This window comes from Streptomyces sp. NPDC017095 (assembly GCF_044332325.1).
In the GTDB taxonomy this organism is placed as follows: Bacteria; Actinomycetota; Actinomycetes; order Streptomycetales; family Streptomycetaceae; genus Streptomyces.
The window spans coordinates 396,727-487,026 of sequence record NZ_JBIROU010000004.1; the positions used below are offsets into that span (position 1 = coordinate 396,727).

At 71.8% G+C, this 90,300-nt stretch carries 92 protein-coding genes, 1 rRNA gene and 2 pseudogenes (1 of these 95 only partly in view); 55 read left to right on the plus strand and 40 right to left on the minus strand.

Translation table 11 applies throughout. The features are described 5' to 3' along the window. Window positions 1-106, minus strand: partial view of a CarD family transcriptional regulator gene (locus ACH4OA_RS10960; RefSeq protein WP_003953493.1) — the beginning only. Its footprint begins 377 nt before the window's first position; the window shows 106 of its 483 coding nt (coding positions 1-106); it begins with the start codon at window positions 104-106; its stop codon lies off the left edge, out of view. Window positions 107-721: 615 nt separating this feature from the next. Here ACH4OA_RS10960 and ACH4OA_RS10965 point away from each other — a divergent pair. Beyond that, complete coding sequence (locus ACH4OA_RS10965; protein WP_397968669.1) at window positions 722-1,414, plus strand: DUF461 domain-containing protein; 693 nt, start codon at window positions 722-724, stop codon at window positions 1,412-1,414. Between the two features lie 441 nt (window positions 1,415-1,855). Here the strand turns inward: ACH4OA_RS10965 and ACH4OA_RS10970 are convergent, their stop codons facing one another. Together ACH4OA_RS10970 and ACH4OA_RS10975 are read right to left on the minus strand one after the other, a co-directional pair. Continuing rightward, the gene (locus ACH4OA_RS10970; RefSeq protein WP_030612283.1) at window positions 1,856-2,536 is read right to left on the minus strand and encodes a response regulator transcription factor; all 681 of its coding nucleotides are present in this window, start codon (window positions 2,534-2,536) and stop codon (window positions 1,856-1,858) included. After that, window positions 2,533-3,831 (minus strand): ATP-binding protein, encoded by a 1,299-nt coding sequence (locus ACH4OA_RS10975; RefSeq protein WP_365872393.1) that lies wholly within the window; start codon window positions 3,829-3,831, stop codon window positions 2,533-2,535. The genes ACH4OA_RS10970 and ACH4OA_RS10975 overlap by 4 nt, the downstream gene beginning before the upstream one ends. 380 nt (window positions 3,832-4,211) lie before the next feature. Between ACH4OA_RS10975 and phoU the strand changes: the two genes are divergently transcribed. From phoU to ACH4OA_RS11000, 5 genes are all read left to right on the plus strand, one after another. Next, entirely contained in the window at window positions 4,212-4,901 is a 690-nt protein-coding gene (gene phoU / locus ACH4OA_RS10980) for a phosphate signaling complex protein PhoU (protein ID WP_365941519.1), read from the plus strand. A gap of 262 nt (window positions 4,902-5,163) precedes the next feature. Then, complete coding sequence (locus tag ACH4OA_RS10985; RefSeq protein WP_397942522.1) at window positions 5,164-5,319, plus strand: hypothetical protein; 156 nt, start codon at window positions 5,164-5,166, stop codon at window positions 5,317-5,319. 128 nt (window positions 5,320-5,447) lie between these two features. Beyond that, window positions 5,448-5,696, plus strand: a complete 249-nt coding sequence (locus ACH4OA_RS10990) for an SCO4226 family nickel-binding protein (RefSeq protein ID WP_365881115.1) — start codon at window positions 5,448-5,450, stop codon at window positions 5,694-5,696. 54 nt (window positions 5,697-5,750) lie between these two features. Beyond that, entirely contained in the window at window positions 5,751-6,029 is a 279-nt protein-coding gene (locus ACH4OA_RS10995) for a CopG family transcriptional regulator (protein WP_397968671.1), read from the plus strand. After that, the gene (locus ACH4OA_RS11000) at window positions 6,026-6,310 is read left to right on the plus strand and encodes a hypothetical protein (protein WP_397968673.1); all 285 of its coding nucleotides are present in this window, start codon (window positions 6,026-6,028) and stop codon (window positions 6,308-6,310) included. The genes ACH4OA_RS10995 and ACH4OA_RS11000 overlap by 4 nt, the downstream gene beginning before the upstream one ends. A gap of 425 nt (window positions 6,311-6,735) precedes the next feature. Here ACH4OA_RS11000 and ACH4OA_RS11005 read toward each other — a convergent pair whose 3' ends face one another. Then, complete coding sequence (locus ACH4OA_RS11005; protein WP_397968675.1) at window positions 6,736-7,920, minus strand: helix-turn-helix domain-containing protein; 1,185 nt, start codon at window positions 7,918-7,920, stop codon at window positions 6,736-6,738. Between the two features lie 117 nt (window positions 7,921-8,037). On the opposite strand from ACH4OA_RS11005, the gene ACH4OA_RS11010 reads away from it, so the two are divergent. Together ACH4OA_RS11010 and ACH4OA_RS11015 are read left to right on the plus strand one after the other, a co-directional pair. Beyond that, window positions 8,038-8,589: a flavoprotein gene (locus ACH4OA_RS11010; protein ID WP_397968676.1), complete on the plus strand. Its 552-nt coding sequence runs from the start codon at window positions 8,038-8,040 to the stop codon at window positions 8,587-8,589. Window positions 8,590-8,661: 72 nt separating this feature from the next. Beyond that, window positions 8,662-9,153, plus strand: a complete 492-nt coding sequence (locus ACH4OA_RS11015; protein ID WP_397968678.1) for a hypothetical protein — start codon at window positions 8,662-8,664, stop codon at window positions 9,151-9,153. A 415-nt stretch (window positions 9,154-9,568) separates the two neighbouring features. On the opposite strand, the gene ACH4OA_RS11020 is transcribed toward ACH4OA_RS11015, so the two are convergent. The 6 genes and pseudogenes from ACH4OA_RS11020 to ACH4OA_RS11045 form a co-directional block, all read right to left on the minus strand. Further along, a complete protein-coding gene (locus ACH4OA_RS11020; protein ID WP_397968680.1) occupies window positions 9,569-10,000 on the minus strand; it encodes a transposase family protein in 432 nt (143 codons plus the stop codon). Window positions 10,001-10,230: 230 nt separating this feature from the next. Next, a pseudogene (locus ACH4OA_RS11025) lies at window positions 10,231-10,500 on the minus strand (transposase family protein); the annotation flags it as partial. A 143-nt stretch (window positions 10,501-10,643) separates the two neighbouring features. Next, window positions 10,644-11,575 (minus strand): IS5 family transposase gene (locus ACH4OA_RS11030; protein ID WP_397968682.1). Its coding sequence is split into 2 segments (ribosomal slippage): window positions 10,644-11,207 and window positions 11,210-11,575, totalling 930 coding nucleotides; the frame shifts between segments, so codons are not numbered across the junction. A 289-nt stretch (window positions 11,576-11,864) separates the two neighbouring features. Further along, the gene (locus tag ACH4OA_RS11035) at window positions 11,865-13,685 is read right to left on the minus strand and encodes a DUF262 domain-containing protein (RefSeq protein WP_397968684.1); all 1,821 of its coding nucleotides are present in this window, start codon (window positions 13,683-13,685) and stop codon (window positions 11,865-11,867) included. A 419-nt stretch (window positions 13,686-14,104) separates the two neighbouring features. Further along, window positions 14,105-14,632, minus strand: a complete 528-nt coding sequence (locus ACH4OA_RS11040) for a transposase (RefSeq protein ID WP_397968755.1) — start codon at window positions 14,630-14,632, stop codon at window positions 14,105-14,107. A 41-nt stretch (window positions 14,633-14,673) separates the two neighbouring features. After that, window positions 14,674-15,105 (minus strand): winged helix-turn-helix domain-containing protein, encoded by a 432-nt coding sequence (locus ACH4OA_RS11045; RefSeq protein ID WP_397968757.1) that lies wholly within the window; start codon window positions 15,103-15,105, stop codon window positions 14,674-14,676. A gap of 452 nt (window positions 15,106-15,557) precedes the next feature. On the opposite strand from ACH4OA_RS11045, the pseudogene ACH4OA_RS11050 reads away from it, so the two are divergent. After that, window positions 15,558-15,677: pseudogene (locus tag ACH4OA_RS11050) on the plus strand (transposase); the annotation flags it as partial. A 248-nt stretch (window positions 15,678-15,925) separates the two neighbouring features. After that, entirely contained in the window at window positions 15,926-16,312 is a 387-nt protein-coding gene (locus ACH4OA_RS11055) for a transposase (RefSeq protein ID WP_397968686.1), read from the plus strand. Here ACH4OA_RS11055 and ACH4OA_RS11060 read toward each other — a convergent pair. Beyond that, complete coding sequence (locus ACH4OA_RS11060) at window positions 16,251-16,673, minus strand: hypothetical protein (RefSeq protein ID WP_397968759.1); 423 nt, start codon at window positions 16,671-16,673, stop codon at window positions 16,251-16,253. The genes ACH4OA_RS11055 and ACH4OA_RS11060 overlap by 62 nt on opposite strands. A gap of 305 nt (window positions 16,674-16,978) precedes the next feature. Between ACH4OA_RS11060 and ACH4OA_RS11065 the strand changes: the two genes are divergently transcribed. Then, complete coding sequence (locus ACH4OA_RS11065; RefSeq protein ID WP_397968687.1) at window positions 16,979-17,254, plus strand: ribosomal protein L7/L12; 276 nt, start codon at window positions 16,979-16,981, stop codon at window positions 17,252-17,254. 106 nt (window positions 17,255-17,360) lie between these two features. On the opposite strand, the gene ACH4OA_RS11070 is transcribed toward ACH4OA_RS11065, so the two are convergent. After that, entirely contained in the window at window positions 17,361-18,122 is a 762-nt protein-coding gene (locus tag ACH4OA_RS11070; RefSeq protein WP_365881123.1) for a phosphoglyceromutase, read from the minus strand. A gap of 192 nt (window positions 18,123-18,314) precedes the next feature. Here ACH4OA_RS11070 and ACH4OA_RS11075 point away from each other — a divergent pair, with 192 nt between their 5' ends. The 4 genes from ACH4OA_RS11075 (at window position 18,315) to ACH4OA_RS11090 (ending at window position 23,933) form a co-directional block, all read left to right on the plus strand. After that, window positions 18,315-20,036: a stealth family protein gene (locus ACH4OA_RS11075; protein ID WP_397968689.1), complete on the plus strand. Its 1,722-nt coding sequence runs from the start codon at window positions 18,315-18,317 to the stop codon at window positions 20,034-20,036. A 12-nt stretch (window positions 20,037-20,048) separates the two neighbouring features. Then, the gene (locus tag ACH4OA_RS11080) at window positions 20,049-22,025 is read left to right on the plus strand and encodes a stealth family protein (protein WP_397968691.1); all 1,977 of its coding nucleotides are present in this window, start codon (window positions 20,049-20,051) and stop codon (window positions 22,023-22,025) included. 77 nt (window positions 22,026-22,102) lie between these two features. Beyond that, a complete protein-coding gene (locus ACH4OA_RS11085) occupies window positions 22,103-23,377 on the plus strand; it encodes an MDR family MFS transporter (protein ID WP_397948988.1) in 1,275 nt (424 codons plus the stop codon). Between the two features lie 82 nt (window positions 23,378-23,459). Then, complete coding sequence (locus tag ACH4OA_RS11090; RefSeq protein WP_397968693.1) at window positions 23,460-23,933, plus strand: carboxymuconolactone decarboxylase family protein; 474 nt, start codon at window positions 23,460-23,462, stop codon at window positions 23,931-23,933. A 13-nt stretch (window positions 23,934-23,946) separates the two neighbouring features. On the opposite strand, the gene ACH4OA_RS11095 is transcribed toward ACH4OA_RS11090, so the two are convergent. Continuing rightward, entirely contained in the window at window positions 23,947-24,372 is a 426-nt protein-coding gene (locus ACH4OA_RS11095) for a DUF2000 family protein (protein WP_397968695.1), read from the minus strand. 49 nt (window positions 24,373-24,421) lie between these two features. Between ACH4OA_RS11095 and ACH4OA_RS11100 the strand changes: the two genes are divergently transcribed. Together ACH4OA_RS11100 and ACH4OA_RS11105 are read left to right on the plus strand one after the other, a co-directional pair. Further along, a complete protein-coding gene (locus tag ACH4OA_RS11100) occupies window positions 24,422-25,222 on the plus strand; it encodes an AraC family ligand binding domain-containing protein (protein WP_397942501.1) in 801 nt (266 codons plus the stop codon). A 61-nt stretch (window positions 25,223-25,283) separates the two neighbouring features. Further along, window positions 25,284-25,901 carry a hypothetical protein gene (locus tag ACH4OA_RS11105; RefSeq protein ID WP_397968696.1) on the plus strand — a complete coding sequence of 206 codons (618 nt, stop codon included), beginning with the start codon at window positions 25,284-25,286 and terminating at the stop codon, window positions 25,899-25,901. 60 nt (window positions 25,902-25,961) lie between these two features. Here the strand turns inward: ACH4OA_RS11105 and ACH4OA_RS11110 are convergent, their stop codons facing one another. Together ACH4OA_RS11110 and mshA are read right to left on the minus strand one after the other, a co-directional pair. Next, window positions 25,962-26,462 carry a YbjN domain-containing protein gene (locus ACH4OA_RS11110; protein ID WP_397942497.1) on the minus strand — a complete coding sequence of 167 codons (501 nt, stop codon included), beginning with the start codon at window positions 26,460-26,462 and terminating at the stop codon, window positions 25,962-25,964. Beyond that, window positions 26,455-27,792, minus strand: a complete 1,338-nt coding sequence (gene mshA / locus ACH4OA_RS11115; RefSeq protein ID WP_397968698.1) for a D-inositol-3-phosphate glycosyltransferase — start codon at window positions 27,790-27,792, stop codon at window positions 26,455-26,457. The genes ACH4OA_RS11110 and mshA overlap by 8 nt, the downstream gene beginning before the upstream one ends. A 177-nt stretch (window positions 27,793-27,969) precedes the next feature. Here mshA and ACH4OA_RS11120 point away from each other — a divergent pair, with 177 nt between their 5' ends. The 3 genes from ACH4OA_RS11120 (at window position 27,970) to ACH4OA_RS11130 (ending at window position 31,625) form a co-directional block, all read left to right on the plus strand. Next, the gene (locus ACH4OA_RS11120) at window positions 27,970-28,764 is read left to right on the plus strand and encodes a class I SAM-dependent methyltransferase (RefSeq protein WP_397948981.1); all 795 of its coding nucleotides are present in this window, start codon (window positions 27,970-27,972) and stop codon (window positions 28,762-28,764) included. 186 nt (window positions 28,765-28,950) lie between these two features. Continuing rightward, a complete protein-coding gene (locus ACH4OA_RS11125) occupies window positions 28,951-30,036 on the plus strand; it encodes an NlpC/P60 family protein (protein WP_397968699.1) in 1,086 nt (361 codons plus the stop codon). Between the two features lie 290 nt (window positions 30,037-30,326). Beyond that, on the plus strand, window positions 30,327-31,625 hold the full coding sequence (locus ACH4OA_RS11130; RefSeq protein ID WP_397968701.1) for a PP2C family protein-serine/threonine phosphatase: 1,299 nt from the start codon (window positions 30,327-30,329) through the stop codon (window positions 31,623-31,625). Window positions 31,626-31,677: 52 nt separating this feature from the next. On the opposite strand, the gene ACH4OA_RS11135 is transcribed toward ACH4OA_RS11130, so the two are convergent. The 3 genes from ACH4OA_RS11135 to ACH4OA_RS11145 all read right to left on the minus strand — a co-directional run bounded on the left by ACH4OA_RS11135 (window position 31,678) and on the right by ACH4OA_RS11145 (window position 33,407). Then, entirely contained in the window at window positions 31,678-32,031 is a 354-nt protein-coding gene (locus tag ACH4OA_RS11135; RefSeq protein ID WP_365877337.1) for a DUF2516 family protein, read from the minus strand. Between the two features lie 102 nt (window positions 32,032-32,133). Beyond that, window positions 32,134-32,844, minus strand: a complete 711-nt coding sequence (locus ACH4OA_RS11140) for a hypothetical protein (RefSeq protein WP_397968703.1) — start codon at window positions 32,842-32,844, stop codon at window positions 32,134-32,136. Between the two features lie 80 nt (window positions 32,845-32,924). Continuing rightward, window positions 32,925-33,407 carry a helix-turn-helix transcriptional regulator gene (locus ACH4OA_RS11145; protein WP_365877333.1) on the minus strand — a complete coding sequence of 161 codons (483 nt, stop codon included), beginning with the start codon at window positions 33,405-33,407 and terminating at the stop codon, window positions 32,925-32,927. An 88-nt stretch (window positions 33,408-33,495) separates the two neighbouring features. Between ACH4OA_RS11145 and ACH4OA_RS11150 the strand changes: the two genes are divergently transcribed. Next, window positions 33,496-34,362: a GNAT family N-acetyltransferase gene (locus ACH4OA_RS11150; RefSeq protein ID WP_397968761.1), complete on the plus strand. Its 867-nt coding sequence runs from the start codon at window positions 33,496-33,498 to the stop codon at window positions 34,360-34,362. Between the two features lie 90 nt (window positions 34,363-34,452). After that, entirely contained in the window at window positions 34,453-36,822 is a 2,370-nt protein-coding gene (locus tag ACH4OA_RS11155; RefSeq protein ID WP_397968705.1) for an ATP-binding cassette domain-containing protein, read from the plus strand. 27 nt (window positions 36,823-36,849) lie between these two features. Here the strand turns inward: ACH4OA_RS11155 and ACH4OA_RS11160 are convergent, their stop codons facing one another. From ACH4OA_RS11160 to ACH4OA_RS11170, 3 genes are all read right to left on the minus strand, one after another. Continuing rightward, window positions 36,850-38,880, minus strand: coding sequence for a HelD family protein (locus ACH4OA_RS11160; protein WP_397968707.1), 2,031 nt, complete (start codon window positions 38,878-38,880; stop codon window positions 36,850-36,852). Between the two features lie 39 nt (window positions 38,881-38,919). Beyond that, a complete protein-coding gene (locus ACH4OA_RS11165) occupies window positions 38,920-39,540 on the minus strand; it encodes a TetR family transcriptional regulator (RefSeq protein ID WP_397968709.1) in 621 nt (206 codons plus the stop codon). Between the two features lie 69 nt (window positions 39,541-39,609). Continuing rightward, on the minus strand, window positions 39,610-40,212 hold the full coding sequence (locus tag ACH4OA_RS11170) for an aerial mycelium formation protein (protein ID WP_365877323.1): 603 nt from the start codon (window positions 40,210-40,212) through the stop codon (window positions 39,610-39,612). A 160-nt stretch (window positions 40,213-40,372) separates the two neighbouring features. Here ACH4OA_RS11170 and dtd point away from each other — a divergent pair, with 160 nt between their 5' ends. Further along, complete coding sequence (dtd, locus tag ACH4OA_RS11175; RefSeq protein ID WP_365877321.1) at window positions 40,373-40,798, plus strand: D-aminoacyl-tRNA deacylase; 426 nt, start codon at window positions 40,373-40,375, stop codon at window positions 40,796-40,798. Between the two features lie 11 nt (window positions 40,799-40,809). On the opposite strand, the gene ACH4OA_RS11180 is transcribed toward dtd, so the two are convergent. The 3 genes from ACH4OA_RS11180 to ACH4OA_RS11190 are packed head-to-tail and all read right to left on the minus strand — an operon-like array spanning window position 40,810 to window position 42,814. Continuing rightward, window positions 40,810-41,775 (minus strand): YgfZ/GcvT domain-containing protein, encoded by a 966-nt coding sequence (locus tag ACH4OA_RS11180; protein ID WP_397968710.1) that lies wholly within the window; start codon window positions 41,773-41,775, stop codon window positions 40,810-40,812. A 9-nt stretch (window positions 41,776-41,784) separates the two neighbouring features. Next, entirely contained in the window at window positions 41,785-42,222 is a 438-nt protein-coding gene (locus ACH4OA_RS11185; RefSeq protein WP_365877317.1) for a transcriptional repressor, read from the minus strand. 16 nt (window positions 42,223-42,238) lie between these two features. Then, window positions 42,239-42,814, minus strand: a complete 576-nt coding sequence (locus ACH4OA_RS11190) for an FABP family protein (protein ID WP_365877315.1) — start codon at window positions 42,812-42,814, stop codon at window positions 42,239-42,241. A 254-nt stretch (window positions 42,815-43,068) separates the two neighbouring features. On the opposite strand from ACH4OA_RS11190, the gene ACH4OA_RS11195 reads away from it, so the two are divergent. Next, complete coding sequence (locus ACH4OA_RS11195; RefSeq protein WP_365877313.1) at window positions 43,069-43,431, plus strand: DsrE family protein; 363 nt, start codon at window positions 43,069-43,071, stop codon at window positions 43,429-43,431. Between the two features lie 6 nt (window positions 43,432-43,437). Here ACH4OA_RS11195 and ACH4OA_RS11200 read toward each other — a convergent pair whose 3' ends face one another. Continuing rightward, window positions 43,438-43,701, minus strand: a complete 264-nt coding sequence (locus tag ACH4OA_RS11200) for a DUF3099 domain-containing protein (RefSeq protein ID WP_365877311.1) — start codon at window positions 43,699-43,701, stop codon at window positions 43,438-43,440. A gap of 134 nt (window positions 43,702-43,835) precedes the next feature. Between ACH4OA_RS11200 and ACH4OA_RS11205 the strand changes: the two genes are divergently transcribed. The 5 genes from ACH4OA_RS11205 (at window position 43,836) to besA (ending at window position 47,785) form a co-directional block, all read left to right on the plus strand. Continuing rightward, window positions 43,836-44,573, plus strand: coding sequence for a DUF2993 domain-containing protein (locus ACH4OA_RS11205; RefSeq protein ID WP_397968712.1), 738 nt, complete (start codon window positions 43,836-43,838; stop codon window positions 44,571-44,573). Window positions 44,574-44,779: 206 nt separating this feature from the next. Continuing rightward, window positions 44,780-44,887, plus strand: a complete 108-nt coding sequence (locus ACH4OA_RS11210) for an Ms5788A family Cys-rich leader peptide (protein WP_348273507.1) — start codon at window positions 44,780-44,782, stop codon at window positions 44,885-44,887. A 127-nt stretch (window positions 44,888-45,014) separates the two neighbouring features. After that, window positions 45,015-45,860 (plus strand): sulfurtransferase, encoded by an 846-nt coding sequence (locus tag ACH4OA_RS11215; RefSeq protein WP_397942478.1) that lies wholly within the window; start codon window positions 45,015-45,017, stop codon window positions 45,858-45,860. Window positions 45,861-45,905: 45 nt separating this feature from the next. Continuing rightward, a complete protein-coding gene (locus tag ACH4OA_RS11220; RefSeq protein ID WP_365873007.1) occupies window positions 45,906-46,193 on the plus strand; it encodes a DUF1416 domain-containing protein in 288 nt (95 codons plus the stop codon). A gap of 191 nt (window positions 46,194-46,384) precedes the next feature. Continuing rightward, a complete protein-coding gene (besA, locus tag ACH4OA_RS11225) occupies window positions 46,385-47,785 on the plus strand; it encodes an L-propargylglycine--L-glutamate ligase BesA (RefSeq protein ID WP_397968714.1) in 1,401 nt (466 codons plus the stop codon). Between the two features lie 224 nt (window positions 47,786-48,009). Here the strand turns inward: besA and ACH4OA_RS11230 are convergent, their stop codons facing one another. From ACH4OA_RS11230 to ACH4OA_RS11240, 3 genes are read right to left on the minus strand one after another with little or no spacing between them, the layout of a single operon-like run. Further along, a complete protein-coding gene (locus ACH4OA_RS11230; RefSeq protein WP_397968716.1) occupies window positions 48,010-49,365 on the minus strand; it encodes a hypothetical protein in 1,356 nt (451 codons plus the stop codon). A 3-nt stretch (window positions 49,366-49,368) separates the two neighbouring features. After that, window positions 49,369-49,623 carry a MoaD/ThiS family protein gene (locus ACH4OA_RS11235; protein ID WP_365873013.1) on the minus strand — a complete coding sequence of 85 codons (255 nt, stop codon included), beginning with the start codon at window positions 49,621-49,623 and terminating at the stop codon, window positions 49,369-49,371. 58 nt (window positions 49,624-49,681) lie between these two features. Beyond that, window positions 49,682-50,542 (minus strand): alpha/beta hydrolase, encoded by an 861-nt coding sequence (locus ACH4OA_RS11240; RefSeq protein WP_397942472.1) that lies wholly within the window; start codon window positions 50,540-50,542, stop codon window positions 49,682-49,684. A 180-nt stretch (window positions 50,543-50,722) separates the two neighbouring features. Between ACH4OA_RS11240 and ACH4OA_RS11245 the strand changes: the two genes are divergently transcribed. From ACH4OA_RS11245 to ACH4OA_RS11275, 7 genes are all read left to right on the plus strand, one after another. Continuing rightward, the gene (locus ACH4OA_RS11245) at window positions 50,723-51,502 is read left to right on the plus strand and encodes a response regulator transcription factor (protein WP_365873017.1); all 780 of its coding nucleotides are present in this window, start codon (window positions 50,723-50,725) and stop codon (window positions 51,500-51,502) included. 94 nt (window positions 51,503-51,596) lie between these two features. Then, window positions 51,597-52,619: a LacI family DNA-binding transcriptional regulator gene (locus tag ACH4OA_RS11250; protein ID WP_365873019.1), complete on the plus strand. Its 1,023-nt coding sequence runs from the start codon at window positions 51,597-51,599 to the stop codon at window positions 52,617-52,619. Between the two features lie 194 nt (window positions 52,620-52,813). Continuing rightward, window positions 52,814-53,800, plus strand: a complete 987-nt coding sequence (locus tag ACH4OA_RS11255) for a S1C family serine protease (RefSeq protein ID WP_397968718.1) — start codon at window positions 52,814-52,816, stop codon at window positions 53,798-53,800. Between the two features lie 43 nt (window positions 53,801-53,843). Continuing rightward, on the plus strand, window positions 53,844-54,065 hold the full coding sequence (locus tag ACH4OA_RS11260) for a hypothetical protein (protein WP_365873023.1): 222 nt from the start codon (window positions 53,844-53,846) through the stop codon (window positions 54,063-54,065). 91 nt (window positions 54,066-54,156) lie between these two features. After that, window positions 54,157-54,891, plus strand: a complete 735-nt coding sequence (locus tag ACH4OA_RS11265; RefSeq protein ID WP_365873025.1) for a response regulator transcription factor — start codon at window positions 54,157-54,159, stop codon at window positions 54,889-54,891. After that, entirely contained in the window at window positions 54,888-56,339 is a 1,452-nt protein-coding gene (locus ACH4OA_RS11270) for an ATP-binding protein (RefSeq protein WP_397968720.1), read from the plus strand. The genes ACH4OA_RS11265 and ACH4OA_RS11270 overlap by 4 nt, the downstream gene beginning before the upstream one ends. Window positions 56,340-56,444: 105 nt before the next feature. Continuing rightward, on the plus strand, window positions 56,445-58,499 hold the full coding sequence (locus tag ACH4OA_RS11275) for a pectinesterase family protein (RefSeq protein WP_397968721.1): 2,055 nt from the start codon (window positions 56,445-56,447) through the stop codon (window positions 58,497-58,499). A gap of 77 nt (window positions 58,500-58,576) precedes the next feature. On the opposite strand, the gene ACH4OA_RS11280 is transcribed toward ACH4OA_RS11275, so the two are convergent. Further along, on the minus strand, window positions 58,577-60,364 hold the full coding sequence (locus ACH4OA_RS11280; RefSeq protein ID WP_397968723.1) for a bifunctional metallophosphatase/5'-nucleotidase: 1,788 nt from the start codon (window positions 60,362-60,364) through the stop codon (window positions 58,577-58,579). Between the two features lie 184 nt (window positions 60,365-60,548). On the opposite strand from ACH4OA_RS11280, the gene mshD reads away from it, so the two are divergent. The 8 genes from mshD (at window position 60,549) to ACH4OA_RS11320 (ending at window position 68,906) form a co-directional block, all read left to right on the plus strand. After that, the gene (gene mshD, locus ACH4OA_RS11285; RefSeq protein ID WP_365873033.1) at window positions 60,549-61,475 is read left to right on the plus strand and encodes a mycothiol synthase; all 927 of its coding nucleotides are present in this window, start codon (window positions 60,549-60,551) and stop codon (window positions 61,473-61,475) included. Window positions 61,476-61,620: 145 nt separating this feature from the next. Next, window positions 61,621-62,007, plus strand: a complete 387-nt coding sequence (locus ACH4OA_RS11290) for a GntR family transcriptional regulator (RefSeq protein ID WP_397968724.1) — start codon at window positions 61,621-61,623, stop codon at window positions 62,005-62,007. After that, complete coding sequence (locus ACH4OA_RS11295) at window positions 62,004-62,903, plus strand: ABC transporter ATP-binding protein (RefSeq protein ID WP_397942465.1); 900 nt, start codon at window positions 62,004-62,006, stop codon at window positions 62,901-62,903. The genes ACH4OA_RS11290 and ACH4OA_RS11295 overlap by 4 nt, the downstream gene beginning before the upstream one ends. Then, a complete protein-coding gene (locus tag ACH4OA_RS11300; protein ID WP_397968726.1) occupies window positions 62,900-63,952 on the plus strand; it encodes an ABC transporter permease in 1,053 nt (350 codons plus the stop codon). Before ACH4OA_RS11295 ends, ACH4OA_RS11300 begins: the two co-directional genes overlap by 4 nt. Then, window positions 63,949-64,701, plus strand: coding sequence for a hypothetical protein (locus ACH4OA_RS11305; protein ID WP_397968728.1), 753 nt, complete (start codon window positions 63,949-63,951; stop codon window positions 64,699-64,701). Before ACH4OA_RS11300 ends, ACH4OA_RS11305 begins: the two co-directional genes overlap by 4 nt. Window positions 64,702-65,027: 326 nt before the next feature. Next, window positions 65,028-67,301: an RNA degradosome polyphosphate kinase gene (locus ACH4OA_RS11310; RefSeq protein WP_397968730.1), complete on the plus strand. Its 2,274-nt coding sequence runs from the start codon at window positions 65,028-65,030 to the stop codon at window positions 67,299-67,301. Beyond that, the gene (locus ACH4OA_RS11315; protein WP_397968731.1) at window positions 67,282-68,484 is read left to right on the plus strand and encodes a CHAD domain-containing protein; all 1,203 of its coding nucleotides are present in this window, start codon (window positions 67,282-67,284) and stop codon (window positions 68,482-68,484) included. Before ACH4OA_RS11310 ends, ACH4OA_RS11315 begins: the two co-directional genes overlap by 20 nt. Further along, window positions 68,481-68,906, plus strand: coding sequence for an NUDIX hydrolase (locus ACH4OA_RS11320; RefSeq protein WP_397942457.1), 426 nt, complete (start codon window positions 68,481-68,483; stop codon window positions 68,904-68,906). Before ACH4OA_RS11315 ends, ACH4OA_RS11320 begins: the two co-directional genes overlap by 4 nt. 54 nt (window positions 68,907-68,960) lie before the next feature. Here the strand turns inward: ACH4OA_RS11320 and ACH4OA_RS11325 are convergent, their stop codons facing one another. Continuing rightward, window positions 68,961-69,146, minus strand: a complete 186-nt coding sequence (locus ACH4OA_RS11325; RefSeq protein ID WP_365873049.1) for a hypothetical protein — start codon at window positions 69,144-69,146, stop codon at window positions 68,961-68,963. 145 nt (window positions 69,147-69,291) lie between these two features. Between ACH4OA_RS11325 and ACH4OA_RS11330 the strand changes: the two genes are divergently transcribed. After that, window positions 69,292-70,152, plus strand: a complete 861-nt coding sequence (locus ACH4OA_RS11330; RefSeq protein ID WP_365873051.1) for a hypothetical protein — start codon at window positions 69,292-69,294, stop codon at window positions 70,150-70,152. A gap of 118 nt (window positions 70,153-70,270) precedes the next feature. Continuing rightward, on the plus strand, window positions 70,271-70,432 hold the full coding sequence (locus tag ACH4OA_RS11335) for a hypothetical protein (RefSeq protein ID WP_397968763.1): 162 nt from the start codon (window positions 70,271-70,273) through the stop codon (window positions 70,430-70,432). Between the two features lie 41 nt (window positions 70,433-70,473). Here the strand turns inward: ACH4OA_RS11335 and ACH4OA_RS11340 are convergent, their stop codons facing one another. Next, window positions 70,474-70,782 (minus strand): metal-sensitive transcriptional regulator, encoded by a 309-nt coding sequence (locus ACH4OA_RS11340; RefSeq protein ID WP_225824687.1) that lies wholly within the window; start codon window positions 70,780-70,782, stop codon window positions 70,474-70,476. A 237-nt stretch (window positions 70,783-71,019) separates the two neighbouring features. On the opposite strand from ACH4OA_RS11340, the gene ACH4OA_RS11345 reads away from it, so the two are divergent. Further along, entirely contained in the window at window positions 71,020-71,640 is a 621-nt protein-coding gene (locus ACH4OA_RS11345) for a DUF47 domain-containing protein (protein ID WP_397942455.1), read from the plus strand. 7 nt (window positions 71,641-71,647) lie between these two features. Next, window positions 71,648-72,646 (plus strand): anion permease, encoded by a 999-nt coding sequence (locus ACH4OA_RS11350; protein WP_397968732.1) that lies wholly within the window; start codon window positions 71,648-71,650, stop codon window positions 72,644-72,646. 141 nt (window positions 72,647-72,787) lie between these two features. Here ACH4OA_RS11350 and pstB read toward each other — a convergent pair whose 3' ends face one another. From pstB to pstS, 4 genes are all read right to left on the minus strand, one after another. Then, window positions 72,788-73,564 (minus strand): phosphate ABC transporter ATP-binding protein PstB, encoded by a 777-nt coding sequence (pstB, locus tag ACH4OA_RS11355; RefSeq protein ID WP_365873058.1) that lies wholly within the window; start codon window positions 73,562-73,564, stop codon window positions 72,788-72,790. A 66-nt stretch (window positions 73,565-73,630) separates the two neighbouring features. Next, the gene (gene pstA, locus ACH4OA_RS11360; RefSeq protein ID WP_397968734.1) at window positions 73,631-74,683 is read right to left on the minus strand and encodes a phosphate ABC transporter permease PstA; all 1,053 of its coding nucleotides are present in this window, start codon (window positions 74,681-74,683) and stop codon (window positions 73,631-73,633) included. Next, window positions 74,680-75,672 carry a phosphate ABC transporter permease subunit PstC gene (pstC, locus tag ACH4OA_RS11365; RefSeq protein ID WP_397948962.1) on the minus strand — a complete coding sequence of 331 codons (993 nt, stop codon included), beginning with the start codon at window positions 75,670-75,672 and terminating at the stop codon, window positions 74,680-74,682. The genes pstA and pstC overlap by 4 nt, the downstream gene beginning before the upstream one ends. A 108-nt stretch (window positions 75,673-75,780) precedes the next feature. Beyond that, window positions 75,781-76,908 (minus strand): phosphate ABC transporter substrate-binding protein PstS, encoded by a 1,128-nt coding sequence (pstS, locus tag ACH4OA_RS11370; protein WP_397942446.1) that lies wholly within the window; start codon window positions 76,906-76,908, stop codon window positions 75,781-75,783. A 332-nt stretch (window positions 76,909-77,240) separates the two neighbouring features. Here pstS and ACH4OA_RS11375 point away from each other — a divergent pair, with 332 nt between their 5' ends. Then, window positions 77,241-78,827 carry an FAD-binding oxidoreductase gene (locus tag ACH4OA_RS11375; RefSeq protein ID WP_397968736.1) on the plus strand — a complete coding sequence of 529 codons (1,587 nt, stop codon included), beginning with the start codon at window positions 77,241-77,243 and terminating at the stop codon, window positions 78,825-78,827. A gap of 57 nt (window positions 78,828-78,884) precedes the next feature. Here ACH4OA_RS11375 and ACH4OA_RS11380 read toward each other — a convergent pair whose 3' ends face one another. From ACH4OA_RS11380 to ACH4OA_RS11390, 3 genes are all read right to left on the minus strand, one after another. Then, entirely contained in the window at window positions 78,885-79,589 is a 705-nt protein-coding gene (locus ACH4OA_RS11380; protein ID WP_397968738.1) for a phosphatase PAP2 family protein, read from the minus strand. 230 nt (window positions 79,590-79,819) lie between these two features. Further along, on the minus strand, window positions 79,820-80,827 hold the full coding sequence (locus ACH4OA_RS11385) for a bifunctional lytic transglycosylase/C40 family peptidase (RefSeq protein WP_365873068.1): 1,008 nt from the start codon (window positions 80,825-80,827) through the stop codon (window positions 79,820-79,822). A 117-nt stretch (window positions 80,828-80,944) separates the two neighbouring features. After that, entirely contained in the window at window positions 80,945-81,721 is a 777-nt protein-coding gene (locus ACH4OA_RS11390; RefSeq protein ID WP_397968739.1) for a trypsin-like serine peptidase, read from the minus strand. A 406-nt stretch (window positions 81,722-82,127) separates the two neighbouring features. Here ACH4OA_RS11390 and ACH4OA_RS11395 point away from each other — a divergent pair, with 406 nt between their 5' ends. The 6 genes from ACH4OA_RS11395 to ACH4OA_RS11420 all read left to right on the plus strand — a co-directional run bounded on the left by ACH4OA_RS11395 (window position 82,128) and on the right by ACH4OA_RS11420 (window position 89,347). Beyond that, window positions 82,128-82,436, plus strand: coding sequence for a hypothetical protein (locus ACH4OA_RS11395; RefSeq protein WP_016436843.1), 309 nt, complete (start codon window positions 82,128-82,130; stop codon window positions 82,434-82,436). Between the two features lie 171 nt (window positions 82,437-82,607). Further along, window positions 82,608-83,432, plus strand: coding sequence for a hypothetical protein (locus ACH4OA_RS11400; RefSeq protein ID WP_397968741.1), 825 nt, complete (start codon window positions 82,608-82,610; stop codon window positions 83,430-83,432). Next, window positions 83,422-84,765 carry a hypothetical protein gene (locus ACH4OA_RS11405; protein ID WP_397948954.1) on the plus strand — a complete coding sequence of 448 codons (1,344 nt, stop codon included), beginning with the start codon at window positions 83,422-83,424 and terminating at the stop codon, window positions 84,763-84,765. Before ACH4OA_RS11400 ends, ACH4OA_RS11405 begins: the two co-directional genes overlap by 11 nt. Then, window positions 84,762-86,318, plus strand: a complete 1,557-nt coding sequence (locus ACH4OA_RS11410; protein WP_365883248.1) for an SCO6880 family protein — start codon at window positions 84,762-84,764, stop codon at window positions 86,316-86,318. The genes ACH4OA_RS11405 and ACH4OA_RS11410 overlap by 4 nt, the downstream gene beginning before the upstream one ends. 14 nt (window positions 86,319-86,332) lie before the next feature. Beyond that, window positions 86,333-87,745 carry an ATP-binding protein gene (locus ACH4OA_RS11415; protein WP_365883247.1) on the plus strand — a complete coding sequence of 471 codons (1,413 nt, stop codon included), beginning with the start codon at window positions 86,333-86,335 and terminating at the stop codon, window positions 87,743-87,745. 12 nt (window positions 87,746-87,757) lie between these two features. Next, window positions 87,758-89,347: a type IV secretory system conjugative DNA transfer family protein gene (locus ACH4OA_RS11420; RefSeq protein ID WP_397968743.1), complete on the plus strand. Its 1,590-nt coding sequence runs from the start codon at window positions 87,758-87,760 to the stop codon at window positions 89,345-89,347. A 46-nt stretch (window positions 89,348-89,393) separates the two neighbouring features. Here ACH4OA_RS11420 and ACH4OA_RS11425 read toward each other — a convergent pair whose 3' ends face one another. Both ACH4OA_RS11425 and rrf read right to left on the minus strand, forming a co-directional pair. After that, the gene (locus ACH4OA_RS11425; protein ID WP_397942432.1) at window positions 89,394-89,960 is read right to left on the minus strand and encodes a GNAT family N-acetyltransferase; all 567 of its coding nucleotides are present in this window, start codon (window positions 89,958-89,960) and stop codon (window positions 89,394-89,396) included. A gap of 79 nt (window positions 89,961-90,039) precedes the next feature. Next, window positions 90,040-90,156: ribosomal RNA gene (gene rrf, locus ACH4OA_RS11430) — 5S ribosomal RNA — on the minus strand. Window positions 90,157-90,300: the final 144 nt, after the last annotated feature.

Consider the following 90,300-nt stretch of genomic DNA (forward strand, 5'->3'; position numbering starts at 1 on the left):
CCAAGTAGGTCTTGTCCACGCCTTTGATCTGGCGAGTTTCGATAGCCTCGATCAGCGCGGCCCCGTGATGGGGATAGACCACGGTGTCGCCAACCTTGAACGTCATGTGACAGGTACCCCTTCCGTGGCTATCCAGGGTAACACGGATACGGCGTCTTCTGAATGGCGTTTTCGCAGGTCAGGGCATATCTCGGGGCTTGACAACAGTCACCGGGACGTGCTGCGGGGCCCCTGCGGAAGCGGGTAATCGCAGGTCGGAGGGGCTCTGCGGGCAAGGGGAAACGCGTACGTTACACGCTCCAGGAGGTCGCTCCAAGTGGCGGAACGTCCCGGTTCGTCCCGCCTCAAGCGTGCGACTTCCACTACTCCGTTCGGTGGCGGCAGGCGGATGTGAGCCGTTTCTGAAATTGATCAGCGACCACGGGTCGGGTGTCCCGTGATCAATTTCGGGAGGGTCGCGCATTCCTTCACGGAAAATCCGCGCGGGCCGTCGAGAGGCGCCCGCCGTCGCGTTATGTGAATGACAGACGAGCGGCCCCGCAATGTGGCCGCGGCGTCACTCGGCCCCCTCCGGGTACCCCCACCTGGAGGGAAGGCCGGGCCTTGGGGGAGGGTCGGGTGCGGCCGCCCGGGAACGGCTCGGTAACCTAAGCCCGCTGACAGACACTTAGGGCGGCTTTATCAGGGGAGCCGTCCGCGCGTTCAAGGAGTTGCCGCCGCCGTGAGCAGCAGCCTTCGACGCGGCGCCCTCGCCGCCTCCGCCATCGCCTTCTCGATCGCCTCGCTCGCCGCCTGCGGCGCCGGTAACAACGCCCAGACCCTGGAAGTCAAGCCGGACAACGCGGCGATCCAGGTGGGCACCATCAAGATCCAGAACGCCGTGGTCATCACCCAGCCCGACCTGAAGTCGACGGGTCCGGCGGTGGTCTCCGCGGCCGTGTTCAACAACGGCCGCAGCGCCGAGACCCTCCAGTCCGTCACCGTGGGGGGCAACGGCACGTCCGCCGAGCTGAAGCCCGCCAAGGGCCAGAGCCTGACCATCCCGGCGGGCGGCTCGCTGCTGCTCGGCGGCAAGGACAACGCCTCCGCGTCCCTGCCCAGCGGCCGGGAGGCCGTCCAGGACGGCAACGCCGAGAAGGTCACCTTCACCTTCAGCAAGGCCGGCAAGGTGACCCTGCGCGCGTTCGTGGTCCCGGCCACCAGCTACTTCGGCAAGTGGGGCCCGTCCGACATCCCGTCCGCCTCGGCGTCGGCTCCGGCGTCCGCCTCGGCGTCCGGCAGCGGCGCGCCCGGCTCCAAGCCCTCCGGCAGCGCCAAGCCGGGCAAGACCGGCGAGGCGTCCCCGTCCGGCAGCGCCTCCGGTACGCCCGCGACCCCGCTCGACTCGGCGTCGCAGTCGGCCGCGGGGCACTGAGCAGCGGCTTCTGCGGGCCGGGGCGGGCCGGCCGGGGCCGACCGGTCCTGGAGCGGCTCAGCCGGCCTCCGGCTGGTCGTAGACCCCGGTTGGTCGTAGATCTCGGCATGCGGCCCCGGCCGGTCGCGGGACGGCTCGTCGCCCGGCCCCGGCCGGTCGCGGGCCGGCGATACCGTCCCGGCCGTACGTATTGCAGGCGTCCGGCGTCGGCCGTACGTATTGCAGGCGTCCGGCGCCGTGACCCGGCCGCAGGACAGGCACGCAGCCGCCGACCGGCCGTAGACCAGACACCCAGCCGCCGACCGGCCGTAGACCAGACACCCAGCCGCCGACCGGTCGCAGGCCAGGCGGCTTCCGGTCCGGCCGGCCGGTCGTACACGCGAGGGCGGCGCCCCCCAGGGGGCGCCGCCCTTCGTCGTACCCGTACGGCTGGCCGCCGGCCTACGGCTCGAACTTGTAGCCCAGGCCCCGGACCGTCACCAGGTACCGCGGCGCGCCCGGGTCCGGCTCGATCTTGGCGCGCAGGCGCTTGACGTGGACGTCCAGGGTCTTGGTGTCGCCCACGTAGTCGGCGCCCCAGACGCGGTCGATGAGCTGCATGCGGGTGAGCACGCGGCCCGCGTTGCGCAGCAGCATCTCCAGCAGGTCGAACTCCTTCAGCGGAAGGTCGACCTTGGAGCCGGCGACGGTGACCACGTGGCGGTCGACGTCCATGCGGACCGGACCCGCCTCCAGCGCGGCCGGGGCGACCTCCTCCGGCTCGCCGCGCCGGCGCAGCACCGCGCGGATACGGGCGACCAGTTCCCGCGAGGAGAACGGCTTGGTGACGTAGTCGTCGGCTCCTATTTCGAGACCGACGACCTTGTCGATCTCACTGTCCTTGGCGGTCACCATGATCACCGGGACGTTGGAACGGCCGCGCAACTGGCGACAGACCTCGGTGCCGGGCAGGCCCGGCAGCATCAGGTCGAGGAGGACCAGATCGGCGCCGTTGCGCTCGAACTCGTCCAGACCGTCGGGACCGGTCGCCGCGACGGCGACCTCGAAGCCCTCCTTGCGGAGCATGTACGACAGGGCGTCGGAGAAGGACTCCTCGTCCTCGACGACGAGCACACGGGTCACGGAAGGACCTCCGGGGCGGGAAGCGAAGCGTACGGGGATGAGTCGGTGAGGCCGGCCTCGTCGTCGAGGCCGGGGTGCTGCTGTGCGCGGTCGCGGGCCGCGCCCGCCTCCGGCAGCCTGAGGGTGAAGGTGGAGCCCTGGCCCTCGGCGCTCCAGACCGTGACCTCCCCGCCGTGCGAGGCGACCACGTGCTTGACGATCGCGAGACCGAGACCGGTGCCGCCGGTGGCCCGGGAGCGGGCGGGGTCGACGCGGTAGAAGCGCTCGAAGATGCGCTCCTTGTCCCTGTCGGAGATGCCGATGCCCTGGTCGGTGACGGCCAGCTCGATCATGTCACCGCCCGGGGCGGCGATCCGCCGGGCGACGATCCCGACGCGGGTGCGGGCCGGGGAGTAGTTCACGGCGTTCTCGACCAGATTGCCGAGGGCGGCGGCCAGCTGCCCCCGGTTGCCCCAGACGCGCAGGTCCTCCACGTCGGCCTCGCCGCGCCCGCCGCCCTGGTCGGGCCCTTCGGCGGTCCACACGTTCGAGGCCATGGTGATCTGCTTGGTGCCGGCCTGGTGGCGGCAGCGGTCGATGGCCTCGGCGACCAGCTCGTCCACCCGGACGGGCTCGGCATCCTCCAGCGGGTCGTCGTTCTGCACCCGGGAGAGGTCGATCAGCTCCTGGACCAGGTTGGTCAGGCGGGTCGCCTCGATCTGCATGCGGCCCGCGAAGCGCTGTACGGCCTCGGGATCGTCGGAGGCGTCCATGACGGCCTCCGAGAGCAGGGAGAGCGCGCCGACGGGCGTCTTCAGCTCATGGCTGACGTTCGCCACGAAGTCGCGTCGTACCGCCTCGATCCTGCGGGCCTCGGTCAGGTCCTCGACCAGCAGCAGCACCAGGCGGGAACCGAGCGGGGCCACGCGCGCCGAGACGGCCAGGGCCTCGCCGCGGCCGGTGCCGCGCCGGGGCAGGTCCAGCTCGACCTGGCGTATCTCGCCGTCGCGTCTGGTGTCCCGGGCCATCTGGAGCATGGGGTCCACGGACAGCTTGCCGCCGCGCACCAGCCCGAGGGCGTAGGCGGCGGAGCTGGCCTTGACCACGGCGTCGGCCTCGTCGAGGACGACGGCGGAGGAGCGGAGCACCGACAGCACGGTGTCCACGCCGGGCGGGAGTACGGGATCGGTGTGCAAGGAAGTCCTGGTGGGTCGCTTCTGGTCGCGTTCGCTCCAGCGGAACGCCAGCATGGCGATGACGCCGGTGAGCACCCCGGCGATCGCTGCCGCTGCGGCGACCGCCGCGTTCACGTCCATGCCTCAAGGTTAGGCATGGGGTACGACATGCCCACAGCCGCCGAGGGGCGACCTCGAACACTCGTCGCCCAGAGTTCACCTGGGAGCCAGCACTGGTTCATTCGGGGTGGCGGAAACAGACGCGTACGGGGCACAGCGTGGAACGTGGGGGTCGTACCGCCGGTTTCACCAGGGGCGCACACATGACGTGACCGCGCCCGAACCCACAGGACACCCGAGATCTCCGAGCACCCGAGATTTCCGAGCTTTCCGAGCATCCGGGATCTCCGAGCACCCGGGATCTCATCGCCTCCGGGATCTCATCGGATCCGAGATCTCCAGGCAGCCGAGACCCGGGACCCCGAGACCCCCGAACGACGACGCACGAGAGGGAACCGACAATGCGGGACGCGTACCACGAGGAACTGGACTCGATCGGCGACGGACTGGTGGAGATGGCCCGGCTGGTCGGGTCGGCCATCGGGCGCGCCACGACCGCCATCCTCGACGCCGATCTGAAGCTGGCCGAGAGCGTGATCGAGGCCGACCAGAAGGTCGACGAACTCCAGCACGACCTGGAGGCCCGGGCGATAGCCCTGCTGGCCCGGCAGCAGCCGGTCGCGACGGACCTGCGCATAGTCGTCACGTCGCTGCGCATGTCCGCCGACCTGGAGCGCTCCGGGGACCTCGCCCAGCACGTGGCGAAGCTGGCGCGGCTGCGGTTCCCGGCCCGTGCCGTTCCGCAGGACCTGCACGCCACCATCCTGGAGATGGGCCAGCTCGCGCAGCGGCTGATGGCGAAGGCGGCCGAGGTGATCGTGACCAAGGACGTCGACCTCGCGCTCCAGCTGGAGCAGGACGACGACGAGATGGACCTGCTGCACCGCACGCTCTTCCAGCACCTGATCGACGAGCGCTGGAAGCACGGCATCGAGACGGCCGTGGACGTCACGCTGCTGGGCCGCTACTACGAGCGGTACGCCGACCACGCCGTGGCCGTCGCCAAGCGCGTCGTCTACCTGGTCACCGGCGAACACGCGGACGAACTCCAGCCGGACATCCAGCCGGCCACGGGGGTGGAGGGCGCGTAGCCCTCCGAGGGGCGGGCGGCTGGAGGGTCTCACGGCGCCGGTGTGGGGGTGCGCGGGTGTGCCGGTGCCGGTGCCGGTGCCAGTGTGCGGGTGGCCGGCGGTCGGCGCGCAAGACGGTCGACGGCCGCCGGCCACGCTGCTGCCGGACGCTCCGCTGCCCGGTGGTCCTGCCGCCGGGCGCCTCCGTGCGCCGTTGATGCGCCCGGCCGGTCGGGCATGGAATGGGCGAGGGCACCCCTGCCCCGAGGTATAGGAGGGACCCATGGCCGAATCCCCCGGCACCACGTCCGACCCGACGCAGGAGCGCGACACCGAGCAGTCCGCCGAGATCAGGAGCCTGCCGCTGTTCGGTGCGTGCGGCTGCGGCTCGGGCTGCGGCTGCGGGTGCCAGTCGGGCAACCCCTGCCAGTGCGGCTGAGCGACGACCCAGGGGCTGGTGTGAACGAGGTTCACACCAGCCCTCCGCCGTACCGGGCGCACCGGATGCCGTGCCCGCCGGCCGGGCGCAGCATGGACACGGGGGAAGCAACCGGAAGGCGTACGGTCATGGCCAGGTTCATCGACATCCACCGCGGCATGCGGGGCATCACGGCCGACCAGCTCATGGAGGCGCACCAGGCCGACCTGGCCGTCGAGAAGGACGAGTCCGTGCACTTCGAACACGCCTGGGCGGACCCGGAGTCCGGCACGGTCTACTGCCTCTCCGAGGCCCCCTCGGCCGAAGCGGTCCAACGCGTCCACGAACGCGCGGGCCACCGGGCGGACGAGGTGCATCCGGTGCCGCTGGAGGCGTGAGCGACCGGGGGCGCACGCTCCTACACAAAGTGGTACACGCACTACTCTCGGCGAATGTCCCTGAAGCGCACGAACGTCTATGCCGACCCCGAGGACCTGGCCATCATCAAGGAGGCGGCCAAGCGCCGGGGCATAAGCGAGGCGGAGATCATCCGGCAGGGGATCCACCTCACGGCGATGGCGCATCGCGTCTGGGACGAGCCGCTGTTCTCCCGCACCTTCGAGGGACCGGGACGTACGGCGTCCAAGGCCGAGGTCCGTGACGTCCGTGCGGCACGGCCCCTGGGCCGGCCCAAGGCATCCCGCGTCCTGCCCGACGACCTGCCTCTATGACGGACTTCATGCGCTACGTCCGCCGGCTCTCGGCCAAGGGATTCGGGCGGCGCCTCCGCCCCCTGACCGCCGGCACCGTGCGAGCCATCCGCGAACGGGCCCGCAAGTGGGGTGTCCCGGCGTACCCGTCGAATGCGGCACAACGCCGGATCGAGCGGGCCGACCTCGCCGAACTGATCGCGGACTTCGACAAGGTGCACGGTCCCGTCGCCTCCGAGGCGGTAACGGCCAAGCGCTCCCGGCTGACCGACACCACCTCCGACGCCGGGACGACCCCGTGAGCGGTGCCCTGGGTCTCCACGAGAAGCACCGCAACCCGCTTCCCCAGGTATTGAGTCACCGGCCAGCCACCTTGCCGCTTCGGCAGCCCAGGCACTCGCAGGAAGGGAAGGCGGAGCTGAACGGCGGTGGCTCTTCGGCGGGCGAGACGGTGACCGTGCCGCACTCCCGTGTGACCGTGCCGTGGCGGTCCACCTGGTACACCCTGATCGTCATCTTGGCGGCAGGCCGATCGTCCTCGGGCGGGCATGTAGCGTTCGCCATGTCGACGCTCCTTCGCAGCGTTGGCCGGCCCCGGGGCCGTTCGCGCGGCCGCCGGGGCGCATCTCACTTCGTCGCCCTCACATTTCGGTGACGACGCGTGAGTAAAGGGTGACAAGCTGCGAGTGGAGCAACGCTCACAGTTTTGCGAGCGTTGTGAGCGCCCCTACAGGCCGACCCAGGCCGCCATGTGATGGAGCGTTTCCGGGGTGCGGCGGGACTGGTGCACCAGACCGGTGATCGTCTCCCGGGCGGCGGGGTGGTAGCGCGTCTGCTCGGGAGCCAGACGGCGGGCTTCCACGAGTGACTTCAATGCGGCGTCGGTGTGCCCGGTCTCCATCTCTGCGCGGGCCCGGTCGATGAGGAAGTGGGCGCGGCGGGAAGCGGGCAGACGAGATGACAGTTCGACGTTCCGGGCTTGCGTGAGAGCGTCGTCGTACTGACACATCTCCACAGCGGCGGACATCTTGTGCAGGGCAACGTTGGCTGGACCGAAGCTGAGCCAGTGCACGTCGGAGGAGTCACCGATGCACTGTGCGATCCGGTGTGCTTCGGTGATGTGCTGTTCGACGGCCGACCGCTGTTCGGCTCGGGCGGCGATGACGGAGCCGCCGAGGTGCAGTTGTCCGGTGACGGCGAGTGCCTCCCGGGATCTTTCCTCTTGTGTGATCACGTCGTGCCCGGCAGCAACGAGGCGTTGTCCGATCCGGTACTCGCCTTCGCGGAAGTAGACCAGGGCCCGCATGTACTGCCGTACGGCCGCCAGGCAGGCGTCGGAAGCGCGTCGTGCCGCCCAGCCCATGCGGTCCAATGCGACTGCGGACAGGTCGTAGTAGCCGAGTTTGACGCTGATGTCGTGTGCTGTGCGGTATGCGGATGCCAGCGCCTGCCACAGTTCGGTGGAGGGTGCCGACCATGCCGTGTGGGTCAGCTCGGTGATGAGTTCCGGCAAGTCGCGGGCCGCGTTGCGCAAGTGGGCTGCCCGCACTTCGGCGCAGAGGTGGTCGGCCGCCGCGATGAGTTGTTGCGCCGGCCGGGTGCTCAGGTCCGGGTTCGGACCGAGGTCGTACAGGTCGAGGGATTCACGGATCGGTCGGACCAGTTCCGCGAGACGGTCACGCTGCAGTTCGGTCACGTACGGCTGCCCGGTCAGGACCGTGACGTCGATGGTGAGGGCTCTGGCACAGGCGGCGACGAACGCGGCGGTCGCCGGACGCGCCCCGCATTCGACCTGGTTGAGATAGCTGTAGGAGTAGGGAAGTCGCTCGGCCAACTGCCGCTGGGTCAGTCTGGCCAGTCTGCGTTGTTCCTTGATCCGCGCGCCCGTGTGGTCTTCGTCCCGTGTGGGCATACGGCCTCCGTTCTGAGCACCCGCCGGGAACCGTACCCACGCGGTCGTACGGCTACCTGCCCTCCGTGGCTTACTCACCCGTGGGAGCGAGTAGTTGGCATGTGATCCGATGGATGCATGACGACGACGCGCCCTGTCCTCTATCTATTCGGTTCCGCAGCTCCGCCGGTGCTCGACGTGGCGAAGGTCGTCGCGGACGCGCGGGATCGGGGGTTCGACGTGTGTCTGGGCCTGACCCCGACTGCGGCCCGCTGGCTGGAGCCGCAGCGCGGCGAGTTGGAACGGCTGACCGGGCACCCGGTGCGCAGCGCGTACAAGCTGCCCGGAGAGCCGGACGTGTGGCCGAAGGCGGATGTGATCGCGGTCGCGCCCGCTACGTTCAACACCCTCAACGCGTGGGCCCTCGGCATCACTCGGGACTTCGTGGTCGGTGTCGTCGCCGAAGCCATCGGCAAGGGCATCCCCATGGTGGCGATGCCCTGCGTAAACGCCGCCTACGCGCAGCACCGGCAGTTCGAACGGAGTGTCGCCGAACTACGGGCGATGGGGGTGCGGGTCCTGTACGGCGACGGCGGATTCACCCCGAACCAGCCCGGCCAGGGCAAGCCGCACGAGTATCCATGGCACCTGCTGCTGGACGCGACGGAGGAGCTCGCCGCGGCGCGGTAACCGAGGAGCCTGCCGCTATCCGGTCCGTCCAAGGGCGGCCGGTTACCGATCCGGAAAAGGAGAACGCCGACCGTGACGGCCCTCGCGGTGACCGGACACATGGACCTCACTGAGGACACCGTCCCCCTGGTCCGTGCCGCCCTGGAGCACCTGCTTGAGCAGTACGCCGATGACGGCCGCCTCGTCGGCATCTCCTGTATCGCCAAGGGCGCCGACTCCCTGTTCGCCGAAGCCGTTCTCGCCCTCGGCGGGCGCCTCAGTGTCGTCATCCCCTCGCGGGACTACCGCCGCAACAAGGTCAAGCCCGACCACGCGCCCCTCTTCGACCGCCTGGTCGAGTCCGCCGGCGAAGTCCTGGTCCTCCCGTACGACACCGCCGACCGGCAGGCGTACGAGGCCGCCAACACCGTCCTCATCGAACGCGCCGACCGGCTCGTGGCCGTCTGGGACGGAAAGCCGCCGAACGGCAAGGGCGGCGGCACCGCCGACACCGTCCTCCAAACACGAACCGCAGACCTCCCCGTGGACGTCATCTGGCCGAACGGGGCGACCCGCAGGGGATGAGCTTTGCCACTGCCGGGCGCCTGATCAGGGAGGCGGCAGAGGGAAGCCCCCTTCCCGCAGGACAATCCGCGGGAAGGGGGCTCACCAGCCAGCCGGGGCTACTTCTTCTTCCCATGGGTCTTGCCGGGGATCTTGGTGAGCTGGGTTTTCCCTGATCAGGTGCGGTGGGCTCGTGCGGCTGGTGGTCGTCATTGGTCATCCTTGGCCACTGTCGAGCGGCCTCCGCCGGCCCAGAGAAGGCCCAGACTTGAGCGGCATCTCCTCTCGTAAGGAGCGGTCGGGAACCTATGCCACAAGGCTGTCGAGGGAGCCGTACGCAACATCAACGAAGGCATCCCGGACTGCCTGAAACCGCTCTAGCGAGTTCGTGCACGGTAGGGGGCGAGACGTCGAGGGCTTCGGCGGGGGTTGGCGTTCACATCTGCCGTGCCGAGGTCAGGTCCGCGGTCTGCTGGTGGGACAGCAGGCCGGCGACGGCCTGGACGATATCGCTGATGTGTTCGCGGCGGCCGAGGTGGCGGGCGAGTGCCCGCCAGTTCTTCAGGTGGGCGATGCCGTGCTCGACCCGGATACGTCGCGAGGAGTGCGCTTTGCGCTGCCGCTCGTGCATTTCCTCGTACCAGTCCGGGGCGTTCTTCTTGAACTTGCGGTGCGGGGGCGTGATCACGCGCCCGCCGGTCTGGGCGCCCAGGCCCTGGTAGCCGGCGTCGGCAAGGATGTCGACCGCCGGCCCGTCGGCCAGGAGCTGGACCAGCCCTGACTGGCGGGCCTGGGTGATGTCCGCGCAGCTGCCGGGCCTGGTCGGGCTGCAGAACAGCACGCGGCCGTTCCCGTCCGTGACGACCATGGTCTTGACGGCGTTCTGCCTGCTCTTGCCGGAGATGAACCTGTCCCGGTCCTTGCGGCCGGCCGGCGGACACGGATCTCGGTTCCGTCGATGATCCCCATCTTCCCGTCGGCACCGAGGTGGTGGACGACCTCGGCCAGGGTCCGCAACCGCACACCCGAGCTGACGGTGCACCCTCGCCCGGCGAGCAGGGGACGCACCTCGCCGATGGCACGGGTGATGGTGGAGCGGTCCACACCGAACCAGCAGGCCAGCACGTCATGAGTGACCCCGTGGCGCAGATGCACGAGCGTCGCCAGGAGCCGGTCGACGAACACCAGCCGGTGCTTCGCACCCCCGCCCACAGCACGCTTCCGCGGCCGCGACGCGAGCTTGGCCTGGTGTCGCTCGTGCCACAACGGCCCTAGCTCGGCTACCAGTTCGCCAATCACGTCGGCCGACAGGCCCGTGATCCTCCGGTCGCTGATGATCGCTGCACGAGACGCGTTCCCCACCACCACACGACCATGATCGACGATCGAAAGCTCGACGTCTCACCGCCTACCGTGCACGAGCTCGCTAGGAGTTCGATCTGGAACGGTCTCTTACTGGGCGGTCTGGCACCGCTGAGGTCGGAGGAGAGCACTAGGCACTGTTTCTCGGATCATGTTCTGAGCCAGATGACGAGTGCTGCGAGCGTGACGGTACCGAGGTAGATGTAGGCGCGTTTCTCGTAGCGGGTGGCGACGGCCCGGAAGCCCTTGAGGCGGTTGATGGTGCGTTCGACCGTGTTGCGTTTCTTGTAGCGCTCGCTGTCGAAGCCGGTGGGGCGACCGCCTCGGGAGCCTCGGTTCTTGCGGTGTCTTTGCTGGTCGAGGCGTTCGGGAATCGTGTGCGGGATACCGCGTCGTCGCAGGTAGCGGCGGTTTCTGCGGGATGTGTAGGCCTTGTCGGCCAGGACCCGGTCGGGCCGGGTGCGAGGCCGGCCGACTCCGGTCCGGGGCACCGATACCTGCTCCAGGACCCGCTCGAGCTGGGGTCCGTCACCGTAGTGTCCGGGTGTCAGGACGAGGCCGAGGGGTCGGCATCGCCCCTCGGCGGCAAGGTGGATCTTGGTAGTGAATCCGCCGCGGGAACGTCCCAGACACTCGCCGATCTGACCACCTCCTCCAGACGGGCGACCAGTTTCCGCAGTACCGGATCGACCTGGTTCGTCCCCCGCACGGCCCCCTTTTGAGAAATGGCGGCCGGAGGAGCCTTCCTCGCACCGGCGGCGTGCTGGTGGACTCGTACTGCTGTCGAGTCCACCGACACGTCCCAGTCGATCCCACCCGCGGCGTCCTCGGCTGCCTGAATGCGGGACAGCAGCATCTGCCAGGTCCCATCAGCCGACCAGCGGCGATGTCGTTTGTAGACCGTCTCCCACGGCCCGAACCGCTCGGGCAGATCCCGCCACTGCACGCCGGTCCGCACACGGTAGAGAACCCCGTTGATCACCCGCCGGTGGTCACTCCACCGACCACCACGCGCACCACCACGAGGCAAGAACGACTCCAGCCGATCCCACTCCGCATTCGTCAAATCCCCACGGCCCATGCAGCCAGCATGGCCTCAACACCTCACCCAGGTAAGGAGATCCGAGAAACAGTTCCTAGTGTCCCCTTCGTCCCGCATCGTTGCTGTCGGACGTGGATGTCAGGGGCCGGCGATACGAACAATGGACGGACCGGTTGTGGAGGCTGGCAGGGCCAGCCTAGGGAGTTATGACGTGTTCAACGGCCAGCGTGCTTGGGCGGGTGCTGAACTCGACTGCTGCACTGAAGAACTCTAATTGATCGGGTTGAAGCTATGCATCGATAATGCCGACTCGGAGGCCGCCCTGCGCCTATAGGTTCCAGACACGGTCCAACGCGTCGTCCGCCAACAAACGCGCTCTTGCCTCAATCTGGGCGTCAGACGGAAAAATCGTGGCACTTTCTTTCCACTTGGCAAGTTCCGAATCGAAATACGCTCTCCCCTTCTTAAGTGCCGCAGCCTTGGATGACAACGGAGCGTCTCCAAGGGAACTGTTAAGTCGAGTGGTGAGCAGCGTGAGATTGCCAATCGAGTAGACCGGATCGCGATAGTTCGCCGACGCTGTTGCCTGCGGCTTGATGTGCTCTATCGACCAGGTCGTAAGGTTCTGTCCCGCCGGCAGCAAGCCTTCCAGCTTCGCGAACGACATGAGTACGTAAGCGATAAAGATCTTGCGAGATCGAGACTTCTGTGCCTGAGTCAGTTGAAGTGAGGGCGCATAGAACAAGGAACAAAATGCTTGGCGAGCTCTCGTGCGATCAGGCAGGCTGGCACGAAGTTTTTCTTTCAAGTCTTGGATAGCCAACGCCACGTCACTGGCAGATGTGGCCTCCTCCAAGCGAACGGCGAAACGGTTATACCGACCTCGCGTACCACCAGTCGAACCACTGTTCGTCAAAGCAGTGTACTGGAAGTGGAAAGATTCAACAAGCCTCAAGACTTCAATGACCTGTGCTTGCTTTATCAATCTCGTTTCTCGAAACTTGCGCGCTACGGCAAGGATAGTGGAGTTGGCTACAGAAACATTGAAGATTGCAAGTGCGCGGACGCTATCAACAAACTCTGGGACCGCGAAAGCGTTACGTATGCCAGAGACTTTTGGCTGGACTTGGATATGTTCAGCCTCTAGCCACTCGTAGGTTTCCGTATCCCGTTCAAGTTCCTGCAGATATGAGAGGTGTGCGGCTGGACTGTCATCCACAAAGCGTCTAATTACCTTGAACAATTCTGGCTCTTTTACCGCCTCGCGTCGCGAGTTCCAGGACTGCCAAATGAATCTGTCCACAACGTCCGTGTTCGCGCGATCCAGTTGAACACGGTCGACGAGTCGATCCCAACGATCCGCGATAGCTTGCCGATCGTCCGAGTCTGTAGTGGCTCCGCGGATCAAGAGGTTCTTAACGAGGTCCGAAAGTCGCAGATCTGCTCCGCGCGTGTTCAATGTCTCGAATACCAAAAACCCATCTTCCTCGGACGCCAATTCTACCTGGATTACTCGCGCCTTCAAGGCGTTTGACCGAATCCACTTAAGGTGCTCGACCTGCTCATTTGGCGTAAGCTCCTTGATGGCCGCGAGAATCTTCGACTCAAAGAAAGCTCGCGCCTCTCCGATTCGCACAGCACTCCCATTCCACTTTGCTCCGGATGGAATGGCATTCGGGTTCTGGATCACTTCGTAGAACATTTTTTCAGGTCGGCGCAGAACGGGATGACTTTTGCCGTCGTCATCTTCAACCATCAAGTATTTCTGGGTAGTAGCTGCCTGGCTATCAGCAACCTTCTTGCTGAAGTCTTCGGTGCCAGCATACTTGATGGTCAAATCGTTGAATGCGTCACGCACAACCGACAGGAGAATCGCGCTCGTGGTCAACCTTTGTTGGCCGTCGATGATTGAATACGTGTCGTTAAATAGATCCCTTTTCTCGCTTACCCACGTGACGGTGGACCCGAAGAAAAAGTCACCTTTTGCCAAAATGACGTCGTCCCAAAAATCGGTAAGTTGCTCCTGTGACCAGCTGTAGGGGCGCTGAAAATTAGGAACCTCGTACAGGCACTGTTGAAAGCATGTCTGTATAGTCTTTGTCTGGCTCTCAATGGGAATCAGCTCATTGTTCGAAGCTGCCTCGGACATCCCCAACCCCCAAGTTTCATCACGATTTACGACGGCTGCACTGTACCGCAAGTCCAAGGACACGCATAGGTACCCGAGTGACGACGGCTCGACACGTTGTAGCGCGGGGCCAGCAGTGCTACTCAGTGCTGTCAGGCTGGGCACAGTCCTCCTGTGGCTCGCCAAAGCGTTTCGCCCCGCGCATTTGTCAAGGGGTCAGACAGTAGTGTCAGGAACGCCAGCGGATGGCACCTATAGAGGTCGGTGGAGCGGCTTTGGGCTGGAGCTGTTTTGGCGCGAGTGATCATGGCCCCGTAATCTTCCGGCGCGTCGGGCAGTCTGTGGACCTGCCCGCTAAAGCACGACGTTGGGGCCGTGATCTGCAAGGCTCGCGCCAAAGTGGCTGCCTACTGAGGTTGAACTCGTGGTGTCGCCTGAGGTCAGGGGTTGATGGTCAGGCCGGTCTCGGCAAGGCATCCGTCGATAAGGTCGCTGCGGTACTGAATGTGTCTCAGACCGCGTCGGATGCACTGGACGAGGTGTTCGGGGGTACTGAAGGCGAAGTTGGAGAGCCAGCCGCGCCGCAGCAGGGACCAGATCCCTTCCACGGGGTTGAGGTCGGGTGTGTAGGGCGGCAGGTAGTAGATGGTGAGCCAGTCCCGGGCTTCGGCGAACTCTCGGAGGCCGGCGGCCTTGTGCACGTTCAGGTTGTCCCAGACGAGCACGATCGGTCCGCCGAGCTGCTGGTGGGCGGCGATCAGCAGATCGCGGTAGTCGCGCCAGGAGAAGCTCTTGCGTCCGTCGCGGCGGCCGTCGTCCCGGCGAGGCCGGTAGATCAGACGCGACCGGCGGCCGGGTTTGTAGCAGGTCAGCGCGGCAATGGATATCCGTCTGCGGGAACGGCCACGGACCCGCACCACCGGGGTCCGACCGCGTTGCGACCAGGTCTTCGCCTGCGGCGGCGTCATGGAGAATTCAGCTTCGTCCTCGAAGACCAGCCAGGCTCCACTCACCGCCGCGAGTCTTCCGCGCAGGGCCACACCTCCTTGACCCACCGGGCCACCGCCTCGTCGTCCCGCTCCATCGCCCGTCGGGCCGGGACCTGGCAGGACCAGCCGTTACGCACCAGCAGCTTGCGCACCCCCTGGATGGTGTAGGCCAGGTGGAAGCGCCGGCCGATCACCGTCTTCACACAGCTCAGGGTCCAGCGCTGGTCTTCCCAGCCGTGCGCGGCCGCCCCCTTGGCCAGCTCCGCCTCCAGCTGGGCGAACTGCTTCTCGCTCAGCTTCGGCAGCGACGCCGGCCCCTGCGACCGCAGAGCCCGCGGACCGCCCTCGTCCCACAATCGCCGCCACCGCTGCACCGACCGGACGCTGACCCGCAGGTCTCTGGCGATCGCCGAGCTCGCCTCACGCCGGGCGAACCTCTCAGCCGCCTTCAGCCGTAACCCATCGCGAAACTGCTGCCGTTCGGCGGTCAGTCCGCCCCCTGTGGATACCGCGTGCACCGGTGATACTCCAGCGGACGGCCAACCGTCAGCCCCTACGACACCATGAGTTCAACCTCAGTAACTGGCTGTGCTCTATCCGCTCGTGTGGTCGATGGCGCTCGAACAGCGTCCTGGTTCGGGTGAGTTGGCCGGTCCGCGTGCAGGGAAGAAGGGCCTCTTGGTAGCTCGCGGTTGTCGAGCCCAGCGAGAAGCAAGAGGCCCTGTTGTCGAAGTGTCGCGTGGTCGCGGTTGCCGGGTCCAGTTCGTCCACTCGTGGGTGTGACTGTCTCGCTCATCGGTTCGGTAACGCGGCCGACCGAGCAGATCACCGACCCCGGTATGGCTCGGACATGAACGATGCCGAGTGGGCACTGGTGCGGGACCTGCTGCCGGTTCCGGGCTGGATGGCGGGCCGCGGCGGCAGGCTGGAGGGCTACTGCCACCGGCAGATGATCGACGCGGTGCGCTACCTCGTCGACAACGGCATCAAGTGGCGGGCGATGCCGTCCGACTTTCCGCCCTGGCCGCGGGTGTATGCCTTCTTCGCCTGCTGGCGGGATACGGGGCTGGTGGCTGAGCTGCACAACCGGTTGCGCGAGGCCGTCCGCGGTGCTGAGGGCCGGTCCTTGGAGCCGAGTGCGGCGGTCGTGGACTCGCAGTCGGTGAAGGCGGACGCCACCGGCGCCCATGTCTCGCGGGGTTTCGACGCCGGGAAGAAGATCAACGGCGCAAGCGCCACCTGCTCACCGACACCCTCGGACTCCTGCTGGACGTGCTGGTCACGCCGGCATCCACGACCGACCGGGACGCCGCCCGGCTCCTGCTGCCCGCAGCGAAAAAGCGCTTCCGGTGGCTGGCGCGGGTCTGGGCCGACGGCGGTTACACCGGCTACCTCACTGACTGGACCACCCAGCGCCTCGGACTCGTCCTCGACATCGTCCGCCGCAGCGACGACGTCCAAGGTTTTCAGGTCCTGCCCCGCCGCTGGGCCGTCGAAAGATCCTTCGCCTGGCTCCTGCGCAGCCGGCACCTGGTCCGTGATTACGAGCGGCGCACCGACACCAGCGAGACCGTCATCCTGTGGTCGATGACCATGCTCATGAGCCGTCGCCTGGCCGCCCGACACCAGCAGCGTCCTGCCCCGGCGCAGGCAGCGTGAACTTGCCCGGCTTCTCCTCAACCAGCCAGCCGCATTCCACCAGCCGCTTCAGCCGGGCCCGCGCTCCCTCGACACGGGAATCGGAGGCGCTGTCCCAGCCCAGCACCACCGCCGCACGCCGGGCACCGAGCCCACCGGCTCCCGCCTCAGCACCAGCGGCCATCAACGCCTGGTAGTCCATCGACAACACCTCGATCCCGACCGCGTCCTTGCAGTGGGGCACCGCCCGGCGCGGACCCACCGGCTTCCTCTGCGATACGACGGCCACGGAGGGCGCCTCCTCCTCGGCCAGCGCTTCCAGATACTGCTCGTCGCTGAACGAGGTGGTGTGGAAGCACGTCCTCGTCTCGGCCCGTGTGATCCCGAGCGGAAGCCGACGGATGTTACGCCGAGTCGCGTCAGAACGGCATGCATGCCCTCTGCGGCTTCTACGGCCCGCCTCGATGCTCCCGGAGTGGGAGAGAACACCAGCCCTCGCCGCGTACCTCGGCCACGCGGACCCTGGTGTCACCTCCGGGTATACGCGCACCTCATTCCGTCCAACCGTCCGACCCAGAGCGAACCCGCAAGGCCGTAGCCGCTCGCTTCGCCGCTGCCGAAAACGAAGCGACATGACGGTTGAGGGCTCGTACGCTCCGAGCCGGGGCGGGGCCCGGGGGGGGAGCAATGGCAGACGAGTACTTCTTGCTGGTGTGCGACGACGTGCCCCATTACGTGGTGCTCACCGATCCTGGTGTCCGCGTGATGGACGTTGTCCAGGTCGTGCGTCGGCTGACAGGGCTGAGCCTCTGGCGTAGCAAGGATCTGGCGACGCAGGTTCCCGCCGTCATTCTCGTCGGCGTGCCCCAGGAAGACGCAGCGGCAGCCGTCTCGGCCCTCCGCGATGTGGGAGCCCGGGCAGAGGCGCGAGAACAACCGGAGCCTGACTTCCTGAAGCACTGAGCACGGCCCGATCAACCTGCTGACGGCCCATAGACGACCCAGGGCAAGAGAAGGCCCCCTCCCCGCGGAGCGATCCGCAAGGAGAGGGCTCACAAGCCGGCCGGGCTTACTTCTTCTTCCCCTGGTTCTTGACCGCCTCGATCGCCGCTGCCGCCGCGTCCGGGTCGAGGTAGGTGCCGCCCGGGGTGAGCGGGCGGAAGTCGGCGTCCAGGTCGTAGGCGAGCGGGATGCCCGTCGGGATGTTCAGGCCCGCGATGTCGGCGTCGGAGATGCCGTCCAGGTGCTTGACCAGGGCGCGCAGGCTGTTGCCGTGGGCGGCGACCAGGACCGTGCGGCCGGTCAGCAGGTCGGGGACGATCGCGTCGTACCAGTAGGGGAGCATGCGGAAGACGACGTCCTTGAGGCACTCCGTCCGCGGGCGGATCTCCGGCGGGATCGTCGCGTAGCGGGCGTCGTGGGCCTGGGAGAACTCGGAGTCGTCCGACAGCGGCGGCGGCGGGGTGTCGTACGAGCGGCGCCAGAGCATGAACTGCTCCTCGCCGAACTCGGCGAGGGTCGCCGCCTTGTCCTTGCCCTGGAGGGCGCCGTAGTGCCGCTCGTTCAGGCGCCAGGAGCGGTGGACCGGGATCCAGTGGCGGTCCGCGGCCTCCAGCGCCAGCTGGGCCGTGCGGATCGCGCGCTTCTGGAGGGACGTGTGGACCACGTCGGGCAGGAGACCGGCGTCCTTCAACAGCTCGCCGCCGCGGACTGCCTCCTTCTCGCCCTTCTCGTTCAGGTTCACGTCCACCCAGCCGGTGAACAGGTTCTTCGCGTTCCACTCGCTCTCGCCGTGGCGGAGGAGGATCAGCTTGTACGGTGCGTCGGCCATGGCGTCGAGCCTACCTAAGGGGCGCCCGGGGCGGGACGCGGACGGGTGCCGGGGCACGCCGGGCCGGGGGGTGCTTCGGGTAGGCTGCGCCCTCCCCCAAGTTCCGGTTAATTCCTCTACAACCTTTCGCCACATTCGTGCGTCTGGATATCGTCCGGGAAGGTAGAGGGGTCAGGAAGAGGAGTACAGAACGTGACCGTGCGTTCCTTTGCGCGGCGGATACGACCGCGAGTCGAGCGGAAGGCCGCCGAGCGCGTGTGGCAGCTGCGTACCCTGCGGCGACGCCGCAAGGCCGCGGTGACGGATCCCGAACTCCGGCCGGTGGCGGTCCGGGGCCAGCAGTTCTACGGCCGGATCGTGGACGGGTTCACCGCGGCCGGGGCGGCCGCGGCCAACCTGGACATCGTGGTGCAGGCGCTGGAGCAGGAAGGCATCCCGTACTTCCTGGTCTCCTCCCGCACCCGCTACACGGTCGGGGTGAACGCCGTCGACCGGGAGCGGTTCCTGACCGCGCTGGAGGCCCGGAACGCCGGTACGGCCGTCTTCATCGGCCGGCCCGTGGCCGGCGGCCAGCTCAAGCACGCGGCCCTGTTCCTGGACGGCGTGCTGCCCGCCGCACTGCACACGGCACCCGTGCTGCGGATCGGCGAGAACCACCTGGGCCCGGCCGGGCAGCTGCTCGCCGGCCCGGAGCTGGCCTGTGACGTGGAGTTCTGGGAGGACGGCGGCGCGCTGCTGGCCTCCGACGACGGCCCCCGGCGGCTGGCCAAGGTGCAGCCGCAGGCGTCTGCCGACGTCTTCGCCGAGTCGCTCGTCGCGCCCCGTAACAACGGGATCACCGACGTGCTGCCGGTGAGCGAGCAGACCCCGGTCACCGTGCGGGTCGGCGAGCGGGAGCTGCCCAGCTTCGGCCCGCTGACGCTGCCCACCGTGAACCGCGTCACGTTCCCGGTGGACGTCGTCTACACGTGGGTGGACGGCGAGGAGCCGGCGATGCGGGCCAAGCGGGCCCGCTACCAGGAGCACGGCATGGCCGAGATCCTGGACAAGGAGACCAACGCCTCCCGCTACACCAGCCACGACGAGCTGAAGTACTCGCTGCGCTCGCTGGCGATGTACGCCGACTTCATCCGGCACATCTACATCGTCACCGACGGCCAGAAGCCGCACTGGCTCGACGACAGCGCCCCCGGGATCACGGTCGTGGACCACCGCGACATCTTCCCGGAGGAGGCGCTGCCGGTCTTCAACTCGCACGCGATCGAGACCCGGCTGCACCACATACCGGGCCTGTCGGAGCACTACCTGTACTTCAACGACGACGTCTTCGTCGGCCGCCGGGTCACCCCGGAGCACTTCTTCTTCGGCAGCGGTCTGATGAAGATCCCGGTCTCCCCGCTGAAGATCGGTGTCGGCAAGCCGCACGCCGAGGAGACCGCGACCAACTCCGCCAGCAAGAACGTGCGGCGGCTGCTGCTGGAGAAGTTCGGGCGGATGACCACGAACAACTTCATGCACACCCCGCTGCCGCAGCAGCGCGGCACGCTCCAGGCGCTGGAGGAGCTGTTCGCGGCGGACATCCGGCGCACCACGGAGTCCCGGTTCCGCTCGCCGCAGGACATCGCCATGACGGCCCCGCTGCTGTACCAGTACGCGCTGATGACCGGCCAGGGCGTGCCCGGCAAGTTCAGCTTCCGGTACGTGAACATCAGCCGGCCGGACGCCGAGCGGCGCCTGGCCGACCTGCGCCGCAACCGCCGGTTCGACTTCTTCTGCCTCAACGACGTCGACGTGCCGCCGGAGGAGCGCGAGCAGGTCAGCGTCCGGATGCACGAGTTCCTGGAGAACTACTTCCCCTTCCCGAGCCCGTTCGAGAAGCAGGGGCCGTCCGCCGCCTCCTTCGAGCAGAGCTGACGGGCCGCGCCCATGGCCATGGACATCCGTCAGCGTTTCGCGACGCCGCCGCCCGGCCTGCGGGCCGTCCGGGACCTCCTGCCGCGGCTGCGGCTGTGGCTGGCGGCCCGGCTGTGGGCGCTGCGCGTGGCCCCGGCCCGGCGCCGGCTGCGCGCCGCGGTCCCGGGGCTGCGCCGGACCGGGCACGGGCCGGTGCGGCTGTACGGGCGTACGGTCAGCCGGTACACCGCCGCGGAGGCCGCCGCCGCCGACCTGGAGCAGGTGTGCGCCCTGCTGGAGGCGGCCGGCGCGCCCTACTTCCTGGTCCCCGCCGAGCAGGGGCCCGGGCTGCCGCGGCCGGTGGTCGGCGTGGCGGAGTCCCACCGGGGCGCCGTCCTCGCCCGCGCCCGGCAGCACTTCGCCCGCGGTGCCGAGTACGTCGGCGCGGTCGGCCCGGACGGGGCCGTGACGCGGGCGGTGCTGTGGGCCGACGGGCGGCTGCCGCGGGCGCTGCGCGCGGCGCCGGTGCTGCGCACCGGGGTGGTGCGGCTGGGGCCCGGCGGGCAGGTGCTCGGCGGGCTGGAGGCCGGGTGCGACATCGAGTTCTGGCGCTACGGCCGGGACCTGGGCGCCGACCCCGGGCATCTGACGGTGCCGGGCACCCGGTTGCAGGACGACTTCGGCCCGGCGCTGGTCGCGCCGCGCCGCAACGCCGTCTCCGAGGTGCTGCCGGCGGCGACCTGGCAGCAGGGCGCCACGGCGGCCGGGCAGGCCGCGGCGACGGTGACGGGGCCGGCGGAGCAGGGTCCCGCGGCCGTGGCCGGGCGGTATCTCGACGCGTTGCCGGGGCAGTTCGCGGGTCTGGCGGGGATGCCGGACGTACCGGGTGCGGGGCAGCCGGGCGTGCCGCGGGCGGCCGGGGCGGGTGCGCCGCGGCGTGCCGTGCCGACGTTCCCGGCGTTCGCCGAGCCCGGGATCGACCAGGTGTGCTTCCCGGTGGACGCGGTGTACACCTGGGTCGACGGCGAGGACCCGGCGATGGCCGTGAAGCGCCGGTCCCACCAGGCGCTGTCCGACAACGTCATCGCGGCGCGCGAGATCGGCGCCTCCCGCTACACCAGCCATGACGAACTGCGGTACGCGCTGCGGTCGCTGGAGATGTACGCCGGTTTCATCCGGCACGTCTATCTGGTGACCGACTCCCAGACGCCGTCCTGGCTGGACCCGGAGGCGGCGGGCCTGACCGTGATCGACCACCGGGACATCCTCCCGGCCGACGCGCTGCCCGTGTTCAACTCGCACGCGATCGAGAGCCGGCTGCACCACATACCGGGCCTGTCGGAGCACTACCTCTACTTCAACGACGACGTCTTCATCAACCGCCCGGTGGGCCCCGAACGCTTCTTCCACGGCAACGGCATCGCCCGCATCCCGCTGTCCCCGCTCAAGCTGGGTGTCGGCGACCCGCATCCGCTGGAGCCGGCGCCGAACTCGGCCGGGAAGAACGCCCGCGAGGTGATCCGGCGCTTCCACGGCCGGTACCCCACGCACAAGTCGCTGCACACCCCGCACCCGCAACTGATGTCCGTGATGCGGGAGATGGAGAGCCTCGGCATCGAGGAGCTGGAACGCACGGCGTACTCGCGCTTCCGCTCCACCTCCGATGTCGCCCCGGCGTCCACGCTCCACCACCACTGGGCGATCGCGACCGGCCGCGGTGTGCCGGCGGACTACCTCTTCCGGTACGTCCAGCTCGGCACCCCGGACATGCGGCGCCGGCTGGCCCGCCTCGCGGCCGGCGAGGACGTGGACTTCTTCTGCCTCAACGACGTGGACACCGACCCGGCGGACCGGGCGGCGGCCCAGAAGGCGATCCGTGCCTTCCTGGACCGGAAGTTCCCGTTCCCGAGCCGGTTCGAGCGGGCGGCGCGCGGTGCCTCGTACCCGGCCGTGCCGCACGCGGTGTCCCGGCGCCGCACGCGCCGCGGGCGGATTGACGCGGCCTGTTAATCGAGTGGCGGAGCCGATCCCCCCATTTGTAAGTTGTGGTCACCGCCAGTGCCGCTTACAGACGTGGGGGATCCTCGATGTCGCCAGCCCGTGTCAGACGTGCCGTCCGGGAGTCCGTCTCCGGGCTGCCCCGGGCGTTCTGGTGGCTGTGGCTCAGCACCCTGATCAACCGGCTGGGCGCCTTCGTCGCCACGTTCATGGCGCTCTATCTGACGCTGGACCGCGGCTACTCCGCCTCGTACGCCGGTCTCGTCGCCTCCCTGCACGGGCTCGGCGGGGTCGTCTCCTCGCTGGGCGGCGGGGTGATGGCCGACCGGCTCGGCAGGCGGCCCACGCTGCTCGTCGCGCAGACCGCCACCGCGGCCTCCGTGGCGCTGCTCGGCTTCGTGACGGATCCGGTCTCCATCGCCGCCGTGGCCTTCGTCGTCGGCATGGCGTCCAACGCCTCCCGGCCGGCCGTGCAGGCGATGATGGCCGACATCGTCCGTCCCGAGGACCGGGTTCGCGCCTTCTCCCTCAACTACTGGGCGATCAACCTCGGTTTCGCCGTCTCCTCCACGGCGGCCGGGTTCATCGCCGAGGTCAGCTATCGCGCCGGGTTCCTGATCGAGGCCGGGATGACCCTGGCCTGCGCGGTCGTCGTCTTCGCCCGGCTGCCCGAGTCGCGGCCCGCGCCCGCGGCCCGGCAGGAGCAGGCCCGGGTGGGTCTCGGCACGGTGCTGCGGGACGGGCGGTACATGGCCGTCGTCGGGCTGTCCTTCCTGGTCGCGCTGGTCTTCCAGCAGGGCTCGGTCGGGCTTCCGGTGGCCATGGGCCGGGCCGGGTTCTCCCCCGCCGACTACGGCCTGGCCATCGCCGTCAACGGCGTCCTGATCGTCGCCCTCCAGATCCCGGTCACCCGGCTCGTCGAGCACCGCGATCCGCGTACCCTGCTGGTCGTCTCCTCGCTGCTGGCCGGGTACGGCTTCGGGCTCACCGTCTTCGCCGGGTCGGTCGGTGTCTTCATGCTGACCGTGTGCGTGTGGACGCTCGCCGAGATCGTCAACGCCCCGACCCAGACCGGCCTGGTCGTCCGCCTCTCGCCGGTCCACGGCCGGGGCCGCTACCAGGGCGTCTACACCCTCTCCTGGTCCCTCGCCGCGCTGATCGCCCCGCTGATGTCGGGCGCGGTCATCGACCGGCTCGGCGCGGGCTGGCTGTGGGGCATGTGCGCGGCGGTGGGCACGGCGGCTGGCCTCGGCTACGGCGTCCTCATGCGCCGCCTGCCGCCGGAAGGGCCGGCCGGGGCCACGGCGGAGAGGGAGCCGGGGGTTACGGCGAAGGCCGTGCAGGCCGCCGGGGCCGCCGAGTGACACGGGTCACGTCCGTCCGTGTCACGGTTCCCGGGGCCCGTCCGTCAGTGAGGTGTCGGCACTCGCACCCCAGGAGGACCCCATGGACGCCCGGCTCAACCTCTTCGCCAGCCCCCTGGCCAGCAAGGTGTTCACGCACCTGACCGCGGCCGGCAAGGCCGTCGCCGGCTCCGCGCTGCCGGCCGCCACGCAGGAGCTGGTGAAGATCCGCGCCAGCCAGATCAACGGCTGCGGCTTCTGCACCGACATGCACACCAAGGACGCCACGGCGGCCGGCGAGAGCGCCACCCGGCTGCACCTGGTGGCGGCCTGGCGCGAGGCCACCGTGTTCACCGCGGCCGAGCGGGCCGCCCTGGAGCTGACGGAACAGGCCACCCGCATCGCCGACGCGGCCGGCGGCGTCAGCGACGAGGTGTGGGCGAAGGCCGCCGAGCACTACGACGAGGAGCAGCTCACCGCCCTGATCGGCCTGATCGCCGTCATCAACGCCTACAACCGCGTCAACGTGATCGTCCGGCAGCCCGCCGGCGACTACGTGCCCGGCATGTTCGGCTGAACCGGGCACGGCCTCACGGGTGCATCCGCGCGCCCTTCACCGTCTTGTCCACGGCGTTGCGCGGGCCGTACACCGCCAGTCCCACCAGGTCCAGGCCGGCCGTCGGGACGGCGCGGACCGCCGCGCGGTTGTCGCGGTCGTTGCCCGTGGCGAACAGGCCGGACGTGAACACCGCACACGGCAGGGCGCGGTCCAGCGCCCTGCCGTGGGCCGTCCTCAAGGTCTTCTCGCCGCCCTCGAAGACCAGCACCGGCTGGCGGAACATCGGCAGGTATCCCACCCCGTCCGCGTCTTCGTAGGGCTCGCCGACAAGCTCCGGCACCCGGCTGCCCAGGCCGCTGACCAGGAAGGCGGTGACGTTCAGGCGCTGCCATGACTCCAGGTCCGCCCGCAGCAGTACGGCGATCTTCGTGTCGAAGCGGAGGGGTTGCGTGTTCATGGAGCGAGACTCCCCCGCGGGACGCGGCCGGGTCTTGTACGTTTTTTGCATGGCCGCCGTGCAGGACCACGTCACCGCGTGGCGTCCCGGGGTGCCGGGCGTCACCGAGGTCTTCCACGCCCGCTTCACCGAGTACGCCTATCCGATGCACGTCCACGACGCGTGGACGCTGCTGATCGTGGACGACGGGGCCGTGCGGTACGACCTGGACCGGCACGAGCACGGCACCCCGCACGACACCGTGTCGCTGCTGCCGCCGCACGTCCCGCACAACGGCTCACCGGCCACGCCGGGCGGTTTCCGCAAGCGGGTGGTGTACCTCGACGGCAGCCGGCTCGGCCAGGAGCTGATCGGTCCGGCCGTGGACCGCCCCGATCTGCGGGACCCGGTACTGCGGACCCGCGTCGCCCGGCTGCACTCCGCCCTCGCCCGGCCCGGTGACGAACTGGAGGCGGAGAGCAGGCTGACGCTGGTCGCCGAGCGGCTGCGCCGCCACCTGCGGCCGCGCGCCGGCGCACCGCGCCGGTTCCGGGACCCGGTACTCGCCCGCGCGCTGCGGGAGTTGCTGGACGCCCGGGTCGTCGCCGGCCTCTCGCTGGAGGAGGCCGCGCGGGTGCTGCACGCCCATCCGGCGCACCTGGTCCGGGCGTTCAGCGGCGCGTACGGCATCGCGCCGCACCAGTACTTGATGTCCCGGCGGGTCGGACGGGCCCGGCGGCTGCTGCTCGACGGGGTGCCGCCGGGCGAGGTCGCGCAGGTCACCGGGTTCTACGACCAGGCCCATCTCACCCGGCACTTCCGGAAACTGGTCGGCGTCACCCCGGGCCGCTACCGCGGCGGCTCCCGCTGAACCGCGTACCGGTCCGGCGGAAGCCGCCCGTCCGCCGGTGACCGCTGGTTAGCCTCCGCCCATGGACGACACACGGAGAACACCGGACCCGCAGGCTCCCCGCGATGCCTCCCGCCCCTCCCGCGCGCTGCCGTTCCGACGCCTCGGGGCCGCCGTGGCGGGCGCCGCGGCCCTGGTCGCCGTCGGCGTCGGCGTGGCGCTCGCGGCACCCTCGGACGGCGCTCCCCGCCACGAGCGCGGCGTCGCGGCCACCGTCCCGCCGGACACGGACGCCGGGGGCACGTCCGTCGGCACCACGGACGGCGGCGGCACCTCGGACGGCGGCACGGCGGACGACGGCGGCCTGTTCTACGGCGGCACGTCCGACGGCGGCACGGCCGCGGGCGACACGGGCGGCGCGGACGGCGGTTCCGTCGCCGGTTCCGGCAGCAGCGGCGGCCTCACCGACGGCGGCGGCAGCGTGGGTGCCGACGGCGGCACCGACCCGGACGACCCCGGGCCCTCGGCCGAGCCCACCGGGACGGCCGGCCTGGAGGAACTGAACCGGCGCATCACGGAGCTGGACAAGAAGGTCGACCAGTTGCCGACCAAGAAGGAACTGGCCGATGCCCTGCGGGCGTTCGCCGACGAACTGGATCACGGCGCCGGGACCGCAACGCCCCGTCCGGACCCGTCCTGAGGCCCGCCGGACCTGCCCCGGGTCCGGCCGGGCCCGCCCCGAGTCCCCGGCGGACCCGCCTCAGTCCGCCGGGCGCTCGATCAGGTGACGGAACGCTTCCAGGTTCCGCGTGGACTCGCCCCGGGACACCCGCCAGGCGTGCTCCTTGCGGATCGAGGAGGCGAAGCCCAGCTCCAGCAGGGTGTTGAAGGCGCCGTCCGACGCCTCCAGGACCTGGCCGAGGAGGTGGTCGACGCCGTCCGGGGTGACCGCGGCCAGCGGCAGGCGGGCGGTGACGTAGACGTCGCCGAGCCGGTCCACGGCGTAACTCACGCCGTACAGCTTGAGGTTGCGCTCCAGCAGCCAGCGGTGGACGCCCGCCTCGTTCTCGTCGGGGTGGCGGACGACGAAGGCGTTCAGCGACAGCGAGTGGCGGCCGACGAGGAAGGAGACCGTGGTGGACAGCTTGTGCGTGCCGGGAAGTCTGACGACGTAGTTCCCGGGCTCGGGACTCTCCCACTCCAGCTCCGTGTCCTTGAAGACGCCCTCCAGGACCTGTCCCGCCTTCTCGACCTCACCCATGGTGGGAGCGTACGCGACGGCGGTGGGACTGGGTCGCGGCCAGGTACACGTCGGCGGTGGCGGCGGCGGCCGTGTCCCAGCCGAAGGACTGGGCGTGCCGGGCGGCGGCCCGGCCCATGCGCGCCGGCAGGTCCGGCGCGTCGGCGAAGCGGCGCAGCACGTTCGCGTAGTCGGCCGGGTCGTGGCCCTGGACGAGGAAGCCGGTCTCGCCGTCCCGCACGGCCACCGGCAGGCCGCCGACCGAGGCCGCGAGCACGGGCGTGCCGGCCGCCTGCGCCTCGATGGCGACCAGACCGAAGGACTCGCTGTACGACGGCATGACGAGGACGGACGCGGCCCGGAACCAGTCCGCAAGCTGCTCCTGCCCGACCGGCGGCCGGAACCGCACCACGTCCGCGATGCCCAGCCGGGCCGCCAGCTTCTGCAGGCCCTCGGGCTTGGCGAGCCCGCTGCCGCTGGGGCCGCCGACGACCGGGACGAGGAGGCGGGAGCGCAGCTCGGGGCGCCGCTCCAGCAGGACGGCGACGGCGCGCAGCAGGATGTCCGGCGCCTTCAGCGGCTGTATGCGGCCCGCGAAGAGCGGGATCAGCGCGTCCTGCGGGAGGCCGAGGCGGGCGCGGGCGGCGGCCCGGCCGTCGGCGGGGCGGAAGCGGCGCAGGTTGACGCCGGGGTGGACCACGGCGACCTTCCCGGGGTCGGCCGCGTAGTGCCGGACGAGGTCGGCGGCCTCCTCGGCGGTGTTGGCGATGAGCCGGTCGGCGGCGGCGACGATCTGGGTCTCGCCGATGACCCGGGCGGCGGGCTCGGGCGAGTCGCCCTCGGCCAGGCTGGCGTTCTTGACCTTGGCCATGGTGTGCATGGCGTGCACCAGGGGCACGCCCCAGCGCTGGGCGGCGAGCCAGCCGACGTGCCCGGAGAGCCAGTAGTGGGAGTGGACGAGGTCGTAGTGGCCGGGGCGGTGGCCGGCCCACGCCTGCATCACGCCGTGGGTGAAGGCGCAGAGCTGGGCGGGCAGCTCCTCCTTGGCCAGGCCCTCGTAGGGGCCCGCGTCGACGTGCCGGACGAGGACGCCGGGGGCCAGCTCGACGACCGCGGGCAGACCGCCGGCCGTGGCCCGGGTGAAGATCTCGACCTCGATGTCGATCTCGGCCAGCCGCTGGGCCAGCTCCACGATGTAGACGTTCATGCCGCCCGCGTCGCCGGTGCCGGGCTGGTGGAGCGGGGAGGTGTGCACGGAGAGCATGGCGATCCGCCGGGGCCTGCGGGACAGCCTGAGCCGGGAGGCGGCCGCCGGGGAGCGTCGCCCGAGCCTGCTGACGTACTGGCTCACGTGGCGCTCCTCCTTGCCGCCGGACTGCCTGCGGAGGGACCGCCCGCCCTCCGAAGGAGGACAACAGCGAGCGAGTGCCCGCCCATTTCCCGATCAAGCGACTTTGTCGAATCGTTACCCATTATCGGTCAACCGTTCGACACGGAGTGGCGTACGAGGCGCTTTACCCTCGTAGGCATGACAGCCCGCGCAGCGACCCGCCCCGTGGGAACGGTGACGCGCGGGACGACCAACCCGAACCGGCTGCGCCGCATGGACCGCTGGATCGCGGCCACGCACGGCGCCGCGCTGCGGCGCGCGGACGAGCCCGTCGCCGTCGACCTGGGGTACGGCGCCGCGCCCTGGACCGCCGTGGAGCTGCTGGCCCGGCTGCGCGCGGCGGCGCCCGGCACCCGCGTGGTCGGCGTCGAGATCGAGCCGGCCCGGGTCGCGGCGGCCCGGCCGTACGAGCGCGACGGCCTGGTCTTCCGGCACGGCGGCTTCGAGGTGCCGGTGCCCGGGCGCCCGCTGCTGATCCGCGCGGCGAACGTGCTGCGCCAGTACGACGAGGCCGAGGTCGCCCCGGTGTGGCGGCAGCTGTGCGCGCGGCTCGCGCCGGACGGGCTGCTGGTGGAGGGCACCTGTGACGAGATCGGCCGCCGGCACGTGTGGGTGGCGCTCGGCCCCGAGGGCCCCCGCACGGTCACCTTCGCCACCCGGCTGGGCTCGCTGGAGCGCCCCTCCGATCTCGCCGAGCGCCTGCCGAAGGCGCTGATCCACCGCAATGTGCCGGGCGAGCCGGTGCACGCCTTCCTCCGTGACTTCGACCGGGCCTGGGCCGCCGCCGCGCCCTACGCCTCCTACGGCGCCCGCCAGCGCTGGCTGCGCGCGGTGCGGGACCTGACGGCCGACTGGCCGGTGACGGACGGCCCGGTCCGCTGGCGGCAGGGCGAAGTGACCGTGGCCTGGACGGCGTTGGCGCCGGTGCGCTGACCGTCCGCCGCCCGGCCGGGCGCGCGGCGCGGGAACGCCGCGGGCCCGCCGCACGTCACACCGGTGGGGGGAGCGCCGTACACGGCATCCGGTCCCAGGCGGCCTCTGTCGTTTTGCGCGCGGGCGTGGCACGATCCCTCAGGCGACCGTAAGTTACTGACGGTCAATCAGTTGGGGGGAACAGGTATGGGTTCGGGCAAGCGCGGCCTGCTCACGGCCGCCCTGACCGTGGTGTGCGCGGTGACCGTGCTGGCGGCCCCGGGCACGGCGTTCGCGGCTCCCGCTCCCCCGCCCGCGCCGGAGGCGACCGCCGGGCCGGCCCGGACTCCCCTGCCGGACAGCGAACTCGAGAAGGTCCGGGCCAAGCTGGACAAGCTCTACCACGACGCGGCCGTGGCCACCGACGCCTACAACGCGGCCGAGGAGAAGGCCAAGAGGCAGTCCGCCGAGATCGCGGAGCTGACCAGGAGGATCGACCAGGGTCAGCGGCGGCTGGACCGGCTCACCGACCAGGCGGGCGCGACGGCCCGGGACCAGTACCGCACCGGCGGCCTGTCCTCCTCCGCCCAGTTCCTGCTCAGCGACGACCCGGGCCGGTTCCTGGACGGCGCCGGCCGGATGCTCCAGGGCCAGCGGGCGGCCACCGGGCTGATGAGCGACATGGCCCGCACCCAGCGGGAGTTGCGGCAGTACGCCGACGACGCCGCGGCGCAGGGCAAGAGGCTGGAGAGCCGGCGCAGGGCCGAGGCCGCCGCCAAGAAGAAGATCGAGCAGCAGATCGACGCGGCCGAGAAACTCCGCTCCCGGCTGGAGAAGAAGGAGAAGGAGCGGCTGGAGCAGCTGGAGCGGGAGGCCGCGCGGAAGGCGCAGACCGCCTGGCTGGACACCGGCGTCCTCAAGGACAGCCCCGGGCAGGCCTCCACGCGCGGCGAGAAGGCCGTGCGGTTCGCCACCGCGCAGCTCGGCAAGCCGTACGTGTGGGGCGCCGAGGGCCCGGACTCCTTCGACTGCTCGGGCCTGACCTCGCAGGCCTGGGAGGCGGCCGGACACGCCGTCCCGCGCACCTCGCAGGAGCAGTGGAAGCAGCTCCGGCACGTCGACGTCGCGGACATGCGCCCCGGCGACCTCGTCGTCTACTTCGCCGACGCCAGCCATGTGGCGCTGTACATAGGCGACGGCAGGATCATCCACGCCCCGCGCCCCGGCCGCACGGTGACGGTCGCGGGCGCCGGCTCGATGCCGATCCTGGGCGTCGTACGCCCGGACGCGTGAGGCCCGGCACGGCGCCCCGGACGGCCGGGTGTCCGGTGACGTACGTCATGTGACCCACCGCACGACCCGCCCCGGCCCCCGCCGCCCGGGGCGTGAGCTTCGTCATCCCCGCCGGGCCGGTCCGCCGCGCAACTGCGGCGCCGAACAGGGCATATGACAGCGGCGGGCGCCGGAGCGACGCGGCTCACACCATTCCACCGGGGCGGCCACAGCCGCTATGGTCACCCGTCGGTGGGTCGAGACCCCTCGACGCCGCCGTGCCCTCGGGGGGAGGGAAGGAACCCAAGACGATGCCCGTACCCGTACCGCGGCAGAGAGCGATCCCGGCCGTGGAGAGTGGTCAGGCGCAGGCCGCCCCCGCCGGCGGCCTCCTCAAGGTCGAGGCCCACCGCGACGCCGCGCCCGCACAGGGCACCGGCGCCACTCTCACCCTGCTGCTGATCGAGGACGACCCGGCCGGCTCGCCGATCGTGCCCGATCTGCTGGACTCGGCCGGCAAGCCGATCCGCGTCCGCACCGCCCGCAACCTCACCGAGGCCGAGCGGCTGCTCACCGACGACGTCCACTGCATCCTGCTGGACCTGGCCCTGCCGGCCCCGGGCGGCGGCGACACCGGCGACGAGCTGGCCGTGCTGCGGCACGTCCTGCGGCTCGCGCCCCGGCACGCCGTGCTCGCGCTGACCGCCTCCACCGACGCCGAGCGCGGCGCCGAGGCCGTGCGGGTGGGCGCGCAGGACTATCTGTTCCGGGACGAGCTGGACGGCCGGCTGCTCAGCCGCGCCATCCGCTACGCGGTGGAGCGCAAGCGCTCCGACACCGCCGAGCGACGGCTCGCCGAGGGCAGGCTGCGCGCGCAGGAGAACCGCCGGCTGGAGCGCGGTCTGCTGCCCACGCCGCTGCTGGACGGCTCCGCGCTGCGGTTCGCCGCCCGCTACCGGCCGGGCCGCTCCCGGGCCCTGCTCGGCGGCGACTTCTACGACGCCGTCCGCACCCCGGACGGCACCGTGCACGCCATGATCGGCGACGTCTGCGGGCACGGCCCGGACGAGGCCGCGCTCGGCGTCGAGCTGCGCATCGCCTGGCGGGCGCTGACCCTGGCCGGGCTGTGCGGGGACGAGCTGCTGAACACCCTCCAGCAGGTGCTGGAACACGAGCGCGCCGACGAGGAGATCTTCGCGACGCTGTGCACGGTGGACATCGCGCCCGACGGCCGCCGGGCCGGGCTGTGCCTGGCCGGCCATCCGGCCCCGCTGATCGCCCGCCCCGGCCGGCCGCCGCGGCTGCTGCCCTACGACAACAACGGCCCGGCCCTGGGCCTGCTGCCCGGCGCCCGCTGGCCCCGGACCCAGGTCGAGCTGGGCGCCGAGTGGAGCCTGATGCTCTACACCGACGGCCTGATCGAGGGCCGGATCGGTGCGGACGGGGAGCGGCTCGGACAGGACGGCATGGTCGAGATGATCAGCCGGCAGCTCGCCGAGGGGCTGCGCGGCGAGGAACTGCTGCGGGCCGCGGTGCACGAGGTGCGCCAGCTCAACGGCGGCGAGCTGACGGACGACGTGGCCGTGGTGCTGCTGGACCGGACGGCGTAGGGCACCCGCCCGCGCCCGCCCGCGCCTTCTTCCGGCTTCCGGGCCGTCCGCGCTAGCGGCCGCCGTTGTACGGCCCGTACGGACCGTCGCTGCTGCTGCCGCGGCGGCGGCCCCAGCCCCGGCCGCCGCCGACCTGCCGGAGCGCGGGACGCACGTCCACGAGGTAGACGATGCTGGCGACCGCGCCGGCGATCGGCAGGATGGACAGCAGCGAGAACAGATAGCTGACGACGAGCGCGATGCCGAGGATGATCAGCCAGAAGACCTTGTTCTGCTTGTCGGCCGCGCGGAAGGCGTCCTCGCGCCGGAACACGGCGTCGAACAGCCCGAACGCGGCCAGGGCCATCAGGACGATCTTCAAGATGCCCAAGAAGCCCGCGAAGCCCAACATCAGCATGCTGCCCACCGCCCGTTGATCTGCCGGTCCCTGCTACGCCGCCACCGTACCCGCACAACGGGCCGGGCACTGCGAAGGTGCCCGGCCCGCGCTCGTGCCGTCGCCCGGCGGTCAGTCGGCCGACGGAGTGGCCTTCTTCGGGGTGGTGGGCTTGCGGGCGGCCGGCGTCTTCTTCGCCGCGGGCTTGTCCGCCGCGGCGGGCTCGCCGGCCGCCGCGGGCCCGGTCGCGTCGTCCTTGACGCCGGCCGGCTCGGGCTTGACCTCGGCCGGCTCCGGCTTGGCCTCGGCCGGCGTGACCGCGACCGGCTCCGGCTTGGTCTCGGCCGGTCCGGTCCCGGTCTCCGCCGGTCCGGACGCGGTGCCGGCCGGCTCGGGCTGGCCCTCGACGACGATCGCCAGCTCCTCGATCTCCTCGGCCGCCTCGCCGCGCCAGGTCTTCACGGCCTGCTCGCCGTGCTCGGCGACCTTCTCGTAGGTCTCACGGGCCTTGACGGCGTACTCGGCGGCCACGCCGACCCCGCGCAGGGCGAAGTCCTGGGCGGTCTCGCCCAGCTTCTTGACGTCCAGGGCGCCGATGAACTCGCTGACCTTGGTCTGCAGGGTCTCCTGCGCCTCCTTGGCGCGGGCGGCGGCCTTCTCCTGCACGGCCTTCGGGTCGGTGTTGCGCACGGCCTCGATGCGCGCCGGGGCCTCGGTGCGCAGCTGCTCGACCAGGGCCGGCACCTTCCTGGCCTGCTGGAGCGCCAGATCGGCGGTGCCGGCGGCGAAGTAGAGCGGGGTCGGGTCGCTGAAGGTCTTGCGCAGGTCGTCGGTGATGGCCATGGTGGGGATCCTCCCGGATCGGATTCGCGTTCGGCTGGGTCTGTGGTCCGCGGCGGGCGTCCTTCAGCCCTGGTCCGGCGTTATCCGGCCGTCCGCCGTGGACCGGCATCCGTGTCACTTCCGGCGGCATCGCCTGCGCCGGCCCCGCGGCCCCCGGTCCCCTCGGCCGTGGCGCCCGCCCCGTCCTCCCCGCCCGCGGCGGGCTCGCCGGTCCCGAATCCGTTCTCCTTGCGGAAGGATTCGTAGATCTGGAGCAGCACCTGCTTCTGCCGTTCGCTGAGCGAGGGATCGGCGAGGATGACGGCACGCGTGCCGACCTCGTCCCGGCCCCGCTCGGCGTCGAGGATGCCCGCGCGGACGTACAGCGTCTCGGCGGAGATGCGCAGCGCCTTGGCGACCTGCTGGAGCACCTCCGCGCTGGGCTTGCGCAGCCCGCGCTCGATCTGGCTCAGGTAGGGGTTCGACACCCCGGCGGCGTCGGCGAGCTGCCGCAACGACAGCTGCGCGGTGCGCCGCTGCTCGCGCAGGTACTCACCGAGATTGCCGACGTTCAGCGATGCCATGACTCCACCTTGCTCCCGTTCGCTAACAATTGCAAGCACCTGCTTGCAAGAGTGTGTCATGGCGTGGCGCGGGGGGCAGTCATGGGGCATGCGCCCGGACGACTGGCACCTCACCGACGACGTCGACGCCTTCCTCGCGCGCGCCGGGGACTTCCTGCGCTCACGGCCCGGCCGGCACGTCATGACGCTGACCTGGGCCGCGCGGCTGCGGGCCCGCGGGGCGGAGGCGTTCGGCACCGGGACGCCCGTCTTCGGCGTGCTGGAGTACGGCGGTGAGGTCCGCGCCGCCTTCCACCGCCTCCCGCCCCGCGCCCTGGTCCCCACCCCGCTCACGCCCGGACAGGCCGACGCCCTGGCCGCGCGCCTGGCCGCCCTCGGGCACCGTCTGCCGTCCGTCAGCGCGGACCATGCCACCGCCACCGCCTTCGCGGAGGCCTGGCGGCGGCGGACCGGGGCGACGCCGGTGATCCGCGGCACGCGGCTGTGCCTGTACCGCCTCGGCACGCTCACCCCGCCGGACCCGCCGCCGGCGGGCCGGAGCCGCGTCCTGGGCGAGCGGGACCTGGCGGAGACCATGCGCTGGTGCGGCGAGTTCGCCGCGGCCGTCGGGGAAGCCGTCCGCATCGACGCCCGCTCCTGGTCCGGCACGCGCTTCGCCGACAAGCGCTACACGCTCTGGGAGACCCCGGACGGCACGCCCGTCTCCGTGGCGGGCATGAACCCGCTGACCGGCGGCCAGATCCAGGTGGACGTCGTCTACACCCCGGCCCCGCTGCGCGGCCGGGGGTACGCGGCCGCCGTGACCGCGGAGGTGAGCCGGGCCGCGCTGGCCGCGGGCGCGCGGGACGTCGTGCTGTTCGCGGACCGGTCCAACCCCACCAGCAACGCCCTCTACCAACGCCTCGGCTACCGCCCGCTCACGGACTGGTCGGCCTACGACTTCACCGCCGGGTAGCCCCGGGTCCGCACGCCGGCCGAACGGCCGGTTCCGGACGGTCAGGATGGGAGAAGCGGCCGGGGCGCGGGCGCCGTTACGGTGGCGCGCATGGACGACGCCAGCGCACAGCACGCCGCCGACCGGCACGACGTGATCCGGGTGCACGGGGCCCGCGAGAACAACCTGAAGGACGTCAGCATCGAGATACCCAAGCGCCGGCTGACGGTGTTCACCGGGGTCTCCGGCTCCGGCAAGAGCTCCCTGGTCTTCGACACCATCGCCGCGGAGTCGCAGCGGCTGATCAACGAGACGTACAGCGCGTTCGTCCAGGGCTTCATGCCCACGCTGGCGCGGCCCGACGTCGACGTGCTGGACGGGCTGACCACCGCGATCATCGTCGACCAGCAGCGGATGGGCGCCGACCCGCGCTCCACGGTCGGCACCGTCACCGACGCCCACGCGATGCTCCGCATCCTCTTCAGCCGGCTCGGCACCCCGCACATCGGCTCGCCCAAGGCGTTCTCCTTCAACGTGGCCTCGATCAGCGGAGCCGGCGCCGTCACCGTGGAGCGCGGCGGGAAGACGGTGAAGGAGCGCCGCGAGTTCAGCGTCACCGGCGGCATGTGCCCGCGCTGCGAGGGCCGCGGCACGGTCACCGACATCGACCTGGCCCAGCTCTACGACGCGGACCGGTCGCTCGGCGAGGGCGCGCTGGCCATCCCCGGCTACAAGCCGGGCGGCTGGAACCACCGTCTGTACGCCGAGTCGGGCCTGTACCCCGCGGACCAGCCGATCCGCACCTTCACGAAGCGGCAGCTGGACGACTTCCTGTACCGCGAGCCGGCCCGGATGAAGATCGCGGGCATCAACATGACGTACGAGGGTCTGGTGCCGCGCATCCGGAAGTCGATGCTCGCCAAGGACCGGGAGGCGATGCAGCCGCACATCCGGGAGTTCGTGGACCGGGCGGTCACCTTCGCCACCTGCCCGGACTGCGACGGCACCCGGCTCGGCGCGGCGGCCCGCTCCTCGAAGATCAAGGGGCTGAGCATCGCCGACGCCTGCGCGCTCCAGATCAGCGACCTGGCCGCCTGGGTCCGCGAGCTGGACGAGCCGTCCGTGGCGCCGCTGCTCGCCTCGCTGCGCGGCACCCTGGACTCCTTCGTGGAGATCGGCCTCGGCTACCTCTCGCTGGACCGGCCCTCGGGCACCCTCTCGGGCGGCGAGGCGCAGCGCACGAAGATGATCCGCCACCTCGGCTCCTCGCTGACCGATGTGACGTACGTGTTCGACGAGCCGACCGCCGGTCTGCACCCGCACGACATCCGGCGCATGAACGACCTGCTGCTGCGGCTGCGCGACAAGGGCAACACGGTGCTCGTCGTGGAGCACAAGCCGGAGGTCGTCGCGATCGCCGACCACGTGGTGGACCTCGGTCCGGGCGCCGGCACGGCGGGCGGCACGGTCTGCTTCGAGGGCACCGTCGCCGGGCTGCGCGCCGCCGGCACGCCGACCGGCCGCCATCTGGACGACCGGGCCACCCTGAAGGAGACGGTGCGCAAGCCGGCCGGCGCCCTGGAGATCCGCGGCGCCGCCACCCACAACCTCCGGGGCGTGGACGTGGACATCCCGCTCGGGGTGCTGGTCGTCGTCACCGGGGTGGCCGGTTCCGGCAAGAGTTCGCTGGTGCACGGGTCGGTCCCGGCCGGCGAGGGCGTCGTCTCGGTCGACCAGACGCCGATCCGCGGTTCGCGGCGCAGCAACCCGGCGACGTACACCGGGCTGCTGGAGCCGGTCCGCAAGGCGTTCGCCAAGGCCAACGGCGTGAAGCCGGCGCTGTTCAGCGCGAACTCCGAGGGCGCCTGCCCGGCCTGCAACGGCGCCGGTGTCATCTACACCGACCTGGCGGTGATGGCCGGGGTCGCCACCACCTGCGAGGAGTGCGAGGGCCGGCGGTTCGACGCCTCGGTGCTGGAGTACCGGCTCGGCGGCCGGGACATCAGCGAGGTGCTGGCGATGCCGGTGTCGCAGGCCGAGGAGTTCTTCGGCGACGGCCCGGCCCGCACCCCGGCCGCCCACCGCATCCTGCGGAACCTGGCCGACGTCGGGCTCGGCTACCTCACGCTCGGCCAGCCGCTCACCACGCTGTCCGGCGGCGAGCGGCAGCGGCTGAAGCTGGCCACGCACATGGCCGGCCAGGGCGGGGTCTACGTCCTGGACGAGCCGACCACCGGTCTGCACCCGGCCGATGTGGAGCAACTGCTGGGCTTGCTCGACCGGTTGGTGGACGCGGGCAAGTCGGTGATCGTCATCGAGCACCACCAGGCGGTCATGGCGCACGCGGACTGGATCGTCGACCTCGGGCCCGGCGCCGGGCACGACGGCGGCCGGATCGTCTTCGAGGGCACCCCGGCGGATCTGGTCGCGGCCCGCTCGACCGTCACCGGCGAGCACCTGGCGGAGTACGTCGGCGGCTGACCGCCCGGCCCCGGCGGGAGGAGCGGGTCAGAACGGCAGCGGGCGGGCGTGCACCACGTCCAGCCGGGACACCGCCCGGGTCAGCACCACGTACAGCCGGTGGGCGCCGCGTTCCTCCGCCCGCACCACCGCGGCCGGTTCGACGGCGACGACGTGGTCGTACTCCAGCCCCTTGACCATGCTCGCGGGCACGACGGCGAGCCGGGCGCCGGGCGCCTCGGGGCCGGCCGGGCCGAGGCCCGCGCCGGTGAGCGCCGCCCGCACCCGGTCCGCGTCCGCGTCGGCCGTGATCACGCCGACCGAGCCCTCCCGGGCGAGGGCCTCGCGCACGGCGGTCACGGTGGCGGCGAGCACGTCCCGGGCCGGCCGCAGGGTCAGCTCCCCGTCCGTGCGCAGCGAGGTGGCGGCGGGCACGGCCACCCCGAGCCGGGCGAGCAGCCGGTTGGCCAGCTCCACGACGGCGGCCGGCACCCGGTACCCGGTGGTCAGCGCCACCACGGCGGCGTCCGGCCGGCCGAGGTGGCGCAGCTGGACGGACCAGTCGCGGGCGGCCCACGGGGTGGTGCCCTGGGCGAGGTCGCCGAGGACGGTCAGCGAGCCGAAGGCGGCCCGGCGGGCGATGGCCCGGCACTCCATCGGTGACAGGTCCTGCGCCTCGTCGACGACGATGTGGCCGTAGCTCCCGGGGTGTTCGATCAGTCCGGCGAGTTCGTCCAGCAGCACGAGGTCGGCCGGCGACCAGCGGGCGGACCGGGGGGAACGGGGCGGGCGGGGCCACAGCAGCGCCGTCTGCTCCCCGGGGTCCAGCAGGCCGTCCGCGGCCCGTGCCAGCGCCCCGGCGTCGCCGAGGAGCCCGGCGAGGACCTCCTCGGGCCGGACCTTCGGCCACACCGCGTCGAGCCGCTCGGTCAGCGGCCGGCAGCGCTCGATCCGGCGCGTCCAGGAGGCGGGCAGCACCCCGGAGCGCCGTTCGGCCCGCTCGCGCAGCCGGCGCACCAGCCGGGTGCGCACCCGCTCCCGGCCCACCGCGTACGGCGGTTCCTCGGCGCGGACCTCCTTGACCACGGCCGCGAGTTCGCCGGCGGACACCCGCCACCGGTAGGAGCCGTCCGCTACGGCGAGGTCGGTCACGCCCTCGGTGCGCACGCGGGCGTACAGCGCCCGGCGCAGCACCTCGGCCATGCGCGGGTCGTGCTTGACGGCGGCCGTGGGCGCGGGGTCGGTGCCGGTGGCCGGGTGGCGGGCGATCTCCTCCAGCAGGGTGGACTGGCGTACGCCGGCCTCGCCGAGGGAGGGCAGCACCTCGGCGATGTAGCGCAGGAAGGTGCGGTTGGGGCCGAGGATGAGCAGGCCGGAGCGCTGGAGCCGCCTGGGGTGGGTGTAGAGCAGATAGGCGGCGCGGTGCAGGCCGACGGCGGTCTTGCCGGTGCCGGGCGCGCCCTGGACGCACACCGAGTCGGTGAGGGCGGCGCGGACGAGGTCGTCCTGTTCGGGCTGGATGGTGGCGACGATGTCCCGCATGGGTCCGACGCGGGGCCGCTCGATCTCGCGGGCCACGAGGGCGCTGCCGGGTGACTCGCCCCGGCCCAGGTGCTCGTCCTCCAGCCCGGTGAGGCCGGCGGAGTCGCCCCGGCCGCCCGGCGCCCAGCCGAACCGGCGCCGTACCGCGACGCCGCGCGGGTCGGCGGCGCTCGCCTGGTAGAAGGCGCGGGAGACGGGGGCCCGCCAGTCGACGACCAGCGGCGGGGCGGCCGGGTCCTCGGTGATCCGCAGCCGGCCCAGGTGGTAGCTCTGCCCGCCGTGCGCCGGGTCGCCGTCGGCGAAGTCCAGCCGGCCGAAGAACAGCGGACCGGGCGGCAGTTCGCGCAGCGCCTTGGCCTGGCTGCGCAGACGGCGGCCGAGTACCTCGGCGTCGGCCCCGGAGGCGGAGACGTCCTCGCCGACGACGACCTGTTCGGCGGCGCCGTCGGCCATCGCGGCGAGGGCCGCGCGGCAGGTGTCGTGGTAGGCGCGCTCGGCGTGCAGGGATTCCGTGAGGGCGGGGTCGGATGACGTCATGGCGTCAGCGTACCGCCATAACGTTACCGAGTTACATTTTTAACCCTGTCTCACAATGGGCAGTTCCGGCAGCCCCGCCGCCAGCCGCCCGAACGCCCGCTCGGCCGCGCGCACCGCGTCCGGCGCCACCCGCTCCAGCGGCTCGCCCGCCGCGATCCGCCGCCAGTTCTCCACGGCCAGCACCCGCTGCACCGCGGTGATCTGACCGGCCGCCAGCCGCGCGTCCAGTCCGCCGCCCAGCGCCTCGGCGAGCGCCGCCTCCGACCGCTCCTGGTGGGCGTAGGCCCGCGCCACCAGCGACGGGGTGCCGTAGAGCAGACGGTGGAAGGCCAGCACGTCGGGATGGTCGTTCAGCCCGGTCACCGGGTCGCGCCGGTCCAGCCCGGCCAGGAAGTGCCGGCGCAGCGCGTCCACCGGGTCGGCCGCCCCGGCGGCCACCCGCGCGGCCTCCGACTCGTGGTCCGCGATCCGGTGCAGGACCAGGTCCTCCTTGGCCGGGAAGTACCGGAAGAGGGTCGGCTTGGAGATCCCGGCCGCGGCGGCCACCTCCGCCACGGACACCGCGTCGAAGCCGCGCTCCAGGAACAGCCGCACGGCGATGTCGGACACGTCCTGGTACATCCGCTGCTTCTTGCGCTCGCGCAGACCCATCTCACCCATGGGGGGAGCCTACGCAGCCGGCCGGGGAGAGCGGCCCGCCGGACCGGGGGGCCGTGCGTCCTGCGCCGCTCACAGCAGCAGGTCGTCCACCTGGGCCTCGCCGTCCCGGTAGCGGCGCGCGATCTCGCCGCTGCAGTCGTCGGCCGTGTGCTGGAGGCGCTGGCGGCAGCGCGAGACCTCCTGCTCGTAGCGGACCAGCCGGCCCATGGCGGTGGTCAGCTCCAGGTCGGTGCGCGCCGTCAGGTCGGACAGCTCCACCTCGGCGAGCATGTCGGCGGCCAGCCGCCGGTACTTCTCGTTGTGCGGGGTGCCGAGCGTGACGTGGCGGGCCGAGGAGCGCTGCGGGGCCGGGGCGTCCTTCAGGATCTCCGCGAGCCGGTCGAGGACGGAACCGTCCGCCGGCGCCGGCACGGACGCCCGGCCGCGCCGGCCCAGCTCCGCCCGCAGGATGTCGATGCGGCCCTGGAGCAGCCGCCGTACATAGCTGAGGTCCGCCTCGTCGCGCTGGGCGTCGCGGCGCAGGACGCGCAGCTCGGGCAGGCTCAGCCGGGTCAGGCCGGGCGGGGGCGGCTCCACGGGCCGGGCCGGGACCGCCACCTCGTCGGCGCGCTGCACGGGCGGCCGGTACGACCCCTGGGTGCCCAGGCGCCCGCTGGTACTCGGTGTGCTCATCTGCGTGTGACCGTCCCCTCGACCGGCGTGTGGGAAGCATCGTGCCACCCCAACCGGCCGCTATGTGACCGAGTGCCCCCGAACGGCCCCAGATGGGGGGTAAGGGAGCCATACGGGGTCCGCCGCGGACGGGCGCCGGGCAGCGGGCATGATGGTCGGCATGCGTGCGGTGGTGCAGAGGGTGGACGGCGCGAGCGTCGTCGTGGACGGCGAGACGGTGGGCGCGATCGAGGGCGAGGGCCTGTGCGTCCTGGTCGGCGTGACCCATGAGGACACCAAGGAGACGGCGGCCCGGCTGGCGCGCAAACTGTGGACGCTGCGGATGCTCCAGGACGAGCGGTCGTGCAGCGACACGGCCGCTCCGCTGCTGGTGATCAGCCAGTTCACGCTCTACGGCGACGCGCGCAAGGGCCGCCGCCCGACCTGGAACGCGGCGGCCCCCGGCGAGATCGCCGAACCGCTGGTCGACGAGGTCGTGGCCCGGCTGCGGGAGCTCGGCGCGACCGTGGCGACGGGCCGGTTCGGCGCGCGGATGCGGGTGTCCCTCACCAACGACGGCCCGTTCACGGTCCTGCTGGAGCTCTGACCCGGCCGGGCCTACGGCTCGACCACGACCTCCTGGGCCGCGGCCGTCTGCCCGGCCAGGAGCCGCGCGTCGACCGGTACGGTGCGCTTGACCAGGGCCAGGGCCACCGGGCCCAGCTCGTGGTGGCGTACGGACGTGGTCACGAAGCCGACCTTGCGGCCGTCCGGGCCCTCGTCCGCGAGGCGCAGCTCCGTGCCCGGCACCGGCAGGTGCACCTCGCTGCCGTCCAGGTGCAGGAAGACCAGGCGGCGCGGCGGCTTGCCCAGGTTCTGCACGCGGGCGACCGTCTCCTGGCCGCGGTAGCAGCCCTTCTGCAAGTGCACGGCCGTACCGATCCAGCCCAGCTCGTGCGGGATGGTCCGGTGGTCGGTCTCGAAGCCGAGCCGGGGCCGGTGCTGCTCCACGCGCAGCGCCTCGTGGGCGAGCAGCCCGGCGGCCGGGCCGTGCGCGGCCGCGAAGGACTCCAGGTCCGCGCGCGGCAGGAACAGGTCGCGGCCGTACGCCGTCTCGCGGACGACTACGCCGTCCGGCACCTCGGCGATGGACCCGGCGGGCAGCTCGACCACCGAGAAGTCGCCGGTGCGGTCGGCGACCTCCACCCGGTAGAAGAACTTCATCGACTCCAGGTACGCGATCAGCGCGTCCTGGGTGCCGGGCTCCACATGGGCCCAGACGGTCGTCCCGTCGTCCACCAGATACAGCGCGTGCTCGATGTGCCCGTGCGCGGAGAGGATCAGGGCCTCGGTGGCCTCGCCCGCCGGCAACTCGCTGACGTGCTGGCTGAGCAGCAGGTGCAGCCAGCTCAGCCGGTCCTCACCGCTGACGGTGACGACACCGCGATGGGACAGGTCGACGAAACCGGCACCGTCGGCGAGGGCGCGCTGCTCACGGAACAGGTCGCCGTAGTGGGCCGCGACACCTTCGTCCACGCCCTCGGCGGGGACGGCGCCGGGCAGGGACAGCAGGGGGCTCTTCATACCGCAAGCCTACGACGTGGTACTTGAACTCTTCAGCGAACAGTCCGCGCACCGGCCGAAGAGGGCGAAGTGCTTCATGTCGGTGTCGAACCCGAACTGCCGGCGCAGCTTCGCCGTGAACTCCGCGGCCACCTCCACGTCCGCCTCGATCACGTCCTCGCAGTCCCGGCACACCAGGTGCAGATGGTGGTGCCGGTCGGCGAGGTGGTACGTGGGCGCGCCGTGCCCGAGGTGGGCGTGGCTGACCAGGCCCAGCTCCTCCAGCAGCTCCAGCGTCCGGTAGACGGTGGAAATGTTGACCCCCGACGCCGTCTTCCTCACTTCCACGAGGATGTCGTCGGGGGTCGCGTGCTCCAGGGTGTCGACGGCTTCGAGGACAAGCTGCCGCTGCGGCGTCAGCCGGTAGCCGCGCTGCCTGAGGTCGCTCTTCCAGTCGGTGCTCACCACACCGACGAGTCTAGGACTACTTGAAGAAGGCGATGCCGTCGTCGGGCATGTCGTCGGGCAGGGCCTTGGCCCAGCGCTCCACGTCCTCGGGCGTGACGACCTTCTTGAGCTGGGCCGACATGTACGGGCGCAGCGCGACGTCCGGGGTCTGCTTCTCGCCCACCCACATCAGGTCGCTCTTGACGTAGCCGTAGAGCCGCTTGCCGCCGCTGTAGGGACGGGCGCCCGGGATGCGGGCGACGGCGTCCGTCACCAGGTCGATCTGCGGCTTCTTGTCGGCCATCTCGCCGTACCAGATCTCGATGACACCGTCGTCGCGGGTCAGCGTGACCTCGACCTTGCGGTCGGCGTCGATCCGCCAGAAGCCGGACTCGGTCTCCAGCGGGCGGACCTTGTTGCCGTCCTTGTCCAGCACCCAGGTGCGGGAGTGGTACTCCAGGAAGTCCCGGCCGTCGTGGGTGAAGCTGACCTCCTGGCCGAAGTTGCACTTCTGCGAGCCGGGGAAGTCGTGCACGCCCGCGCCGGCCCAGCTGCCGAGCAGGAAGGCGAGCGGGACGAGGTCCTTGTGCAGGTCGGACGGGATCTCGATCATGAGCGGAGGCTTCCTAGAGGTGGGTCAGCGCTGGCCCTGGTACAGCTTCTTCACGGTCAGACCGGCGAAGGCGAGCACGCCGACGCAGACCAGGACCAGCAGGGTTTCGAAGAAGATCTCCACGGGTGCTCCTTGAGCGGGGGTGGGCATACGACAGAGCCGCAGCCCAGCTTACGCGGCCCGCCGCCGGCCCTCCCGGCGAGGTGGGCCACGGCGGGAGGGCCCTTGGGCCCGCGCGCGGCTACCCTTCCCGCATGACCAAGAAGCTGGTGATCAAGGTGACGGCCGGGGCGGACGCCCCGGAGCGGTGCTCGCAGGCGTTCACGGTCGCCGCGGTGGCCGTGGCCAGCGGGGTCGAGGTCTCGCTGTGGCTGACCGGGGAGTCGTCGTGGTTCGCGCTGCCGGGCCGGGCCGCCGAGTTCGAGCTGCCGCACGCCGCGCCGCTGCCCGATCTGATCGAGTCGGTCCTCGCCGCCGGGCGGATCACGCTGTGCACGCAGTGCGCCGCCCGCCGGGAGATCACGGAGCGGGACGTCCTGGAGGGCGTGCGGATCGCCGGCGCGCAGGTCTTCGTGCAGGAGGCGCTGGCCGACGGCGCCCAGGCGCTCGTGTACTGAGCGCGGTCAGGGGCGCGGGCGCTTCTTGCCGTCCAGCTCGTCCCACCACTCGTCCGACTGCGGGTCGCCGGAGGGCTCGTCCCACCAGCGGTCCTGCGGGCCCCGCCGGTTGGCGACCACCGCGGCGACCGGCGGGATGACCATGGCCACGACGCACAGGCCCACGGCCGCGGGCACGGACCAGATGCGGACGAGCCCCCAGGCCAGGACGAAGAGACCCACGCAGGTCCCCATCATGGCGAAGTAGACGTGCCGACGCCGGGCGTACATAGCTCCAGGGTAGGCCGGGCGGGCCCGGTCACAACTGATTCACAATCCCGGTGCGCGGGCGCCCGGCGGGGTTACGGTGGCCTGATCCGTGGCGGACCTCCGCCACCGTCACCGACCCCCGGGGGAAACCACCCATGCGAGCCCTGCGCGTACTGCTGATCGTCGTCGTGATCCTGGGCGCGTTGTTCGTGGTCGCGGACCGGGTCGCGGTGCACTTCGCGGAGGGCGAGGCCGCGGACCGGCTGAAGGCGTCCGAGAACCTGGCCTCGACCCCGGACGTGGACATCAAGGGCTTCCCGTTCCTGACCCAGGTCGCGGGCGGCTCCCTGGACGACGTCGAGGTGGGCATCGCGTCCTACCAGGCGGACACCGGCAAGCCCGGCCGGACGATCCGGATCGACGACCTGAAGGCCGACATGAAGGGCGTGGAGTTCTCCGGCGACTACAGCTCCGCCACCGCGGCCACCGCGACCGGCACCGCGACGATCGCCTACGACGAACTGCTGAAGACCGCCGAGTCCGAGCCGACCGAGGTGGCCCCCGGCGTCACCGCCCGGATCACCGGCCTCTCCGACGGCGGCAACGGGAAGATCAAGGTGGCGGTCCAGGGCACGGTGTCGTCCCTCGGGATCAAGCAGACGGTGTCCGTGCTCAGTTCGGTGAGCGTGGTCGACAACAAGGTCGAGGTGCACGCCGACTCGCTGCCCAGCCTGGCCGGCGCCGCGATCGCCGAGGACCGCATCCGCACCATCACCGACTTCCAGCAGGCCGTCGACCGGCTGCCGGGCGGCATCGTGCTGGACAAGGTGGAGGCCGCGCGGAACGGCGTCCGGATCACCGTGAAGGGTTCGCACGTCAAGCTGGCGGGGTAGGGGCGGGGTGAACGCCGGGACCGGACACGGCTGTCCGAGGAGCGAGACGGTCCCGTCCACACGGCAGATCCGATGGCACGCGGAAGCGTCCGGAGGCCCGGCGGCGGGCGTCCGGGCGCTTCTTTCGTACCGCCATTCGGACGATCGTGTCTCGCCATGTGACACAGCGGTGACACGTCCGCCTGTCCGTCCCTACGATCGGGCCCATGCGGTATTCGACGAGCGTCCTCCAGCCGCGGGGACAGGCGGATCTCACCAAGCGGCGGGCAGTGGACCTGTGCCGCGTTGCCGCCATGCTCTGTCGCCCCTTCTGAGCGGAAGCCCGGCTTCCGCGTCCCTCGCGCCCTGCCGCAAGGCACGGGCATCCGCGCGCCGCTCGGGCACCCGAGCGCGCCTCTCGCCCTACGCACGCACCGCCGCGACTGCCCCGGAGGAGAAAGAATGAGCCGCAGCGACGTCCTGGTCGACGCCGACTGGCTCCAGGAGCACCTGGACGACCCGACCATCGCCATCGTCGAGGTGGACGAGGACACGTCCGCCTACGAGAAGAACCACATCAAGAACGCGATCCGCATCGACTGGACCAAGGACCTCCAGGACCCGGTGCGCCGTGACTTCGTCGACCAGGAGGGCTTCGAGAAGCTCCTGTCGGAGAAGGGCATCGCGAACGACCACACGGTGATCCTCTACGGCGGCAACAACAACTGGTTCGCGTCGTACGCCTACTGGTACTTCAAGCTCTACGGCCACGAGAACGTCAAGCTCCTCGACGGCGGCCGCAAGAAGTGGGAGCTGGACGCCCGCGAGCTGGTCGCCGGCGACGAGGTCCCGCAGCGCCCCCGGACCTCGTACACGGCCAAGCCGCAGGACACCTCGATCCGCGCCTTCCGCGACGACGTCGTGGCCGCCATCGGCGCGCAGAACCTGGTCGACGTCCGTTCGCCCGACGAGTTCTCCGGCAAGCTGCTCGCCCCGGCCCACCTGCCGCAGGAGCAGTCGCAGCGGCCGGGCCACGTGCCGAGCGCGAAGAACATCCCGTGGTCGAAGAACGCCAACGACGACGGCACCTTCAAGTCGGACGAGGAGCTGAAGGCCCTCTACACCGACGAGAGCGTCGACCTCGCCAAGGACACGATCGCCTACTGCCGCATCGGTGAGCGCTCGGCCCTGACCTGGTTCGTCCTGCACGAGCTGCTCGGCGTGGAGAACGTCAAGAACTACGACGGCTCCTGGACCGAGTACGGCTCCCTCGTCGGCGTGCCGATCGAGCTCGGCGCCGGCAAGTAACCCATCCCGACCGACCTCCTGGTCAGACCCTTCTGGAGAAACAGCATGTGCGGAGCGAAGGCCGGCGGCCCGGACGCCTCGGCGATCAAGCCCGGTGAGACCACGATCCAGGGCCAGGTGACCCGCGACGGCGAGCCGGTGACCGGATACGTCCGGCTGCTCGACGCGACCGGCGAGTTCACCGCGGAGGTGCCCACCTCCGCGACCGGGCAGTTCCGCTTCTACGCGGCCGAGGGCACGTGGACCGTGCGCGCCCTGGTGCCGGGCGCGACCGCGGACCGTACGGTCGTCGCCCAGCAGGGCGGGCTCGCGGAGGTCGCCATCGCGGTCTGAGAGACCGTACGGGCTCGCTGTGACGGCGGAGGGCCGCATCCCCTGGGTTGGACACCGGCGGGGATGCGGCCCTCCGGCTTGTTTCCGGAAATAGCGATACGGCTGAATACGAGCTGACAGGTGAATTCCGGCCACCACCGGAACGGCCTATGCCACTACCGTTTCCGGAACACCACCCCTAATCTCCCCTCATGGCAGATTCCGGTTACACACAGATCCTCATCTACGCGCTCAACTATGCCGATCGCATGCTGGAAGAGGTGCCGTATCTGCGTTACTCCACCGAGCGGAGCCTGGGTTATCTGTGGCGCCTTCGGAACCCGGCGGAAAGAGCCGTCGTCGTGACCTCGGAACCCGTCGACCCGTACACCCTGGAATATCATTTCCGGGATGTTTTCGGTTTCGACGACCGGACGGCCGCCAGTGCCCGCGACCGGCTGACCCTGCTCACGCCCGCCTCGCACCGGGTACGCCCGCTGGACGACCTGGTCCTCGCCGACGACGGCCTGGTCCGCGCCCTGCGGGACGCCGCCGGCACGACCGCGCGGGCCGAGATCGTGCACTTCATGGCGTCCGACTCGCTGGACGAACTGGCCCGCCAGACCGGCGCGGAGCTGGACGAGGGCCCCGTCCGCCTGGCCGCCCGCTGGGGCAGCAAGGCCGGGAGCAAGGAGATCCTGCTGCGCGCCGGCGTCCCCGTGCCCCGCGGCGGGGCCGGACTGCTGCGCGGCGAACAGGAGGTGGCCGCCGCCGTCGCGGACCTCACGGCCGCACTGGACCGGCCGCGGCACGTGCTGGTGAAGCTCAGCGCCAGCACCTGGGCGGCCTCGGTCGGCAATGTGCTGGTCGACTGCGAGAAGTACGCCGCCACCGGCGACCTGCTCGGCTCCGCCGAGGTCGTCCGGATGCCCGCCCGGGAGTTCCGCCGGGAGCTGGCCGCCGGGGGCGCGATCGTCGAGGAGTTCCTGGAGGACGTCACCTCCTCGCCCAGCGGCCAGGGGCACATCGCCGCGGACGGCACGGTCCGGGTGGTCTCCAGCCACGACCAGGTGCTCTCCGGCGGCCAGTACTGGGGCTGCCGGTACCCGGCCGGGGAGCGGTGGCGCCCGGTCCTCACGGACGCGGTGGCCCGTACCGGCGCGGTGCTCGCCGAGGTCGGCCACCGGGGCAGCTTCGGCGTGGACTTCGTGATCGCCGGGGAGCGCGGCCCGCTCGCCGTGGAGATCAACCTGCGCAAGGTCGGCCCCAGCCATGTGCTGCGGTACGCCGAGGCCCTGGTCGGCCGGGAGGCGGACACGGACGGGACGCTGCGCCGGCCGGACGGACAGCCCGTGGCGTACGTGCACGGCCGGATCCTCGACCCCGAGGCGCTCGGCCGCCTCGATCCCGAGACCGCCGTCGAGCGGCTGCGCGACCTGGACCTGCTCTACCGCCGCGACCGGGGCGAGGGCGTGGCGCTCCATGTGCTGGGTGCACTCAAGACCTGCGGGTTCGTGGAAATCACCGCGCTGGCCGCGACACCCGAGGCGGCGGAACGCTACAGCGAGGCCGCCCGGACGGCCCTGCTGCGGCCCGCCTGGCCGGACCGGTGAAGACGCGCCGGAAAGGCCGGATACGGACCTGACCGGCTCGGCGGGGCGCTTTCCGGAAAGCGCGGTTTATGGCCGACAACGGGTAGGCGCGCCGGCCGGAACGGGGAAAACCCACTCCGCCGGCCCGCCACGGCGCCACGGACCATCCGGGAATTCCCCGGACCGGTCCGGCTTGTTCTCTTCTGGGTCCGGGCCGGCCTGCCGGCCCGCTGCGCACGTCGGGCTCAGCCGAGCGCGCGGCCCAGCAGCCACACCACCGGGGCCGCCGCCGACAGCGGCAGCGCCACGCCCGCCGTGAAGTGCACGAACCGCGACGGGTAGTCGTAGCTCGCCACCCGGTGACCGATCAGCGCGCAGACCGCGGCCCCCGCGCCGAGGACGGCGCCCTTCGCGCCGAGGCCGGTCATGCCGCCCACCGCGATCCCCGCGCCGGCCGCCGCCAGCAGCGCGACCACGATCCGCGCCGGACCGGGCAGGGGCAGGGCGCGGGCCAGGACCGCCGCGGCCACGGCCGCCGCGCCCACCGACACCGCGTGCGGGCCGGCGGCCAGATAGCCGGTCGCCAGCACCGCGAGCGCCGCCGAGACGACCGTCGCCATCAGGCCGTACAGCCGCTCGTCCGGGGACGCGTGGGAACGGAGCTGGAGGACGAGGGAGAGCAGGACCCACACGCCGAGCGAGCCGAGGATGGCCACCAGGGCGTGGTCGCGGCCGGCCGCCAGGACCGCCACGTCGGCCGTCAGCGCGCCCGCGAAGGCCAGCGCGATGCCCTGCCGGGCGGGCCACATGCCGTTCAGCCGGAACCAGCCGGCGGCCGTGACCGCCTGGAGCAGCACCAGCGGCACGACGAGGGCGTACGGCGCGACGGGCGCCGCCGCGGCCAGCAGCAGGCCCAGCAGCGCGGTGAGCGCCGCCGGCTGCATACCGGGCTCGATGACCGGCGAACGGCCCTCCAGCCGGGCCCGCTGGGCGTCGGTGATCCGCGCGTTGCCGGCCAGGGTGGCGGGGCCGTAGGCGGGCCCGGCGGCCGGATCACCGGACGCCTCGGGTTCGGAGGCGGGCACCGCGGGCGCCGGTTCCGGTGCGGGGGCGGGTGTGGGTACGGGGGCAGGCGCCGGTGCCGGTGCCGGCCGGGGTTCCGGGGCCGGGCCGTATCCGCCGGTGTACGGGCCGGAGTGCGCCCCTTCATACGCTCCGGCGTACGGCCCCGAGTACGGCTGGGGCTGCTGCGGCTGCGGGTACTGGGGCTCCTGGTGCTGCGGGTACTGGGGCTCCTGGTACCCCGGCTGCGGCTGGGGCTGCTGGTACTGCGGCTGCGGCTGCGGCTGCGGCTGCGGCTCCTGAGCGTACGGCTGCCCGTACTGCGGCCGCTGCTCCTGCCGGGGCAGGTACGCCGTCTCCTCCGCCCGCACCGGCGGGTGCGTCTGCGTCTCCCAGGTCTGGCCCTGCCACTGCTGGGTCAGCTCCGGGTCGTGGCCGGGCTGCTGCGCGTACTGCTGCTGCTCGTCTGCGGGCCAGTGCTGCTGCTGATAGGGGTCGTAGCCCTGGTACGGGCCGCCCTGGTACGGCTGGTCGGTCATCGCTCACCCTCCTGCGAACGGCGGGAGCACCTCGACCGTGCCGCCCTCGGCCAGCCGTACCGTCTCATGCGCGCGGGTCCCGACGGGGTCGCCGTCGACGAGGAAGGAGCATCGCTGGAGCACGCGGGTCAGCTCGCCGGGGTGGCGCGCACGCACGGCGGCCAGCGCGGCGGCCAGCGTGTCCGCCTCGTACGGCTCCTCGGCGACCTGGGCCGCGGCCTTGGCGGCGGCCCAGTAGCGCACCGTGACCTGGGGCATCTGAATCCTCAATCGACGGCAGGGAACAAGTGATGGACAAGCACAAGTGTGAGTCAGGCTAGCCCGCCGCCGACACCGCCCAGTCCCCGATCCGGGCCACCAGGGCGTCGTCCGCCGCGTGCTCCGCGTGGCCCATGCCCTCCTCGATCCAGAGTTCGCCGTGGTCACCGGCGGCCTCGGCGAGCATGCGCGGGTGATCGAGCGGGAAGTAGCCGTCGCGGTCGCCGTGCACGAGGAGCAGCGGGGCCGGGGCGATCCGGGGGACCGCCCGGACCGGGGAGAGCGGGACCGGGTCCCAGTCGCGGTGGTGGATGCGGGTGCGCAGGCCGTAGCGGCCGATCAGCCGGCCCTCGGGGCGGGTGACCAGCCAGTGCAGCCGGCGCATCGGAGCGGTGCCCCGGTAGTACCAGCGGGCCGGCGCGCTCACCGAGACGACCGCGTCGACCGTGCCGGGGCGCAGCGCCGCGTGGCGCAGGACCACCGAGCCGCCCATGGAGAAGCCGACGGTCACCACCCGGGCGTGCCCGAGGCCGCGGGCCCACGCCACGGCGGCGTCGAGGTCCAGCACCTCCTTGTCGCCGACCGTGGACCGGCCGCCGGAGCGTCCGTGGCCGCGGAAGGAGAAGGTGACGACCGCGCCGTGGTCGCGGAGCACACCGGCGATCCGTCGCACATGGGGCCGGTCCACATCGCCGGTGAAGCCGTGGGCGACCACGAACACCAGCTCACGGGAGGGTGAAGCGGAGGCGTCCGGAGTATCGGCCGGGGCTTCGTATACGGACGCGCCCGGATCGTATACGGATTCGACCGAAACACCGTCGACCGTGCGCAGAAACGTCCGTATAGCGCCGCGTCTGGGCGTCTCGGAATGCGGACGAACGGTGGAACGTGCCCCATGACCTGCCGGACGGTTGCTCATGTGGGCTATTCTGCTGGGCAGAGGACTCGGGCAGCGTAGCCCCCGGGTCCTTTTGTGCTTTCGGAAGCGTTGTATACGGCGCGGGAAACCTCAGGTGACCGCCGGTGTACGGGGCCTTCGGGATCGCAGAGCAGTGCCCGTCCGCACAGTCCTCGCAGGGACCGAGGAGGAACCAGACGTATGAGTTCTCTGCTGCTCCTGACCAACGCCCTTCAGCCGTCCACGGAAGTGCTGCCCGCTCTCGGCCTGCTCCTGCACAACGTGCGGGTGGCCCCGGCGGAAGGCCCCGCCCTCGTCGACACCCCGGGCGCCGACGTGATCCTCGTCGACGGCCGCCGCGACCTCCCCCAGGTGCGCAGCCTGTGCCAGCTGCTGCGCTCCACCGGCCCCGGCTGTCCGCTGGTCCTCGTCGTCACCGAGGGCGGCCTCGCCGCCGTCACGGCGGACTGGGGCATCGACGACGTCCTCCTCGACACCGCCGGTCCCGCGGAGGTCGAGGCCCGGCTCCGGCTCGCCATGGGACGCCAGCAGATCGTCAACGACGACTCGCCCATGGAGATCCGCAACGGCGACCTCTCCGTGGACGAGGCCACCTACTCCGCGAAGCTGAAGGGCCGGGTCCTGGACCTGACCTTCAAGGAGTTCGAGCTGCTCAAATACCTCGCGCAGCACCCGGGCCGGGTCTTCACCCGCGCCCAGCTGCTCCAGGAGGTGTGGGGCTACGACTACTTCGGCGGCACCCGGACGGTCGACGTGCACGTACGGCGGCTGCGGGCCAAGCTGGGCCCGGAGCACGAGTCGCTGATCGGGACCGTCCGGAACGTCGGTTATCGATTCGTTACGCCCGAGAAGAGCGACCGGTCCGCCGAGGAGGCCAAGGCCAAGGCCGGCCGGGCGAAGGCGGAGGAAACGGACACGCCCGCCGTCCTGGAGGGCACGGAGGTCCACGTCGAGGCGTGAGGCGCGGCGGGCCGCCCGGACCCGGCCCGGCGGCGGCCCCGCCGCCATGTGATACGCCCTGCCCGCAGGCGATCAATCCGCGTAGACTCCGCGCGTGGCCAAGGTGACTCGGGATGACGTGGCACGGCTGGCGGGGACCTCCACCGCCGTCGTCAGCTATGTCATCAACAACGGACCCCGGCCGGTCGCCCCGGCCACCCGCGAGCGTGTCCTCGCCGCGATCAAGGAACTGGGGTACCGGCCCGACCGGGTGGCCCAGGCCATGGCCTCCCGGCGCACCGACCTCATAGGGCTGATCATCCCGGACGCCCGCCAGCCGTTCTTCGGCGAGATGGCGCACGCGGTCGAACAGGCCGCCTCCGAGCGCGGAAAAATGGTGCTGGTCGGCAACACGGACTACATCGGCGAGCGCGAGGTGCACTATCTGCGCGCCTTCCTCGGCATGCGCGTCTCGGGCCTGATCCTCGTCTCGCACGCGCTGAACGACTCCGCCGCCGCCGAGATCGACGCCTGGGACGCCCGGGTGGTGCTGCTGCACGAGCGGCCCGAGGCCATCGACGACGTGGCCGTGGTGACGGACGACCTCGGCGGCGCCCAGCTCGCCGTGCGCCACCTGCTGGAGCACGGCTACGCGTACGTCGCCTGCATGGGCGGCACGGCCGAGACGCCGGCCGTCGGCGACCCGGTCTCCGACCACGTCGAGGGCTGGAAGCGCGCCATGGCCGAGGCGGGCCTGTCCACCGAGGGCCGGCTGTTCCAGGCGCCGTACAACCGCTACGACGCCTACCGCGTCGCCCTGGACCTGCTGGCCGGCCCGCACCGGCCGCCGGCGGTCTTCTGCTCCACCGACGACCAGGCGATCGGTCTGCTGCGGGCCGCGCGCGAGCTGCGCATCGACGTGCCCGGGCAGCTCGCGGTGGCCGGCTTCGACGACATCAAGGAGGCCGCGCTCGCCGATCCGCCGCTGACCACGGTCGCCTCGGACCGCTCGGCGATGGCCCGGGCCGCGGTCGACCTGGTGCTGGACGACGGGCTGCGGGTGGCCGGCTCGCGCCGGGAGCGGCTGAAGACGTTCCCGTCCCGGCTGGTGGTGCGCACGAGCTGCGGCTGCGGCTGATCCCGGGGCGCCTGGCGGACGGGTCCGGACACCTCCGGGGCGCGTCCGCGGCGCATCCGGGGCGCGTCCGCGGCGCATCCGGGGCGCGTCCGCGGCGCATCCGGGGCGCGTCTTTATACCGGGCAAACGAGGTTCTGCCGGGCTTCTCAGCGTGCACTCAGGAAGCTCTCATGGTCACGGGGGACTCTTGTGTCATGACCGAGAGCCAGGGCATCCACGAGCAGCCGCACTCCTCCTCCGTCCCGACCTCCGCGTGGCCGCCCCCGCCGCCGTACCAGCCGTTCACCGAGCCCGCCGCGCACCGCGGGAAGCGGGCCCGTGGTCCGGTGGCCCTGCTCGCCGCGGTCGCGATCGTGGCGGCGGTGGTCGGCGGCGGTACGGCCTACACCGTCCAGGAACTGGCCGGCCCGGACACGGCCGCCACCGCCGGCGGCACCACCACCGTGGTGCCGACCGCCAAGAAGGGCGACGTGGCCGCGATCGCCGCCGCGGTCAGCCCCAGCGTGGTCGAGATCAACGCGACCCTCGCGGGCGGCTCGTCCACCGGCTCCGGCGTGATCATCACGTCCGACGGCGAGATCGTCACCAACAACCACGTCGTCTCCGGCGCCACCTCGATCAAGGTGCGCACCAGCGACGGCCGCAGCCGCACCGCCGAGGTGGTCGGCACCGACAGCTCCAAGGACCTGGCGCTGATCAAGCTGAAGGACGCCAAGGGGCTGAAGCCCGCGGCGCTCGGCGACTCCGCCGGCGTCCAGGTCGGCGACGGCGTCGTCGCGATCGGCTCCCCCGAGGGGCTGACCGGCACGGTGACCAGCGGCATCGTCTCGGCCCTGAACCGGGACGTGACCGTCTCCACCGACGAGAACCAGGGCCAGGAGCAGGGCGGCGACGGACAGTGGCCGTTCCAGTTCGGCGGCCGTGAGTTCAACGGCGACACCGGCTCCTCCACCACGACCTACAAGGCCATACAGACCGACGCGTCCCTGAACCCCGGCAACTCCGGCGGTGCGCTGATCGACGCGGGCGGTCATGTCATCGGCATCAACTCCGCCATGTACGCCTCCAGCGCGCAGGCGTCCTCGTCCTCCGACGCGGGCAGCGTCGGGCTCGGTTTCGCCATCCCGGCCGACACCGTCAAGTCCGACCTCGCCGCACTGCGGGCGGGCTCCACCCGGTAGACCCTCACGCGCCCGACGGCGCAGAGTCAGCAAGGAGCAGGTCATGATCCAGCACGTTCCCCACCGCATGGCCGAACGCGGCCCCGCCGGCCTCGCCCTGGCCCTCTCCATCGTGTCCGAGCTGTACGTGCCCGTCCCGGCGCCGCGTGCCCCGGAGGTCGCGGCCGTGACCCCCGTGCCGCAGTTGATGGGCCTGCGCACCTCCGCCGTCCGCCGGCACCGCCGCAAGGTGCCGCTGCACCGCCTGAACACGGTGCGGGCCTGACCCGCCCGCGTGTCCCTCGCCGGCCCCCCGGACGTGGCACGCTGAGAGGCACCCGCACCCGACCCACCGCACCCCGAGGACACCGCGAGCGATGAGCCCCGCCGAAGGCGACCGTGACCCCCAGCGCATCCTGATCGTCGACGACGAGCCGGCCGTACGGGAGGCGCTGCAGCGCAGCCTCGCCTTCGAGGGGTACGACACCGAGGTCGCCGTCGACGGCGCGGACGCCCTGGAGAAGGCCGACGGCTACCGGCCGGACCTGCTGGTGCTCGACATCCAGATGCCGCGCATGGACGGTCTGACGGCGGCCCGCCGCATCCGGGGCACGGGGGACACCACACCGATCCTGATGCTCACCGCCCGCGACACGGTCGGCGACCGGGTCACCGGCCTGGACGCGGGCGCCGACGACTACCTGGTCAAGCCCTTCGAGCTGGACGAGCTGTTCGCCCGCATCCGCGCGCTGCTGCGCCGCAGCTCCTACGCGGCGGCCGTGTCCGCCGAGGCCCAGCGGGACGACGCACTCACCTTCGCCGACCTGCGGATGGACCTCGCGACCCGGGAGGTCACCCGCGGCGGCCGGCCCGTCGAGCTGACCCGCACGGAGTTCACCCTGCTGGAGATGTTCATGGCGCACCCGCGCCAGGTGCTCACCCGGGAGCAGATCCTGAAGGCGGTGTGGGGCTTCGACTTCGAGCCGTCCTCCAACTCGCTCGACGTGTACGTGATGTACCTGCGCCGCAAGACCGAGGCGGGCGGTGAACCGCGCCTCGTGCACACCGTGCGCGGCGTGGGCTACGTCCTCAGGCAGGGCGGCGCCGAGTGAGCCGTCTGGTGCGCCGCTACCGGGCGCTGCCGCTGCGGGCCCGGCTGGCGATGCTGGTGGCTGCGGCGGTGGCGTTCGCGGTGGCGGCGGTCTCGGTGACGTGCTGGTTCATCGTGCAGCGCAAGCTGTACGACCAGGTCGACGAGAACCTGCGCAAGTCCCTGCGGAACACCACCGAGACCGACCAGGTGCTCTTCGCCCTCGCCAACTGCACGGACCGGCCGCCCGCCGACAGCATCTTCGGGGACAGGTACTCCCAGGTGGTCACGGAGGACGGCAAGGTCTGTCTGTTCGCCGGCGCCTCGGCGAAGATCAACGTCACCGAGGCCGACCGGTCGGAGATCAGGCACCTGGACGTCGGCACGATCTACTTCCGCAACGGCACCGACTCCGACGGCAACGACGTACGGGTGCTCACCAAGCCCCTCCTCGCCACCGCCACGGGGGCCGGCGAGCGCGGGCCCAACGTCGGCGTGCTGATCGCCATACCGCTCAAGAGCACCCAGAAGAACCTCAACGACCTCGCGCTGATCCTGCTGCTGGTGTCCGCCATCGGGGTCGTCGGCGCCGGCGCCGCGGGGCTCGCGGTCGCCCGGGTCGGGCTGCGTCCCGTCGACAAGCTCACCGAGGCCGTCGAGCACGTGGCCCGGACCGACGACCTGAGCGTGCGCATCCCCGTGGAGCGGGGCAGCGAGGACGAGATCGCCCGGCTGTCCCGGTCCTTCAACTCGATGGCCGCCTCGCTGGCCAGTTCCCGCGACCTCCAGCAGCAGCTGATCGCCGACGCCGGCCACGAACTGCGCACGCCCCTGACCTCGCTGCGCACCAACGTCGAACTGCTCACCCGCAGCGAGGAGACGGGCCGCCCGCTGCCGCCCGAGGACCGCAAGGCGCTGCTCGCCTCGGTCAAGGCGCAGATGACCGAGCTGGGCGCGCTGATCGGCGACCTCCAGGAGCTGTCCCGCTCCGAGGGGCAGCGGGGCGAGCGGGTGCAGGTGGTCGACTTCCGGGACACCGTCGAGGCGGCCCTGCGCCGGGCCCGGCTGCGCGGTCCGGAGCTGTCCCTCACCGCCGACCTGGAGCCCTGGTTCGTCCGGGCGGAGCCGTCCGCGCTGGAGCGCGCGGTCGTCAACGTGCTGGACAACGCGGTGAAGTTCAGCCCCGAGGGCGGCACGATCGAGGTGCGGCTGCACGACGGCGTGCTGACCGTCCGCGACCACGGCCCCGGCATCCCCGAGGACGAACTCCCCCACGTCTTCGACCGGTTCTGGCGCTCCCCCGGCGCCCGCGCCCTGCCCGGGTCCGGTCTGGGCCTGTCCATCGTGGCCCGTACGGTCCAGCAGGCCGGCGGCGAGGTCGTCCTGTCCCGCGCCGAGGGCGGCGGCACGGTGGCCACGGTCCGGCTGCCGGGCGCCCCGACACCTCCGCCGCCGGCCCCGGCCGGCTGACCGGCGCGGCGGCCGGCGCCCCGGGTGCGGGCGCGCGGCAACCTCCGCCCGTCCCGCGGCGACTCCGGCTCAGCACCCCGCCCGGCCAACCGACTGGAGTCGCCCATGAGTTCCCGTACGCCCCGCGTCCGTCACCGCCGCCGCCGTGCCGCGTTCGCGCTCGGGCTGCCGCTCGCGCTCACCGCCACGGCCGGCCTCGGCTACGGCCTGCTCGGCCCCGGCGCCCAGCCGCGCGCCTCCGCCGCCACCACCGCCGTACCGGCCTGGGCCACGGCCGCCGCCGACGGGTTCGCCTCGGTGGACGCGCTCGGGCAGAACGGCACCTACGGCGGGCGCGGCGGCGAGATCGTCACCGTGAGGACGCTCGCCGACCTGGAGAAGTACGCCACCGCCGAGCAGCCATACGTCATCGTCGTGGCCGCCGCGATCACCATGGACCCGGTCGGCAAGGAGATCAAGGTCCGCTCCGACAAGACCATCATCGGCTCCGGCACCTCGGGCCAGATCGTCGGCGGCGGCTTCTTCCTCGGCCAGGGCGTCCACAACGTGATCATCCGGAACCTCACCATCCGGGACGCGTACCAGGGCGTCTGGAACGACAAGGAGCACGACTACGACGGCATCCAGATGGACGGCGCCCACCACGTGTGGATCGACCACAACGACATCCGGCACATGGCCGACGGGCTCATCGACAGCCGCAAGGACACCACGTACCTGACCGTCTCCTGGAACCGGCTCGGCCAGGAGAACAAGGCGTTCGGCATCGGCTGGACCGAGAACACCACCGCCGACCTGACGATCCACCACAACTGGATCCGCGAGACCGAGCAGCGCAACCCCTCCACGGACAACGTCGCCCACGCGCACCTGTACAACAACTACCTCCAGGACGAGCCGGGCACCGCGATCACGGCCTCCTACGGCACCTACGCCCGCGGCCACACCAACATGCTGCTGGAGAACTCCTACTTCCAGGGCCTGGACAACCCGGTGATCAGGGACGCCACCGCCACGCTCGTGCAGCGCGGCAACGTCTTCTCCGGCACCGGCGGCCGCAACGAGAGCGGCGGCACGGGCGCCGCCTGGGACCCGGAGAGCTTCTACGGCTACACCCCCGACCGGGCCGCCGACGTGCCGGCGCTGGTCAAGGCCGGTGCCGGACCGCGCGGTTCGCTCGGCACGAGGGCCGTCAAGGCCGCCGCGACCACGCTCACCGTCGCCAAGGACGGCTCGGGGCAGTACACGACCGTGCAGGCCGCCGTGAACGCCGTCCCCGCGGGCAACGCCTCCCGGGTCGTCATCGCCGTCAAACCGGGCACCTACCGGGAGACGGTGAGGATCCCGGCGGACAAGCCGCACGTCACCCTCCAGGGCACCGGCGCCGGCCGCAAGGACACCGTCATCGTCTACGGCAACGCCTCCGGCACGAAGAAGCCGGACGGCTCGGGCACCTACGGCACCGGCGGCAGCGCGACCGTCGCCGTGGAGGCCGACGACTTCCAGGCCCGCAACCTCAGCATCACCAACGACTTCGACGAGGGCGCGCACCAGGACATCGCCCAGCAGGCCGTCGCGCTGCGCACCGCCGCCGACAAGGTGTTCCTGGACGGGATCATCGTCAGCGGCGACCAGGACACGCTGCTGCTGGACACCGCCGCCAAGGAGAAGCCGGGCCGGGTCTACCTGACGAACTCCTACGTCGTCGGCAACGTCGACTTCATCTTCGGCCGGGCCACCGCCGTCCTCGACAAGTCGGTCATCACGCTGAAGAAGCGCTGGAACGGCACGTCGGCCGGCTATGTCACCGCGCCCAGCACGGCGGCCGGCCGCAAGGGCATCCTGATCGCGAACTGCGCCGTGAGCGGTGACGTCGCCGACCGCAGCTTCTACCTGGGCCGCCCCTGGCACGCCGGCGGCGACGCCACCCTCGATCCCCAGACCACCGTCCGCGACACCACCCTGAGCGCCGCGGTGAAGACGGCGCCCTGGACCGACATGAGCGGCTTCTCCTGGAAGGACGACCGCTTCGCCGAGTACCGCGACACCGGCGCCGGCGCCGCCCCGGCCGGCCCGGACCGCCCCCAGCTCACCGACGCCCAGGCCACCGCCCAGGAGATCGGCGACTGGCTGGGCGACTGGACGCCCACGGCGTCCTGAGGACGGCCGGGGTTCCGGTGGCGTCCTGAGGGCGGCCCGGATCCCTGCGGCTCCTTGCGGGCGGCCCGGGTCCCGGGTTACTGCACGATCGTGATCCGGTCCGGCTTCGGCGGGGTGATCGGCGCGGTGGCGGACGAGTTGGCGGTCAGGTACTTCGCCAGGGCCGTCAGGTCGTCCGCGCCGACCAGGTCGTTCGTGCCCTGGCCCAGGGTCGCGAAGCCGTCGCCGCCGCCCGCGAGGAAGCTGTTGGTAGCGACGCGGTAGGTGGCGGCCGGGTCGACCGGGGCGCCGTTCAGCCGGATGGAGGCGGTGACCACGCGGTCCGCGCCGGTCTTGGTGAGGTCCAGGGTGTAGGTGAGGCCGGCGGACGGCTGGAGGATCTTCGGGGCCGCCGCGTTGGCGCCGCTCACCTGCTCCTTGAGCACCTGGACGAGCTGGGCGCCGGTGAGGTCCTGGAGGTTCACGGTGTTGGCGAACGGCTGGACCGTGAAGCCCTCGGCGTAGGTGACCACGCCGTCGCCCTCGGTGCCCTTGGCGGCGTAGGTCAGGCCGGCCCGCACGCCGCCCGGGTTCATCAGGGCCAGGCTGGTGCGCGGGTCCAGCTCACGGCCGTGGGCGAGCTGGGCGTCGGCGATCAGGTCGCCCATCGGGGACTCGGTGCCGGTGTTGCCGATGTCGGCGGAGACGTAGCCGATGGGCCGGTTGCCGATCGGGGCGGCCAGGGCGTTCCAGCGGTCGATCAGACCGGTCAGGTCCGCCGCCTTGGGCACGTCCCGGGTGACCACGTGGTTGGCGGACTTCACCGCCGTACGCACGATGTCGCCCGTGCGGCGGTCGTAGGTCAGCGTGGTGTCGGTGTAGAGGCGGCCGAAGGAGGACGCCGAGGTGACCATGCGGGGCCGGCCCGAGGGGTCCGGGACCGTGCACACGTAGGCGTTGTGGGTGTGGCCGGTGACCAGGGCGTCCACCGCGGGCGTGACGTTCTTGGCGATGTCCACGATCGGACCGGACAGGCCGCTGCCGGCGCCCGGGGAGTCGCAGTCGTAGTTGTAGGAGCCGGAGGCCGGGTAGCCGCCCTCGTGGATCAGCGCCACGATCGACTGCACGCCCTGGCGCTGGAGCTGCCGGGCGTACTTGTTGATGGTCTCGGCCTCGTCCTTGAAGGTCAGGCCCTTGACACCGGCGGCGGACACGATGCCCGGGGTGCCTTCGAGGGTGACCCCGATGAAGCCGATCCGGACACCGTTCTTCCGCCAGACCCAGTACGGCTTCAGGATCGGCTCGCCGGTCGTGTCGTCCAGGACGTTCGCGGCCAGGTAGGGGAAGTCGGCGCCCTGGAACCCGCGGCCGGCGTAACAGCCGTCCGTGGGGTGGCAGCCGCCGTTCTGCAGCCGGGCCAGTTCCCGGGCGCCCTCGTCGAACTCGTGGTTGCCGACCGAGGTGACGTCCAGGTCCAGCTTGTTCAGGGCCTCGATGGTGGGCTCGTCGTGGAACAGCCCGGACAGCAGCGGGGAGGCGCCGACCAGGTCGCCGCCGGCCGCGGTGACCGAGTAGGGGTGGCCTTCGCGGGCCTGGCGCAGATGGGTCGCGAGGTACTCGACCCCGCCCGCGTCCACCGTCTTGGTGCTGCCGTCCGGCTGCGCCTCGGTGATCCGCCCGGACGAGCCGGACGGGGGCTCCAGGTTGCCGTGCAGGTCGTTGAAGGACAGCAGCTGGACGTCCTGGTAGCGGCCCGGACGGTGGTGGTGGTCCTCGTGGGCCTGTGCCGGGAGCGCGGCGGTGAGCGCCGCCGCCGTGGCGAGTCCGGCCGCGGCGGCGAGGAAGGCGGAGGCACGGCGTCTGGTGCGCCGGGGCGCGGCTGGCATGGGAACCCCCCTGTGGGTCGGCTGTGATGGCTCGCGCAGCCTAGGGTCAACGCGCGTAGCGCGACAGAGGGTTCGGGGTTACATCATGGTTTCCCTTTGCCGCCGCGCGGGCCGGGCGGGCCGGTCGTCGCGTTGCCGCCGGTGTGCCGGGACTTCGCCCCGGCGGGCCCGTACCCTCATACGCATGAGCAGCGACGACACCGTACGGGGCTTCCCCGCCCGCTCCATCGAGACCCACTCCGCGCTCACCCCGGACCAGGCCGAGGCCGTGCTGGACCTGCTGGGCGAGGCCGCCCGGACCGACGGGCAGCAGCCGGTGTCCGAACAGGGCCGGCTGCAACTGCGCGGCGGAGCCCGGACGGGCGTCTCGCACCTGCTGCTGACGTCCGACGGCGAACTGGCCGGCTACGCCCAGCTGGAGGACACCGACCCGGTGGAGGCGCCGGCCGCCGAGCTGGTCGTGCACCCCGGGCACCGCGGGCACGGGCACGGGCGGGCGCTCGGCTCCGCCCTGCTCGCCGCCTCCGGCAAGCGGCTGCGGGTGTGGGCGCACGGCGGCCACCCCGCCGCCCGGCACCTGGCCCAGGTGCTTGGCTTGACCCTGTTCCGCGAACTGCGCCAGATGCGGCGGCCGTTGACCGGCCTGGACCTGCCCGACCCGGTGCTGCCCGAGGGCGTGTCGGTGCGCGCCTTCGTGCCCGGCAAGGACGACGCCGCCTGGCTCGCGGTGAACGCCGCCGCCTTCTCCCACCACCCGGAGCAGGGCGCGCTCACCCAGCGGGACCTGGACGACCGCAAGGCCCAGCCGTGGTTCGACCCGGCCGGGTTCTTCCTCGCCGAGCGGCGCGGCGAGCTGATCGGCTTCCACTGGACGAAGGTGCACGCCGAGGAGGGCCTGGGCGAGGTGTACGTCCTCGGGGTGCGGCCCGGCGAACAGGGCGGCGGCCTCGGCAAGTCCCTCACCACGATCGGCCTGCGCCACCTGGCCGCCCAGCAGTTGCCGACCGCGATGCTCTACGTCGACGCCGACAACAAGGCCGCGGTGACGGTGTACGAACGGCTGGGCTTCACCGTCCACGAGACGGACCTGATGTACCGCGCGGAGACGTGAGCGGAAGCCAGACCGCCCACCGGACGCACTCGGGCCCGGCCGCCTGACCCGATCCCCTGACCGGGGCAGGCGGCCGGGCCCGGTTGACTTTCCGGGCCTCCTTGCACCACCCTTTCACTACTTAATTAGTGAAAGGGTGGTCCCGATGGTCGAGTACCGCATCGACCGGCACAGCGGCGTGGCCACCTATGTGCAGATCGTCCAGCAGACCAAACAGGCCCTCCGCCTCGGCCTGCTGGTCCCGGGCGACCGGCTGCCCACGGCGCGCGAGGTGGTCGAGGCCACCGCCATCAACCCCAACACCGTCCTGAAGGCGTACCGGGAGCTGGAGCGGGAGGGCCTGGTGGAGGCGCGGCGCGGGCTCGGCACCTTCGTCCGGCGCGCCCTCGGCAGCGCCCCCGCCGACTCCCCGCTGCGCGCGGAGCTGGCGCAGTGGGCCGGCCGGGCCCGCGCCGCGGGGCTGGACCGGGACGACGTGGCCGCACTCTTCACTGCCGTACTCGACGAGCACTTCCAGGGAGACCCGACATGAGCAGCGACACGGCGTTGAGGGCCGAGGCTCTCGGGAAACGGTTCGGCCGCCGGCGGGGCCGGGAGCCCGGGAAGCGCTGGGCCCTGCGGGACTGCTCGTTCCGGCTGCCCGCCGGGCGCGTGTGCGCCGTCGTCGGTCCCAACGGCGCCGGCAAGTCCACCCTGCTCGCCCTGGCCGCCGGGCTCACCGCCCCGACCGAGGGCGCGGTGAGCGTCCTCGGCACCACACCGGCCGCCGCCCGGCCCCGGGTCGGCTTCGTCGCCCAGGACAAGCCGCTGTACCCGCAGCTCACCGTCGCCGAGACGCTGCGCATGGGCGCCGACCTCAACCCGGGCCGCTGGGACCCGGCCGTCGCCGGGCACGTCGTGGCCGCCGGCGAGCTGGACCCGAAGGCCCGCGTCCGCTCCCTCTCGGGCGGCCAGCGCACCCGGGTCGCGCTCGCCCTGGCCCTCGGCAAGCGGCCCGCGCTGCTCCTGCTGGACGAGCCGATGGCCGACCTCGACCCGCTCGCCCGCCACGAGCTGATGGGCACGCTGATGGCCGAGGCCGCCCAGTACGGCACCACGATCGTGATGTCCTCGCACGTCGTCGCCGAGCTGGAGGAGTCCTGCGACCACCTGCTGCTGGTCGGCGCCGGCCGGATCCGGCTGGCCGGCGACATCGACGAGCTGCGCGCCGCCCACCTGCGGGTGAGCGGCCCGGCGGAGGCCGCCCTGCCAGACCCGCACACCGTGGTGGAGTCCCGGGTCACCGGACGCCAGCTCACCGCCCTGATCCGGCCGGCCGGACCGCTGACCGGCGACTGGCGCACCTCGGCGCCCTCGCTGGAGGAACTGGTCCTGGCCCACTTGCGCAACCCGGGCGCGCCGGGCCTGACCGAGGAGTGTGCCGCATGACCGTCACCGCCCTGCCCTCCCCGGCCGCCGGCCGGCCGCGCACGGTCCGCTGGCTGCTGCGCCTGCACCGCCCCGCCCTGTACGCCTGGGCCGGTCTGGTCGCCGTCCTGGCCGGCGCGCTGCTGTGGCTGGGGGGCCCGCTGACCGACGCCGCCGCGGCGGCCTGGCGGGAGTACGACGCCGGCTGCGCGCGCGGCGGCCCCTGCTCCTACGACCAGGACGCGATCCTGCGCTACAAGGACGTCTACCAGTACACGACCTTCGCCGTCCTGGCCGTCCCGTTCCTGGTCGCCGGCTGGGCGGGCGCGGCCCTGACCGGCCGGGAGCTGGAGAGCGGCACCGCGCGGCTCGCCTGGACCCAGGCCGTCACCCCGGCCCGCTGGCTGGCCGCCCGGCTCGCGGTCCCCGCCGCGCTGGTCACCGCCGGCACCGGGCTGCTGGTGCTGCTGCACCACCGGGCGTGGACGGCGGGCGACGGCCGCATCGAGACCGCCAAGACCTGGTACGACATGCCCACGTTCGTCTCGGGCGGCCCGCTCGTCCTCGGGCTGGCGCTGGCCGGCCTGGTCATCGGCGCCCTCCTCGGGCTGCTCCTCGGCCGTTCGCTGGTCGCGCTCTGCGCCGCGCCGCTCGCCGTGGCCGCCCTGTGGACCGCCGTCCAGACCGGCCTGCCGCACCTGTGGCCGGCCGCCACCCGCGTCGCCGGCCGCCGGACGTTCCCGGAGTACTCCGGCATCAAGGTCGAGGAGGGCGTCGTCACCTCCACCGGCGCCCACGAGACGACCCTGAACTGTCTCACCGACGCCACCACGGCCTGCCGGCGGCTCAACGACCGGCGCGGTGTCACCGGCTTCTACGTCGACTACCACCCCTTCTCCCACTACTGGCCCCTGCACCTGGCGGCGACCGGCCTGCTGCTCGCCCTCACCGCCCTGCTGACCGTGCCGGCCTTCCTGCTGCTGCGGCGCCGCACCACCGGGACGCCGGGCCGTACTCCGCGCCGTACTCCCGGCCTGGAGAAGACCGGCGGCGCGGGAGCCGCCGGATGACCGCGCTCGCCCCCGCCCGTCCGGCCACCCGGCGCGCCGTGCTGCGGCTGCACCGGCCGGCCCTGCTGCTGTGGACCGCGTTCGTCCTGCTCGCGGCCGGCGCGCTGCTCTGGGTCCACCGCTTTGGCGCGCCCCGGGACCGGGCCTGTCTGCGGCCCGGCCACTGGTGCTCCTCCACCGCGCTCACCGACACCACCAACGTCGTCAACGCCCTCGGCGAGGTCCTCTCCTACGCCCCCTGCGCGGTGGCCGCCTGGGCCGGTGCCGCGCTGATCGGCCGCGAGCTGGAGTCCGGCACCGCCCGGCTGGCCTGGACCCAGTCCGTCGGCCCGGCGCGCTGGCTGACCGCGAAGCTGACCACGGCCGCGCTGCCGCTGCTGGCCGGCGCCGCCGTGCTCGCGCTGGTCTTCGGCTCGGTCTGGACCGCCGACCAGGACGTGCTGGTCACCCACTGGAGCTGGGACCGCGTGTTCATCCCGCGCGGCCCGCTGCTGCCCGCGCTCACCCTGTTCGCGCTGGCCGCCGGCACGCTGGCCGGGCTGGCCCTGCGCCGCACGCTCCCGGCGCTGGCCGCCGCCGGCGCCGCCACCCTGGCCCTGCGGCTGGGCCTGCGCCACCTGTGGCGGCCGCTGCGCGGTCCGGGCACCGGCTTCTGGCCGCCGCACCTGGCCGCCACCGGCATGGTGCTGGCCCTCGCCGCGGCCGCCACCGCCGCCGCGTACGCCGTCCTGCGCCACCGCACGGCCTGAGTCCGGGAACACGCCGGTCCGGTACGCCCCGCCCACCCCGGGCGGGACGCGCCGGACCGGCGTTTTCGCACCCGGGAACCCCTTCGGGCCGCCCCCCGCTATCCCGCACGTCATGTCGCCGTAACCATTGATTCAGTCAGGCTTGCGACGCTCGGCCAATGACGCCCGCCGTGCCAGAGCCTTCGCCGCCTCCCGAGGGACCCGTCGCGGGGAACGGGACAGCGCAGCCCCCGCCCGCGCAGCTCCCGCCCGCGCCCCAGGCACCGCGGCTCCCGCCCGCGCGTTCCGACGCGCCCGTGTCACCCCTCGCGCGGAAGAATGGGTTCATGAGCCAGCCAGACACCCAGGCAGCAGAGTCCGAACCGGCACCCGCCGCCGGCCGCGGCGACCAGCCGGCCCCGCAGCCCTCCGTGGGCTCCATCGCCGCGCACCGGCAGCGTGCCGTGGCCGCGGCGGTCTCCGGCCTGGCCCCGGATCTCGACGCCGGCCTCGACGCCTACGAGGAGGACCGGGCCGGCGGCACCGCCCTGCCCCAGGGCCGCTTCCTGGACCGGGAGCGCAGCTGGCTCGCCTTCAACGAGCGGGTCCTGGAGCTGGCCGAGGACCCGGCCACGCCCCTGCTGGAGCGCGCGAACTTCCTCGCCATCTTCGCCAGCAACCTGGACGAGTTCTTCATGGTCCGGGTGGCCGGCCTGAAGCGCCGCATCGCCACCGGCGTCGCCACCCGCTCCGCCTCCGGGCTCCAGCCGCGCGAGGTGCTGGAGATGATCTGGGCCCGCTCCCGCGAGCTGATGGCCCGGCACGCCGCCTGCTACCACGAGGACGTCGCCCCCGCGCTGGCCGAGGAGGGCATCCACCTGGTCCGCTGGTCGGAGCTGACGGAGAAGGAGCAGGCCCGCCTCTTCACGCTGTTCCGGCAGCAGATCTTCCCGGTGCTCACCCCGCTCGCCGTCGACCCCGCGCACCCCTTCCCGTACATCTCCGGGCTCTCGCTGAACCTGGCCGTCGTCGTCCGCAACCCGGTCAGCGGCCACAGGCACTTCGCGCGCGTGAAGGTGCCGCCGCTGCTCTCCCGCTTCCTGGAGGCCTCCCCGGGCCGCTACGTCCCCATCGAGGACGTCATCGCCGCCCCCAACCACCTGGAAGAGCTGTTCCCGGGCATGGAGATCCTGGAGCACCACGCCTTCCGGATCACCCGCAACGAGGACCTGGAGGTCGAGGAGGACGACACCGAGAACCTCCTCCAGGCCCTGGAGAAGGAGCTGCTGCGGCGCCGCTTCGGCCCGCCGGTGCGCCTGGAGGTCGAGGAGTCCATCGACCGCGAGGTGCTGGACCTGCTGGTGCGCGAGCTGAAGATCTCCGAGGCCGAGGTCTATCCGCTGCCCGGCCCGCTGGACCTCACCGGCCTGTTCCGCATCCACGGCCTGGACCGGCCGGAGCTGAAGTACCCGAAGTTCATCGCCGGCACCCACCGCGACCTCGCCGAGGTGGAGTCGGCGTCCGCGCCGGACGTCTTCGCGGCCCTGCGCGCCCGGGACGTGCTCCTGCACCACCCGTACGACAGCTTCTCCACCTCCGTGCAGGCGTTCCTTGAGCAGGCGGCGGCCGACCCGGACGTCCTCGCGATCAAGCAGACCCTGTACCGCACCTCCGGCGACTCCCCCATCGTCGACGCGCTCATCGACGCCGCCGAGTCCGGCAAGCAGGTCCTCGTGCTGGTCGAGATCAAGGCCCGCTTCGACGAGCACGCCAACATCAAGTGGGCGCGCAAGCTGGAGGAGTCCGGCTGTCACGTCGTCTACGGCCTGGTCGGCCTGAAGACGCACTGCAAGCTGTCCCTGGTGGTCCGCCAGGAGGGCGAGACGCTGCGCCGCTACAGCCACGTCGGCACCGGCAACTACCACCCGAAGACGGCCCGGCTGTACGAGGACCTCGGCCTGCTCACCGCGGACCCGCAGGTCGGCGCGGACCTCTCCGACCTCTTCAACCGGCTGTCCGGCTACTCGCGCCGGGAGACCTACCGCCGCCTGCTGGTGGCGCCCAAGTCGCTGCGCGACGGCCTGGTCTCCCGCATCCACAAGGAGATACAGCACCACCGCGCGGGCCGTCCGGCCTTCGTCCGCATCAAGGTCAACTCGATGGTGGACGAGGCGGTGATCGACGCCCTGTACCGCGCGTCCCAGGCGGGCGTGCCGGTGGACGTGTGGGTGCGCGGCATCTGCGCGATACGCCCCGGCGTCACGGGCCTGTCGGAGAACATCCGGGTCCGCTCGATCCTCGGCCGCTTCCTGGAGCACTCCCGGGTGTTCGCCTTCGGCAACGGCGGCGAGCCCGAGGTGTGGTTCGGCAGCGCCGACATGATGCACCGCAACCTCGACCGCCGGATCGAGGCCCTGGTCCGGGTGGTCGACCCCGGCCACCGCGCAGCCCTGAACCGGCTGCTGGACACCGGCATGTCCGACCGCACCGCTTCCTGGCACCTCGGCCCGGACGGCGAGTGGACGCGGCACGCGACCGACGCGGACGGCCAACCCCTGCGCAATGTCCAGGAGATGCTCATAGACGCCCGGAGGCGCCGGCGTGGCACAGCAACACCTTGACCCGACGGACCCCACGGCCGAGGCGTCCCCCGGGCTCCCGGTCCCACCCGAACAGGGAGGTGCCCCTCTCGGCGACGCCCTCGCGGGCTATCTGCGCGGCCAGGCCACCGAGTTCCTGCGCGCCCTGCGCCTGCACCGGGAGACCGGCGGCAACGGCGGCGGCGCGCGTGGCTTCCCGGGCGCGGCCGGCGACGGCGCGCGGGAGTCCGTGGACGCGGCGCGCGCCCTGCGCCGCTCGGCCCGCCGCATCAGCGGCAGCCTGCACACCTTCCGGCCGCTGCTGGATGCCGGCTGGTCCGAGGAGATGCGCCCGGAACTGGCCTGGCTGTCCGGCACGCTGGGCCTGGAGCACGCCTACGAGGCCCGCCTCGAACGGCTGCTGCTGGCGCTGCACCGGCTGTCCGGGGCGACGGCCCTGCCGGTCCGCGCGCCCGACGCCGTGGCCGCGGGCGGCCGGGCCGTGCGGACCGCGCGCGGGGGCGGTGCGGTGCCCGACGGGGCGGGCGGCCCGGCCGGCGCCACGGCGACCACGGAACGCGGCACCCTGACGGTCGGCGCGGCCAAGGCCGGCGCCCTGCTCGAACGCCAGCTCACCCTCGCCCGGACCCGGGCCCACTCCACCGCGCTCCAGGCCCTCGGCTCGGCCCGCTTCCACGCCGTCGCCGACAAGGTGGCCTTACTGGCCAGCGAGGTCCCGCTGACCGCCGCCGCGCCCGGCACCGGCCTGGGCCCGCTGGCCGCCGCGGCCGAGGAGCGCCTCACCGACGCGGTCGCCGCGCTCCCTCTGGTCACCGCCGGGCACCCCTACAACGCCGAGGCGCTGGTGCACGGCCTGTCCCCGGAGCCGTCCCCGCACCCGCAGGACGGCCCCTGGCACCAGGTCCGGCTGCTGCTGCGGCTGTACCGGTACGCCCGCGAGGTGCTGCACGGCGGCGACGCGCCCCTGGACGTACGGCTGCTGACGGCCGGCCAGGCGCTGAACCGGCACCGGGACGCCTCGGAGGCGGCAGCGGCGGCGGCCCAGGCGGCCCGCACGCCCCGGATCACCCCCGCCACCGCCTACGCGCTCGGCGTGCTCCACGCCGACCAGCGGCACGAGGTGGAGGCGGCCCGGTTCGCCTTCCAGCAGTGCTGGCAGAAGCATCCCGTCGGCACGTCCTGGACCCGTGAGGAGGCGGTGTGAACGATCCGGAGGTCCGGGCGGCCGGCTGCGTCCTGTGGCGCCGCACGGACCCGGACGGCATCGAACTGGCCCTCGTCTTCCGGCCCCGGTGGTCCGACTGGTCGTGGCCGAAGGGAAAGCTGGAGGAGGGCGAGACGGCCCGCGCGGCCGCCCTGCGCGAGGTCCGCGAGGAGACCGGGCACGGCTGCCGGCTCGGCCCGGAGCTGCCGGTCTCCCGCTACGTCGACCACGAGGGCCGGGACAAGGAGGTCCGGTACTGGGCGGCCGAGTCGACCGGCGGCGCTTTCCGGCCGAACGCGGAGGTGAGCGAGCTGCTCTGGCTGCCGCCGGACGCGGCGCGCGCACGGCTGACCTACGCCGTGGACAGGGCGCTGATCCCGCCCGCGCTCGCGGCGGCCGGCGCCGCTTCCCGCCCGGCCTGAGACGGGCCTGAGCCCCCCGCGGGCCGGCGGTGCGCCCGTCGGCCCGGCCGGGCCTCACGGGCCGGTCGTATGGCCCTCCGCGTCCGTGCGGGCCTGGCTGCGGGCCCGGCGGGCGGGACCGCGCCAGCCGCAGCTGCACCGGGCCACGCAGAAGCGGCCCTGGTCGGTCGTCGTCGTGCGGTGTTCCTGCCCGGACCGGGCGTGTTCCGGCCCGTCCTGCTGCGCCGAGGTGACTGCCACACCGGGAACGGTACCCAGCCCGCGCGGCGGGTGTGCGCACGGTCTTCGACGCGCTTCCGGCGGCGCGTGACGGCGCCCTCCACCCGTCGTTATCCGGACAGACAGGGGGCCCGTGACGGACACACCGGCTGGGGGTAGGCAGGCGATGGATCGGCGGCAGCACAGACGCGCGGGCGGGACGGCCGCCGCGGTGGGCATCCTGCTCGGCCTCGGGGCGGGCGCCACGGGCTGTTCCGGCAGCGGGGCCGCCGCCGAGGGCGTCCCGGGCGCGGGCGATCCCGTCGCCGTGCTGCACCGGGCCGCCGACGCGCTGCGCAGCGCGGGCAGTTCCAAGGCCACCACCTCCATGGAGATGGCCACCGGCGGTACCCGCGTCACCATCCGCGGCCGGGGCGTCTACGACTACCGGCGCCGCCTCGGCCGGCTCACCGTGCTGCTGCCCGAGGACCCCACGGGCGCCTCGGAACACCGGCCCATCACCGAACTCCTCGCCTCGGGCGCCCTGTTCATGAAGAACCGGGGCGCGGGCGTGCCCGCCGACAAGTGGGTGCGGGTGGACACCGCCACGCTGTCCGACGGCAATCTGGTCACCGGCGGCGCGACCGATCCGTACGCGGCGGCCGAGGTGCTGCGCGGGACCCGCGAGGCGTCCTTCGTCGGCCGCACCGAGGTGGCCGGGACGGCGGTGCGGCACTACCGGGGCACCGCCGACCTGAGCCGTGCGGCGCGGTCCGCCTCGGCCGGGAACAGGGCGGCGCTGGCCGCGGCGGCGAAAGGGTTCGCCGCCGCCGAGGTGCCGTTCGACGTCTATCTGGACGACGCGGGCCGCATCCGCAAGCTGCGGCAGCGCTTCAGCTTCGTCAACGGCCACGCGCAGGCCACCGTGGGGGTCGCCTCCACCCTGCTGCTGTACGACTTCGGGGCCCCGGCCGACATCCGGCTGCCGGCCCCGGCGGACATCTACGCGGGCCGGATCGCCGGGGACGAGCCCGGCTCGGACGGCTGAATCCGGCCAGTGCACTAGTCCGGGACGCCCTCCCGTAAGTAGCCCGTCCGTGCCATGCGCGGTGCGTGGACCGCTGCCTACCCTAGGGAGCGGTGACGGCGGAGAAGAGGTGAGGCGGGTGGCCCGGATCGGCGGCACGACGGTTCAGGACCACGTGGCTCTCGCCGAGATCGAGCTGTGCGGGGAGCTGATCATCGCGGCGTCGGCCGCGGAGGACCGGCTGAGCCTGGAGAGCATCGACGAGGTGCTCCGGGTCGCCGAGGAGCAGGATCCGGCCTGAGGACCGGGCCCGCCCGGCCCCCTTCCGGCCCGTCCGGCGGCTCAGGTGCGCAGCAGCCGGCCGATCGCCTTCGTGGCCTCGTCCACCTTCGCGTCGATCTCGTCGCCGCCCTTGAGGGCCGCGTCCGCGACACAGTGCCGCAGGTGCTCCTCCAGCAGCTGGAGCGCGAAGGACTGCAGGGCCTTGGTGGAGGCGGAGACCTGCGTGAGTATGTCGATGCAGTAGGTGTCCTCGTCCACCATCCGCTGGAGTCCGCGGATCTGCCCCTCGATCCGGCGCAGCCGCTTGAGGTGCTCGTCCTTCTGGTGGTGGTAGCCGTGCGTGGCGCCGGCCTCGGTCGTCGTCGTCATGGCTGGCCTCCGACTCGGGACGAACTACGGACAAACTACGGTCACACTATGGACAAAAGGGACACATACCCCTACTGGGTATATGGTAACGAACTTTGCGGGGTACAGGGCCCTTCGGACGCCCCCGTACTCATCACCGCGCCCGATGGGCGACACTGGGATGCGGCCCGATAGCCGTGGCCGGATGATGCGCCTAGCATCAGCCTGACCGAAACCGAAGCACCCCGAGGACCCCACGTGCGCTTTCGTCTGACCCCCAGGGAGACGAGCTTCTACGACATGTTCGCCGCGTCCGCGGACAACATCGTCACCGGCTCGAAACTCCTGATGGAACTGCTCGGGGCGGACTCCTCCGCCCGGGCCGAGATCGCAGAGCGTATGCGGGCAGCGGAACACGCAGGTGACGACGCCACGCACGCGATCTTCCACCAGTTGAACTCCTCGTTCATCACGCCGTTCGACCGGGAGGACATCTACACCCTCGCCGGCTCCCTGGACGACATCATGGACTTCATGGAGGAGGCCGTCGACCTGGTCGTCCTCTACAACGTCGAGGAACTGCCCAAGGGCGTCGAGCAGCAGATCGAGGTCCTGGCGCGGGCGGCCGAGCTGACCGCGGAGGCCATGCCGAACCTGCGCACCATGGCCAACCTCACCGAGTACTGGATCGAGGTCAACCGGCTGGAGAACCAGGCCGACCAGATCCACCGCAAGCTGCTCGCCCACCTCTTCAACGGCAAGTACGACGCGATCGAGGTGCTGAAGCTGAAGCAGATCGTGGACGTCCTGGAAGAGGCGGCGGACGCGTTCGAGCACGTGGCGAACACGGTGGAGACCATCGCCGTCAAGGAGTCCTGAGGCGTCGATGGACACCTTCGCCCTGATCGTGACCGTCGCGGTCGCGCTCTTCTTCACGTACACGAACGGCTTCCACGACTCCGCGAACGCCATCGCGACGTCGGTGTCGACCCGCGCCCTCACCCCGCGCGCGGCGCTCGCCATGGCGGCCGTGATGAACCTGGCCGGCGCCTTCCTGGGCTCCGGTGTCGCCAAGACGGTCAGCGAGGGGCTGATCGAGACGCCACACGGCTCGACGGGGATGGGCATCCTCTTCGCGGCCCTGGTCGGCGCGATCGTCTGGAACCTCGTCACCTGGTACTTCGGCCTGCCGTCCTCCTCCTCGCACGCCCTGTTCGGCGGCATGGTGGGAGCGGCGCTGGCGGGCGGCACGGACGTGCTCTGGGGCGGTGTCCTGGAGAAGGTCGTCATCCCGATGTTCCTCTCCCCGGTCGTCGGCCTGGTCGTCGGCTATCTGGTCATGACGGCGATCATGTGGCTGTTCCGGCGGTCCAACCCGCACAAGGCCAAGCGCGGCTTCCGCATAGCCCAGACCGTCTCGGCCGCCGGCATGGCCCTGGGCCACGGCCTCCAGGACGCCCAGAAGACGATGGGTGTCGTCGTGCTGGCCCTGGTCATCTCCGGCCACGAGACGTTCGGCGACCCGATCCCGGTCTGGGTGAAGATCGTCTGCGCCATCATGCTGTCCCTGGGCACGTACGCCGGCGGGTGGCGGATCATGCGCACGCTCGGCCGCAAGATCATCGAGCTGGACCCGCCGCAGGGCTTCGCGGCGGAGGCCACGGGCGCGTCGATCATGTTCACGACCGCGTTCATCTTCAAGGCGCCGATCTCCACGACCCATGTCATCACCTCGGCGATCATGGGTGTGGGCGCGACGAAGCGGGTCAACGCCGTCCGCTGGGGCGTGGCCAAGAACATCGTCCTGGGCTGGTTCATCACCATGCCGGCCGCGGGTCTGGTCGCCGCGCTGGCCTTCGGCCTGGTCAAGCTGGTGGCGCTGTAGCACCGGCGCCCCGCCTGGCGCATGCGACGGGCCCGCCCCCGGGAGCCGGGGGCGGGCCCTTCTGCGTCCTCGCGGTGGCACCGCCATGCAGCACCGCGAGGGGTCCGGCACCGCCCCGGCACAGCGGGGCGGCGGCGTCGGTCAGCCGAAGCGGCCGGAGATGTAGTCCTCCGTGGCCTGGACCGACGGGTTGGAGAAGATCCGCTCGGTGTCGTCGATCTCGACGAGCCGGCCCGGCTGTCCCACCGCGGCCAGGTTGAAGAACGCCGTACGGTCCGAGACCCGCGCCGCCTGCTGCATGTTGTGCGTGACGATCACGATCGTGAACCGCTCCTTCAGCTCGCCGATCAGGTCCTCGATGGCGAGCGTGGAGATCGGGTCCAGGGCCGAGCAGGGCTCGTCCATGAGCAGGACCTTCGGCTCGACCGCGATGGCGCGGGCGATGCACAGGCGCTGCTGCTGGCCGCCGGAGAGCCCGGAGCCCGGCTTGTTCAGGCGGTCCTTGACCTCGTTCCAGAGGTTCGCGCCCTTGAGCGACTTCTCGACGATGTCGTTCAGCTCGCTCTTCTTGTGGCTGCCGTTCAGCCGCAGCCCCGCCGCCACGTTGTCGAAGATCGACATCGTCGGGAACGGGTTCGGCCGCTGGAAGACCATGCCCACCTCGCGGCGGACGGACACCGGGTCGACCCCGGCGCCGTACAGGTCGTCGCTGTCGAGCATCACCTTGCCCTCGACGCGCCCGCCGGGGGTGACCTCGTGCATGCGGTTCAGGGTGCGCAGGAACGTCGACTTGCCGCAGCCGGAGGGGCCGATGAACGCCGTCACCGAGCGCGGCTCGACCGTCATCGATATGTCCTCGATCGCCCGGTGGGAGCCGTAGTAGGCGGTCAGGCCGCTCACGTCGATTCGCTTGGCCATGTCTGTTTCACTTCCAAAAGTCCGGTGGGTCTTCACGACCGGCCGTGCGGCGGGAGCCGCACCGGGTCAACGCGGGGCCTTCCAGCGGGCGATCCCGCGGGCCACCAGGTTGAGGATCATCACGAAGGCGATGAGGGTGAGGGACGCGGCCCAGGCGCGGTCGAACGCCGCGTTCTCGCCCGCGCTCTGCGTGAACTGCTGGTAGATGTACAGCGGCAGCGACGCCTGCGCGCCCTCGAACGGGTTGTTGTTGATGAACCGGCTGCCGAACACCAGCAGCAGCACCGGCGCGGTCTCGCCCGCGATCCGGGCGATGGCCAGCATGACGCCGGTGGTGATGCCGCCGAGGGAGGTCGGCAGGACCACCTTCAGGATGGTCCGCCACTTCGGCACGCCCAGCGCCAGCGCGGCCTCGCGCAGCTCGTTCGGGACCAGCTTGAGCATCTCCTCGGTGGAGCGGACCACGACCGGCATCATGAGGATGGCCAGGGCCAGCGAACCGGCGAAGCCGAACGGCTCCAGTTCGAGCATGAGCATCAGGCTGAGGATGAACAGACCGGCGACGATCGACGGGATGCCCGTCATGACGTCGACGAAGAAGGTCACCGCCTGGGCGAGCCGGCCGCGGCCGTACTCCACCAGGTAGATCGCGGTGAGCACGCCGATCGGGGCGCCGATGAGGGTGGCGAGGCCGACCTGCTCCAGGCTGCCGATGATGGCGTGGTAGATGCCGCCGCCGGGCTCGGAGTCGGCGACGACGCCCATGGAGTGGGTGAGGAAGTAGACGTCCAGCACCTTCACGCCGCGCGAGACGGTCGTCCAGACCAGGGAGACCAGCGGGACGACGGCGAGCAGGAAGGCGACCCAGACGAGCGAGGTGGCGACCCGGTCCTTGGCCTGCCGGCGGCCCTCCACCCGGGCGGCGATGCCGTAGGTGCCGAGGATGAACAGGAGCGCGGCGATCAGGCCCCACTGGATCCTGCTGTGCAGGCCGGCGGCGAGGCCGACGCCCACCGCCACGACGACGGACCCGGCGGCGACCGCCCACGGGAACCACTTGGCGAGGGACGCGCCGCGCAGCGATCCGGAGCGCTTGCCGTTGACGGCTGCGGTGCTCATGCGTTGGCCCCCGAGTACTCCTTGCGGCGCGCGATGATCATGCGGGCCGCGCCGTTGACCAGCAGGGTGATGACGAAGAGGACCAGGCCGGAGGCGATCAGCGCGTCCCGGCCCTGCTCGCTGGCCTCGCCGAACTTGCTGGCGATGTTCTGGGCGAAGGTGCCGCCGCCCGGGTCGAGCAGGCTGGCGTGGATGTCGTAGTCCGGGGAGAGCACGGTGGCCACGGCCATCGTCTCGCCGAGCGCGCGGCCGAGACCGAGCATGGAGGCGGAGATCACACCGGAGCGGCCGAAGGGCAGGACGGCCATGCGGACGACCTCCCAGCGGGTGGCGCCGAGGGCCAGGGCGGCCTCCTCGTGCATCCGCGGAACCTGCCGGAACACCTCGCGGCTGACGTTGGTGATGACCGGCAGGATCATGATGGCCAGCAGGATGCCGACGGTGAGCATGGCGCGGGGCGCGCCGCCCTCCCAGCTGAAGATCCCGGTCCAGCCGAGGTAGTCGTTCAGCCAGCCGTACAGGCCCTGGAGGTGCGGGACGAGGATGAGGGCGCCCCACAGGCCGTAGACGATGGACGGTACGGCGGCGAGCAGGTCGATCACGTAGGCGACCGGGCCGCTCAGCCGGCGCGGGGCGTAGTGGGTGAGGAACAGCGCGATCGCGACGGCGACCGGGACCGCGATGACCATGGCGACGACCGAGGAGACGATCGTGCCGAAGACCAGGACCGCGATGCCGAAGTGGGGCGGTATGAGGTTGGGGTTCCACTCGAAGGTGGTCAGGAAGTTGCCGTCGTCCTTGCTGATGGCGAGGCAGGCGCGGTAGGTGAGGAAGACCGCGATCGCGGCCATGATCACCAGCAGCAGGATGCCGGAACCGCGGGTCAGGCCCAGGAAGACGCGGTCACCGGGGCGGGTGGCACCGCGGGCGGCGCGCTTGCGCTCGGCGGTCGCGGGTGGCGGAACGTCGGTTGTCGTCGATATGTCCATCGGGTTCTCCGGTCTGCGGAGCCACCGGCCCGCTGGGGCGGCGGCTCGTGGCGGCGGTGCACCGGACGGTGCGGCCCGGCCGGTGCCGGGCCGCACTCACGGATCAGGTCAGCTCAGGCCCTCGACGGTGGTGCGGACCTTGGCGATGATCTCGGCGGGGATCGGGGCGTAGTCGTTCTGCGCCAGCACCTTCTGGCCGTCCTCGCTGGCGATGTAGCGCAGGAACGCCTTGGTGGCGGGCAGGGTGTCGGACTTGTTGCCCTTGTCGCAGACGATCTCGTAGGTGACCAGGGTGATCGGGTAGGCGCCCTCGGCCTTGGTCTTGTAGTCGAGCTGGAGCGCCAGGTCCTTGCCGGTGCCGATGACCTTGGCCGCGGCGATGTCCGCGGTGGCGCTGTCGGTGGTCGGCTTCACCGGGGCCTTGGCGCCGGTGTCGATGGCGACCGTGTCGATGTCCTTGGCGTAGGACAGCTCGAAGTAGCCGATCGCGCCGGAGTTCTGCTTGACGCCCTGGGCCACGCCGGCGGAGCCGGAGGCCGCCTGGCCGCCCTTGGCCTGCCAGGCCTTGCCGCCGGAGTACTTCCAGTTGTCCGGGGTGGTGGCCAGCAGGTACTTGGTGAAGTTGTCCGTCGTGCCGGAGTCCTCGGAGCGGTGGAACGCCTGGATCTTCAGGTCGGGCAGCTTCGCGCCGGGGTTCAGCTTCTTGATCGCCGGGTCGTTCCAGTTCTTGATCTTGCTGTCGAAGATCTGGGCGATCGTCGGGGCGTCCAGGACCAGGTCGTCCACGCCCGGGACGTTGTAGCCGAGGGCGATCGGGCCGCCGACCATCGGCAGGTCGATGCCCTGGCCGCCGGAGCAGATCTTCTTGGAGGCGGCGACCTCCTCGGGCTTCAGCGCGGAGTCGGAGCCGGCGAACGCGATCTGGCCCTGCGTGAAGGAGGTGACGCCGGCGCCGGACCCGGAGCCCTTGTAGTTGATCTCCACCTTGCAGGCCGGGGAGAACGACTTGACCCAGGCGTCGATCGCGTTCTTCTGCGCGGAGGAGCCGTCCGCGAGCAGCTGGCCCTTGGCGTCGTCGCACTTGATCGAGGCGCCGGCCGCCGCGGACGAGCCGCCCGAGGGCTTGCCGCCGTCTCCGTTGTCGTCGGACCCGCACGCCGTCAGGGCCAGGGCCCCGGTGACGGCGACAGCACCGAGAGAGAGGGCACGCAGCCGGTTCTTGCGCTGAAGCATCACGTTCGGGAGTTCCTTCCAGAAGCCGCCGCTGTCGGCGGCGCGCAGAGGTGAAGTGAGGGCGGAAGTGCGCGAGCGCGTCCAACTCCGCACTCCGCACCGGGTACGGCCGAAATTAGGCAGAACAGGTGAAGCCGCCGATGGCCAGAAATGAACGCAGAGTGAACCCCTGCCATCGGCCCGGTGAGGTCACGGAATGCTCACGGGGAGGGCACACGGAGATACCGGTGCCCGGCGTGTCACGAACACCTGTGCGCCGTTCTTCACCCGCCCGGGGGAACCCCACGGCGCGCGGTGTCGTCTCGTCCCAGGAGAGCCGAGGAAAGGCGACGGACATGCAACGGCGTACGTTCATCTCGGGCGGCGCGGCCGCCCTGGCGACGACCGCACTGACCGCGTGCGGCGCGGGCCCGGACCCCGCGGCCCCGGCGGCACGCCCCGGCACCCCGTCGCGCTCCTCCCTCACGTCCCTGAGCAGCACCGGGACGTCCCTGACGACCACGAGCGCGGTCGCCGCCGCCAACTGGGCGGCCCTCGCCCGCGACCTCGACGGCTCCCTGCTGCGGCCCGGCGACGCCTCCTGGAAGACCGCCCACCAGCTCTACAACACCCGCTTCGACGGCCTGAAGCCGGCCGCGGTCGCCTATGTCGCGCACGCCGCCGACATCCGCACCACCCTGGCGTACGCCCGCGCGCACCGCGTCAAGGTCGCCATCCGCAACGGCGGCCACTCCTACGCGGGCTACTCCTCCGGGAACGACCGGCTGGTCCTGGACGTGTCCCGGCTGAACCGGATACGGGCCGGCGGCGGGCAGGCCGTCGTCGGCGCCGGCGCCAAGCTGATCGACGTCTACCGCGCGCTCGCCGCGAAGGGCGTGACCATACCCGCGGGCTCCTGCCCCACCGTCGGCATCTCCGGCCTGGTCCTCGGCGGCGGCCACGGCGTCGCCTCCCGCGCCTACGGTCTGACCTGCGACAGCCTCACCCAGGCCACCCTGATCACCGCCGACGGCACCCAGGTCACCGCCGACGCCACCCACCACGCCGACCTGTTCTGGGCGCTGCGCGGCGCCGGCAACGGCAACTTCGGCGTCGTCACCGAGCTGCACTTCGCCACCCATGCCGCGCCGCAGGCCGTCACCGCCTATCTCACCTGGCCCTGGTCCAAGGCCGCCAAGGTGCTCAAGGCGTGGCAGGAGTGGGGCCCGTCCCAGCCCGACGAGATCTGGTCCTCCCTGCACCTGTCCTGCTCGCCCGGCCGCACCCCGGCCGTCTCCGTCTCCTGCTTCTCGCTCGGCACCTACCGCGAACTCCAGAACGCCGTGGACCGCCTCGCCCACCTGGCCGGCGCCGACGCCGCCTCGGTCTCGCTGCGCCGCCGCGGCTACGAGGAGGCCATGGAGGTCTACGCCGGCTGCTCCTCCCTCGCCACCGACGCCCAGTGCCATCTGCCCGGCTCCACCCCGGGCCGCTCCCCGCAGGGCAGGCTCGGCCGCGAGACGTACGCGGCCCGCTCCGACTTCTTCGACCGCTCGCTGTCCGCGGCCGGCATCCAGACCGTGCTGCGGCAGGTCGCCGCGGTGCGCGGCGGCGCCGGCAGCGTCGCGTTCACGGCCCTCGGCGGCGCGGTCAACCGGGTCGCGCCGACCGCCACGGCGTTCGTCCACCGCCGGTCCCGGATGCTGGCCCAGTACCTCGTCTCCTGGGGCGCCGGCGCCTCCGGCTCCACCGCCCGGACCTGGCTGGACTCGGCCCACACCGCGATGCGGCCCCACGCCTCGGGCGCCGCCTACCAGAACTACACCGACCCGTCCCTGAAGGACTGGAAGAAGGCGTACTACGGGGACGCGGCGGCCCGGCTGGCCAAGGTGAAGCAGACGTACGACCCGCAGCGCTTCTTCTCCTACGCGCAGGGCCTGTAGCCCGCGGCGCACGGAAAACCGGCCGGGGCGGCGTGCGCCCCGGCCGGTGTCAGGCCGTCACGCGGCCAGGTCCCGCTCCTCGTTCTCCACGGGCGTGCGGGTGCCGGGCAGCAGGGCGTCCGGGCCGGTGCCGGCCGCCGGCCGGCGCCGCACCAGCCGGCCGAGGCGCGGGGAGCGCTCCACGGCCCGCACCAGCGGGGTGAGCAGGGCCATGGCCGGCGGGGACAGCAGCAGCACGACCGCCGTGCCCAGCGCGAAACCGCCGACGACGTCCGTCGGATAGTGCACGCCCATGTAGACCCGGCAGAACCCCTCCAGCAGGGCCAGGCCGATGCCGGCGAGGCCGAAGCGGCGGTGGGCGACGAAGAGGCCCACGCCGAGCGCCATGGTGAGCGTCGCGTGGTCGCTGACGAAGGAGAAGTCGTTCTTCCCGGAGACCAGGACGTCCAGGCCCTCGTGGTCCACGAACGGGCGGGGACGCTCCACGAAACCGCGTATCGGGACGTTCACGAGGACGGCGAGACCGGCCGCGAGCGGCGCCCACACCAGCGCGGCCACCGAGGACACCGCGTCCTCGCCGCCCCGGCGCCGCACGGTCCACCAGCACCACAGGATCAGCAGCACCAGGGCGAGCAGCAGTCCGTACTCGCCGACGAACTCCATGACCCGGTCGAACCCGTGCGGGGCGTCCTTGGCCAGGCCGTTGATGTCGTAGAGCAGGTCGACGTCGGGGTTGGATCCGGATTCGGCGAGTACAGCCATGGTGCTGCGGCCCCTTCGTCGTTCGTCCGGACGCACCGGGTGTGCGTCGCTCCAGCTCCCCGTGGTTCGTAGATCCGCTTCCGCTGCACTGCCGCACTGACGTCCGCTCGGCTACGTCAACAGGAACGCACAGCCCCCGCGAATACGTTCCACTCTCCACTGAATGATCACGCAGACGTTATCGAAGAGAGACTCGTCCTCGCAGCTCAGGGGGCGGCTTCACGTTCGGTTCACACCGTCGTGGGGAGCGCGTTCGCCCCGTCCTCTGTTACCCGCGTGGCGCCGAAGTAGTCGGGGGTGTCGATCGGGTCGAAGCGGATCACGGCGCCGGTGCGCGGGGCGTCGATCATGTATCCGCCGCCGACGTAGATCCCCACGTGCCGGATGGCCCGCGAGTCGGTGAGGTCGTCGGAGAAGAAGACCAGGTCACCGGGGAGCAGTTGGTCCCGCGACGGGTGCGGTCCGGCGTTGTACTGGTCGTTGGCCACGCGCGGCAGGGTGATGCCGACCTTCTGGTACGACGCCTTGGTCAGGCCCGAGCAGTCGAACCGTCCGCCCTGGGCCGCGGTGCCCTCGCCGCCCCACAGGTACGGCGTGCCGAGCCGGCTCTGCGCGAAGGCGATGGCGCCGGCGGCCTGCCGGCTGGGGTCGAGCCGGCTGACCGGCGCGGCGAAGCTCTCCTCCAGGCTGCGGATGCGCTTGACGTAGTTGCGCGTCTCGCTGATGGCCGGCACCCCGCCCGACCGGATGACGCGGTAGGCGCCCGCGTTGTAGGCGGCGAGCATGTTGTCGGAGACGTCCCCCGGCACGTCCTTCACGTACTTGGCCAGTTCGCAGTCGTAGGAGGCCGCCGACGGGATGGCGTCGCCGGGGTCCCAGATGTCCCGCTTGCCGTCCCCGTTGCCGTCGATGCCGTGCGTCGCCCAGGTGCTCGGGATGAACTGGGCGATCCCGCGGGCGTCGGCCGGGCTGACGACGGTCGGGTTCCACCCGCTCTCCTGGTAGAGCTGGGCGGCGAGCAGCGCGGGGCTGAGCGCCGGGCACAGGTTGCCCCACTGCTGCACCAGCGACTTGTAGGCGGCCGGCACGGCGCCCTTCGCCAGCCCCCGGCCTCCCGAGGTCACCCCGTTGACCAGGTTCCCGGCCACGACGTACACCCCGACGACGAGCAGCATGACGAAGCTCAGCCCGGCGCCCGCCACGGCACCGCCGACCACCCACGTCTTCCGCACCGTCAACCGCCCCTCGCCACCGGCCCGTCCGTCCGTCCGTCCGTCCGTCCGTCCGCAGCAGTGTAGAAGCGGACGGCCCGCGGCACGAGGACATCGCCGGAGGAGACCGCAGGCGACGGTCCGTCAAGAACCGTTCCCGGCCACCGCCTCCTGGTACAGCCGCGCCGCCTCCCCGCCCAGCACCACGCTGTAGGAGACGTCGGCGGTGGCGCCGCCCCGCTCGTGGCCGCCGAGCACGCCGACGACCTGGCCGTCGCCGTTCACCCAGGGGCTGCCGCTGGTACCGCCGGTGAAGCCGGGACAGTCGACGCGCTGCTGCGTACGGCTGTACGGCGACGGCTTGTCGGTGCAGGTGACGGGCGTCTCGCGGACGCGCGGATAGCCGGTGACGGTCACCGCCGTGGCCCCGGTGGCCACGCCGGGCGTGAACCGGCCGGCCCCGACCACGTCCTCCAGCCGCCTGCCGTCCCGCCCGGCGACGGCGGCGAAGGCGACATCGCTGTCCTCGTCCTGCTCCCGGGTCCACCCGGCGGGCAGGAACCGCCGCGTCACCCGCCAGAGCCCGTACGGCGCCCGCCCGTCCCGGTATCCCGGCACGAAGACCAGGCCGGCGCCGCCGTCGTCCACGCAGTGCGCGGCGGTGACGATCAGGTCGCCGCGCGGGCTGTGCACCACCGACGCGGTGCAGAAGTGCCCGCCGTCCGGCCGGCCCGCCCGGTCGGCGGCGAACAGCGCGCCCACCCGGGCGGCCGGCCGGTCCGCGGCGGCGTCGGCGGTGGCCCCGAGCGGTCCCGTCCCGCCGTCGGCGGCGGCCACGGAGGACGAGGTGAGCGCGAGCAGCACCACGGCACCGAGCAGGGCGGGCCGCGAGGTGGGCGAGAGGCGTGAGAGGCGCTTCATGGCTCCCACTCATGCCCGCGAAGCCGCGGAACCCGCTCGGGACTCCCCTGAATTTTTCCTGTGAATCCGTGCGACCGCGCCGGAGCGGTCCGTCCCCGCGGCCCGTTCCCCCCGCCTGACCACCCGTGAGAACATCGGACCGGGGCCTCACCCGACCGGCCGTCACACAGTGCGCGGGCCGTAAAGGGGGTCAACGACCGGACCACACCACAGGTTCCGGTCTGACCTCATTGCCCGGCGTGACCTGCCGTGATACACAGAGTGACCATAGGTGCCATGCGGAGGAAACCCGCCAGTCAATGACGTCAAGTCGACATACGTTGGCGGCGTTGTCGGCGACAATGAGGCCTGACCTCTGCACACCGCAGGGGACTCGCGGAACTACCCACCAGGGGCGGTGACTTACATGCTCTTTGCGGCCGACAAGGGAGACATCAACACCATCATCGGCGGGATCGCTCCGGACTGGGGCCCCTTCGGCAGCCTGGGCAACGAAGCCAAGGTGATGATCGAGGTGGTCATGGCCGTGGCCATCCTGCTCTGCCTCGGACTCGCGGTGTGGGGCGCGGCCAAGCAGCGCATCGGTGCCACCGCCCTGCGGGACACGTTCAGCGCGGAGCAGGGCAAGGGCCTGATCATCGCCGGCCTCACCGGGGTCTTCATCATCGGCTCCCTCGGCACCCTGTTCACCATCGTGTACGGCATGGCGGTGTAGCCCCGCCCCTCCCGGGCACGCCCGGCCACGGCTGTCCCCTCCACCCCACCCATCCGTCGTGCCCACCGGCTGAGGTTGCGTCTCCCTGATGTCGAGTCACCACACCGCGCCCGCGCGGGAACCAGCACGGCTACCGTCGTATGTCTACGAGGTGGAGGGGGCGTACGCGGCATGAGTCCCGGCGACGAACAGGGTTACGACTACGCGGAGACGGGCCAGACCCGGACCCGCCTCCCGGACACCGACCCCTACGGCGGCGCCCCCCGCCGCCCCCACCGCTCCTCCTCCAGAAGCCTGATCACGGTGGTCGGCGTGGTGATCCTCCTCATCGCCGCCATCGCATTCGCCAACCGGGGGGACGGGGGGGCGAAGGAGGAGGCGGTGGGAAAGACGGACAAGCCGGTGACCTCCGCGACCTCGGCGAGCGGCACCCGGCCGGTGGAGGCCAAGTCCGCCGGTGTGCCGACGGGATACGCCCACACCGAGCAGGGAGCCCAGTCGGCGGCCTCGAACTACGCCGTGGCCCTGGGGTCGACAGGCATGTTCAACAAGGACAGCCGCCGCACGCTCCTGCACCTGCTCTACACGGCCGAGGCTGCGGCCCGGTTGCAAGACCCCATGGACCGGGCCTACTCGGCCGAGTTCCTCGCCAAGATGGGCCTTGACGCGGACGGCAACCCGCCGAAAGGCAATACGTTCGTCTCCCGAGTGATCCCGATCGGTACGACCGTGCAGCAGTACACGGCCGACACCGCCAAGGTCTCCGTCTGGTACGTGGGACTCATCGGCATGGCCGGCAGCGCCTCGACCGACCCTGTCACCTCGTCGTGGAAGACGTGGACCTTCAGCCTGCGGTGGTCCGGTGGCGACTGGAAGGTCGACTCCCAGACGCAGCAGGACGGCCCCGCCCCGGTGCCCGGCGACGACAGGGCCGCCACTTCCGACGAGATCAGCAAGGCCATCCAAGAGTACGGAGGGTTCACGTATGCCCGGTAGCCCGCAGCGTGCGCTCAAGCTGGCCGGAGTCGTGGCAGCCGTACAGACCACGGTCGTCCTGCTGTCCGCACGCGCCTTCGCCGAGCCCTCGCCCACTCCCTCCGGCAGCCCGTCCCCCTCGCCCTCGGGCACGCTGGACTGCGGCGCGATCCCGGGCGAGGCCAAGAAGTACTGCGAACGCGGCAACACGTCGAGCAAGACCGGCGGGGCCACGACACCCGACGCCTCCTCTCTCGACCCGTTGTCGTCGTTGGCCAAGGGCTGCGCGGAGGCTGCCTCCTGGACCATCGGGAAGCTCAGTGATGCCGTTAAAGGGACCGCTTCCGTCGACTTCACCAATCAGGCGTTCCTGAAGCAGTACGCCGTCGTCTTCGCCGCCTCCACGATCCTGACGCTGCTGCTGTGGCTGCTGGCCGTGGCCAAGCGAGCCGTACGCGGCGTACCGCTCACCACCGCCGTCTCCGAAGCCGTCGGCTTCCTCTGGCTCACCGTGCTGGCCTCCGCCTTCACCCCGCTGATCCTCTACACGGTCGTCTCCGCCACGGACAGCGTCACGGACGTCCTCGCGAAAGCCACCGGCGACCAGACCGACACCTTCTTCGGCACCTTCTCCGGCGCCCTGGACAAGGGCACGGACATCGGCGGCGGCCCGATCATGCTGATCGTCGTCTCCCTGGTCAGCATCCTCGCCGCCGGCGTCCTCTGGCTGGAGCTGGTCATCCGCGCCGCCCTGCTCTACGTCGGCGCCCTCCTCGGCACCGTCGTCTACGCCGGACTGGTCGACAAGAACCTCTGGGGCCACGTGCGCCGCTGGGCCGGCATCATGATCGCGGTCATCCTGGTCAAACCGGTCATCGTCATCGTGCTCGGACTGGCCGGCGCCCTGTCGGGAGACAACGGCCCCGACGCCTTCTCCGCCGTCGTCTCCGGCCTCGCCATCATCCTGCTCGCCATCTTCGCCAGCGCGATGATCTACCGCTTCGTCCCCGGCTTCGGCGACGAGATCGCGGGCGGCCGCAACAACCGCATCATGCAGGGCGCCGAGGGCAAGGCCGCCGCCGTCATCAGCTCGCCCGCCACCCTCGTCGCCCAGGGCATCAAGACCCACAGCACCCGCGCCGACAGCAACGCCGCCGGCCAGGGCGGCGCGAGCGCCCCCCGCCAGGCCAACCCCGCTTCCGGCGGCGTCGCCGCGCACAGCTCCCGCACCCCGTCCGGCGGCACCGGCGGAGCCGTCCCCTCCGCCACGCCCGCGCCCCGCGCGTCCAGCCCGGTCAACACCCCGCACGCAAGCAACACCCGCAACAACCGCTCGGGAGGTGAAGGGCGTTGACGACCGAGTCCCACCTGTCCCATCCGGTCACGCCCCGCCGTACGTATCTCATCGGCCGCGCCCGGCCGAACGCGATCATCGGCCGGAACCGCGAGTCCGGCGAGATCGCGCTGATCATCGCCGGCGCGTTCCTCGGCATGATGTGCGGCCTCCTCGTCCCGGTCCTCTCTCTGCGGATCGTCCTGCTGATGGGCTTCCCGCTGCTCGCGCTCGCCGCGGTCTACGTGCCGTACAAGCGCCGCACCTTCTACAAGTGGTTCGAGATCAACCGCTCGTACAAGCGGACCGTCAAGCGGGGCGCCGCCTACCGGTCCTCCGCCATGGAGGCGGGCACCCGGATCGACGGCCGGGAGATCGAGGTCGGCCCGCCGCCCGGCATCGGCCGCATCGTCTGGCTCGCCGCGCCCTTCGGGCCGGACGAGATCGCCGTACTGCTGCACGCGGACCGCAAGACGGTCACCGCCGCCATCGAGATCGAGGGCCCCGGCGTCGGCCTGCGCGACTCCGAGGACCAGGAGGCCCTGGTCGACCGCTTCGGCACGCTGCTCAAGCACGTCGCCAACGGCGACGGCTTCGTGACCCGGATCCAGATGCTCGCCCGCACCCTGCCCGCCGACCCGGACGCGCACGCCAAGGACGTCGCCCAGCGCGGCGACCGGCGCTCCCCGGACTGGCTGCAGCGGTCCTACGACCAGTTGCAGTCCATGGTCTCCACCAGCAGCGAGCAGCACCGCGCGTACCTCGTCGCCTGCATGCACTACAACCGCGAACTGGCCTCCGAGGCGCACGCCATGGCGCGGGCCGCCCGCGCCCACGGCGCCAAGGCCGACCGGGACGCCGGGCTCGCCGTCGTCATGGCCCGCGAGCTGACCGACATCTGCTCCCGGCTCCAGGAGGCCGACATCCGGGTACGGCAGCCGCTCGGCCAGGGCCGGCTCGCCTCCCTGATCCACTCCATGTACGACCCGGACCACCCCATCGACCACATCCAGGCGATGACCCAGCGCAACGCCTGGCCGGCCGAGCTGGACGCCATGGAGCCCACCTACCTCCAGGCCAAGACCCGGGAGTCCGCCACCCGCGCGCCCTGGTGCCACGCCACCGCCTGGGTGAAGGAGTGGCCGATGACCCCCGTGGGCGTCAACTTCCTCGCCCCGCTCCTCGTCCACACCCCGGACGTCATCCGCACGGTCGCCGTCACCATGGACCTCGAACCCACCGAGGTCGCCATCGAGCGCATGCTGACCGAGAAGACCAACGACGAGGCCGAGGCGTCCCGCGCCGCCAAGATGAACCGGACCGTCGACCCGCGGGACCTCGCCGCGCACACCCGACTGGACCAGCGCGGCGAGGACCTCGCCAGCGGCGCCGCCGGCGTCAACCTGGTCGGCTACATCACCGTCTCCTCCCGCTCCCCGGAGGCCCTCGCCCGCGACAAGCGGACGATAAGGGCCTCCGCCGGCAAGTCGTACCTCAAGCTGGAGTGGTGCGACCGGGAGCACCACCGCGCCTTCGTGAACACACTTCCCTTCGCCACCGGCATCCGAAGGTAGGGGCTGATTCTCCGATGCGGGATCCGCTGTCCGTCCTCACCGAGGCATTCGCCTCCTTCCTGTTCGGGAAGGTGGAGACGACCCGGCCGCCGGTGCGCACCTCCACGGGCCAGGCCCAGGCGGTCTACCTGCCCACGGCCGCGCCCGGCCTCGGCGACTCCGGCGTGATCATCGGCCGCGAGGTGTACTCCGGGAAGGGGTACATCTACGACCCGTTCCAGCTCTACGGCCAGCAGCTGCCGGCCCCGCACTGGCTGGTCCTCGGCGAGTCCGGCAACGGCAAGTCGGCGCTGGAGAAGACGTACGTCCTGCGCCAGCTCCGGTTCAAGGACCGCCAGGTCGTCGTCCTGGACGCCCAGGGCGAGGACGGCGTGGGCGAATGGAACCTGATCGCCGAGGAGCTGGGCATAACGCCCATCCGGCTCGACCCGACGGCCGCCCTCAACCACGGCATCCGGCTCAACCCGCTGGACCCGGCGATCACCACCACCGGTCAGCTCGCCCTGCTGCGGACCATCATCGAGGTGGCCATGGGCCACGGCCTGGACGAGCGGGCCGGCTTCGCCCTGAAGGTCGCGCACTCCTACGTCAACGAGACGATCCTCGACCGCCAGCCGGTCCTGACCGACATCGTGGAGCAACTGCGGCACCCGGAGCCGGAGTCGGCGGAGGCGATGAACGTCGCCATAGACGACGTACGGGCCTGGGGCCTGGACGTCGCCCTGGTGCTCGACCGGCTCGTCGACGGCGACCTGCGCGGCATGTTCGACGGTCCGACCACGGTCGGCATCGACCTGGACGCGCCCCTGATCGTCTTCGACCTGTCCCACATCGACCGCAACTCCATCGCCATGCCGATCCTCATGGCGATCGTCGGCGTGTGGCTGGAGCACACCTGGATCCGCCCCGACCGCAAGAAGCGCATCTTCCTGGTCGAGGAAGCCTGGCACATCATCAACAGTCCCTTCGTCGCCCAGCTGTTCCAGCGGCTGCTGAAGTTCGGCCGCCGGCTCGGCCTGTCCTTCGTGGCGGTCGTCCACCATCTGTCCGACGTGGTCGACGGCGCCGCGGCGAAGGAGGCGGCGGCCATCCTGAAGATGGCCTCGACCAGGACGATCTACGCCCAGAAAGCGGACGAGGCGCGTGCCACCGGCCGGGTGCTGGGCCTGCCGCGCTGGGCGGTGGAGATCATTCCGACGCTCACGCCCGGTATCGCGGTCTGGGACGTCAACGGCAACGTCCAGGTGGTCAAACACCTGATCACGGAGACGGAACGCCCCCTGGTCTTCACCGACCGCGCGATGACCGAGTCCTCCAGCGACCTGGCGGCCGACGACGCGCTGCGCGCGGCCGAGCTGGAGGCCGAGCAGCGGGCCGCGGCCTTCGTGGAGCAGCATGTGGGCGACTCCGAGTCGACGGTGGCGTAAGGGGGGCGCGGCGTGCGACCGGACGATCACCGTGCCGGCCCCCGGGACGGCCGGGGCGGTGTCCCCGACGGCCTGCTGATCGGCATCCTCGCGTTCCTGCTCGGCATGACCGTGCTGGTGTGGACGGCCACGGGCCTCGCGGCCTGGTTCTCCCGGGGCGCCTGGCCCGACGCCGTCACCTTCACCCGCACCCCGTCGGCCATGCGCCACCTCATCGGCCGGCCGCACGACCTCCCCGGCGCCTGGCCGGACACCCCGCCGGGCCGGCTGTCCGGCTGGGGGCTGTTCTGGGGCCTGTTCCTCGGCCAGCTGATGGTGCTCTTCGTCGTCACCGTGTTCGTGCTGGGCACGGTGGCCCGGTGGCGCGCGGCGAAGGCCCGCCGCTCGGCACAGCCGAAGGACCCGGTACCGCCCCCAGGAACGGATCACCGGTACGAGGTGCCCGTACCGCGCACGGAGCCGCCCGCCGAGCCGCGGCCGGCGCCCGCGCGGCCGATTCCGGCGACCGCCCAGGAGACCGCCTGGGAGACCGCCGCGCAGCCACCACCACCGCCGCCGGGCCTCACGGCGCACGGCGACCCGGTGGGCGAGGTGCCACTGGGCGGAGGGCCGGGCGGGCCGGTGGGCGGTCCGGCGGACGAGCAGCCGGCCGGTCCGGTGAACGGGCGTGTCAGCGGCCGGGAGAGCGTCTTCCTCGCGCCCCGGGAAGGCCGGCTGGCCATCGCCGCGCAGGCCGTGCGCGACGCGGAAGGCGCCGTCCTCGTCGTCACGTCCAACCCGGCCCTGTGGGCGGAGACCAAGGACGTCCGGGCCAAACTGGGCCCGGTCCTCCTCTACGACCCGGTCCACCTCTGCGACTCCCCGGCCCGCCTGCACTGGTCGCCCACGGCGGGCTGCGAGGACCGGCGGACGGCACTGCACCGGGCTACGGCCCTGCTCGCCCCGGTGCGCCCCACCGCCCGGATCGACCAGGCGGTGGCCGACACGGCGGTCGTCCTGCTGCGCAGCTATCTGCACGCGGCGGCCCTGGAGAACCGCACGGTCCGGCATGTCCACCGCTGGACGCAGGGCACCCAGGTCCAGGACGCCGTCCGTACCCTGCGCACCCATGCCAAGGCCGCTGCGGGCGCGGCCGGCGAACTGGAGGCGGCCCTCACCGCGCATCCGGAACGCCGGGATGTCGCCCAGGAACTGACCAGCAGGGCCCTCGCGGCGCTCTTCACGGTGCACGTCCGCGAGGCGTGCACGCCCCACCGAAGTGATGCGCTCGCCCTGGATTCCTTCGTCCACGAAGGGGGCACGCTGTACGTGGTGGGTGAATCCATCGAGGATCCGCGGAGCGCTCCGGGCGCGATGCCGCTCCTGACGGCCCTCGTCTCCAGCGTGGTCGAGCGCGGCCGGCGCATGGCCGAACGGTCATCCTCCGGTCGGCTCGACCCACCACTCACCCTGGTCCTGGACGACATCGCGGCCGTGGCGCCGTTCCCCGAGCTGCCGGACCTGCTGGCCACCGGAGGCGACCGCGGCCTGCCGGCGCTCGCCCTGCTCCGTTCCCGGGAACAGGCCCGCGCCCGCTGGCCGCACCGGGAACTGCCGGTCTAGAGCCTTCCGTTCGGTTCAGGCCCGGCACGATCCGAACGAGGGGGCCCTACGCCGGCCGTTCCAGGACGAACTCCAGCTCGTTGGCGGTCTCGTCCTTCGAGAACGAGACGACGAGCCCGCTCGGTGCGAATCCGAGCCTGCGGTACGCGGTCTGCGCCCGGGTGTTCTCCTCGTGGACGAACAGCCGTACGCACGTGGCGTCCTGTTCCCACGCCCAGGCCACGCCGGCCGCGAACAGCGCGTCGATCAGTCCGTTGCCCCGGTGTTCGGGCCGTACGAAGACGCCGACCGCGTGCCCTTGCCGTCGCTCGACCGCGTTCCCGGCCCAGTCCCGCGTGCCGGCCTCTTCCAGGAGCACGGTGACGGAGCCGGCCCAGGTCCCGTCGGGTGCCTCGGCGATGAACTGGTGGGCGGTGGTGGAGCCTTCGCCGGATCCGGTGGCCCGGTCCTGCCAGAAGGAGTCGGGGTTGCCCGCGGCGTTCTCGTAGGTCTCCAGGAAGGCCAGGTGCGCGATCGGGTCCCGCAGCGCGTCCAGCCGCAGCTGCTTCACCCGCTCCCAGTCCTCGGGGCGTATGGCGCGGACGGCGTAGCCGTTTTCGGTGACAGCGGTCATGCGGTCACCGTAGACCACGGATACCGGGCCGGAAAACAGAAAACCCCCGCACCGGAGTGCGGGGGTTTCCTCAAGAATTGTTCGGCGGTGTCCTACTCTCCCACAGGGTCCCCCCTGCAGTACCATCGGCGCTGTGAGGCTTAGCTTCCGGGTTCGGAATGTAACCGGGCGTTTCCCTCACGCTATGACCACCGAAACACTATGAAACAATCAACAGCCTATAGCTGTTCGTGGTTTCAGAACCAACACAGTGAACGCGAGCATCAATGGACAAGCCCTCGGCCTATTAGTACCAGTCAACTCCACCCGTTACCAGGCTTCCATATCTGGCCTATCAACC

What these genes read in the sequence shown, in the direction of transcription:
- ACH4OA_RS11340 (WP_225824687.1), bottom strand. Translation starts at nt 70,782, where the DNA reads ATGACGACGACGACCGAGGCCGGCGCCACGCACGGCTACCACCACCAG.
- ACH4OA_RS11090 (WP_397968693.1), top strand. Translation starts at nt 23,460, where the DNA reads ATGGACGCCCGGCTCAACCTCTTCGCCAGCCCCCTGGCCAGCAAGGTG.
- ACH4OA_RS11170 (WP_365877323.1), bottom strand. Translation starts at nt 40,212, where the DNA reads ATGAGCACACCGAGTACCAGCGGGCGCCTGGGCACCCAGGGGTCGTAC.
- ACH4OA_RS11040 (WP_397968755.1), bottom strand. Translation starts at nt 14,632, where the DNA reads ATGACGCCGCCGCAGGCGAAGACCTGGTCGCAACGCGGTCGGACCCCG.
- ACH4OA_RS11260 (WP_365873023.1), top strand. Translation starts at nt 53,844, where the DNA reads ATGATCCAGCACGTTCCCCACCGCATGGCCGAACGCGGCCCCGCCGGC.
- ACH4OA_RS11230 (WP_397968716.1), bottom strand. Translation starts at nt 49,365, where the DNA reads ATGACCGACCAGCCGTACCAGGGCGGCCCGTACCAGGGCTACGACCCC.
- ACH4OA_RS11020 (WP_397968680.1), bottom strand. Translation starts at nt 10,000, where the DNA reads ATGGTCGTCACGGACGGGAACGGCCGCGTGCTGTTCTGCAGCCCGACC.
- ACH4OA_RS11200 (WP_365877311.1), bottom strand. Translation starts at nt 43,701, where the DNA reads ATGTACGCCCGGCGTCGGCACGTCTACTTCGCCATGATGGGGACCTGC.
- ACH4OA_RS11110 (WP_397942497.1), bottom strand. Translation starts at nt 26,462, where the DNA reads ATGGGTGAGGTCGAGAAGGCGGGACAGGTCCTGGAGGGCGTCTTCAAG.
- ACH4OA_RS11065 (WP_397968687.1), top strand. Translation starts at nt 16,979, where the DNA reads ATGGCAGACGAGTACTTCTTGCTGGTGTGCGACGACGTGCCCCATTAC.
- ACH4OA_RS11105 (WP_397968696.1), top strand. Translation starts at nt 25,284, where the DNA reads ATGGACGACACACGGAGAACACCGGACCCGCAGGCTCCCCGCGATGCC.
- mshD (WP_365873033.1), top strand. Translation starts at nt 60,549, where the DNA reads ATGAGCAGCGACGACACCGTACGGGGCTTCCCCGCCCGCTCCATCGAG.
- ACH4OA_RS11310 (WP_397968730.1), top strand. Translation starts at nt 65,028, where the DNA reads ATGAGCCAGCCAGACACCCAGGCAGCAGAGTCCGAACCGGCACCCGCC.
- ACH4OA_RS11330 (WP_365873051.1), top strand. Translation starts at nt 69,292, where the DNA reads ATGGATCGGCGGCAGCACAGACGCGCGGGCGGGACGGCCGCCGCGGTG.
- ACH4OA_RS11160 (WP_397968707.1), bottom strand. Translation starts at nt 38,880, where the DNA reads ATGACGTCATCCGACCCCGCCCTCACGGAATCCCTGCACGCCGAGCGC.
- ACH4OA_RS11275 (WP_397968721.1), top strand. Translation starts at nt 56,445, where the DNA reads ATGAGTTCCCGTACGCCCCGCGTCCGTCACCGCCGCCGCCGTGCCGCG.
- dtd (WP_365877321.1), top strand. Translation starts at nt 40,373, where the DNA reads ATGCGTGCGGTGGTGCAGAGGGTGGACGGCGCGAGCGTCGTCGTGGAC.
- ACH4OA_RS11155 (WP_397968705.1), top strand. Translation starts at nt 34,453, where the DNA reads ATGGACGACGCCAGCGCACAGCACGCCGCCGACCGGCACGACGTGATC.
- ACH4OA_RS11245 (WP_365873017.1), top strand. Translation starts at nt 50,723, where the DNA reads ATGAGTTCTCTGCTGCTCCTGACCAACGCCCTTCAGCCGTCCACGGAA.
- besA (WP_397968714.1), top strand. Translation starts at nt 46,385, where the DNA reads ATGGCAGATTCCGGTTACACACAGATCCTCATCTACGCGCTCAACTAT.
- phoU (WP_365941519.1), top strand. Translation starts at nt 4,212, where the DNA reads ATGCGGGACGCGTACCACGAGGAACTGGACTCGATCGGCGACGGACTG.
- ACH4OA_RS11205 (WP_397968712.1), top strand. Translation starts at nt 43,836, where the DNA reads ATGCGAGCCCTGCGCGTACTGCTGATCGTCGTCGTGATCCTGGGCGCG.
- ACH4OA_RS11305 (WP_397968728.1), top strand. Translation starts at nt 63,949, where the DNA reads ATGACCGCGCTCGCCCCCGCCCGTCCGGCCACCCGGCGCGCCGTGCTG.
- ACH4OA_RS10985 (WP_397942522.1), top strand. Translation starts at nt 5,164, where the DNA reads ATGGCCGAATCCCCCGGCACCACGTCCGACCCGACGCAGGAGCGCGAC.
- ACH4OA_RS11125 (WP_397968699.1), top strand. Translation starts at nt 28,951, where the DNA reads ATGGGTTCGGGCAAGCGCGGCCTGCTCACGGCCGCCCTGACCGTGGTG.
- ACH4OA_RS11085 (WP_397948988.1), top strand. Translation starts at nt 22,103, where the DNA reads ATGTCGCCAGCCCGTGTCAGACGTGCCGTCCGGGAGTCCGTCTCCGGG.
- ACH4OA_RS11380 (WP_397968738.1), bottom strand. Translation starts at nt 79,589, where the DNA reads ATGGCTGTACTCGCCGAATCCGGATCCAACCCCGACGTCGACCTGCTC.
- ACH4OA_RS11425 (WP_397942432.1), bottom strand. Translation starts at nt 89,960, where the DNA reads ATGACCGCTGTCACCGAAAACGGCTACGCCGTCCGCGCCATACGCCCC.
- ACH4OA_RS11280 (WP_397968723.1), bottom strand. Translation starts at nt 60,364, where the DNA reads ATGCCAGCCGCGCCCCGGCGCACCAGACGCCGTGCCTCCGCCTTCCTC.
- ACH4OA_RS11000 (WP_397968673.1), top strand. Translation starts at nt 6,026, where the DNA reads ATGACGGACTTCATGCGCTACGTCCGCCGGCTCTCGGCCAAGGGATTC.
- ACH4OA_RS10975 (WP_365872393.1), bottom strand. Translation starts at nt 3,831, where the DNA reads ATGGACGTGAACGCGGCGGTCGCCGCAGCGGCAGCGATCGCCGGGGTG.
- ACH4OA_RS11080 (WP_397968691.1), top strand. Translation starts at nt 20,049, where the DNA reads ATGGCCATGGACATCCGTCAGCGTTTCGCGACGCCGCCGCCCGGCCTG.
- ACH4OA_RS11405 (WP_397948954.1), top strand. Translation starts at nt 83,422, where the DNA reads ATGCCCGGTAGCCCGCAGCGTGCGCTCAAGCTGGCCGGAGTCGTGGCA.
- ACH4OA_RS10995 (WP_397968671.1), top strand. Translation starts at nt 5,751, where the DNA reads ATGTCCCTGAAGCGCACGAACGTCTATGCCGACCCCGAGGACCTGGCC.
- ACH4OA_RS11255 (WP_397968718.1), top strand. Translation starts at nt 52,814, where the DNA reads ATGACCGAGAGCCAGGGCATCCACGAGCAGCCGCACTCCTCCTCCGTC.
- ACH4OA_RS11140 (WP_397968703.1), bottom strand. Translation starts at nt 32,844, where the DNA reads ATGGCCATCACCGACGACCTGCGCAAGACCTTCAGCGACCCGACCCCG.
- ACH4OA_RS11100 (WP_397942501.1), top strand. Translation starts at nt 24,422, where the DNA reads ATGGCCGCCGTGCAGGACCACGTCACCGCGTGGCGTCCCGGGGTGCCG.
- ACH4OA_RS11120 (WP_397948981.1), top strand. Translation starts at nt 27,970, where the DNA reads ATGACAGCCCGCGCAGCGACCCGCCCCGTGGGAACGGTGACGCGCGGG.
- ACH4OA_RS11350 (WP_397968732.1), top strand. Translation starts at nt 71,648, where the DNA reads ATGGACACCTTCGCCCTGATCGTGACCGTCGCGGTCGCGCTCTTCTTC.
- ACH4OA_RS11095 (WP_397968695.1), bottom strand. Translation starts at nt 24,372, where the DNA reads ATGAACACGCAACCCCTCCGCTTCGACACGAAGATCGCCGTACTGCTG.
- ACH4OA_RS11180 (WP_397968710.1), bottom strand. Translation starts at nt 41,775, where the DNA reads ATGAAGAGCCCCCTGCTGTCCCTGCCCGGCGCCGTCCCCGCCGAGGGC.
- pstA (WP_397968734.1), bottom strand. Translation starts at nt 74,683, where the DNA reads ATGAGCACCGCAGCCGTCAACGGCAAGCGCTCCGGATCGCTGCGCGGC.
- pstB (WP_365873058.1), bottom strand. Translation starts at nt 73,564, where the DNA reads ATGGCCAAGCGAATCGACGTGAGCGGCCTGACCGCCTACTACGGCTCC.
- ACH4OA_RS11265 (WP_365873025.1), top strand. Translation starts at nt 54,157, where the DNA reads ATGAGCCCCGCCGAAGGCGACCGTGACCCCCAGCGCATCCTGATCGTC.
- pstC (WP_397948962.1), bottom strand. Translation starts at nt 75,672, where the DNA reads ATGGACATATCGACGACAACCGACGTTCCGCCACCCGCGACCGCCGAG.
- ACH4OA_RS11220 (WP_365873007.1), top strand. Translation starts at nt 45,906, where the DNA reads ATGTGCGGAGCGAAGGCCGGCGGCCCGGACGCCTCGGCGATCAAGCCC.
- ACH4OA_RS11400 (WP_397968741.1), top strand. Translation starts at nt 82,608, where the DNA reads ATGAGTCCCGGCGACGAACAGGGTTACGACTACGCGGAGACGGGCCAG.
- ACH4OA_RS11395 (WP_016436843.1), top strand. Translation starts at nt 82,128, where the DNA reads ATGCTCTTTGCGGCCGACAAGGGAGACATCAACACCATCATCGGCGGG.
- ACH4OA_RS11240 (WP_397942472.1), bottom strand. Translation starts at nt 50,542, where the DNA reads ATGAGCAACCGTCCGGCAGGTCATGGGGCACGTTCCACCGTTCGTCCG.
- ACH4OA_RS11130 (WP_397968701.1), top strand. Translation starts at nt 30,327, where the DNA reads ATGCCCGTACCCGTACCGCGGCAGAGAGCGATCCCGGCCGTGGAGAGT.
- ACH4OA_RS11235 (WP_365873013.1), bottom strand. Translation starts at nt 49,623, where the DNA reads ATGCCCCAGGTCACGGTGCGCTACTGGGCCGCCGCCAAGGCCGCGGCC.
- ACH4OA_RS11035 (WP_397968684.1), bottom strand. Translation starts at nt 13,685, where the DNA reads ATGTCCGAGGCAGCTTCGAACAATGAGCTGATTCCCATTGAGAGCCAG.
- ACH4OA_RS11215 (WP_397942478.1), top strand. Translation starts at nt 45,015, where the DNA reads ATGAGCCGCAGCGACGTCCTGGTCGACGCCGACTGGCTCCAGGAGCAC.
- ACH4OA_RS11150 (WP_397968761.1), top strand. Translation starts at nt 33,496, where the DNA reads ATGCGCCCGGACGACTGGCACCTCACCGACGACGTCGACGCCTTCCTC.
- ACH4OA_RS11375 (WP_397968736.1), top strand. Translation starts at nt 77,241, where the DNA reads ATGCAACGGCGTACGTTCATCTCGGGCGGCGCGGCCGCCCTGGCGACG.
- ACH4OA_RS11070 (WP_365881123.1), bottom strand. Translation starts at nt 18,122, where the DNA reads ATGGCCGACGCACCGTACAAGCTGATCCTCCTCCGCCACGGCGAGAGC.
- ACH4OA_RS11165 (WP_397968709.1), bottom strand. Translation starts at nt 39,540, where the DNA reads ATGGGTGAGATGGGTCTGCGCGAGCGCAAGAAGCAGCGGATGTACCAG.
- ACH4OA_RS11195 (WP_365877313.1), top strand. Translation starts at nt 43,069, where the DNA reads ATGACCAAGAAGCTGGTGATCAAGGTGACGGCCGGGGCGGACGCCCCG.
- ACH4OA_RS10990 (WP_365881115.1), top strand. Translation starts at nt 5,448, where the DNA reads ATGGCCAGGTTCATCGACATCCACCGCGGCATGCGGGGCATCACGGCC.
- ACH4OA_RS11145 (WP_365877333.1), bottom strand. Translation starts at nt 33,407, where the DNA reads ATGGCATCGCTGAACGTCGGCAATCTCGGTGAGTACCTGCGCGAGCAG.
- ACH4OA_RS11210 (WP_348273507.1), top strand. Translation starts at nt 44,780, where the DNA reads ATGCGGTATTCGACGAGCGTCCTCCAGCCGCGGGGACAGGCGGATCTC.
- ACH4OA_RS11010 (WP_397968676.1), top strand. Translation starts at nt 8,038, where the DNA reads ATGACGACGACGCGCCCTGTCCTCTATCTATTCGGTTCCGCAGCTCCG.
- ACH4OA_RS11005 (WP_397968675.1), bottom strand. Translation starts at nt 7,920, where the DNA reads ATGCCCACACGGGACGAAGACCACACGGGCGCGCGGATCAAGGAACAA.
- ACH4OA_RS11190 (WP_365877315.1), bottom strand. Translation starts at nt 42,814, where the DNA reads ATGATCGAGATCCCGTCCGACCTGCACAAGGACCTCGTCCCGCTCGCC.
- ACH4OA_RS11295 (WP_397942465.1), top strand. Translation starts at nt 62,004, where the DNA reads ATGAGCAGCGACACGGCGTTGAGGGCCGAGGCTCTCGGGAAACGGTTC.
- ACH4OA_RS11300 (WP_397968726.1), top strand. Translation starts at nt 62,900, where the DNA reads ATGACCGTCACCGCCCTGCCCTCCCCGGCCGCCGGCCGGCCGCGCACG.
- ACH4OA_RS11415 (WP_365883247.1), top strand. Translation starts at nt 86,333, where the DNA reads ATGCGGGATCCGCTGTCCGTCCTCACCGAGGCATTCGCCTCCTTCCTG.
- ACH4OA_RS11290 (WP_397968724.1), top strand. Translation starts at nt 61,621, where the DNA reads ATGGTCGAGTACCGCATCGACCGGCACAGCGGCGTGGCCACCTATGTG.
- ACH4OA_RS11390 (WP_397968739.1), bottom strand. Translation starts at nt 81,721, where the DNA reads ATGAAGCGCCTCTCACGCCTCTCGCCCACCTCGCGGCCCGCCCTGCTC.